We start from the raw sequence: 115343 nt of genomic DNA, 5'->3' as shown, positions 1-115343 counted from the left end.
GGTCTCTACGTTCAGGACGACTGGAAAGTAACGCCCCGCCTGCTGTTGAACCTTGGCATTCGCTATGATCGGGACATCGATACCTACGGTGTCGATATACAGCGCAACAGCCGCACTCATCAGGAACTGCTGGCCGCGGCGGAAACCGGCGTGCCCACAGTGCCGGCTGGCGGGAACCCTGAAACGTACCTCACTGGCTATACACCGAACCTTGCAAACATCGGCGGTGACTACTTAGGGCTGCCGAAGAACGACAATCTCGACATCAGCCCCCGTATCGGCTTTGCTTATGATGTTTTCGGCAACAGCCGGCTGGTGGTGCGTGGCGGCTATGGCCTCTATTACGGACAGACCTTCGAGAACATCCCGCTCTTCATGATTCAGCAGGCCAACAACCAGGTGTTCGCCAACACATTCAGTATTGAATGCAATGGCCCGGGAGATACAACCTGCGGCAGCGATCAGATTGTTCCCGGCACCGGCATTCTGCTCAGCCAGTACCGTTACGGCGTGGATCCATATCCTGTGATTCCGCCGGCAGGCTATGACCTTGCACCAGGTTCGACGGGCCGCATTATGGATCCGCATTACCGCAACCCCTACACGCAGCAGATCAACTTTGGGCTGCAGATTGCTCCCAACACGCACTCTGTTGTTGAAATCGAATACGTGCAGGCACGCGGGCTGCATGACGATAAGACGGTCAATACAAACCCGCTGCAATATTTTGCCCAGGGTTCACCCCGTCCCTATACGGCAGCACTCAACGCAGCCAACGCGCCTGTTCTTGGCCGTATTGCGGTCGAGAAATCGATTGGCCGCTCCTATTATGACGGACTGAACGTAAGCTACCGGCAGCAGATGTGGAAGCGCATCGCAGCTACAGCAAACTATACATGGTCAAAAGCGATGGCCTTTGAAGGCGCTGCAGCCTCCTTCCGCAACACGGCCACCAATCCCTTTCTTGGTCAGTTCCGCAGGCAGGATTATGGCCCATCACCTAATGACGAGACGCATCATCTGACCGCAGCCGGCACGATTTCCCTGCCCTGGAAGATCGATGTTTCACCCATCTTCCAGATCGGTTCAGGACGCCCGGTGGATATCATCCAATCATCCAGTGATCTTTGGGGTGTTGGAAGCGGCGCCAGCAGTCCGCATGCGATCATTCCGGCTGGAGCCAAAAAGAATGCAGCCAGCTATGTCGCCTTTGCAGGCATTGGAAAGAGCAATTATGGGCCGTGCCTTGAATCGGGGGCCTGTCAGGAAGTAAATTACGACAGCTATCGCGGCCCGGCATTTGTTGAGCTCGACGCCCGCATCAGCAAGACCATCACCATAGCTGAGAAATACAATGTCAATCTCTTCTTCCAAGGATTCGACCTCACCAATCGCGCAAACTTCGGATCGAGCATTGACGGCAATGTCAGTGACTACAGCACTGATTCCACCCAAAATACCTTCCTGCAGCCAACCGACTTCATCACGCCGAACAGCACCGTCATTCCACGGTCGTTCACCGGTGAATTCGGAGCGCGCTTCAGCTTCTAAGACAATGAGCCCGCTATAATGGCGGGCTCTCTTCTTTCGGGAAACATGTATGGTATTCCTGGCGAAGCGTGAAAGCACGACATGCTGCATTGCGGGAGGCGGTCCTGCGGGGGTAATGCTCGGCTACCTGCTGGCGCGCGCTGGCGTCAGCGTCATCGTGCTTGAAAAGCATAAGGATTTCTTTCGCGATTTTCGCGGCGATACGATTCATCCTTCGACGCTCGAGCTGATGCATGAACTCGGACTGCTCGAAGAATTTCTGAGATTGCCGCATCAGGAAATTCGGAGTGTCGGTGGGCAGTTTGGCGATTTCGTATTTACCGGCGCAGACTTTTCTCGTCTGCCAGTGCAGTGCAAATTTATTGCGCTCATGCCGCAGTGGGACTTCCTCAACTTTCTTGCAGAGAAAGGCAAGCGCTTCCGCACATTCGATCTGCGCATGGAGCACGACGCAACCGGCCTGATCGAAGAAAATGGCCGCGTTCGCGGTGTCCGCGTGCAGACCCCAAATGGAACGACAGAGATTGAAGCAGATCTGGTCGTGGGTTGCGACGGACGGCATTCGACCATACGCGAAGCGACCAAGCTTGAAGTGATCGATATCGGCGTTCCCATTGATGTGCTGTGGTTCCGGCTGAGCCGTAAGCCGGACGAGCCGTATCAGGCACTCGGCCGCATTGATTACGGCAAGATGCTGATACTCATCAACCGCAACGATTATTTCCAGGCCGGACTCATTGTGCGCAAAGGCACGTTCGACGCGGTGAAAGCGGCTGGATTGCCGGCATTCCGTGCGTCCTTGCTCGAGATTGCGCCTTTTCTCGATCAGCGCGTCGATGAGATCACGGATTGGGAGCAGGTCAAGCTGCTCTCGGTGCAGATCAACCGCCTGCAGCAGTGGTATAAACCCGGACTGCTTTGCATCGGCGATGCGGCACACGCCATGTCGCCTGCCGGTGGCGTAGGCATCAATCTTGCCATTCAGGATGCTGTGGCTGCGGCGAATATTCTCGCTGTCGCACTGCGGGAAAAGCGCGTGACGGAGGCGCTTCTCCAGGAGGTGCAGGATCGGCGTGAGTTGCCGGTGCGCATCATACAGGCCATGCAGGCGCGCATGCACCATGCATCGCTGAACTTCCTCGGCACTTCAGTAAAAGCACACGCTCCATGGCAGATACGCGCATTCCTGCGCATTCCCGGATTGAAGTTCATCGCAGGGCGCGTTCTGGGGCTTGGGGTTCGTCCAGAGCATATTCACACTCCGCTCCAATAAAAAACACGCCCAATTTCTGCATCGAACTCAATCTCGTCTGCTTCTAAAAAGAATCACTTATGAGTGCGGATGCAGCGACCTGGAAGCCAAAACATAACCCCTGGGCAGTTGCGCTGACCGTGACGCTGGCCACTTTTATGGAGGTGCTCGATACCTCCATTGCCAACGTCGCTTTGCCGCATATCGCTGGAGGACTGGGCGCATCGCAGGACGAGGCGACGTGGGTGCTCACTTCGTATCTCGTATCGAATGCTGTGATCCTGCCTATGAGCGCGTACCTGACGTCGTTTGTCGGGCGCAAGCGCTTCTATATGTGGTGCGTAGTGCTCTTCGGCATCAGCTCGGCTCTTTGCGGGCTGGCGCCATCGCTGCCGCTGCTGATTTTCTTCCGCGTGCTGCAGGGCGCTGGTGGTGGAGGCCTGGCTCCGAGCGAACAGGCGATTCTTGCCGACACTTTCCCTCCCCAGAAACGCGGGCAGGCCTTTGCCGTTTATGGCCTGGCTGTTGTGGCTGCACCTGCAATCGGCCCAACGCTGGGCGGGTGGATCACGGACAACTATGACTGGCGCTGGATCTTCTTTATCAATGTGCCTGTCGCCATTCTTTCTCTCTTCCTCACCAATCGCATGGTGGAAGATCCTCCGCATATCGAAGCGGAAGTAAAGCGGCTGCGCTCGAAGGGACTGAACCTGGACTATATCGGATTTGGCCTGCTGGCCATGGGCTTCGGGTCGCTCGAATTCGTTCTCGACAAAGGGCAGGAAGACGACTGGTTCGGCTCGCGGCTCATCACTTACTTCATCATTTTGTGCGTGACGTCGCTGCTGACCCTGCTTATCTGGGAAATCATTCAGATCCGCAAAGGCCACAAGCCGATCCTTGACCTTACGCTCTTCCGCAACCGCACCTTTGCTGTGTCGTTTGTGCTGATGTTCGTCCTCGGCTTTACCCTCTATGGCACGACTGTGCTCATTCCGCAGTTTGTGCAGACGCTGATGGGGTACACAGCCGAGCGTGCCGGACTGGCGCTTTCACCGGGCGGCGTGACGGTCATGATCATGATGCCGCTGGTCGGTTTCCTTGTCGGGCGGATCGATCCTCGTTACCTGATCGTCTATGGATTTTCCACGCTGGCGCTTGCCATGGCGCGCATGCATACACTTGATCTACAGGTGAGCTACGCCTATATTGCGACGCTGCGCGTTCTTCAGGCGTCGGGGCTGGCGTTTCTCTTCGTGCCTATCAATACCGTTTCCTATACCGATATTCCGCGAACGAAGAGCAACGATGTTTCCGGCCTGACAAACCTTGCCCGTAATATCGGCGGCAGTGTGGGAACCTCGTTCCTTGTGACATGGCTTGCGCGGCGCAGCCAGTTTCACCAGGACCGGCTTTCCAGCCACCTCACACAATCTGACTCCGCATTCCAGCAAAACGTGACCTCGCTGGGACGATACCTGCAGCACAGCGCCGGAAACGTGGTTTCCTCCACACAGGCGCAGATGATGGCCCAGGGGAATCTCTACCGCCAGCTTCTCACGCAAAGCTCGGTGCTTGCCTATCTTGACGTGATTGCGGTTCTCTCCGCGTGCTGCCTGTGCATGATCCCGCTGGTTTTCCTGATGAAGAAGCGCAAGGCGGGCGGCGGTCCGGCAGCAATGCACTAGAATAGTTCTTCCGCGCAAATCGAAATTCAGCAAGCGGGAAGATCACCTTTTAGAGGTATTCAGTGCGCCGTTTGATCGCCTTTTTCTCCCTCTGTCTGCTCCCCTTTCCCTTCCACGCCTACGCGCAAAAACAATGGACCGTCTCTGACATCTACGGCGGTCGCATCTCCATGGGCCGTCCTCCGGGAGAGATGACATGGGCGCCGGACGGTACACGCGCCATCTATATCGGCGACAACGGCGACATGATGGAGATGGATGCTGCCACTGGCAAAACCGGCAGACTGCTGAGTCATGAAAAGCTTACGCCCATCATGCATGTGCAGCTGAATGAGAAGGACCGTGATCATCGCGGGCGCTATGGCGAGCCGGACTATATCTGGGCGCCGGATTCGAAGCACCTGCTCTTCGACACTAATGGAACCTTGTGGATGTATGACCTGAAGACCGGTGTTGGCACCGAGGTCGGCCACACGGGACAAGGCAGCGGCGACGATCCAAAATTCTCGCCCAACGGGCAGTACATCTCTTATCTTCACGACCACAACCTCTACGTCGGCAGGCCGTCGGCAACTGCGACAGCCGTAACGAATACGCATGAGCCGACGCTGCTGAATGGCGAGGTGGACTGGGTCTATCTTGAAGAGCTGGACGTGCGCAGCAACTATTTCTGGTCGCCGGACTCGAAGCAGCTGGCCTACCTGCAGATGAACGAAGAGGCTGTGCCGCAGTATCCGATCACGGACTGGGTCCCCACGCACGCCACCATAGACCAGCAACGTTATCCGCAGCCCGGAGATCCGAATCCCGGCGTGCGCGTCGGCGTCGTGAGCGCAGGCGGCGGCAAGACCACATGGATCAAGGTCCCGCTCGATGCGGGCAACGACTACATTCCGCGCTTTGGATGGGTTGATCCGCACGTTCTCTGGATTGAAGCACTGACGCGTGATCAGAAGCATATGAACCTGTACTTTGCGGATGCGCGTACAGGCGATGCGCGGCTGGTCCTGGCGCAGAACGACGACAAGTTCTTCGATGCGACCTACGATGTAAATTTCTTTGCGCCGGGCGAGTTTCTGATTACCAGCTGGCGTGATGGCCACACGCACATCTATCGCTACACTTATGTGGCGGCGAATCCTCTGAATGGCGAGGCCCAACTCGCCGGACAGCTGGAAAAGGGCGATTATGAAGTGCACGGAATTCAGTCGATTGATCTGAAGAGCCGCACTGTGTATTACACCTCCAATGAGGGCGATCCGCGCCAGCAGCAGATATGGAGCGTGAACCTTGACGGCTCGGGCAAGAAGCGCATCTCAACCAGTAATGGCGCGCACGATCCGGAATTTGCGGAAGGCACTTCAAACTATTTCGACAAAGCCTCTGACCTGATGACGCCGCCTTCACTTGACCTCTGTCATGCAGGCGGTCAGTGCCAGAATATCTGGCATCCAAAACAGCTCGAAGAATACGAGATGGTAAAGCCTGAGCTGCTTGAGCTGAAAGCTGCCGATGGCAAAACCACGCTCTATGCATCACTGCTGCTGCCGCCGGGTGCAACATCTCCGGCCAGCGTGCCGCTTATCAACAATCCCTACGGCGGCCCGCATGCTCAAACCGTGCGCGATCACTGGGGCGGTCCGAATTTCCTCTTCGATGAGCTTCTGGCGCAGCATGGTTTTGCCGTGCTCCGGGTCGACAACCGCGGAATGGGCGGGCGGGGACGTGATTTCGAGCAGGCTGCGTATCGCAACTTTGGCCCGGTGCAGTTGAGCGATCAGCTTGCGGCCATCGACCAGGTACTCACGAAATATCCGCGGCTCGACAAGAACCGCCTCGGCTGGTGGGGATGGAGCTGGGGCGGGACCTTCACGCTGAATGCGCTCTCTCACTCTGACCGCTTCCGTGCCGGAGTCGCTGTTGCTCCGGTGACTGATTTCCGCAACTACGATTCCATCTATACGGAGCGCTATCTCGGCCTGCCCGCGCAGGAGGCTGACGCGTATCGCGACTCATCTGATCTTGAAAGCGCGAAGAACCTCAAAGGACACCTGCTGCTGGTTCATGGAACGGGCGACGACAATGTTCACTTCGCGAATTCGATTCAGTACATCGAAAAATTGATCGACGCGCACGTGGCCTATGATTTCCAGCCATATCCGCGCAAGACACACTCCATTGCCGGGCCGGTGGCGCATACGCATCTCTTCGAGCGGATCCTCTGGCACTTTGATACTTACCTGAAAGCAGGAGCGGCACAGTGAGCCATCCCGCAGAGCGAGCTGATTCGCATGAGCCCTTGCGCGGCCGTACCACGCTGGGCGATTTCGAACTGACCGTTCTCAGCGACGGTTTCTATTTTCTCGATGGCGGCGCGATGTTCGGCGTAGTCCCGAAGCCGTTGTGGGAAAAACGAGCGCCGGCCGATGAGCAGAACCGTATTCTGCTGGGACTGAACACGGTCGTGGTGCGCACCGGCAAACATACCGTCGTTATCGAAACCGGAATTGGTAACAAGCTCAGTGACAAATTGCGGCAGATTTACGGTGCGCAGGAGAAACTGCTCGACGCTTTTGCTGCCGCTCAAATCAAGCCGGAAGAAGTCGACATTGTAATCAACTCCCACCTGCATTTTGACCACTGCGGATGGAATACGACGCGCAGGCCGGATGGCAGCATAGTGCCGACATTTCCCAATGCGCGTTACTTTGCGCATCGCGGCGAAGTCGAGCATGGGCATTTGCAGCTGGAGCGCGATGCCATCAGCTACGTCAGCGCGAATTATGATCCTCTGGCTGAAAGCGGACAGATGACTCTGCTCGACATCAAGCGCGGCGAGATGCAGGAGATTGTGCCGGGAATCTCAGTCGAAGCATTTCCCGGACACACATTACAGATGATGGCTGTGCATATTGATTCGGGCGGCAGACGCGCATGCTATATCTCTGACCTGGTCCCAACCAGCGCGCACCTCGACGTGACATGGGTGATGGGCTACGACCTTGATCCACTGACATGCATTGAAGAGCGCAAGCGCTTCTATGCGCGTGCCATTCCGGAGCAGTGGCTGGTGCTCTTCACTCATGACCACCACACGCCCTTCGGCTATATCGAACGAAATGACAGGGGCAAGCCGACGATGAAGTCAACTTAAGCGCCAAGACTTAGTTGATGCTTCTCAGTGGCGAGACACCTGTTGTAGTCGGGATGATGGAATCGGTGATAGACGTAGATGTGATCGTGCCATTTTTCGTACACATGGCCTCTGAAGGAATATGTCCGCATGATGTGGTCCCTGCATAGCTGGCGTTCCGGACTTGAGTTGAAATCGCGAATGGCCGCTAGAACACCAATCTCATCCGTGACCGCAGTATCCGGATATCCTGAAATGTCGTCGAGATAGCACCAGACACGCGGAAGAACATTCTGCTTTGACAGGATGGGAAGCGCTGCCATGGTCGAGCTGTAAAAGTCCAGATCGAAGAAGATCGCTCCAAGCGGCGCATCGGCGCGAGGTTGCCAATCGTGAAGGGTCTGGCTCACGTTGCCCAGAATCAATTCGGCCCCCCCGGCAATACGCTTTTCGAGCGCGGCTACGTCCATCTCATAGGAACCGATGGGCAGGGCGTACAGCTGATCGCGCGGATCATTGCTGGGCGGAAGGCCTGCACCGTTGTCGAACCCCGTTAGAAGAATCTCAATTCCCAGAAGCTTCTCGATTTCGCGGCGATGCTCCATCAGGCAGACCATGCCGTTCCCGCCGGCCACTCCCATTTCGACGGCCGTCATGGCCTTATGTCCAAGTTTTTTTGCTTCCTCGGCGGCATGAAACAGGCACCAGCCATACCATGGACGATTTACGGCGCCGGCGTTCAACCGGGCACGGTATGATCCGACCGGAAAACGTTGCACCAGCTTGCGTAAGGCTAAAACCCGTAAAGGAACAGGGCGGGAAGAAACATCCAGCAGGCGATCCACCAAAGACAATGAAGTGCTCCTGTCAGCAGGTCTTTCAGGTTGGCAAATTATATCAGCCGAAAAATTTTGCACTCCGCACGGCTGACGTATGCCGTGCGGAGTAATGAAATTCTAACTGGCAGCGGTCAGGGCTGTCAGAATGGCAGCACCATTCGGAGAACCAAGCCCGGTACACGCATCCCAGCCCTGTCCAGCGGAGTAAGAGCCGTTGCTTCCCTGCGTGATGTCATGGAATGCTTTCGCGTTCTGATAGAGGGTCTGATTGATGAAGCCGGCAGACTGACCTCCATTCTGTGTTCGCTGCTGGTTCACCAGGGCAATCAATCCCGCCCACAATGGAGCGACAGCGCTCGTGCCGCCAACCACTTCCTGCTGGCCATCGGTCACAATATTGTAGCCGGTCTCCGGCGCGGCATCGCCGGCAACATCAGGAACGCCACGGCCTGAACTGCCTGAAGGGACCACGCCTGATTGCCACGAAGGCACAGCAAATGTTGTGCTGAAACCGCCTCCAGTAGCTCCTCCGCCTTGAGACTGATCGTCCCATACAACTTCCTGCGAGATCTGCGTGCCGCTGGCAAACAGCTCAGTGCCGCCACAGGCAAGCACGTGCGGGCTCGATGCAGGGAAATCAACGACCGTGCCGCTCGTGCCATCACTCGAACCGCTGTCGCCGGAAGCAACCGTGATCGTGACTCCGAGCGCTGCGGCTGACTGGCATGCGTTGTCGAGCGCTGTCATGGAAGATTGCGACCAGCTTGATTCCGGACCTCCCCAGCTGATGGAAAGCACGGATGGCTTGTTGGTCGTGTCGTGCACTGCGGTAGTAATGGCATCGATGAAGCCCTGGTCGCTGTTGGGCGCAAAGTAGACAGCGATCTTTGCGGCTGGCGCGACTGATCCGGCGACTTCGATATCAAGCTCGACTTCGCCATCCGCGCCACTTGGATCGCCCGGCGAATTGCTGCCGCCATCAACGGGGACCGCAGTCACAGACGGCGTGCTTAATCCAACTCCTTTAAAGTAGGTCTGGAGATCGCTGTCTGTATAACCGCCGCCCAGCTCGAGAATGCCGATCGCCTGGCCGCTGCCATTCAGATTGGTGGGGAAGCCATAGAGCTTCGCTACCTGTACGGCGCTGAAGGGTTGCGGCTGGGCTGCCGCAGGATCCTTCTTCTTTTTCTTCTTGCTGGGGGCGATATGGTTCAGACGGCGGAAGTGCGGCGTTGCCACGGGCCTTGCATCGAGTCCCAGAATCGCTTCGACAATGCCGGAATGCTCATCCGGCAAGCTAACAGCACCTTCAAAGCAATGAAACCGCTTTTTGGATTTCGTGTCCTCGTAGTCATGAAGCTGTACGTCAAAAGCTTTTTCCATATCGGCAACGGTACCGCGCAACACGATGGTTCTCCGCGGCAGGCTCGACGCTGCTTCATCAACAGTAAGAGAATGGCTTTGCGCAAATTTTTTGACGCTCTCAAAGTCCCCTGGATCAGCGGCGTACTGCGCATTGAATTCCTCATGCGAGAGCCTGCGGCCCTTTAGTTCACTTAAATTCAGCGGATTCTTCCGCCTCACGATGACAGACACGCTGATGGTCTGTTGCTGTGCGGTAGGGCCCAGACGCGTTGCTGCAGCAGGCGCCTTCCGTTCACTTTTCTCCAGTCGTATGCGGCCAGAAGCCATGATTCACCTCATTCAGCTGAGTTTTATTGGGGGTCCTCGGCAGAAGGTCGGGCAATCACACTTTATCAGTGCGCATCAATCTAACATCAATTCGTACGCGCTTCACTTTAACATCTGTTGGTAACAGCGATGCAAACGAACATATCGTTTGTTTCTTCATCGGGTTTATGTATTAAAGATGCAGAATTCAGCTATGACGATCACCATGACTCGGCGGCTGTGAAATCACCAGAAAGCGCACGTCAGCTGTGGAAAGATTTTTCGCCTGATGCGGCAATTCTGGAGCAATCTCGATGCCATTCCGCCCTTTGACGAGAACACACTTGTCATCAAATTGCATTGTCAGCTCACCTTCGAGCACGTAGAAGAATTGACGTGAACGCATATGCCAGTGACGTTGCTCCTGTGCATCCGGGGGCATGCGCTCCTCGATAACACTCAGGCCCTCGGCACGCACCAGATGCCATCCATCGCAGACATCGCCCCAGGTGTAGTGTGGGGCATTCTCAGTACTGACGGTTCCGCTCATAGCGGAATATTACCGTGCTTCCTGGGAGGATTTTTGTCGCGCTTGCCATCGAGCATTTCAAGCGCCGTGATCAGGCGCCGGCGCGTTTCATGCGGAAGGATGACGGCGTCTACATATCCGCGCTCGGCTGCAATATAAGGATTGGCGAACTGTTCGCGGAACTCATGCACTTTTTCAGCGCGCGCGGCGGCGAGGATCTCCTGCCTGCGCTCTTCGCTCAGCGGGCCTTCTTTTGCTTCGGCGTCAGTGACAACTGCGGCGAGTTCGCGCCCATAGACGATGCTGACTGCGCCTTCCGGTCCCATCACTGCGATCTCGGCTGTGGGCCATGCCAGGTTGAGATCGGTGCGGATATGCTTCGAACTCATGACGCAATAGGCGCCGCCATATGCTTTTCGTGTGATCACCGTGAGCTTCGGCACGGTCGCTTCGGCAAAGGCGTAGAGCAGCTTCGCTCCATGACGGATGATGCCGCCGTACTCCTGCTGTACTCCGGGAAGAAAGCCGGGAACATCTTCAAGTGTGATGAGCGGAATATTGAAGGCATCGCAAAAGCGCACAAAGCGCGCGCCTTTTACACTGGCGTCGATGTCGAGCACCCCGGCAAGAAATGCGGGCTGGTTCGCCACAATGCCCACGGGACGGCCATTCATCCGGGCAAAACCGATGACAATATTGCGTGCGAAGTGCTCGTGAACTTCGAAGAAATATCCATCATCGACAATGCGCTCAATCACCTGCTTGATGTCATAAGGCTGATTCGATTCAGCAGGCACGATCGAGTCCAGCTCACGGTCAGCGCGGTCTACGGGGTCGCTGCATGCGCGACGCGGCGGGTCATCGATATTGTTCGACGGCAGAAAACCCAACAGCTCCCGAATCATGGCGAGGCACTCGGCATCGTCGTGCGCCATAAAATGGGCTACTCCAGAGATCTCGTTGTGCGTGGTCGCTCCGCCAAGCTTTTCCTTTGTGACTTCCTCGTGCGTCACTGTCTTGATGACATCCGGCCCGGTCACGAACATGTACGAGGTCTTGTCGACCATCAGCGTGAAATCGGTGATCGCGGGCGAGTAGACGGCACCGCCGGCGCATGGGCCAAGAATGGCAGAGATCTGCGGCACAACTCCACTGGCCAGAGTATTGCGCAGAAAGATGTCGGCGTACCCGGCAAGCGATACCACACCTTCCTGAATGCGAGCGCCGCCTGAATCATTGAGGCCAATCATCGGCGCGCCGACACGCATGGCCATATCCATCAGCTTGACGATCTTTGCCGCGTTCGCTTCGGAGAGCGAACCGCCGAAGACTGTGAAGTCCTGGGCAAAGACGAAGACGGTGCGGCCATCGATGCGTCCATATCCGGTAACGAAGCCATCGCCGGGAATGCGCTTTTCCGCCATGCCGAAATCGGTGGAACGGTGGGTGACAAACTTGTCGGTTTCTTCGAAGGTACCTTCGTCGAGCAGCAGTGCAATGCGCTCACGCGCCGAGAGCTTGCCTTCCCTGTGCTGGCGCTCGCGGCGTTCCTTGCCACCGCCTTCTTCGGCCTGCCGGTTACGCAGCTCGAGCTCAGCCAACATGTCGGCCCGCAAGCCGTGGTTTGTAGTTTCCATGCATTGCGGATTATAGAAGAGCAGCGGTGGAAAGAGTTGTTATCGATTGAATGTAAGGCAATTTTACCTTACCATATAGGAAGATATGACCACCCTTACTATCACCGCAAAAGGACAGGTCACCTTAAAACGGGAACTGTTGAAGCATCTGGGTGTAGGCCCGGGTGAGAAGATTGAAGCCGACAAGCTGCCGGATGGCAGGATTGTTGTAAGGGCAGCCGCACAAAGCGGCACGATTTCTGATTTCATCGGTTGCCTGTCGCACAAGAAAGGGCCGAAGCTGACCATCGACGAAATGAATGAAATCGCTGCCCGCGGATGGTCAAAGGCAAAATGAAGATTGCTGCAGACACCAATGTGCTCGTCAGGGCTGCTGTTCAGGACGATCTGCGCCAGGCGCGGCAGGCAGTAAAGATCCTCCAGGAAGCCGATCTCATTGCTGTTCCCATACCTGTCCTCTGTGAATTTGTGTGGGTGCTTCGTCAAGGCTATAAGAGGCCCGTTTCAGAAATTTCGGACGCGATCCGCCGCCTGATGAATGGTGCGAATGTAGTCATGAATCGTCCGCCGGTGGAAGCGGGATTGGTCACGCTTGAGGCGGGCGGGGATTTCGCTGACGGCGTAATTGCCTATGAAGGCAGCTGGCTGGGTGCAGAGGAGCTTGTTTCCTTCGATAAAAAAGCCATCTCTATCCTGCAGGCACAGGGCTTTGAGGCGCGCCTGCTCTCCTGAGTCAGAGCACTTCCTTATGGAAGAGGTCGTCCTTCTCCTCACAGGGCGTGCAGACGCATCCGACGGCGCATCCGATCAGCATGGCAACGCCAATCGTGATCAGAATGGCGGGTAGAAAATCGCTTAAGCGCGAGAAGTGATTCAGAAGATCGTGCATTTTCAGAAACCACATACGCTTGCTCCGATTGCTAAGAACCTAAAAACCGTATTCAGAGTTTTCTCCGGTGTCTCTATCATTGCACTGCGATTCCACCGGAGAAAAGCAGAATCTTCAGCGAAGATGGATGTCTGGTTCCGCAATGGAATTGACGTTTTCAACAGGCAATTAGTTGAACCACGGGCAATTTCTCTGGACATTAGGCAAAGAAAAGGCGAAAATTAAATATAGCTTGCTCCTATGTTGGACCGTGGAAAACGCGAAACGGGAGCCGAACCGCGCGTTCGCTGGCTCCTTCTGGACCTGAACTCCTACTTTGCCTCGGTCGAGCAGGAACTGCGCCCCAGATTGCGCAACCGCCCTGTAGCCGTCGTGCCTCTCATGGCGGACACCACTTTCTGTATTGCCGCCAGCTATGAGGCCAAAGCTTTCGGGGTGTATACCGGCACCCAGGTGGGCGAAGCGAAGCGTCTTTGCCCTGAGATTGAACTCGTCGAAGGGCGCCATGAGCTCTATGTCGATTACCACCACAGAATTGTCAATGCAGTGCAGACCTGTGTTCCGGTGACTTCTGTCATGTCGATCGACGAAATGGCTTGCAGCCTGATCGGTCGCGAACAACCGCTGAGCGCGGCGCTCGATCTCGGACGGCGGGTGAAAGAGACCATTCGCAAGGAAGTGGGCAGCATGCTGCGCTGCTCGGTGGGTCTCGCACCAAACCGCTATCTAGCCAAGATTGCCTCCAACATGGAAAAGCCCGACGGCCTGATCGCGCTCACCCCCGACATTCTGGAGCCCGCGCTCAAACGCCTGGTGCTGCGCGATCTTCCTGGCGTGGGCGCGCGTATGGAACGCCGCCTGCACGAATGCGGCATCCAGACTATGGAGCAGCTGCTGATGCTGAACCGCGAACAGATGAACGATGCATGGGGCGGGATAGGCGGTGAAAAGCTCTACCATTGGCTGCGCGGCGAGGACTTCAACAACCCTGAACTCGAGCACCAGAAATCCGTCAGCCAGAGCCATATGCTTCCGCCTGAGTTCCGGACGCGCGACGGAGCTTATGCCATCGCGCATAAGCTTCTGCACAAAGCAGCTATGCGCCTGCGCGCCGCGCAGTTGTGGACGACGAATATCTCCCTTGCAGTAAAATTCGCCGTGCCCAAAGCCATCGCCAGGAAACAGCACCACTCCGGAATTCCGCAGATTGGATGGTCGCACGGCATGACAGTTATCGAATGCCAGGACAATCAGACCCTCGTAGAAGCGCTGTGCAAGCTCTGGGCCGAGATGCCGACTGGTCCGCAATACGAGAAACCCTTCTTCGTCGGCGTATGGCTCGGCGAGCTTGTCCCCAACCACCTGCATACGCTGAGCCTCTTCTCCGGCCTGGAAGAAGAAACGCGGCGCACGCAACTCTCCGCCACCATGGACGCCCTGAACCACAAATTCGGAACAGACACGCTCTTCCCCGCCAGCATGCTGCTGGCCAAGGCCGCTGCCCCCACACGCATCGCCTTCACCAGCATTCCTGATCTGTTCTAGGCCCTGTGCCTCCGGCGGCCGCTGCGCGCGGAGCGGTCCTTGCCGGATGGGCCTTCGCAGCAAGCAGGGCGGGAGAAAATACTCCCGCCCTGCTTGCTGAAAAACCTTCGACATCCACCACGAACTTGTCATCCTGAGCGCAGCGTAGCGAAGTCGAAGGACCCGCACGAGCAACGCTCATGCGATTCGTTGCGAAGCAACGACCGTTCTCTTACGCGGCGGCACAGAATGAAAAGCATCCTGAGAGATAAACTAAGAGTAGATGAGTCACGAAGGAATCCGCTTCGTTTCGGAGGAGGAAGCACGACGCGCTGAGCGGGAAGAGCGCGAGCTTCCGCACGAGGCCAAAGAACCCGCCAAGGTGCGGGTCTTCAAGTCCGAGGGCACGGGCATGGAGATTGTCTGGAAGGACGGCCATCGCAGCCACTGGAGCTTCGCCTGGCTGCGCAACGCCTGTCCCTGCGCCACGTGCCACGACGAGCGCGAGAAATCCGGGCGCAGGCCAGGTGAGCCGAAGCCGAAACCAGATACGCTGCTGCCCATGTACCAGGCGCCTCCGCAGCCTGAATCCGTAACGCCCGTGGGACGCTATGCCATCAGCTTCCACTGGAAGGACGGCCACCAGAGCGGGATTTATTCCTGGGATTATCTGCGGCGGCATTGCGGATGCGAAGCGTGCCGGCAGAGACTGGCAGGGTAAATGATTGCAGGAAAGGTTTTTCTGCGGCAGAGAATGCCTTTGTCAACGATTCCGAAAGTAACATTTGGCTGTAAATTATTGGTTTCAAGCGATCCTTGTGATAACGAGCAATGACCCGATATCTTCCTTGTTTCTGATATCCTGAAATTAAGAGCAAAATAGACAGAAGCCCGCTGGATCTCGGTGGGCTTTTTATTGTCTGGAATCAGGACTTTGCACGGAGCTTGCTTGTTTTCAATACTTTGCCGCATTAAAAACAGAAGCTGTGTGTTTTCAAAGACTTAACACCTCCCCCAGGAGAGGGGAGCGGTAGGCGGAAACAGGGGGCAACCAGAATGTCTGAGATTTCCCGCTGCGAAAACTTCTGTGCTCTCCGTGTCCTCTGTGGCGAAGCTTTTTAGGGCTTTCGGACATACGGACACACTATTTCTTGAAATGCTCTAAACTTCCAGACCGATCGATCGCATCAGCTTCAAGGCATTCGTAGTCTGCACAATGCCCGGGGCCAGCTTGTAATCGAAGTGCAGCTTGCCGTCTTTGAGAGAATCGGCGAAATGAAAATTCGCAGCACTGCCATCGAGTGTTTCCGTAATTTCAGCCAGGGCAAGATCGTGCGTGGTGATGAGGCCGATGGCTCCTCGCGCAAGCAGCGAGCGCACGAAGGATTCCGTTCCAACGCGCCGGTCATGCGAGTTGGTGCCGGAGAGTAGTTCATCGAGAAGAAACAGCACCGGAGCTTCTCCCCGGCTCAGCTCATCAATTTTTCGCAGACGGGTGATCTCGGCGTAGAAGCGCGACAGGCCGCCCTGCAGCGAATCAAGGATACAGATCGATGCGGCGACAGCGAGAGGAGACAGCGTGAACTGTCCGGCGCACACAGGCGCTCCAGCCTGAGCGAGCACTGCGTTGATTCCAATGCTGCGGATAAATGTGCTTTTGCCCGCCATGTTGGGCCCGCTGATGATCATGAGCTGCAGGTTCTTATCGAGCTGCAGATCGTTGGCGACAGCGCGGCCGCGAGGAAGCAGCGGATGAGCCATGCCTTCGGCGTGAAGATAGGGGCCGTTCTCGACAAAAACAGGAAATGTGTTTTCCGGATGCTCGTAGGCGTATGCAGCCAGCGATGCCAGCGCCTCCACTTCGCCGGTGACCTCCAGCCAATGGCGCACGCTTGCTCCGAAGTGCTCGCGCCACGCTTCAATGGCGAGCACCCATTGCGGCGACCAGAAGATGAAGAGGTCGAGCAATTTCACAAACCAGTTTTCATGCTGGTCAAGCCAGTCGACCCGCTTGCTTAATCGATGGATGGCTTCTGACGGGCAGATGTGATCACACTGCAAACTGCTTTTGAGACGAATCAGCTTTTCGGACTGGAAGGGCTCCTGCTCGATTTCCCTGAGGACAGACGCGAGTATTCCCAGATCGTGCGCAGCGGTATCAATCTCGGCAATGGCATGATCTACTTTGCCGCGAGAGAAATAAGTCAATCCGAGATTCAGCACGCTCATGCACCCAGCGAAGATTCCCCAGCCCCACAGGAGCCAGCCGGTAATACTGAACACCCAGCAGAGGGCCAGCACAGGCGCTGCAACGCGCAGCAGACGATGCGGGCTGAGGCGCGATGTTGATTCCGACCATGCAATCAGTGCATCGGGATGGACACCAATACGAACGTCATCACCGGCAAGCGCGAGCCGTTCGCGAAAGTCGAGCCGCGGCGCCAGGTCCTGAATTGCTGCCTGCCGCTCTGTGATCTCAGCGACCGGCGCATGCGTGAGAAGCCATTGCGCTAGCGTGGCTTCTCCTGCGCGGGTGCGCGCCGTGCACAGCAGCTCGAATAGTCCGCCTTTGCCGAAGAGATCGAGGTCACGCGCATAAGGATGTTCCGGATCGATGAAGGACTCGCCTTGCTGGCCGGTCCCGGCCCAGCGGTCTTCGAGGCGCACCATGCCTTGTTCGTAAAACCGGCGCAGGCGGATGCAGCGCCGGAATGTCCGCAATGTGCGTTCGTGGAGAATGAAAAGCACGATGAAGATCGCAATTGGCAGGAAAACATACGCGATCTGGGCGGAATGATATTTGGCAAGCCAGATAATGAGCGCGACAACAACGAACCCGACAGCCAGTTTCGCTCGAATGAAGAATCTGTCGCGTTGAGACTGGCGCTCTTCTATATGTTTAAGAGCATCGAGGCGAGCAGAATACTCTTCCCTGGGGTGTAGTCGATCCACCTACTTATTATCAGGCGGGAACTTGCTTGCAGGATATGTGGACCTAAGCCATCTCCACCGAAGCCAACTCAGAATATTTCTTCAGCTTTCCGGTCAGGATGCGCTCGACGGATTTCCGCTCATCGCCTTTGAGGTTCTCGCTCAATTCCAGAGCGCGCTTCAGCAGTTCGCAGGCTGCGTGTTCGGCTTCGCGGTTCGCTGCGGTATCGGCTGCGACCCGCAGTGCTTCGATCGCCTCTTTCCAGCAGCCGGCGGCTTCATAGTGGCGGGCGAGTTCTGAGGCAATGCTTGCTTCATTTTCGGCAAACATGATCTTCAGCCGCTCTGCGACGCGACGATGGCGCTCGGCGCGTCGCGCTGCCGGCTGGCGCGAATAGAGCGCCTCGCGGAAGAGTCCATGGGCAAAGACGTAGAAGGTGGAGCGGGCGCCATCAGGCAACTCGTCCTGTCCGGCGGCGTTCAATAGATGCGTGCGGCGGGCGAGCGAAGCGTACTCGTCTTCGACATCAGGAACTCCAGTCTTGAGGGATGCTGCTGCCGCCCATGCGGGGAAGATCGCGCCGACGATGCTTCCAGCTTCGAGCAAGCGGCGGTCAGCTTCCGAAAGCCGCTCGAGCTGCAGCTCGATCATGCCCAGAAGGCCATCGGGGATGCCCAGTTCGATCTCCGCCAGCGGAACCGCCAGCTGCCACTCGTCATTCTCCTTGAGCAACAGCTCCTGGCTGCGCAGATGCTCGAGTATGGCCGCCATAAAGAGCGGATTGCCTTCGGAGTGCTGATGAATGAAACTCGTCAATCCCTGCGGCAATGCATCTGTCCCGAGCTCCTGCTCAACATAGGCGGCAACCGCTTCCCGGCTGAGCGGTCCCAGAGGGATGACGCAGCACAGGCGGCGCGTCAGCAGATCTTCCTTCAGGCCCTTGAGCGGATGCTGGCCGTCCAACTCACCAGGACGACAGCTTGCCAGAATCATCAGCTTCGCGCTGCCGCGCCTGCGCGCCAGCGCCGAGATGAAGTCGAGCGTTGAGGCATCGGCCCAGTGCAGATCTTCAAAGACGAGAAGCAGCGGCTCATCGTGCGCAATGGCTTCAACAGCTTCGCACATTTCGCCGAGAGATGGCGTTTTTGCTTCGCCGTCCGTCTTCCTGCTGAACCATGCGGGCAGCAGTTTGGCGAGCAGCTGATTGGTCTTCTCGTATTGCAGCAGATGGCTGAGCGCCTCGCGCACCGGATAAAAGACTTCCTTGCCGCCAAAGCCTTCGACAGATTGCCCGCGCGCAATGCGCAGCCTGTTATTGTCACCAACACGGTTACAAAATGCATCTATCAGCGCTGTCTTGCCGATGCCTGAGTCGCCGGAGATGAAAATCAGCTGACGAATGCCACGCGCAGCACGATCAAGATCGCCTTCAAGTTTTTCGATTTCTGTCTGCCGCCCGGCGATGTGCAGCTCCGTCTCCGGATCGAGTGCGGGAGTATTCCGCACTTCGCCTACTTTTGAGACGAAGCGGTATCCGCGCTTGGGAACGGTTTGAATGTATTGCGGCTCTTCGGGATCGTCACCCAGGACTTTGCGCAGTTCCAGAATGTAGGTGCGTAGTACCTGCGGCTGGACGTAAGTCTCAGGCCACAGTGCGTCGAGAAGCTCGTCATGGGTGACCAGGCGCTGTGGGTTGTCAACCAGATAGCTCAACACCGCAAATGGCTTGGGGGCCAGCGGCACCTGTTCGCCGTCGCGCCACAAGCATTCGTTCTGTGCATCAATCTGGAAGCAACCAAACAGCTTCATAGGAAAAGTGAGCGGAGCCTTTGTCGCCTAGACTTGTTCTGTAATGAATTGTTAGCAACCCATGGGCCAGCATGGATCAAAATCAGCGAATGATTCTGCATGCTTTAGCTGCATGGTCACCGCTCGAAAATTGTTGGTTCTGTCCGGATTCGAACAGAAGTGTCCAAATTCGGACTATTTTTATCGTTAAAGATTCAACAACTGCATCATTGCCGGAGCATAGCGTTCTCCTGCTGCCACTCCTTGCGGGGCAATGGCGTCAAGCGTTACGATCTCGTCCTTCGTCAGCTTGACTTCCACAGCAGCCGCATTTTCTTCAAGATAACTGCGCCGCTTCGTTCCTGGAATCGGCACTATGTCGTCTCCCTGTGCCAGCACCCAAGCCAGCGCAAGCTGCGAGGCCTTTACCTTCTTCTTTTCGGCCAACTCTTCAATCTTCGTCACAAGATCTAGGTTCTTCTGGAAATTCTCTCCCTGAAAACGAGGGGAAGTGTGCCGCCAGTCATCGGCAACCAGATCACCGGGCTTGCGAATCTGTCCGGTAAGAAAACCGCGCCCCAACGGTGAATACGCAACTAACCCGATGCCAAGTTCCCGCGTGGTGGCAAGAACATCGTTGTCCTCAAGGTCACGGCTCCAGAGCGAATACTCACTTTGTAGGGCAGAGATGGGATGCACGGCATGAGCGCGGCGAATGGTCTTTGCTCCTGCTTCTGAAAGTCCGAGATAGCGCACCTTGCCCTGCCTGACCAGCTCGGCCATCGCGCCGACAGTTTCTTCAATTGGTGTATCAGGATCTACCCTGTGCTGATAATAAAGATCAATCGTATCGATGCCGAGCCGCTTCAGGCTGGCGTCGCATGCGGTGCGCACATACTCTGGACGTCCACTGACGCCACGCGACCCATCAGGATTGCGCACGATGCCGAACTTTGTAGCGATGATGACGTTGTCGCGGTGCGGACCGAGGACGCCGCCCACCAGAACCTCATTGGTATGCGGCCCGTAAATATCAGAAGTGTCGAAGAAGTTGATGCCGAGATCGAGCGCCCGATGAATCGTCGCTATCGATTCCGATTCATCCCGGGGGCCATAGAAATCCGACATCCCCATACATCCCAGTCCGAGGGCGGAAACCTTCAGGCCCTGTGTCCCTAAGTTACGCTGCTGCATGCGTCTCTCCTGCTGGTGTATCAGATTCACCGCACATACAGAGGATGCGAATGGTCAAAGTGTTTTCTCCGCATGGTGAATGCTGCTATTTATTCGCCAGATTGTTTTTAAAGATTTTCGACGGACTGTTTTGAAAAATGCGAAAGGCCGAACCCCTTTGGGTACGGCCTCCTCCTATAGATTGGTTCGTTTTATTTCAATCTCTTACCTGTTCAGACCCTTACCCAACCGATAGACGACACCTACGGAGATGGCAAACTGATCCTGAATGCCGCCGTCTCCGAACTTTGTAATCGTTGCATCGGGTGAGATGCGGAAGGCAAGCCGCGGCGAGCGGTTCAGGTCAATCGATCCGCCAAACGCGCCGCCAAAGGCAAGCTGATTGCTAAAGAGCCCAAGCTGCGCCGGCGGAACTCCGCTAAGGGCGCTTTCGAAACTACCGTAAGCTCCGCCGACCAGCGCATGCAGTGTCAGCGATGCGTGCTCGTTGCTCGGACCACGAAATTCCGGGCCGGCGAGAAACATGTGCTCGCTCACGAATGGGCCTTTAATTCCATAAGAATTGGGTGTAACGCCGCTCGTGCCGTAGTATCCGCGTACATTCGCAGCCACTGCCCAGCGCGGCGTAAAGAAGCGCGCAGCCTGGATATCAAATCCGCCGAGGTTTGCGCCCTGCAGCAGGTTTGGTCCCGCGTTGAAGTGCGAATAAGCAACGCCGCCGTACAATTCCCAGCGGTAGTCATATCTCACGCCAGCAAGTGCGTAGTTGGGAGCGACCTGAGGCTGTGATGGTGCCGATGGCGGTGTCTGTGCCTGCGTTTGCTGAGATGGCGCCTGTGGCGTAGTGCTTTGCGCCCGAGAATAAAGAGTGGCAGTGGCCGCAACGGCCAGAAAGAAAAAAAGCGTCCTTCTAAACAAAAACTCCTCCAACACATCCGGCGAGCGGAAATTTGCCGTAAACATCAAAGATACATGGCGGAGCGGCATTCTGTCAGACGGTTCCCGCCCCGTCAGAGTGAGCATCAGCCGCTACTCTTCATGCAGGACAATCGCTGGATCAACTCGCGTCGCTCTCGCGACCGGTCCGAGGCCCGCCGCTGCGCCGATAGTCAGAACCATAAGGACTGCTCCGATATAGGAAACAGGATCAGACGGCGTGATGCCATAAAGCATCGACGCGATGACGCGCCCCAGCAGCAGGCAGACCACCAGGCCTGCTGCAACACCGGGCGCAATCAGCAACGCCAGCTCGCGCGCAAGCAATGTGACCACATTGCGCTTCTGCGCGCCCAGAGCCACCCTGATACCGAATTCGCGCCTGCGCTGCTCGGTGTCATAGGCAAGAAGGCCATAGAGCCCCGTCCCGGCCATGAGGATGGAGACGATAGAGAAGATCATCGCCAGAACTGTAAGCAGCCGCTCCTGCCATAGCGAATCGCTGACCTGCTCTTCCATTGTGGCCACTCTGGCGAAGGGCAGCTGTGGAGCCAAGGCTGAGAGTGCCCTGCGCGCTTCAGTGATTATGGATTGAGGCGCGCCTGCTGTTCTCACGTAAAGAAAGAACTCAGAATTCGAGCCGGGATGGAATTCCTGCAGATTGACAGACGAGTAAAAGATGGGAAGCAGAGGCTCACGCAGGGAGCGATACTTCGAGTCGCCCGCCACTCCCACAACAATATTCGTCGCACCCGCGACCGTGCCCTGAGGACCCCTGCCGAATGTTTTTCCGATTGGGTCTTCATTCGGAAAGATCAGGCGCGCAAATGCCTGATTGATGACAGTGGGTGAAGGATCGGAACGTTCCTGATCTGCTTCCAACAAACTGCGCCCTTCAAGAATGGGAATACCCAACGTATCGAAGAAAGTGCTCGAGACTCCATTGAGGCTTGTATTCAGGAATGTCTGCGACGGGACCTTGAATCCTGTACGTGCCACCGTGGATTTCATGCCGATTCGCTGCATCAGCGCGGCGCTCGCGAGACTGGCGTTGCGCACGCCAGGCAGGAATTGCATCCTTCGCAGCAATTCCCCGGTAAAATCCCGCGGTAGTTGAGCAGCATTTGCATCGCTTCCCAGATTCAGCGTGAAGGTCACCAGGTGTTCGACGTCGAATCCCGGGCTCGTGTGCCGCAGGATATAAAACGTGCGCACCATCAGTCCGGTTGCAACCAGCAGAACCAGTGTCATCGCAGTCTGGAACATCAACAGCCCGCGGCTGAGAGTTCCGGAACGGCGCGTAGCTCCGCTGCTGGCGCGCAGCGCTTTCTGCGGATCGACGCGGAAAGCAAACCATGCGGGAATGATGCCAAATATCAGGCTGATACCGAAAGCCACCGCTGCGATCAGCAGGCCTGTTGTCCAGCCGGGAACAAGCGATACCGGCAGAGGCATGCGGCTATGAGGCAACAGCCGCGTGAACAAGGGTGCGCAGGCATAGGCGAGAAGCAATCCGCCGGCAGTGGCAATCAGCCCCAGGCTGACGGACTCAACCAGCACAGGAACCATCAGGCGGGTGCGTGTAGCTCCGAGCGCAACGCGTACCGCAGAATCTCTCTCGCGCTTTGTCGCTCGTACCAGCAGCAGGCCAGCGACGTTGGCGCAGATCATCAACAGCAGGGCGGCCAACCCCCAGAGCAGGAACGAGAGCGCTCGGCCGAACTGTTCGCGCAAGGCGAATCCGCCTTGAGAAGCGGGCAGCAGAAACCCCGTCGCTCTCGTGTCCACATCCTTTGCTGATGCCTGAATGACCTTGTAGACGCCGGAGAACTCTGCCTGTGCCTGCGCAAGCGTTGTACGGCGGTGCAGGCGGCCAAGGATGGAGAAACCGCGGTCGGGGTCAGGGTCGTTCAGAGCTTTCTTTGAGAGCAGAGCCTGCGCGGAGATCGGCAGCCAGAGGTCGGGAACCGAATCGAGCGAAGTGCCGAAGAAACTCTCCGGCGCGACACCCACAATCGTGAAAGGCTGCTTCTCAAGAAAAAGTGTCGTGCCGATTACTCCGGCAGAGCCCCCAAATTCTCGCTTCCAGAAGCGGTGGCTCAACACAACGGGAATGCCCCCGGAATGGACCTGCTCGTCAGCTTTGCCCAGAAGACGGCCCGTCTCTGCGTTCACTCCAAGCATGGTGAAGAATCGTCCGGAAACCATGTGCGCGAGGACAGGCTTTGCACCCGCGCTGGACGTCATCACGGTATCGACATCACCCTCTACCGCGAGATCTTCAAAGCTGCGCATCGGGCGCATGGTTTCATACATCGTGTATGGGAACCATTGCCAGTTGAAGGCGGGCGGATGTTTCTCTGCGACGCGCACCAATGTTTCCGGGTGAGTCACGTGAAGCGGATGCAGCAGAAGCCGGTCGAGCGCGGTGTAAAGCAGCGCAGCAGTACCTAATCCGAATGAGAGCAGCAACACGGCCGTCAGGTTCGCCCCCAGATCACGCCTCAAAAACCGCATTTCCACCTCCATGAATTACCGTGAAAGCCGCCCTTCCCGTACTCTTAATAAGAATGCCCGCTGACCCTCTGGCTAACACTACCTTCGATTCGCTCGATGCCATGATGCAGGCTTACGCTAAAGAAGCCGTGCGCACCGCGTCTCGTGAATATGACGTGCAGCTTGATTATTCGATAGTATCCATCCCGTTATTAGAGCGCATCCTCGATCAGGTGGCTTCGCGCGTGGAAGCCGATACCGGTTTCGAGACAAAGCTCTGGGGCAGCTACTTCGGGGAGGTTTTTCGCCGGCAGTATGCATCCGAGTGGTCGATGAGCGTATACCCAGGCGGCAATTTCTCCGTACCTACGGTTGAAATTGCAGAATCGCGCATTTATCCGCTGATGAAGGTCAACCGTCGCCTGACCATGGGCACGTCGGAAAGCCTGGTTTCCTTCAGCGAGATGGTAGAAAAACGCCTGGGTCACAAACGCCCGCATTTCGATTAAGCTGGATGTGAATTCCCACCGGCGCAACTGCGCTGTGCGACAATATTAGGAACGGAGGAAGTTCCCGGACGCCACTGGCAACGGGATATATCCCAACTATGCTGGACAATCTTCTCAAACCCGAGCACCTGCTGCTGATTCTCGCGATTGCGCTTTTGATCTTTGGCCCTACAAAACTTCCCGGCCTGGGCAAAGGCCTGGGTGAAGCCTTCCGCGGCTTCAAGGAAGGCATCAAGGGCTCCGGCTCATCCGACAGCGAGAAGCAGGAGAATTCTGCCAAGTCTGAAGCCTCCACAGCGCAGACCAAGTAACTGCGCGCCCAGCGCCGCAGCAGACGTGTATCCCACTCTTTCCTCGTCCAGTCTGTTCTCGTAAAAAATAAGGGGACCCACAGGGTCCCCTGTCGGAAGGCCATTTTTCCCTAAAAGCTGTACTTGAGCGCCACTTCTATCACGCGGCGTCCGTATTCATACGCCGGCTTGCCGGTGGTCCCTAGAGCGCCGCTATTAGTATTTCTGCCGCCCAGGTCGCAGGTTGGCGCTGTGCTTCCCAGCGTGGACGTGTTGCAAGGCAACGCCAGGTTCTGGTCGCTCGCCAATCCGAACTGCGGCAGCGCATGGTTCATGAAGTTGAAGGCCGAAGCTCGGAACTGGATGTTCTGCCGCTCAGTGACTTTGAAGTTCCTGGCAAACGAAAGGTCACTGTTAACGTACTTCGGACCATGAATGTACGGCCAGACAGTCGGACCATTCTTGCCAAGTGTAGTCGGGGTCTCAAAGCAGTTGGGATTGAAGCTCGCGCCGCCCTGAGTTCCACGAGGATCGCAGGTCAGGTACGGCATCATCACCACTGCATTGGTGCCCAGGTAGTAGCCGTTGTTTGCCTGGACGCCGCCGGTGGTTCCATAAGCGACATTCAGAGTGCCCTGGGTATTCGGCTGGATCGGCGCGCCGCTCTGCAGCTGCACGTCGCCTGAGAGGTCCCAACCGTTCGTCAGAGTCTTTACAAAGCCGTTGCCGTTCATGCCGGGCAAATGAAGCACATACGCGGTGTTGAAGATGTGCGTATGGTCATAGGCCAGTGGTCCATAGTTGGCGCGCAGGTTAAACGGATCGATCATGGTTCCGTCGCCGCCACCATTATTGCTTTGGCCGTCGCGAATGCCCATCACCTTGCTGAAGGTGTAGTTAGCAAGGAAGGTATAACGCCCGGTCTGCTTCTGCAGGGCAGCGACCATACCGTTGTAGTTGGAGTAGCTGCCGTGCTGCACTACATTCAGCACTCCATAGTTCTTGTACGGGCGGTAACCAGAATAGTAGTAGCTGCTTGACACGCCGCAGCGACCGCTGTCGCAGGCCATCTGCCACAGGCTCTGGCCATCGTTAGGCGCACCGGCAAGGTGATACGTGCCATAGAACGCGCCCACCGGGATTTTGTTGATATTGGCATAGAAGTTTTCTGTCGTACCGTTGCCGGTAAAGAGCGCATTGTCTGTACGGTTGCCGATGTACTGCAGCTCGAAGACCATGTGGCCGGGGAGTTCCTGGTCCACCATCACATCCCAGTTAATCGTCGTGGGAATCTTGTCTTCGCCTTCCTTGATAACGTCTATGCCGCTGGGGCAGGTATTGCCACCATATGCGCTGTTGGACGCGCTGGAGTCGGCCCCCTGCGGCAGAGCGCACCAGGTTCCGCCGCTCGATCCCACTGGGTTGCCCAGGGATGCAAAGTCCTGTGTTGAGCCGGTAGTGACGCTGGCTACATTCCACGAGGGATTCAGGGCTGGATCGACATCGCCCTCAGAGAATTGCCAGCGATAGATACCTACGCCGCCGCGCAGAACCGTTTTACCATTGCCGTGCACGTCATAGGCGAAGCCAACGCGCGGGTCAGGATTGAGGAACTTCGAGACGAACCCGGAAATCGGAACGCTGCTCTTGTTCTGATGCCAGCGCATGCCCGGCCACTGCACGCTGGGAATGCCCTGGTCGTTGTTCGAGTCCGTTGCATAGGCCGCAGCATCCCACACAGCAAGGCCGGGACCCTTCACCGGATACCAGTTTCCTTCGTGCTCGAAACGCACGCCGTAATTGAGCGTCAGCTTGTTGGTTGCATGCCACGAATCCTGAGCATAGATCGCCCACTCATTGTAGGTCATATTGTGGACAGGAGCACTCTGGGCCTGCGCGACGCCATCAGTGTGGCCAATCAACATGTCAGCAAACTGGTTACCGGTTGTGTAAGTTGACCAAGCATCGAACTCAATCATGCCCTGCGTCCAGCTTCCATACCCGGTCGTCTGTGTCTGATTGTTGTCGGCCCAGAAGAATCCGGCCTTGACCGTGTGCTTGCCCCATACTTTGGAGAAATTATCCTGCCAGGCATAGGACTTCTTGATATTGCCGTATCCGTTGCCGAAGGCCTTGATTGCCGGCGGAGCATAAAGGCTGGAGAAGCCGCCGTTATTGTTGCCTATGCTCGCTCCGTTGCCCCAGCTGATGATGTTCGGCAGCTGATCAAAAGAGTTATCCGCCGATACACCGAAGGGCAGGTACGAAGTGTAGCCTGCCGTTGAGGCGTGCATGGCATTCGGATTAGAGAAGGCCGGCGGGAAAGTGAAGTATGTGTATGCGAAGGCTGCTTCGTTGGTCGTGGTCGCATTGATGATGCGGGTGTAGTTGGCGGTCCACATCTTCGAAAGCGTTGTAGCATTCAGTGGCGATGGGACTGGCGCTGCGGAACCAGGGGACCACCAGATGCCGAAGTTGTTGGTGTCGCTTTCGTTCTGCTTGGTGAAGACCACGTTGAACTTGTCATTCGGCGTTGGATCGTAGTCGCCGCGCAAACGCAGTTCCCAGCGGTTTACGGGCGGAGCATCGAGGAACTTATAGTTATAACCGCCGGTAGAAGCCGGATCGACGTTAGGCGGATGCAATTTGTTGAAGTAGGTGAGCAGCGCCAGGCCGTTCGGATCGATCCTTCCCTTATTCGTCAGCACGCCATTCTGCCAATCTGCAAAGCCGGGGTTGCTGGCATTGCTTGCGCCGCAGTACGTGGTGTAATTCGGCGCAGGCGAGTTAGCCACTGAGCTGCACGGAATCTGCGCACTCTGCCACCAGCTCGAATTGCTGCCGCCCAATGCTGCGGGAGGCGCACTGAAGTCACCATTCAGCATCGCATCGGTCGGCGTATCCAGAAAGTGGATCGTTGGGAAGGGATTCTGGAACATCTTCTCGAAACCGGCAAAGAAGAAGAGCTTGTCACGGTTTCGGTTGAAGCCTGTTCCGGGAATCAGCACCGGACCGCCGATGGTGCCGCCAGGGTAAATCTGGTGGTCCATGGGGCGCGATGCGCCGGGGTTCAGCGCCTTATATGATGCCTCGTTGGAGTTCGCCTGCCAGTTGCGCAGATAGGTATACGCGTTGCCGTGAAATTGCTGTCCACCGGCCTTGCTGGCGATCTGGATGATCGTTGGGCCACGCGGTGTATCCGCGCCAAAGGCCGCGTTCAGATAGGTAAACTCAGCGGTCGTGTCCTGGTTCACATTGGCGATCTGCGTTCCCTGGTTGCCCACATCCACCAGGCTCGCGCCGTCGAGCGTCATCTGCATACCGCCATAAGGCTGCGTGCCGTTGGCGGAAAATGCCCCGATCGGACCGCTGTTGGTCTGGGTCGTCTGCGAGTCATAGGATTTCTGTGTGAGACCGGTGTTCATGCCCATGCCCGGCATGAACTTCACCAGCTCAGCGGCGTCGCGGCCCTGAATGGAAATGTTTTCGACCAGCTCCTGATTGATCGTCGTACTGCTGGTGCCGTTATCTAACGGAATTACGCCTGCCTGCGAGGCCGTCACCTGGACTACCGACGTCGAGCCTGAAATCCGCAGGACCAGCTGCGCCAGTGAGCGGTCATCGCCCGCGTGAATGACGATGTCCGTTGCCACATAGGGATCGAAGCCCGGAGCCTTTATCGTGACGTTGTACGTGCCTACGGGAACTGCAGCGAAGTTGAAGAAGCCGCTGTTGTTTGTAGTGATGATGCGCTTGTCACGGCTGAGCGTATTTTCCAGCGTGACCTGAGCGCCCGGAATAACAGCCTGCTGCGCATCCAGCACTGTACCGCTGATGGTGCCTGTTCCGCCCTGGGCGAATGCCGGTTTGCCAGCCAGCAATATCGCCAAAGCGAAAACAATATATGGTAGCGTTCCCATAATTCCGGGTAAACGCATTCTTTTGAATGGATTTATGAACCTCATGACGTGTAGACCCCCCTTCAAATAACCTCGCGTTCGAAAGCCGAAACTGCGGTTTCGGTCTGTTTTCTTATTCCCATTTACTTTTATGTAAACTTACCTAAATCAATTTACTGATATCGCATATGTCCGTCAGCGCCATATTCACCCAACACAAAGGAGAAAAGGATTCCCTTATCAGGAAGATGGGAAAGAAGAGCTGACAGGCATATCTGATATCGATATCATTGAACCTCGATTGTTATAGGTTCCATGAAATTCGATTGTCAAGAGAAAAGTAAAGAAAGAAATCCGGATCAACCGGAAGTGGCACCCTCAAGTCAAACGTTTGAGCAGCAACAACTGTCTATCCGCGATAGACGATACGGCCCTCGCTGAGCGTAAACGCAACCTGACCCGACATCTTCCATCCATCGAACGGAGTGTTCTTTGATCTGGAACGCGATTGAGCGGCATGGAATGTCCACTGCTTTTTCGGATCAAAGACTACAACATCGGCAAAGGAGCCCACGGCAAGGCTGCCGCGGCCTTTAAGGTTCAGCACTGTCGCGGGCTGCGTGCTCAGCAGCGAGATCACGCGAGCGAGCGGCAGCTTGTGCTTTTCATGCAGAAAGGCGATGGTCAGCCCCAGCGCAGTCTCAAGGCCGGTAATGCCATTGGGCGCGCGCTCGAATTCCTGCTCTTTTTCGTGCGCGGCATGCGGCGCATGGTCGGTCGCAATTGCATCTACTGAGCCTTCGATGATGCCTTCGAGCATCGCCTGACGGTCGGTCTCCGCGCGCAGAGGCGGATTCATCTTCGCATGCGTGTCGTATTCACCCACTGCCTCTTCATTCAGGACAAAGTGGTGCGGAGCTACTTCGCAGGTCACGTGCAGCCCATTGCGGCGCGCGCGGCGCACGGCGTTGAGCGCCTTCGCCGTCGAGAGGTGCGCTACGTGCAGATGCGCGCGGCTGTCCTTCAACTCGCCGATAAGACGGATATCGCGCTCCACGAGATTCGATTCCGCTTCGACCGGCATGCCGCGCAGCCCAAGCCGGAAGGCCAGCGCGCCGGCATTCATCGAGCAGCCGCCTGTCATGCGCGTATCTTCGGCATGCTGGATCACAGGCAGTCCCGTACGAGTTGCGGCCGCAAGCGCCTGGCGCATGATCGAGTCACCGAGGATCGGCTTGCCGTCATCTGTCACCGCGACCGCACCCGCCGCCTTCAGCGCGCCATATTCCGTGAGCGCCTCGCCCATGCTGCCGCGCGTCGCTGCAGCGATGGGAAAGACGCGAATCTGCGCGCCGCGCTCCGGAGACTGCATCCAGCGGGTGATGTCCGTCGAGTCGTTGACGGGAATCGTATTCGGCATGGCGCAGACGGTCGTGAATCCGCCTGCAGCGGCAGCCCCTGTTCCTGATGCGATGGTCTCCTTGTATCCCTGCCCCGGCTCGCGCAGATGCACGTGAATATCGACGAGTCCCGGAGCTACGACAAGGCCCTTTGCTTCGAGCACTTCTGCGCCGTCCTGCTTAACGGCGCCATTCAGTTTTCCCGGAGCATCGACTGCGGCAACGCGCCCGTCTTTCAACAGCAGATCACGCAGGGCGTCGACACCCGAAGAAGGATCGATCAGGCGCCCGCCGCGAATCAGAATCGGTTTCATCGTGATGCCTTTCCTTTCGCGCCTGTCAGAGCGCGCACCAGCAACGCCATGCGAATCGCAACTCCGTTACGCACCTGCTCAGCAATGGCAGACTGCGTTCCGTCGGCAACTTCGCTCGTGATTTCGAGCCCGCGGATAATCGGTCCCGGATGCATGATAAGCGAGTTCGGCGCATGTGCAGTAATGCGCTCGGCATTGGCCTGGTAGCGCTGCTTGTATTCATCCAGATCGAGATTGAGTCCGGCGAGACGCTCAGCCTGGATGCGCAGCATCATGACAATCTGCGACTGCTCGATCGCCTTGTCGAAGCTGCGCTCTATGGTGATGCCGGGCCCTGCTGACGCGGCAGTTTCCGGCAGCAGCGCCTGGGGGCCTGTGAGAATCACACGCGCGCCGAGCCTTGGCAGCAGCAGCATATTCGAGCGCGCCACGCGGCTGTGAAAGATGTCCCCGCAGATGGTGATAGTGACATCTTTGAGTGTTGTTTCGGAAACCGGCGCGGCAGCTCGGGCTCCGCGAAGATGCGTAAGCATGGTGCGCAGATCAAGCAGCGCCTGCGATGGATGCTCGTGCATACCATCGCCTGCGTTAAGGATCGGCAATCCTGTAGCACGCGAAAGTACATACGCAGCACCCGAGATTGGATGCCGCAGGATGATGCATTCGGCGCCCAGAGCACGCAGCGTGATGCCCGTATCCTTGAGCGACTCGCCTTTCTCGATGCTCGAAGAAAGTGCGCTGACCAGAACTGTATCCGCGCCAAGCTGTTTTGCAGCCAGCTCAAACGAGGTGCGCGTGCGCGTGCTCGACTCATAAAAAAGCAGCGAGACACGCCGCTTGAAGAGCCGCTTCATGCGTTTGAGCGCGTCTTCGCTTTCCAGCGTTGCGGCAAGCTTCAGAATTTCGCTGACGTCATCCAGCGTAAGATCACTGACCGACAGCAGAGAGCACGGGTGATGAAAGAGATGATGAGAAATAGTCTGTTCCGTACTGGGCGTAGTTGTTTTGCGCGGCTTCGATTTTGTTTTCGGCATGCAGAGCGGCAGGATTACGTGAATTTATTTGGTTGTTATCCTGAGCTCTTCGAACTTCCACCTCAGCACGCGAAAATCGCGCATGTTGAGGACCCCGGTTCGTTTCAGGGCAAGCTGCATCTTTCTTGAGCTCAGCTCTCTCTTAAAGTCAAGCAGAATTCTGTTTAATCCACACGTTCGACGAGCAGCACCTGCTCATCCTTGTCTATTTCGCGCAGTTTCACTTCCACAATCTCGCGGTCGGTCGTCTGTATTGTCCGGCCCACAAAGCTGGCCTCGATGGGAAGCTCCCGGTGTCCGCGGTCAATCAGAACAAGCAGCTGCACACGACGCGGGCGTCCGTGATCGAAGAGCGCATCCATCGCTGCGCGGACTGTGCGCCCGGTATAAAGAACGTCGTCCACCACCACCACATTGCGTCCGTTGACATCGAACCCGAGATCACCGCGGTTTACCACCGGGCGTACATCCTTGGTCGAGAGATCGTCGCGGTAAAAGCTGATATCGAGCATACCGACATCGACCGGCTGCTTTTCAATGTTGCCGATCAGAGCGCCGAGGCGCTGTGCCAGAGGTGCGCCGCGGCGCTTGACTCCGACCAGTGCAAGGTTCTGGCTGCCATTGTTCTTTTCGATGATTTCATGGGCCAGCCGGACGAGTGTCCGCTCAATCTCCGACGCGGACATGATGCGACCCTTCTCGCGCAGCACCGGCTTCTGGGTTGTCTGTGTCTCTGTCATAAAGGCTCTTGCCGGATGATACGGGCAGTTGGCTGCGTGGAGCAAGCCTTGAACCGGATGCAGCTGTCCTATCCCGTCTTTATATGGAATGGCCTGACCTTGAATTGATTAAGTTTGACATTTGATGAATGATTTATGAAAAAATGCTGAATGTTGTAAGCGCGTGCGCCATTCATGCGCTCCAATTCACGTACGCGAGGGTAAAAACCATGGCCCCGGCCTTTTCAGGTGCAAACGTAGTTCCTACGGCAGTCACCGATTTCTCCTCCGACAACACACTTCCCACCGCCAAAAGCCTGAATTATGGATCGATCACTTCCGCCACCGGCCTCTCCGGAACTACCGGGGCGAATGCGCAGATCATCCACGGCGATCACTGGGAGCAAATCACCGGCTCCGAGACCGTAAAGATTGCCCAGAATCAGACCGTCGAGATCACGGGGAGCGAAAAGCACACTGTCACCAAAGATCTCACCTACAAGATCATTGGCAAGACTTTCGATACACGGACGGGGCCGCATCTTCAGTGGAATGTTTCACCGCGTATTGAGAATTTTGCCCACGTCCTGACTCAGAACCATCACGAAAAGATGGTGGTGAATCAGCCGACCACGGCCTGGGACATCATTAATAACTACTTCAGTCACAAACTGATCTCATTCGGAGCAACTGGCCTGAATCTCAGCGCGACAGGCACGTCCGGTTCTTTGACAACAACCAGCGGCTCGGGCACGCTTATGAGCGCTTCAAATACTGTATTTTCGTCGTCCAAGGAATCTTTCTCCATCAAGGACCTTGATGTCGGATTGCATGTGCGCGGAATGATCACAGAGCTGAAAGCTGTGAAGATCAAGGCTGCAGTCTCGCACCTGAAGGCAATCGGCGCGAACCTCTGCGCGGGCATTGCCGCAAATATGGATAGTCCCTTTGCGTAGAAGTGGATTTTGCTGACTACAGAAAAAGAGGGAGGGCAGATATGCTTGGATTTTCTATCCACGTTTTGCGCGCTGGCGATGTGCTGTCCGTGGCGATTCCTGCAAACCTGATCCTATTGATTGTTTTCTTGCTGCCGCTCCCGATTCTCATTGGAGCGTTTCGAATGACGAAGACGCCACGCGGACGCAGAAGCGGGCTTTTATTCATTGTTGTGAACGTCCTAATTCTTGGAGCTATCTTTACGCCTGCGAAAGTAACCCTGGATGCGAAACAAGGAACAGCAACCGTAAACAGCCTGTTCCTTTTCATTCCTCGCCATCATGTCGTGCCGCTCACTTCCGTGCAAGGCGCCATGGTAAAGACAGCCGAACTCACCGAGGCGCTCACGTTGGTCACGACAGACGGCCACGCCATGCAGGTTACGCCCTTTAATCAGATCAGAGGAACAGATACCGCCGTGGCAGCCATCAACGACTTTCTGCGCGAACACGGCGGAACCGGCCAGCCCTACTAGAACTCTCCGGAGGCATGATGGATGGAGCGCTGAAGTCTAAACGAAACCGCCTCGAACCGGTAAGCTCCACGAAAGACCTGGCTCCTTTTGTCAGATCCACCCAGATCGAAGACTTCTCTCTTTACTGGGCGCCGGTCGCTGAATTCCCTGTGCCGCTTGCGCAGCGCGAGTGGATGTATGAGTTCTTCAGACGTCTCGCTGCGCACCTGAAGAAAGAATGCGAGCTGCGCGAAGAGTGGTTTCTGCAGTTCAAGACGCTCTATCCGCATCTCATTGATCGCTTCGTCGAGCGCGCCAACCAGTACACTCCCATGACCGGCCTCGCATTCGTTCCCGGAAACGCCCCGGTTGCGCTGCCTGACTTCGAAGCCGTCAAAAAAGAAGTGGAACAAGCCAGCAAGCAAGGCAAGCCAGTCGAAGTGCAGCAGTGGATGCCCGACCACGTGCACTGGTTCGCCACTAAAGAACCGGAAGCCCAGCGGCAGGATTTCTTCGGCCATGGCGGCATGTTCGCTCTTTATCTGAAGACCGACGCCAAAGCGCCGAAGAGCCTGCCCAAACTGCCCCGCTTTATGACCTCGCATGAAGCCTACACACCTGATCTCGAACGGCAGTTCATGCTGCTCAACTCGCTGCAGGACGGATTTCTCGCGAAGAGCAAGGAGCTGTTCGGCGAGCCCTTCCGCCATGACCCGAGCTATCGTGGGCTACCGTTCATTCTGCCTCTGCTCGCCAGCAAGGACTTCCTCGAAGCTACAACGGAACAGTACGACACATGGTTCTCGCTCTTCGATTGCTATTGCACTGAGAGCAGGCAGGATCACGGAATCCTGCTCGCAGCGAAGGATCCGGACTTCGACGAAGACCTGATTTCCATCCTGGAAGGAATGCGGAATGACGGACTCTCCTATCGTTCATAAAGCAGAGAAAAACTGGAAAGCCAGGGTCTTTCCACTGCCCGAACCATGGCATGGGGCTCTGATCAAGATTCCCGGTTTTCCATTAAAGGCTTCGCTACAGGCCGGACTTCGTGCACGTCTCTGGCAGGTGGTCCAGAGCATTCGCAGCGCAAAGTCTCCCGGCATTTCCGTGTGGCTGCTGATGGACTCTCTCCATAAAGACGGAGCTGTGCACGCTCTCAGCAGGCACGGCCAGACGTGGCTGCCGGACTTCGGTCTCGGGCTTTGGCCTGACCGTGAACCACCGCGCATGTATCAGGACAGTGATTTTCTTGATCTCGAATTTGGCGCAGAGCTACCGAAAATGATGCATTCGGTCGTGCGTATCTCGGGCGATGAAAATGCCGCGCAACATGCCTGGGAGACAATGTTCGGCACTGGCAGCACCATCCTCACGCTTTCCCAAGCATCAACCGATACCCTGCTCGATGAAATGCGCCAGCCGGCGATCGAGAAGATCCAGGACGAGTCCTTCCTGAGTTTTCCCTGGTACTTCACGCTCGTGGGGAAAAAATTTGCAACAGAAGCGGATTCCACGCAGTTCGACCACTGGCTCGGCCGGACGGAGCTCTATATGCGCGAAAGCGAGGAAGACGACGGCATTCTCATCTTATGCCGCGACGATCTGAGCCAGGCTCTCGATGCCGCAGGATTTCCTCTCACCCTTCCCGAATGATCTCGTTCATCACGAATTCGTAGACAACCACAGGCGCGCTCTCAGCACGCGCGCGATTGGGCCGTTCCCAAGATAAAGAGATTACAGCCAGCGTATTCATGGCGGCCCTGACATTTCCTTACAAATCAGACCACAACCACGGGATGTGCTTTGTTGTCTGAGCCGGTAGTAGTTTGCTGTCCAAGTAACAGTTCGACTATTTTAGGAGTCTTTTTATGAAGCACGGTTTGCAGCAGATCATAAAAGCGATCTGCAAAAGCATTTCTTTGGCGTGTGCACTATATCTATTAGCGCTTCTCGCTTTTCCTGGAGCTGCACAAGCTCAATCCACGGTGGGCCCATCCTCAAGTAATTGCGCATGGCCCTATGTGACAACTTCCCATAAGCTCAATGTCGCATATCCCGATACGAATGCTGAGTATTGGACCATGCCATACTCTGCCACAGCTGGAATGAAACTGATCGTGCGGGGCGGGTTTCTTAAAGCTCGCTTCCTTTCGGTCAGCACATACGAGCAGGAAGGCTCGCCCATCGACAGCATTGCCGACAAGGATTTTGTAACAATCAAAGGCACAAATCCATTTACACCGGAGGGAGACCCCTCACAACCCAGCACGTTTGAGGTCACGGTTGTGCCGAAGCCAGTTTCTTCAGGAGATACATCTGATACAGCATTGCCTCCGGGCTCTATCTACGGTGTTTCCCCTACCGGAAAAACAGCTGCCCAAGGCTTTCTCATCTTTCGCATTTATGTCGATGGGGAACCTGGCGGAACACAGCAGTCGCAGCTTCCGGAGATCATTGTCGATATTGACGGGCATGAGCGTGTCCTAATGCCTTGCGCCACTACCCAACCGTCTCAAATCTCATTCGAAGCTAACCAGGAAAAGTCCGGGGAGTCTTCGGAAAACACCCTCTCGAGGCCTGACAGGAAATTGCCCGAGGCTTTATTCTTCCCCCCGCTGTCGCCGGTCGACAGCCATTTCCCAAATCTCTTCAATGCATATCTCAGCGCAATCGTTCGCTATCAGCCCGGACGAATCGTCGTGATTCGCGGGAAGGCACCGACGCCACCAGAAACCTCTACTGACGGATATCCGCTTGTGGGCCATGGAGAACAAATGCGTTATTGGTCTTTCTGTAACAATGACAATGTTTTTCCATTTCCTGTAGTCCAGTGCAAGAAGGATACGGATATCAAAGTTGATAAGGAAGGCTACTATACATTGGTGATTTCGGATCCCAATGATGAACCATCCAACATCTCCAAAGACCCGACTGTAACTCTTTTAGAGTTCTCACCTGACAAGCTTGTACAAAATGCAGTTCTTCTGCGAAACATGCTTCCAACTCCCGACTTCGCCAATACAGTGCAAACTGCTGACAGCGCCTGCCAGGGCATGGCAACAGCCAGGAGCGCAGCGAAATGCGCTCAGCAGCAGATGCAGGGCTATTATCCAGTCGCCGCATATTGCGACAAGGAGCAGTTCGAGCATGGCGGGTGGAAAGCCTGTCTGAGTGGAATCACGACGCCAGATGAAGAGAAATAGAGATGTGCAATGGCGAGCCGGCGAAATGTCCGCGCTGTTATCAGGAATTCGTGGACAGCCGCTGGCGCGCGCCCAACACGCGTGCTCCCAGCGCTCCGCCCACTGCTGAAAATGCGATCATCATCAGCGCCGCGAAGATCGACATAAACAGCACAATCGCGGCATGGCCGTCCGGCGAGAGCCAGAAGTTCAGAAACCAGGGAATCTGCTGCGCTGCTTCAGGATTCTGGTGGGCCATCTGATCTGTCATCTGCTGGGTAAGCACGCCCAGGCGCTGGTCAATCATTGTGCCACGATGCAGCCCATAGCGTTCAACCAGCATGCTGAGGCCATCGGTCATGCTGGATAGAAACGCCGCCAGCACTCCGGCAAGCATTCCGATGCGCCAACCTGCAGAGCTATTCAGCACAGCAAGCGTCTTGCGCCGGTAGAGGGCCACAGCGCAGAAGCCTCCGGCAAGCATCACCAGAACTCCGAAATCGAGTAGAGAGCTCAGCAGCCCAACCGGCAGGGCAAGCAGTAATGCCGATTGCACCGCTGCGCGCCAATCCATCGTTTTGCCGGAAGCGCGCAGCCCCTGCCCGGAGGATTCGCGGAACGGCGCCTGCTCATCGGCAGGATTGAATAGCAGCTGCGGCGCTCCGCAATGCGGGCAGAACATTTCAGGAGAACTGAGCGCTGTCCCGCAGCGATGGCAAACCGAGTCCATAACTTGACCCTATCGCACCGCCGAAGGGAAAGCAATGTGGAGCTATCCCGGAGCCTCATCCGTCTCAAAAAAAGCGTGGGAGAAATATTTATAGTTCTCCATTTAGACTTATTCACTGGAGTATTTAGGAGAGATTATGATTCGCTGGAAGTGGCTTGCTTTCTGTGCTCTCACTGCTGTGCTGGTGAGCTGTGTATCTGTAGCGCCCGCTCAGATTTCCATTAACATTGGACCAGCTCCGGTATGCCCATACGGATACTTCGACTATGCGCCATACAACTGTGCTCCCTATGGCTACTATGGACCTGACTGGTTCCTTAATGGTGTTTTTATCGGAGCAGGCCCATGGTTCCATGGTCATCCTGGCTTTTACGGCCATGTCGATAACCGCTTTGATCCTCATCATGGATACGTAGGACCGTTTCCGGAGCGTGGCGAGCGGGCGTTCTATCATTTTCACCCGAACGAAGCGCGCGATGGACGGGGCAACATTGGTCCTGCTCCCCATGATGCGGGCCGTGAGCATGCCGGCGGATATGCGAGAGGTCCACACGGCGGTCACCGGTAGAGAGCAAGAGGCCCGCTGAAGAAAGCGGGCCTTTTTATAATCTCAGCAGCACTTCAATAGAGTTTTCTACTGGCTTTCGTCCGAGTTGCTCACGCCTTCCGGCAATTCAAGTTCCACCAGCGCAAATTTTGTATTGCCGGCGCCGCTACTTTTATCAATGCCGACAATATGCTGGTGATGCATTGACCCCGCGCGCAGGTTCATCCCGTCGCTCGCCTCCTGTACGTGAACATCTTTCGAGGGGCCGCCCTTGCATGTGAGTCCTTCACGCGTCGTTGCCGGCGCGCCCACTGCAGTATTGCCATTGCATTCGATCACATCTCCATAACGGCCCAGCGCTTTACGATAGAAACCGAGTACGTTATCTGCCGAATCCGTCGTCTGGTACGTGATGACTTTGATCCGGAACTGCCACTTGCCGAATCCCATGTGAATGTCCGCCGACTTGTCATTGTCCTTGTCCGAGGCAACCTGCGCGCCCGGATATACCGGCAGCCCTACATCAGCCGCGCTCATCTGGTCCTTGCGGACATGAAGCCCGCCCATTGGCGTATCAATCTTCACGTTCTTGTCTTCGCCATTCTTTGACTTGTCGACCTGAATGCGACAGCCAGCCGCAACCAGCAGAGAGAATGCCAGGACAGGGAAAATGTATCGCTTCATGGGTTCTTATCTTTCTCCTTACGAAGAACCATACGCTGAAAATGTTCTCTTCGTTCCGCGGATCAGGTGAATCTGCCATTGGCATGCTGGAGTTGAGCATCGATCCAGCCGCCACGGAATAAAACTGGCGGACGCCTGTTTTATAAGGGCGAAATTTGTTAAACAGAGATGAGGTGCTTCATGAAGGCCATGCTGAATTTTGCTGTCAGTGCTGTTTGCCTGGTACTGGCCGGGTCTGCTGTGGCCCAAAACAAGGCTGAGGAAGCAATCAACGCCAACTATGAGGGGACGCTCGGATCATCCCGAATCGGCATGACGCTTATCATTCAGAATGGCCAGCTCGTTTCTCCAAGCCATTACTTCTATCAGAAATATCTGACCGACATTCCACTCACTGGAGGCGCGGGAGTACCCCTTGTGCTTCACGAGCCAGGCGGAGGCGCATTCTCCCTAAAGTTCAAAGGGAACGGCTCGAACGGGAGCCAACCATTGACGTTTGAAAATAGCGTTGGCCTGGAAGGGACCTGGACCTCTAAAGATGGCAAAAGTTATCCAGTGACTCTCAGCGGCGGTGGCGGTCCGGGCGAACCTGAAACCGGCCGCCGGTACAAGAACATAACCGATGAAAGCGATGCTGCCTTCGAGGCGAAAGCTCAGGGGTTTTACAAAGCAGTGATGGCAGCCGACAAAGCAGGGGCCGCACGCTATACAAACTTCCCGCTCAGAGTGAATTTCGGTCCGTCAAAACATCTTCTCATCAAGAACACAGCTCAACTCTTCGCGCAGTGGGATACGATTTTCACTCCCGCATGGCTCAAGAAGATGGCGAATGCAATGCCACACGATATGGCTGTTATTCAGGGAATGGCGATGCTGGGCGATGGGCTTGTATATTTCAGCGACAAAGGCGCTGAGGTGATCAATGCGGCCAATTGATGATGCATGCGCATGGCAGGTATAGCGCGACGCCAGCGGAATACTAAATCCCTTCGAGGACTGATTTTGAGATTTCTCCGGAACGAAATGTACGGCCAGTAAAATAGGACTGATGCAGCCCCAGCGCTCCGACAGCAGTGACACACTCGACAGCGCTACTTGCGCGTTTCTCAGCGTACGTCCGCGCCTTTTCGGTATCGCCTACCGCATGCTCGGCACTGCTGCCGAAGCGGAGGACGTTGTCCAGGATGTATGGCTGCGCTGGCAAGCCACAGACCGGAGCGTCGTTCGAGACGCGACGGCATTTCTTGTAACGACTACGGTGCGACTGGCGATCAATCTTGCGCAGTCCGCACGCTCCCGCCGTGAGACATACATCGGCCCCTGGCTTCCAGAGCCTGTCGACACTGCGGCCGATCCAACCCTTGGAGCAGACCGCGGTGAGGCATTGGAGCTGGTCGTGCTGATTTTGCTCGAGAAACTTTCACCGAATGAACGTGCCGCCTATGTTCTTCGCGAGGCTTTCGATTATTCCTATCGCGATATCGCGGACATTCTTCAACTCACTGAGGCCAATACACGCCAACTGGTCACCCGAGCGCGCAAGGATATTGCCGCAGGACGGCGAGCGCAGGTAAGTTCCGCCGAACACCATCGCTTTCTTGAGGCATTTCTTTCCGCAGTACAAAAGGGAGACATAACCGCGCTCAAAGAGATCTTTACCGAGGATATTGTTTCCATCAGCGATGGTGGCGGAATTACAGGAGCGGCACGCATTCCAGTTCTCGGCCGTGAGCGCGTGGCGAAACTTATCGCTATCTTCTCTTCACGTTTCTGGGCGGATTTGACCGTTACAAAGATGCAGGTGAACGGGCAAGCCTCGGTATTCATTACGCGCAATGGCGCCATCTATGCACTTCTTGCACTGGATGTCTCGCCGCAGGGCATTAATCGGATTCTGTGGGTCATGAATCCGGCAAAGCTCGCGACGATCTCACATTCGCTACAAGCGTCCAGTCAGCATTCATAATCGCAAAAGTCGTGTCGCGCCATTTTGTTGCATGCGGATCCATGCCTGGATCAGGCATGTGGAAAACCGCATGTCACAAAACACTCCTCTGCCAGGTCCTTGCTGGTACATACGCCCGCTCGGCGTCAGCCGTTGCTTCGGGCGATGAAGAAAGGAGTCACGCATTGAAAGCAATATTGATACTGCTGTGCTTCATCTCCATCACATTGATGGCCCAGGAGGCAAAGGTCACGCCGCTTATGTCGAAGGATTTGGCGGACTTCCGTGGCAAAGAAGGCCTGATGATCACAGTCGAATATCCGCCTGGTGCTTCGGACCCCATTCATCGGCACAATGCTTACGCATTTCTCTACGTGCTCGAGGGATCCATCGTGATGCAAGTCAAGGGTGGAAAGCCTGTCACACTGACACCTGGACAGACATTCTATGAAGCCCCCAGCGACGTTCACATCGTTGGCCGCAATGCCAGCAATATTAAACCGGCCAGATTTCTCGTCTTTCTGGTCAAAGACAAAGACGCGCCTGTTCTGATCCCTATGAAGTAGCTTCTACGGCTGACCAGGTATCCCAATTTGAGAACTCAATCACCCCTCTCCGAGGAATTGGACTTACAACGTGCTCGATGCAGAGCATGGCGAAAGGATTAGTTATGAAAATCGTAGTTATCGGCGGTAGTGGACTCATAGGATCAAAGCTCGTCAACAAACTTCGTGAGCACGGGCACGAAGCGGTAGCGGCATCACCCAAGTCCGGCGTCAACACGCTTACCTGTGAGGGACTGGCCGAAGCGCTGAAGAGTGCATCGGTAGTCGTGGACGTTTCCAATGCTCCGTCATGGGAAGACGCGGCAGTGATGAATTTCTTTGAGACATCAACCCGTAATCTCCTCGCCTATGAAGCAGCTGCAGGCGTGGAACATCACGTGGCATTGTCGGTCGTAGGGACGGAACGCCTACTCGAAAGCGGCTACTTCCGCGCAAAGATCGCTCAGGAAAACCTGATCAGAGCTTCATCTATCCCCTACTCGATCGTCCGCGCGACGCAGTTCTATGAATTCGTCAAGGGCATCGCCGATTTCTCCACCCAGGGCAACGAGGTGCACCTGCCGTCTGCGCTGATCCAGCCTATGGCTGCTGACGACGTCGCCAGCGCGGTAGGCCGCATCGCAACGGGCTCACCGGTGAATGGCATCGTGGAAATAGGGGGACCGGAACAGTTCCGCCTCGATGAACTTATCCGGCACGGTCTGGCCGCATACAAGGATCCGCGCAAAGTTGTCGCTGATCCGCAGGCAACTTACTATGGCATAAAAGTGACCGAACGCGCACTCGTTCCCGAAAACAACGCAATGCTCGGAAAGGTGCGATTCGACGAATGGCTTGCCCAGCCGGTTTCGATTTAGAGAAGCAGGCCGCCGAATCCCCATTCATGACGCGGCTTCCCCATTCCGCAGTTATAAGTAACCCTTCCCGCGCAGTGGTTCGCCGAAATGCCAAGCGGACCACTGCTCCCATTTCAATCCGTCCCGCATAGATTTATTGTTAAGAGCATGGATCATTCCATCACAATGCGGGCCTGCGTTATCGCATGGCTACTGTGTGGCGTGCTGGCCTGCCTGGCAGTTCACACGCCACATTGCGATCTTTGTGATGGACCATATGCTATTTCCTTCTCTTCCCCACAGCCTGCGGCCAACCATTCGCTGCCTCCCGAGCCGGACACATGCAACGGCATCTGCTGGTGTTGCGGTTTTCATGGACTCCCGAATATAAGCCTGGTTCTGGATCCGGTGAATACGGCGATCTCCCGTGTCTGGCTTGACTCCTATTCACCTGTTCCCGCTACGCACTCGTCTATTTTCCGGCCTCCCCGCATAGCCGTCTTCTCCTAGCTATTGATTCCCATCCACAACTCACTCTGGAGACATCTATGCGTACACGAGTGTTTGCGCTGTTTCTTTTTGTGTGTCTGTCTACGCATGGGCAGACTTCCTTGAATCAGTCCTCGGACCATCGGCAAGATACCAACGATGATGAGGACCCTGTAGCCATCCTTGAGCTTGGTGCAGCTACCAGCTGGAACTTCAGCGGAGGTGCAGCAACGTTTGCGCCGAATCTTGCAGCGGAAGTTACGCCGATCGAAAACTGGTTGGAACTCGAAGCCGGAGTGTCACCTTTCTACACCAGGAAGTCGACAGAATGGGACACCGATCTGCTCTTCAAAAAACCGTGGACCATATCCCGGAAGGCTGAGTTCATGTTTGGCATCGGCCCTGAGTGGGTCCACCTCAGACAGAACGGGAAAACATCCAACACCCTATCAGGAGAAGTGGCAGGAGACTTCATGTTCTGGCCGACGGGGAAACATCGCTTCGGCTGGTTTCTTGAACCCGCTTATGACTACAGCTTCGCCGGAGGTCATCAGCAATCCATAGGCATGAGCTGCGGTTTGCTTATCGGCATTCCGTGATCTCTATTCGAACAGCAAATCGGGAACAGTACGAAAGTGCCCGAAAATGTGTGCAATTTTCTTGACTTATTCACAAGGTAGATACAACATATAGGACGGCTGCTTGATTTGCTTCTATCTGTAGAGTGACAAGCGCGATTTCCGACAACGGCCTACTTAGGGAGGGGCCAATAACGGAGGCAAAAAATTGCGCCGGCAGATCGCAGCCATCCTTAGAGTAGTGATTCAAGGAGCAGTGATTCAAGAGGCTTCCCCACGCGCGAAGCCTCTTTTTCTTTGAGTACGTCTATGAATTGCTGGCTGCAAACTTAACTTGCAGCGAGCTTCCCGCTCTGCAACTATTGTTTCGCCCTCGCATCTTTAGACAGGAGCGTGACTATGCCTTCTAACAATGCAAGCCTCTTCCTGCCCTTTTCTTTTCGCAATGTAACTTTGCCCAACCGCGTTGTTGTCTCACCCATGTGCCAGTACTCAGCCGAAGATGGCTTCGCCAATGACTGGCACCTTGTTCACCTGGGAAGCCGCGCTGTCGGTGGAGCAGGACTCGTTATCACCGAAGCAACCGCAGTCACTCCCGAAGGACGCATCAGTCCGGGCGATCTCGGTCTCTGGAAGGATGATCACATCGCGCCGCTCAAGCGCATCGTCGATTTTCTGCACCGGCAGGGGGTCTTTGCCGGCATTCAGCTGGCGCATGCCGGGCGCAAGGCCAGCATGTCACGGCCATGGGACGGCGAACGCGTCGTTGCCGCCGAGGACGGAGGCTGGCCCGAGAACGTCGTCGCGCCAAGCGCCATTCCCTTCGCGCCTCATTACGCGCAACCAAAAGCTCTTGATCAGGCAGGAATCGAACGTATCACCGCTGCATTCAGGCAGGCGACTCGACGCGCTAAACTCGCCGGTTTCGATGTCATAGAAATCCATGCTGCGCATGGCTATCTGCTGCATGAATTCCTGAGTCCATTAAGTAACCAGCGCAGTGACAAATATGGCGGCTCCTTTGAAAATCGCATCCGCCTTCTCACGGAAATCGTCCACGAAGTCCGCGAGGAATGGAGCCACGAGCGCCCGCTCTTCGTCCGCATCTCGGCGACCGATTGGGCCGATGGCGGATGGAACCTGCAGGAATCCATCCGGCTCGCTGGCGACCTGCGCCGCCGCGATGTTGATCTCATCGATGTCTCTTCCGGCGGTATGGTTCCCGGCGCCAAGATTCCCGTTGGCCCCGGCTATCAGACGCACTTCGCCGAGCAGATCCGCAGGCAGGCGGGCATTGCCACCGGAGCTGTCGGCATGATCACCGAGCCTGCGCAGGCAGACCACATTCTGCGCACTGGCCAGGCTGATCTTGTCTTCATGGCGCGCGAATTCCTGCGCGATCCTTACTGGGCATTGCATGCAGCCGATGATCTGGGCCAGAAAACCTCCTGGCCGTCACAGTATCTGCGCGCTGCCACAGCCGGTGTTCCGTCGCGCGAACCCATCTCAGCTGACGAAGCGGAGTCCCTCAGAATTTCTTAGGTTGCAAAACTCACATGCACGTGGCCTATACTTTGGAGGATGGCTTTATACTTCGGCCAGCCGGGCCTTTGAATGCATAAGCACAAGCATGCGCCGCAACGTCCGGCGCGACAAAAAGGAGCGGTAACCGCCGCGATTCCGGACAAGCTGTACTTTCGCATCGGCGAAGTAGCCAAGCTCTGCCAGGTGCAGGCTTACGTCCTGCGCTTCTGGGAGTCCGAGTTTCCTCAGCTCAAACCGAACAAGAGCGGCACGGGCCAGCGTCTCTATCGCAAGCGCGATGTCGAGCTGGCCCTGCGCGTGAAGCGCCTGCTGCATGAGGAAGGCTACACCATCGCTGGAGCACGGCAGGTCTTGCAGGCTGAAGGACGCGAAGGCAAAAAGTCAAACTCGCAACCCGAGCTTCCGCTCAAAGAAACGGCTACGAATCACCTTGCCGACAAAAGCCAAGCGCGTCTGCAACGTCTCCGCACGGAATTGAAAGACCTGCTAGCCATGCTTTCTTCGCCGGGACCATCTGCAACACATGCTTCCAAAGCAAAGAAGACGACCTCGCGCACAGGCCCAAGTCTCTTTGGAGAGTAGTTCGGGCTCAGCCTTTGTGCCTGCCTGAAGTCTTTAGCGCAGGTGCGCCGAAAGCTCCGATTCAATCTTGCCGCTCGACATAAACCGCTCCATGGCCTGCATGGCGCAGCCCTGTCCGCAGAGGTGGTAGATATCCGGATTGCGGCTCTCGGCAATATTCCATGGAAGCAGCGTAAACCGCTGCGAGGGCTGCCCTTCGTCAAAGCAGGGAACGTCACCCAGCATCACCATCCACCAGTGATTGGCCTCGCCCTTTTTCTTGCCGCAAATGTCACAGGTAAAGGAAACATCCCACACCACAGGCCACCTCCAGAGGGGACAGGGTAGAGATACATTACCTCAGAAATAGTGCAAATTTCCTTAAAATTCCTTATTTTGTCGAGGAAATGCTTCCCAGGCGAGGCTCTCTCGCATCCAACACACAAATCCCCACAACAACCCCGGGATTGTGCTGCCATGCTTTGCCCAGAATGCTATTCTTCGCAGATCCGCCTTTCGCGGTTCCGTTTAAGGGACATCCCTTATCTTGCGGCATTGCGATACCCCATCCGGTGCAGAAAATGCGGGATCCGCGTGCGCGTTGGGTTGTTCCATGCCCTTAAGGTTGCCCGCTCGCATTCAGGTCAGACGCACGGAGCTTCTCCACAATAAAAGTGGCACAGCCGGCCGCTGTGCCACCCTTCGAGACCTTCAGCTTTTCTTAAGCTTGAGCAACCGGCGATGCTTTTCGCGCCTGCCTGCCCCGCTCCACTCCATCCAGCGTTGACCATAGCATCGCAGCCACACGCTCCGCAGCATTCAGGGCCTCGGCTCCGGCCTCCGGATTTCGCTTGAGCTCCTGCATAATCAATTCCCGCCAGACATTAGCATGCAGCACGTCAGCCGTCTGGTGCAGGGTGAAATAGCGTGAGGTGACAGCGTCAGCCTCATAACGTTCTTTCAAACCGCGGGCTTTTTCGCGCGCAATTGCAGGTACACGCGATTCATACGCATAAAATGCTGCCAACGCTGCAACGGGACTGCCTTCTTTCGCAATTTCCCGGAAACCCGCCAGCAACGCCTGTGTCTCCTGCTCGAGCTGCCGCGCCTTCACTTCGCCTTCCTCTGCGCCCATACCCCTGGCAAAATCCATCCAGAGATCGCTGTGTGCGCGGCCATCCGGCGAAGTTACGCCTTCCTCATCCGCAAGATTGCCCGCCACCATGCGCCGCGAAGGCCCGTCTCCCAGGCGTGCATGGAGCGCGCTCAGGTAAGCGGGAAACCCTGAAACATGATGCCAGTATTCCGCCGCATATTCGCGCAGATCTTCGCGCGTCAGCTCGCCTGCCGTCCATGCCGTATAGAAAGGATGCGCCAGCAGGTTGTAGCGCTCGATGCGCTCTTCCACCTGCTCAAAGAACTTGCTTGTGATGTCTATCATAGTAGCCTCCTCTGATCTTCAGTCTAATTCCAAGAAACAGTATGGCGAAAATCAGAAAGGTCGATCACGTGATGATCGACCTCGTTGGTTGCTGAAGTAATCGACTATTGGGTCAGTGTTCTGTTGCAATTAAAAGCAATGGCCGACATTCTTCTTCTTCACATGTTTGTCCAACCAACTGAACAACATAGGGCTTTTTAGTCATTCCTTGAAGAGCATCAGGGACGTCACCAGCGAAATAGATTGTGCGCGTCCCATCGGCTGAATTGACTACCAGTATTGATGGAAACATACTTTTTGTTCCATCCGACAGTGTTATTCCCCCTAGTCCGCTTGTTGGGCCAGGATATGCGACAGCTTGCAAAGTGGCTTGATCTTTGTTCTGGCTGCCCGTCGCAAAATTTTCGCTCCATGTGTCTTTGCTCTCTGTTCCGCTTAATGCCTTTTGATTGCCAGCGATCATTGGCCAATTCGTTGAAAGGCTAGGTCCAATTACCTTTTTAAATCCAGTAGTATTTATCTCGATGAGATGGTGAAGGTAAGCAAAACCATCGTACCGGTCACCTTCGCGCATTGGGATAATCAGTGCAGAATCCTCATTTTGATTTTCTTTGATCAACTGTGTAATTCCATTGGCCGTTGATGTAAATTGACCAATGGCCTGCCATGGGACGGGAAGACCTTTCTGGTCGAAAGTCAAAATGGTCAATTCTGTGCCGTATCCTTCGGGATCATGACTACGGTTCAGAACAAGAAGATCTTTCTTCGATTCCTTATATAATTTTGCTGCCCATATTTCGCAAGTAAAGATTTCGCTTGCAGGAACAACGGTTGACCAGTGTGCGCCGTTGGTTCCTACTCCTGCTAAATGAAGTCCATTAGAGTAATTGAGGGTTATTCCACTCCACTGAATCGGCAGTCGTGCATCATAGAGCCGTTAGGAACAGGCAGGAAAACAGTAATGATATCTTGCGCACGTACTCTTTCCTTGAGTGAATTGTATGGAAATACTGCCTGATAATGACAGCTGTCTTTCTTGGCCTCAGTTACCAAAGAGTTAATATTGCCCCGCTCATTTTTTATTTGTTTTTATTTCTATTTTTATCTACAAATAGAAAATCGCAATCAAACGTTAGCTGGATCATTCCTGTTTTCTTCGCAGCGCAGGAAAGGGCATACCATATATGGACGGTCGCCACGATTTGGATCGGAGAAGCTTTCTCCGCATGAGCGCTATGAGCGCCGCAGCCATCAACCTCCCCGCGCTGGAAGCGGTTGTACAGCATAATACGCAGAGCATGATCGACTTTCCTTACACCGCAATGAATCCGCGCATCGGTCTGATCGGCACTGGAGGCCGCGGGACTTCTTTGCTCGGCAACCTCCTTGGCTGTGCCGCACAGATCGTGGCTCTGTGCGACATTGTCCAAAGCAAAGCCGAACACGCCCGCTCACTGGTTGAAAAGACTGGACAGAAATCTCCCGAACTTTACACAAAGGGCGACCACCACTATGAATCCCTGGTAGCGCGCAATGACATTGACCTCGTCATTATTGCCACTCCCTGGAATTGGCATGTTCCCATGGCGCTCGCTGCCATGCAGCATGGAAAGCACGTCGCCGTCGAGGTTCCCGCCGCCACCAGCATTGAAGATTGCTGGAAGCTCGTCCACACTTCGGAAGAAACACGCAAGCACTGCGTCATGCTGGAGAACTGTTGTTACGGGTTCAACGAGACGCTGATCCTCCGCATGGTTCAGGCAGGCCAGTTTGGAGATCTGCTCTATGGCGAAGCCGCTTACCTTCACGATCTGCGCGAAGAGCTGTTTTCAAACCAGGGCGAAGGCCTCTGGCGCCGCAACTTTCATACCCGGTGGAACGGGAATCTCTACCCCACTCATGGACTCGGCCCCGTATCCAACTACATGGGTGTCAACCGCGGCGACCGTTTTGACTACATCGTTTCCATGAGCGGCCCGCAGAAAGGCCTCGATGCGTATCGCAAGGCGCATGTCTCCCAGGGCGATCCCAAGTGGTCGGAACACTACATCACCGGCGACCTGAACACCTCGCTTATCAAGACCGCTAACGGCCTCACCATCACCCTCAAGCACGATGTCTCCAATCCACACCCCTACGACCGCATCAACGTCATCGGCGGCACCAAGGGAGTTTTCGCCGACTATCCTCCGCGCATTTACTTTGATGGGCAGGAGGGCGGCGAGCAATGGGGCACGATAGAACGCTACAAGGATCAGTATCAGCATCCGTTATGGAGAAACGAGGGCGATCTCGCAAAGAAGCTCGGCGGTCATGGAGGCATGGATTTCATCATGCTCTTCCGCCTGCTCGAATGTATGCGCAAGGGACTGTCTCCAGACATAGATGTCTATGACGCAGCCGCCTGGTCTGCTCCCGGCCCTTTGAGTGTTCAATCGGTAGCGCAAGGCAGCGCTCCGATGAAATTTCCCGACTTCACCAACGGCCGCTGGAAAGAACGCGCAGGTTCTCCTATCGGGAAACAAGCCTGAGAAGCTGTTTGCGCCCGTCTCTCCCTCCCTGGGGGGAGGGGTAAGTCTTTGAAACATCATGGCTTCTGTTTTCAATGTTGTAAAGTACTGAAAACAGGAAAGTTTAATGCAAAGTCCTGATTCCTAGCAATAAAGAGCCTGCCGATTTCCCGGCAGGCTCTTTATTGCATTGATTGCATTCTTATTTCAGGATACCAGAAAGAGCAGGAGTCGTTATTCATTGATCGTTGCAACATATATCTTTTGAAGTCAGAAGTTTCCGGCTAAAAATTACTTTCGGAATCGTTGACAAAGCATATGAAGGGCTGGACGTCCATTCCCCTACTTCCAGCGCTCCCCCTACGGAGAGAGCAATGCCTGAATGTCATGCAGGAAGATCATCGACTGACTTAACGGCATGGCTAATGTAGCTGGAAGCAGCTGAAGTCTTTTCAGATTTTGAATACATACCCCAAAATGCTGGGGTTGCATCCCTTCATACCCCAAATCATGGGTGCCTCCTCGAACGTAACCAATTTATTGAATATTTTTGCAATTAGGTAACGTACCTTATTCAGTCTTTGTGTTAGATTGACCCTCATAACAATCAATTACTTGAAATCGTAGTTCCCTTCACTTCCAAGTATCTCTGCGGCTGTCCTGCCTAAAAATTCTGCATTCCACAGATTTCCAGCTCACTTCTGCGGAACTGCGCCACGTTACATAAGTGCCTGCGCACGTTACCTAAAGAGGGGTAGCCTGAGATGATCTTTCGTCCATGGGGAAAAGCTGTTTACATTTTTATTTTCTTGAACATATTCGCCGCCGCCCACGCTTTTGCGACGGTCACCATCGCGCTGAATGCCTATAACGGCAATGGAACCAATTCCCATACCGATGGCGTGGGAAGAGGCATCAATCTCATCGCGACCGTGCGGGGCACGACTAATACCGCCGTCACCTGGACGCTCTCCGGCGCCGGAAGCCTGTCAGTTACAGGCTCATATACGGCAACCTATACAGCGCCAGCCACGATGTCCTCGAACTCGAACATCGTTATCACCGCCCACGCCAGTGCGAACAGCTCTGTGTCAGCGTCCTATAGCTTCCAGTTGCAGAATCCCGTCCCCGATATTCATTACGCCACCGGATGGCCATTGCCCACCGACACGACAACGAACCTGGTCGTGGTCGGGCAGAACTTCCAGCCCAGCACTGTCTTCTATGTCAATGGAAGCGCCGCCCAGTCCACTTATCAATCTTCGACCCAGGTAACACTTAAAGTGTGGATTCCCTATAACTCCTATGGATCCATCCAGGTAGGAGCGAAAACCCCGGCTCCAGGCGGTGGCACGAGCCCAAACCTCGCTGTGCCCATCAAGCCTCTGGTGATCAACCTGAACGCCTTTGATCAGAACGGCACCAATACCGGTACCGCGAGGCTCGGGCTACCAGTCCAGTTCCGCGCCAACGTCACCGGCTCGCCTGACCTCGGACGCACATGGGCTATCAACTGGAGCATCCAGGGTTCCGGATCGATCAACAGCAATGGCACATATATCGCACCGGCAGCTATGCCCTCGAGTTCCGCCGTGACGGTGGTTGCGAGTCTGGCTGCAAATTCCCAGGTCCGCGCTACATATCAGCTCACCTTTCAGAATCCCCTGCCCGTCGTGAATGCCGCCAGCCCCACGCACCTCGCGCCCGGCACGACCAAAGTAGTGACATTGACCGGCAGTGGCTTCGTTCCCGGCAGCAAGGTTCTCGTGAACGGCACGGCTGTATCTACCACGTTCCAATCGGTCAAAACGCTCCAGGCGTCTGTCCCAGCAGGCAGTTCAAGCCGCGTCCTGGTTACAGTTCAGAACCCGAGTCCCGGCGGAAGCACCAGCCAGCCATATTCTCTTCAGGTCGACAGTCCTGCTTCAGCATCGGCAACCATCGGCACCACTCTTGGCAGATATGTTCAGTCGAACTTCATCGGACTCTCTCACGAGTGGAATGATGCCCAGTGGTTCATGGGATCGTCGAAGAACGGTGTGAACCCGATCTACCGCCAGCTTGTGCAGAATCTCATCAACCCGGGCTCGCGCAAGTTTGTCATCCGCGTGGGAGGCTACTCGTCTGACACCTCTGGCTATCCCACTTCCGATACGGTGACGCCGTTCGCCGAACTCACACAGGCGCTTCCCGTCCACTTCACCCTCGGCGTCAATCTGGGCGCGAACAATCCATCACTGGCGCAGGATCAAGCGTACACGTACATCAAGAACATGCCCGGCGGCACAGTCGATGCCATTGAGATCGGCAACGAGCCCGATAAATATGCCGCCTATGGGTGGCGATCCAGTACTTACTCGATCTCGAACTATCTGTCTCAATTTGCCCAATGGAGAAACACTATTCTCCAGGCAGTCCCAGCATCGACAAAGTTTCTCGGAGCTTCCTGGGGATCTCTCGGTTCGCTCGAGAACGGCATGGTCTCCTTCGAGGCACAGGAGCTTTCGCGCGTGCCGACATTCAGCCAGCACAACTACGCCGAGTACACGGAAATGCAGAGCTATCCGGACAATTATCTGCTGAGCAACCAGGCTGCCACCCAGGAGGCGCAGGCTGTATCCGCCTATGTTGAGCTGGCACACCAACAGGGACAGATGTTCCGGATCGGGGAAATGAATTCCATCGACAACGGTGGAATTAACGGGATCAGTAACTCATTCGGCTCTGCGCTATGGGCCATCGACAGCATGTTTGAACTGGCTAATGTCGGCGTCGACGGAGTGAACTGGCACGGAACCAGTGGATGCTCGTATTGCGCCTTCACCTTCTCCACGCTGAACGTCGACGGGCGAGTCGCCTATAGCCTGGCAAGAGTGAACCCGCTCTACTATGGGCTGCTCATGTTCCACATGGCCACGGTAAATACGCCCCGTCTCCTGCCGGTCAAGTTGAGTGCCGCGGCCAACATCAAGGTGTGGGCGGTGATGGACTCGAGCAAAATCGTCCACGTTGTCATCATCAACAAGGACGAATCCTTCGCCGGCAACATCTCCATTTCCCTACCCGGCTACGATACAGCGCAAGTGACGAAGCTGGTTGCACCCGGCTTCGAGTCGGCTACAGGCGTGTCGCTAGGCGGACAGACCTTTGATGGCAGCGTCGATGGCAAGCTTGTAGGCAGTACAGACAACATCACTATCACGCCGTCCAATGGAACCTACAGCGTACCTCTGCAGCCAACCAGCGCAGTGATGCTTACGCTGAAGCCGTGATTTCAGGATTCAACCTCGACGGCTGGCTCCAACGGGAATTCCTGCGCCGGTCTTGGAGCGGAAGTGCTCTTCCGCTTCAGGCGGGCGCGGAGGTTCTCTGTAGGCGCCTCAATGAGGAAATGGACAATTTCGGCGAGCACAATCGAAATTGCGAGGCCGACCGAAGCACGCAAAGGGATGCCCCAGCCTGGAAGGTGGCTCTCGATCTGTGTCAACACCATGTAGTGAATCAGATATAGAGCATATGATCTTACTCCCATCCATGAGAGGAGACGGGTGTTCAGACCCCTGCCGACCAGAGTCGCCGGATAATGCACGACGTAATAGAGCAGCGGCGCCAGCGCCAGTCCTTGCAGCGTGTAGCGAAGCGTCGACCGGAACAGCTCGCCGCGAACAGCAAACGTAAGCAGGAGAACAAAAATGCAGCACGGAACAATCACGCGCTTCAGCCTGCGTTCCTCGAAGACGCGCGCACATAATTCTGTCTGCTCGAAGAATGCAAGCGCACATCCGAAAAGGAGCGAATCGGCCCGTGTGTCGCTCCCGTGCTCGGCCCAGCTCATGGCTACTCCATGCGGAAGCAGCGTGGAAAAGTGCGTGACCACGATCACTCTCCACACCAGGTCAGCAAGACAAATCATGAGCAGCGCGATTGTCATTCGCTTGTACGTGAGCCGGAAACGATAAAGCATCAGCACTACAAACGCCGGAAACAACAGATAGAAGTGTTCCTCGACCGCGAGCGACCAGAGCGGCCCGAGACCCGGGATAATTCCCGGCGGTACTCCATGAAAGAGAAGATTGTCGTAGTTCGAGAAATACAGAGCCTGCGACACCGCGCCATGCACCGTTATGCCGGCAAGCTGGCTGGTCGACCAGAGATAGACCAGCGCTGCGAAGAGCACCGCATACATCGGCGGAAAAATGCGGAGCGTCCGTCGTGCATAGAAAAGTGGAATGGAAATCGAATGGAACTTCTCATCTTCGCGGATAAGAAGCGTTGTGATCAGATATCCGCTCAGAATGAAGAACACGTAGAGCCCAAAGGCCCCTGGGATATAGTGATCAAGCCCTGCATGAGCCACGAAAACGATGAGAAAAGAGATCGCCCGCACGCCATCAAGCGAGGGAATTTTCCGTTGCGCTGCATAAGCAGCGCTTTGGGTCGACTGCATCCGGTGCTCCCGTATTTGTCCGGCAGAAAACTTAAAGAGTCGAGCTTTTTGTGGAGTAATGCGCGGGGAGTCATCGCGCCTTGAGCGAAATGAAGGCTGAAATGACCTGATGGAACAACCGCTACATCAGTGTCCTAATTTTTTTATTTTATTGCGACCGTAACTATAAATCGCACTACACCGCGAGGAATAATGTGGTTGATCGAATAACCAGCGAATGCGAATAACTATCGCGGCACACGTACTTTGATGCTTTGATTATCAACGCCGTCGTGCGATTGAGTCAAACATTCCCCAGTCAATCGATCTATATATACAACAGGGATTATTTAATCAAAGCTTAATGCTGTTGGCCGCTTGAGCGCCCCGGTTGAGACACCGCAGATCGCAGCGCACGCCATCCAGTCCGATCTCTTATCCATAAAAGCATCACTCTCCGCGTCTGCCTATGATTCACTATTTCACTGAAATCACCAGATCCTCTCCGTTCAGGAGGTCTTTGTGCGTAATGAAATATCCGGGGATCTTCCTTCCGCCATAGCTGATGTCTGTAATTTGAAGCCCGGCTCCCTTTCGCATAATCGTAAATGCCTTGGCATGAGGCATCGCGAAGGTTACCTTCTCAAATAAAGGCACGGTAACGATATATTCGGGATCTGCCGGCGAATATGTGTAGAGTCCGATGGCATTGAAGACATACCACGAAGACATTTCTCCGGCATCGTCCATCCCGCACAGGGCCAGACCATCGTCGCCCATCCCATAGAACTTGTTCATGATCGTGTTCAGGATGGCCTGGGATTTGGGCTGCTTGCCGACGAAGTAATCAAGGTAGGCAAAGCCATGATCCGGCTGGTTTGACTGAGTATATTGGCCAATGAAGCTATTGATGTTTTCGGCAATGTAGTTCGGGTTCCAGGGAATGGAAAAGAGCCGGTCCAATTGCTTCTCAAAGTCTGCCTTGCTTTTGTACAGACCGATGAGCCCTTCGGTGTCATGCGGCGCAAAGAAGGATGACTGCCACGCATTCGCTTCCCGGTACATGTATTCGTAATAAGGGTATTCAGGGTTGAAATTCTTTACCCATTCGCCATTCTCCAGGCGGCCTCGCATCAACCCGGTAGATGGATCGAATACATTCTTATAATTCTTAGAGCGCTTCATCAATGCTTCATAGTTGGAAGTATCATTGAGCTCTTTAGCCAGCTGGGCAACCGCGTAATCGTCATAAGCGTATTCGAGCGTTTTAGTAACACCGGCCTTCGCTTTTGTCTCTACGTTGGGGTTGGCTATATCGGGAGTAGAAATATATCCCTTCTGGATGTACTCGGAAATATAAGGTCTCGTGCCTCCTTCAATAGTGGCGTTGCGCAGCAATAATCGATATGCGTCTCGAATATCGTAGTCGCGCAATCCGCGCAGATAAGACCCGGCAATGAAGACAGCAGCATGGTCACCGTGAAAGAACGTTGGTATGAAGCCTGTCTTGTCGCCTCGGTCGATCAAGGAGCGGATGACATCTGTAGTTACCTGGGGGGAAAGCATGCCGAGCAGAACTAATTTATTCCGATAGTCATCCCAGAGTGATGGAAGCGTGTAGTACTGGAAATCCGCTTTGACAACTGCTCCCTTTACGTCTGTATATTCGCCATTCACATCGCTCCTGAGCGCCGGCCAGAGAAAGGAACGGTACAGGCAGGAATAAAAAAGCATCTTCTCGCGTTCAGTGCCGCCTGAAACTTTGATCTTCGATAGAAGTGTCTCCCACTCAGCCGATGCCTGAGTCTTTACAGACTCAAAACTCTTTCCCGAAAGCTCTTTTTCAAGATTCAGTTTGGCGTTTTCTGTGCTGACAAACGAAAGACCTATCTTGATTTCTACGGGCGCGGTGCCATCGGCAAAATCGACGACTGGTAATTCGTTGTGGCTCCCTTTCAGGCGCTCAATCTGCTTGATCTGGTAATTCGAGATGGCGTAGAAGAAGACCTTTTCACTCGCGGTCTGATATCCGCTGAAGGCGTGATCTCCTTCCTGTTTGATATCCCAATCACGAATTCGCTCGTTTGAAACCGGAAGATTGACAATCAGTTCCTTGGGCTGGCTATTGTCATCGAAAGTGTAGCGATGGTAGCCGGTTCTTAACGTCGAGGTGAGTTCGGCATTGATGTGATAGCGCTCCAAGTAAACCTGATAATAGCCAGGGTGAGCCGATTCCCTTTTGTGAGTAAAGGTCGAACCAAAATCATCGGGATCTACTTTGCCGCTTATTGGAAGAACTGGAATGTTGCACAGATTCCAGTGGCCTTTATTTGTATGCGCAAAGGCGTAGATCACAGAGTTCTCATATTCATAACCAGCGCCGCTGCCGAACCTAGTGATTGGGCTGAGTTGAACCATGGCATTTGGCACAGATGCCCCGGGAAAGGTCAGCCCCGCCCAGACCCGCCAAGGAGGAGTGAAGCCTATGTCTGCCGGATTTGTGAGCGGTGCTGTGCCCAGGAATGGATTGACGTAGTCGGTGAGTTGTTCCGCCAGCAGAGAGCAAGTCGCGGAAAGGAACAGTACGGCAGAAATGAGCACTTTCATCATTAGGATTCTTAGCTCCTGAGAACTGTTTTATATCGATAGGTTTGCCTGAATCTCCGGGAGTGTTGCCTTCCGATCTACCAATCCACTGACATTTCCAGTCGTTTTCTGAACTCGTATCTGAATAGGAAACAGTGAGCAGTATACGGTGAAGAAATCATTCTTGACAACGATGTCATTGAAGGCATACATTTCGACCCGATCAAAAGATGACAGCGATGTCATCACCTAGATAAACCCCTGACTCGCAAGCCCTCACCTCTAATACTCCCGGCTGCGGGCAACTGCTTCATTGTGAGGAAAACAGTGAAACGCAATTTAAAAATCATTCATTTTCGATCATTGTGGAAACGTAACCATCATAGCCTGCTCTGGGCCTTCATTATCTTCGCTTGCACGATGCCCAGCCTGCATGCCCAAGAGTTCCGTGGAATTATTACTGGACAGGTTACGGATTCCAGCGGCAACATTATTCCTAATGCCATTGTCGTGGCAGTCGGGCCGCAGCAGACCTATAGCACGAAGACTGCGCCTGACGGCAACTTTACGATTCCACTGGTACAACCAGGAGTCTACAAGGTATCGGCCTCCGCTCAGGGCTTTAAGAAGATCGAGCAGCAAGGTATCAGAATTGATGTTGCGGGAAAGGTCAATCTGCCGTTTGTGCTGGATGTGGGCTCAGTCACAGAAACGGTCTCAGTTTCTGCGCAGACGGCACAGTTGAACACAACCGATGCATCCGGCGGATCGGTCGTGGCTCCTGAACAAGTGCAGAACCTTCCGCTTAACGGCCGGCAGGTCTATTCCCTGGTCTCACTCACACCCGGAGTTAAAGCTCCGAACCCGGGCAATGCTGCCAGCGAACTAAATGAAAGCAACAGTTACTCCATTAATGGAAATTGGGGAAATTACAACCAGTTTTCTTTGAATGGCGCTCCCGTTTCGCAGCAGAACGGCGCTGCCTCCGGCACCTGGAACATCTCTCCGAGCGTCGACGCTGTAGAGGAATTCAAGGTGATGACCAACACTTACGATGCGCAGTACGGGCGCACAAACGGCGGCACTGTAAATACGATCCTCAAGAGCGGCACACCTGAATTTCACGGAACACTCTATGAGTTCTGGCGGAATTCAGCATTGGACGCCAATACCTATGCTCTCAACCAGGCAGGTCAGCCCAAGCCGTTTCACAACCAGCATCAATTCGGAGGAACGTTAGGCGGTCCCGTCATCGGACTCCGCAAAAGTACATTCTTCTTCTTCAGTTATGAGGGCTGGAGGGAAATTACGCCGAACAGTGTTACTACAACCACGATTACTCCTGATCTTCTGCCGGGGGCTGACGGGAGCGTCCATCTCGACAGCTATCTTCAGGGCACTGGCAAAACCAACATCTACGATCCTTTGACAACAACCTGTGCTGTTCCCGGGCAAAATCCATGCCAGAACTATACGCGTCAGCAGTTCGCTGGAAATGTGATCCCATCGAACCGCATCAGCTCCGTCGGAGTGAACCTGCTTAAGCTTTTGCCGCTCGCGAATCGGCCAGGATATACCAACAACTATGTCGTCAATGCTCCGGGCAGAAACAGCTACAACCAGGCCATTGCCCGTGTCGATCATAACTTTGGCGACAAAACACGCATCTATGGAATGTATGCCTGGTGGGCAGGCACGCAATTTCTGAACCAATCCGGTTTCCCGGGCGCTGCGGGCACGAACGCTGGTGGAAATAACAATTACAACTATTCTCAGTCTTCGCTAACACCGGTCTTCGACGTAACCCATACATTCGGACCGAATCTGTTTGCCGATGTGCGCCTCTCCTATAACCGCGCCTACAACATAAGTTATGACGGGGCCGAGGCAGCAGGCGTCAGCAACGCGACGGTCGACAGCATTGGGCTTAGCATGCCGCAGCTTCCAACCACCGATAAACGTTATTTACCGGAGATTCAGTTTACTGGCGATAACAGCAGCGACAAGGCATTGCCCAATTTTGTCGGAAATATTATCAGCCCATCGATCTTCGAAACCTACAATGCAGCTCCTTCGATAACACACGTTATCGGGCCCACAACTCTGCATTACGGCGGAGAGATCTCGTGGTATCACGATGTGGCCAACGGCATCCGTAACGCAAATGGGACCTTTACCTTTGGTCCTGCATTTACGCAGCAGAATCCCAAGGTGGGGAACAACGATGGATCGAGCCTCGCAGATATTCTGCTGGGCTATCCGGCGTCCGGAGGTGTTGAGTATAACTATCCGACATATGAATCCTATAAGGCCTATGGCGTTTTTATTCAGGATGACTGGAAAGTCAACCACAGGCTGGCTTTGAATATTGGCCTGCGCTACGAGAATGAGACCTCGCCTGTAGATCGCTGGGGACGCCTGCAGGCAGGCATGTGCCTGACATGCACCAATCCGATCAGCGGCAGCATGCCATCCGTGACACTTCCTAACGGAGCTGCGTTCGCCAATCCCATCGTAGGAGGACTGATGTTCCAGAAGGATCGCTCCCCCTATCAAAATACGTGGGGAATCCTGCTGCCGAAGTTCGGGGCATCGTTGAGCTTGACCAAGAACCTAGTGATGCGTGGCGGCTGGGGTGTGTTCCGCGCGCTTGGATTCGAACTGGGAGGCACATCCACCTGGGATACCACGACCAGCTATACGGCATCACTGGACGACGGGCTCACTCCTAATGCAGATTTCAGAAACGCGAATCCATTCCCCAGCGGCTACAGCACACCACCAGGAGATTCTCAGGGACTTGCATCCGGCGATGGTGATGGAATCTGGTATGACAGCTGGTACCGCAAGATTCCTTATACTCATCAGTTCTCTTTTGGATTTCAGGGCGAGATCAATGGAGGGATCGTCTGGGATCTTGAATATGTAGGTGCACACACAGAAGATTTGCGAGCAGGCAGTCAACAGGCTCACCTGACGCCCGGGCAGTTCGCCCAAGGCAACCAGAATCACGCATATCTTGACCAAATGATTGCGAATCCATTCTATGGCAATCCACTCATTCCCAAGACCGCATATCTTGGCTCGCACCCAACAGTTCCAGTGCGGGAAATGATGGTGCCGTATCCGCAGTATGACAGCTCGTCCGGTCCGGAAGTATTTGAATGGAACACTCCATGGGGCTACAGCAATTACCACTCATTGATCGCTAAAGCTGAAAAACGTTTCAGCGGCACCGGATTGCTCAGCAATGGCCTCAACTTCACAGCCGCGTTCACGTGGTCGAAACTCCTCAGCGCTACAGGCCTGCTGAATAATGGATTGCTGACCGACTCCGGCCCTTATTATGGTATTGACTCCAGCGATCGTCCGTTCCTCTTCAGCTTCGCGGGAGTTTATAAGCTTCCGATCGGCCCAGGGGGATTGATTGCCAACGACGCACACGGTGTTGTTGGAGCCCTGGTCAATAACTGGCAGGTGGATTGGGTCGTCAATAACCAGAGCGGGACTCCGATTAATTATCCGAATAACTACCTCTATACATGCGGTGCATTTAACATACGGCCGGCTCACAAGAGCTGGGGCAGCTATCTGAATAACTCCAACCCTGGCTGCTTTACTGGCTTTCCCGAATACACGGCGATCACGGCTGGGCCGTACACCGCCGCGGTACATGCGCCATGGGCGGAGCAAACGCAGGTCGCGTTGCAGAAGCAGTTTCCCTTTACTGAAAGAGCCCGGGCACAATTCAGAATTGAGGCATTTAATATGACCAATACGCCGATCTTCAATGGCCCCAACATCAACAATCCGAACTCCCCTGTTCAGCGAGTTGCCGGCATACCGGAGAGTCAGCCAGGCGCTTATACGGGCTATGGAACTGTTGGCAATTCGACAGCGAACAGTCCGCGCCAGGTTCAATTGTCATTGAAGATTCTGTTCTGACAAGCTTGCCTCTTGAAAGGGTGCGTAATTTGCACTCTTTCTTTCCAGGACACATGATCGAAAACCACTGAAGAGCCGAAGTCGGAGCCTGCTAAGATTTCAGCATTCCATTCATGAACCGACGGTTGATCCTGACAATTAGTGCGGGCTCGCTTTTCGGCTTGCTGTTCGGCTATGACATCGGTGCAATGGCTGGCGCGGCGCCGAGCATAAGAATTTGTTTTGATCTTTCTCCCGCCGCCTTTGGTGCGGCAGTTTCTGCTGCTCTGCTTGGCACAATCGCCGGCTCTCTGACCGCCGGATTTTTGTCGGATGCGCTGGGCCGACAAATAACATTATCCATTGCAGGATTCTTATACCTGGTTGCGGCGATTACAGCAGCTTCTGCAAGTGGCTTCAGGCAGTTCGCCGCATCTCGCTTTCTATGTGGAATAGCCATAGGGCTTATCTCGGTTGTGGCTCCGATGTATCTGGCCGAGGTCTCTCCCTCCAGGCTGCGCGGGCGGATTGTTGGGTCTTTTCAGATAAGTCTGAGCATCGGCGTTGTAGCCGGATTTCTGGCAGGATATCTCCTCTCCACTTTTACTACCTCAGAGGATGCATGGCGCCTCTTGTTGATTGGCGGCATAGCTCCTGCTCTGTTCGCTGAAATATGCTTGTTGGGCTCAGTGGAGAGCCCGCGCTGGCTGGCTATCCGAGGCCGGTTCACAGAGGTCCAGTGCTCCTTGGAACAGCTGGGCTCCGAGCAGATCGACTCTGATGCCGCCGCGATTGCCGATGCTGCAAAGGAGCCTGAACAGGTATCGTTTTTCTCACATCAGTCAATTCGTCCTGTTGTTCTTGCAGTCAGCATAGCCGTGTTTAACCAACTTACTGGAGTCAATGCCCTCCTGTATTACATCCTGGATGTCTTTAAAGATCTTGGTTCCGGACGGCTGAATGGGCGCGCGGATGCGCTCGCGCTTTCGATTCTCAGCCTTTGCGTAACCGTTCCGGCTGTGGGTCTGCTCGATAAGATCGGGCGCAAGCCCCTTTTGCTTGCGGGAACCGCCGGGATGAGTATTTGTTTATTTCTGCTTCCAGCCATTCACTGCCAGGGCTGGCCGGCATCGGCTGTTGTCATTGTTCTTGCCTGCTATGAAGCCTGCTTCAGTTTTTCCCAGGGTCCTCTGATCTGGGTCTACTTGAGCGAACTTTTTCCTGTCTCTACGCGTGCGCGAGGGCAGAGCCTCGGAACTACTGTGCATTGGATCACTAATGCTTTTGTGGTCGGTGTTTTTCCGGCGATTACATATCGCTTTGGTGGAAAAGTCTTTCATGGCCTGGCATTGTTGATGATTCTTCAGTTCTTTGTAATTCTTCTGTTCTATCCAGAAACAAAGGGCAGAAGTCTGGAATCTTTGGCATTGCGAGCAGTGCCTGATATTGCGCAGTCCATAAGGAATACAAAGTGATAAGAAAACAAGGCGCTGTGACCCTAGCTGATGTGGCGAAAGAAGCTGGTGTCTCGCTCAAGACAGCCTCCCGGGTCCTTAACGACTCCCCTGAACTCCGTCCGGATACGGCAGCACGCGTTCGCGAGGCAATGACGCGCCTGGGATATCAACCGAACGAGCTTGCTCGGGGACTGAAATCAAAACGGTCGGCGACCATTGCCATGATTGCACCGAATCTCGCTGATCCTTTCACGGCAACCGCAATCCGTGCAATTCAGGATGTAGCGCGCGCACATGGCTATGTCGTCATCCTGGCCAGCTCCAGCGGTGATGTTGGCCTTGAGGAGTCAGAACTCCGGGTTATGGCGAGGCGCCAGATCGATGGCATCATACTGATTGCGGCGAGCAGCGGGAAGAATAATCTGAAATCGTTTATAGCAGCTCAGGTCCCTGTGGTGGTTTTTGATGAGCCTGTCCGAGGTGCGGATGTCGACACCATCACTGTTACAAATCGCAAGGCAGCCCGTGAAGCGACAGAACATTTGCTCAAACATCGGTATCGCCGGATTCTTGCTGTGGGGGCCCGTCCTTACCTGTACACCTGCAGTGAGCGCATTGCAGGATACCGCGCTGCGATGAGAGCTGCCGGTGCGGAACCATTTGAGCTCCTGGTTCAGCATGAAGATCAGTTGGTGCCTGAGCAGCTTTCCGAGTTTCTTTCTGGAACCGCACCTGCGGATGCAATCCTGAGCCTCAACTGGGTATGCTCCATTCGTGTTCTGCGTAGCTTAAAAGTATTAAAAAAGCGTATTCCAAAGGATGTTGCCTTCATTTCTTTCGACGACTTTGATTTAGCGGAAATGATCCCCCCTGGCATTACAGTTGTCCGTCAACCGACCAGCGAGCTGGGATTACGGGCAGCACAGAATTTATTTGAACGAATTATCAGCAAGAAGCAAGCGGCGCCTCCGCGTAAGGTAGTTCTACCCACAGAATTTATCATTCGCGGATCGTGCGGCTGCCGGGTGGAAACTTCAGACTGATGGAATCCAATCATTCACTCGTCACTAAAGATATTGGAGGAATTAGTCCCAATGGATAAAAGGGTGTGTCGGATGTCCATGCTCTCGCAGTGGAATTATTTTGCAAGGTCTTCATGTAATTACCCAGGGTCGTAACTATTTTGATTGATATGTTGTTCTCCCCAGGAACTATCTTCTCGGAGAGATCATATTGATGGTTGCCATACCAGCGAATTCCTAATGAATGACTATTTATTTGAAGCTCCGAAACCGCATGGAGATAACCAAGGTTCAGCCATACAGTCTTTCGAGGTTTATCAATGTGAATTTGTTTGCTGTAGGTAATTGTGCCTGCAAATGACTTCAGATCTTCGCGTTCATTGAAATCCACCAAGTCCTGCAAAACAATGTTTCTCTCTGTTCCGTCCACATGCTCAAGCTTTACATCCCATGGCCCTGAGATGATCTGTTTGTAAGCAGATGAGCTTGGAGCTTCTCTGTAGCCAAATACATGCTGCGTAAGGTTATTCTCATCATCCGATCTGGCAGGAGATTCAAAGACAATCAGCTTTGACTCCGATGGTCCCAATGAAATACGGAGCACATTTCTTTTCACAGCAGTCGGGTAAGGCATCCGAGCGCCGGACTCCACGTCCCACAACCATGCTTCTTTATTGCCCGTGTTGAATGAAGCTTCAAACGTATGAAGCTTCTCCGGTCCATAGTTGGTGAAGAAAAATATCTCCTGTGCTCTATTACGGTAATGAATCTGACTGATGAAATCCGTTGGCGCACTTATAAGTACATCTGGTTTTAGCGCATAACGAGCCTGTAGATCGCGATACCAGCTCACTATGTCGTGCTCATTGACGGGCACCAAGGGTGTACGATCTGGATGGGCCTCCCGCATTGCCGTGATGATCTTGAGAACCGCATTGCTGTTTGCAGCCTGATCGGTAAGTCCCGGCGCACAATGTGGAATGGAGTCAATGAAGATCACTGTTCCGCCTGATTCCACAAACAATTGCAACTGCCTGGCGGTTGTAGTCCGAATTGATTCAGCGGCTGGGATGAGAATAGCCTTATAAGACCTGTCGGCAAAGGTGAGCCGGCCGTCTTTAACAGCAGATTTCGCGATGATCTCTTCCGAGATGTAGTCGCATCCACTTCCATTTTGGTGGACCACCTCCCAAATCTTGTAGAGATAGTCGGGATAAGCGATTCTAGGAAACGGATCTCGCTGAAATCCGTATCTGGATGCAAGGTCTGCCCAAGGAGGAAGAATTGCGATGTCCGCCTGCATCTCTGCGTGTTGAAAAAGAGCTGACAGGCGGGCTTTGTAGTTTGTCCATCGATTGAAATAAGGCCACCACGTGTTGCGCTCGCTGAAATACGTACCATATCGAACCCATCCGGGAAATGGCGCAGTAGGCGGGCTGTAGTTGAAACCATGTAATACGGACTGGTTCACTCCCGATAGCATACTCTGATCGCCAGCAACCTTGATCCGATCAAGTGAAGCGTGAAATGGGTCATCCGTATTCGTCATCTCCTCACAGCTGATGAGCCGTTTACCCGCCAGATGAGCAGCCGAAGATACAAACTTGTTGATCATGGTGTAGCTGCGGCCCTGAGTGTAACCGCCGCTGCCGAACTCCTGCACCTGCTCAGATCGTATCCAGGTCTCACATTCAGGAATATCGATCATCATGCCAGCCACGATCGGATCACAATCCATGCCATAAGCCTGCATGCGAGACTTCACACCTTCTCGATGGCACCAATCAACAAAGGTAGAAACAAACCTTTCTTGAAACAATTCGTGCTTCGTAATTTCAAAGTCATAGCGAACAAGCTGAACTTGCTTTGCGAAATCGGATGAGAATTCAGCCCCATAAGATTCATTGACCGCATTTCCCATCTCGCCAATCTTGAACAATACGAATGAAAGATACGGCGCTAAATCATATCCTCGCCTGCGTTGAAACTCTGTGAGCATGTCATCACACCAGTTCGCCCCTTCCAGTTCAATACTGTCTGTGAAGAATGCTCGAAAATGTTGCCCCAAAGGGCCAAGTGTGGCGACGAGCCGCTCTGAAATGCGATCCAGATACTGAGCAACGGACTGGGCATTGTAGTGATTCAAGACCGGACCGCTGGCTCCGGGAGCTCCATTGATGACTGCCATGAAGCCTGTAAGTTTCACCAGAAAATAGAGGACGTGCCGGCCTGGGGGGACGTCGAATTCTATGACGTTTGTTTCCCGGCTTTCTTTTACCGGAATCGCAGCCTCAACTCCATTCAACTCATATGGCACCAATGTGAGTGCGAAAAGTTCTTTCAGTGAATCCTTGTACGGAGAAACGAATCGCGGACTTACATCCGCCAATAACTCAGAAGATGTAAGACGTATATGCTGCGGGCCTGAGAACTCCCGAGTTCCAAGGGCTATCATCTGAGTCTGGTCTTGCCTGCGCAGAAACTCGCCGCCATAAGGCCAGCCGGAACCGACGATCATGTCGCACGTCATTCCTCTTTCCTTGCAGCCTTGCACAGCGACTTTGAGGACTGAAATCCATTCGTCGCTCATCCAGGTGAGCGCCTTTGTATGGAGCGGATCGGCTTCTGCGGGAAACTTTATAGGATTGATTTCAACTCCGCCGATTCCGGCACGCATCAGTACATCAAGCTCTCTGATAACCTCATCCGATGACACTCTGTCCCCGTTCCACCACCACCGCACCATAGGACAGTAAGCATTCGGTGGATTCTGGAAGACTTTGAAAAGTTCGGTGTCTGCGTATGACTGTTCATTTCCCGCGCCCGTCCATCCTGTTGTGGCTGAGATCAACTGGTCTGCTTTAGAAAAGGGAATAGCGCCTGCAGTAAATGAGGCCAGGCGAAGGAAATCTCTTCGAAACATGCATTAGCTCCGACTACAGATTACTTGCCCGAAGAGATACGTATCGCGGTGCACGAAAACGATCACATCCGGCTCAAAGGGGAATCGATGGCGTAAAGCTTCTACTTCTACCTGGCGTCTCGCATCTGGCAGGGCAAAGACTCACTGCGCCAGCGTCAGACGCAGAGGGTTCCTTCGAGTAACGATCTTCACTCCATCTGCTGTTTTGGCTGCAATGCCATTCATTATGCGTACTGTATAGTCGAACCCGTTGAACTGATACTTCAATTGATCGGGTGTCACTTCCACAAGGGTTGAACGGTCGTCGGTCCACGCAAAGAGCAGGGCTTGTTGTGTATCGTGATTTCCATTCCCTGAAAAACTGAACTCGATAAACTTCTCACGGAATAGAACTGTCAACTCTCCGCCTCCCGCCAAAGAGACTGTCGCCTGTAAAGATGAGTCTGTCTGATGAACGTTTGGCTGCCCAGCCATCGTGAATGGAGTGAAGACGCCATTTTTATCAGTGATTCCAAATCGTGCCATTGCTCGTCGCCCACCATGTCCCGATAGCACAGCCTCATCGCTCCAGTGGTAGCCATCCAACACAGCCAGCATGCGCTGTTGGATTCCATGCTGCCGCGCAGTCTGAATGAGATACGGCTCAGCATAGCCATCGCTGTAGACATGCAAATCCCGCAGATAAAACTCATTGCCGCGAAAATGCAGATTGGCACGTAAAAATTTGCTCTGATACCACACCGTTCGCTCAGGGTCATTGGTTTTACCAAACGGATCCTGCAGCATGATCTGCGCCTGTACTGGCGTTTCCCTAAACGCACGCTTAAAGCGGCGACCGGTCTCACCCATTGTTTCGACAGTCAAATCCTTGTTCCGAGCCTGCGAGAGTTTAGCCATTTGCATGGGATAGGCCTCGCTCATTTGCGCCCATCCAAAACTATTTTCCTGCCCAAGCTGAGCATATGCGCATTGCATGCTTGACGTCTTCGCTATCATTTCGAGAAATCGATCAACAAAAATTTCTGACTGCCCCGATGGCCACACCGGCTCCATGGTGTCCGGATATGGAAGGGCCTTATCGTAGTAATAGACCGGATCCTGGCCTAACAATCGGAACATCGGGGTAGAGATTTGGTTCTTTGCCTCTAAAGCTGGACTCCATGCATTCTTTCGGCTTGGATAATAGGCTGCAATCGGCGCACCCCAAATTGTGAACCCATCCGTAGCCAGCTGATCACGGCAGTTTCCAAATGCGTCCACATGATAGTTGTCAGAAAAATGTGCAACTGTAACCGCATCCAGGTTCCAGGACGCAATCGATTTTGCATCCCGGCCAAATATGCGCCGGAAGGTTGACATAGCAGTATCAGCGAGCTTCCGCCGTTCATCTGACGTATAGCCAATCGCATACGCTACAGGGACATGGTAATCCCATTCCCAGCGTGGGTTACCGCGCCAGGCAATCGCGGCATCATCGCAGATTTTCCGGTTCATCTCAAACCAAATGCCTACTTCGTGATCAGAAGGCATCTCTGATTTGAGGAACTCAACAAACGGCCCCTCCACAAGGGCGTCGTATTGAAGAAGCCATGTTGCAGGCAACTTATGTTCTTTAATCAGGCGCATTTGCTCCTGTACAGGTTGGAACAGGTCCATCTTTTGCCGTGGCTCTTCTGCCCGGATGAAGTTCATGATGTTTACTGCACGCAGAGTTGAGCCGGGCTCAAGACCCATCGCCGACAAGTGCGGCAACGTGCACGTAACGATCATGCTCTTCAAACCACCCACCAACAGTTCACGACGTGTAAGGATGTTTCTGGAATTCTTCATCGATTCCCTTGCACCAGAGTCTTTGTCATGAGCTCGCAGAGATGCCATCATGATGATGGCACAATCACAAACTTGTCTTATCGCGAGATTGGTCCGCTGCTCTAATCGTGCACAATACAACTGCAAATCGATTAGAGCAGCGACGTTCTTACTAAAACTTCAGCTTAAGAGCAGCCTGCATCACGCGAGGATCGATAGGTCCTCTGGCGTTGATTTGCCCAAACTGGGCTGAGGTGGGGTCCGTGTTAGGAATGCCGAAGCTCGGATGGTTGAAAGCGTTGAACATCTCCCAACGGAATTGGATTCCATACCGGTCTTTGAACGTCCAATTCTTCATCAGTGCTGCATCGGTCGAGATAATCGCAGGCGAGATAAAGGGGTTTCTTCCCGAATCTCCAAAAGTGCCGGGCGCATTGGTGACAAAGGCGCCGGGATTGATGTAGTGGCTCAACCAGTGCTGCTTGCTGCCCTGGTGTACGTCAGGCGATACACCAGGAACCACATCTGCACGGTCTCCATATTGCAGTGATCCGGAAGCGTTTGAACCATTTCCACATCCGCAGATGCCGAAGGGTGAGCCACTGTGAGCCTCAATGATTGCGCTTATCTCCCATCCACCCAGCGTATTCCGCATGAATGCATTCGATCCCTCCAGAGATGGGACCGTATATACGAAATATGTGGTCGAAGCCAGAGGAACATTGAGTAACGAAACTCCCCTGTTGTATCGAATATCAAATGGATTCGGCAGTCCACCTTGAACGGCCAGGTTGCCGGTGGCCGACAGGTCGATCACCCTGGACCAGGTAAAGTTCGAACGGGCCTGGAAGCCGTGCGAGAAGCTCTTCTCCAGCCCCACCTGCAAAGAGTGGTACGGAGAGGTTCCCAAGCTTGTTTCTTCATCGATTTGGTTGAAGTCCGGATATCGCAGACGCTGTGCGTTCAATGCGGGGTTAGGAGAATAGAATCCGGGATTCAGATCGAGAATTGTGGCCAAATGATATGACTCCTTCCCTACATATGCGATATGAAGGGCCACATCTTTTGAAAGCTGCTGATCGACTGCCAAATCCCAGCTTTGGGTCATTAAAGCGCGAAAGTTGTTGGCAAATGCAGCCTCAATGCTTACTGGCAAGAGAAACGGTGAATTGCTCGGAGGCTCGTAACCCGTCGATGCAAATGGCGGAAACGGAGTCGTGTAATTTGTTGTCGCAAAGGTTGACCAGGGACTGTCGAACGGAATGGTATATCCAGCACCCGGCGCGGCGTTCATGTTATATACAGGACTGAACGGCGCGATGTCGGCGGTGTGATTGTACGTCGAATACGGAAGCGGCCCTGTAAACATTCCAAAAGCTCCGCGAATGGCCGTGTTCGGCAAGCTCTCAGGCTGCCAACTGAATCCGACCCGCGGTTGAAAGTAGCCATAGCTCGTTGGCATAAGGGCGGCATTCACACCCTGGTCTCCCGGAAAGACCAGACCCACAGGCGCATTGGGAAATCTCTGGCTCTGCTGGCCTGGACGAAATGCGGCTCCCCGTCCCTCACCGGGAGTGGAAGGCGGAAGGTTTGGATCCCAACGCAAGCCGGCCGTCACGGTAAGATTCGGCAAAACACGATATTGATCTTGCGCAAAGAGACCAACTTGCCATCCCTTGACGCTGGCGATTTCTCCTCCACCCTGTGTGAATTGATTTACATACCCAAGGAGAAAATCTGCCAAGCCGAAGCCAGTGTAGTTACTGAACCCTGTAATTGGCGCAGCCGGATAATCAGCATTCTCCTGTGCGAACTGCTTCCAAACGTTACCGCCAAAGCTGAGCGTGTGCAGCCCTATTGTTTTGGTAAGAGCCTCATTCAAACCATATGAATGCCGGTTTTCTACCTGAAGCGCGTTATATCCAGAACCGAAACCGCTGGTGGACAGTCCCTCAAGGTAACAGTGGCCAGGAATGTCATTGACAGCAATATATTTTGACATGCACACCTGATTGCCATTGATATCCTTCGGCTCTGCATAGGAAGCAACATAATCCTCTGTCCAGAAAATGCTAGCTTCGTTCACCGTAGATCTATTGATGATCCAATCATGCCCCAGCACAATGTTGTAGTCACGACCCTGCTGGGCATCTTGAATTGCCATCAGATTGCCATTGACCGATGCCGCCGGCTGCTCTTCCCAAAGCGTAAAGCTACGCAAGAATAACCTGTGATTGTCGTTGAGGGTGTAATCCAGTCGCCCTGTGCCTTCGTCATAGTTCTGAATTTGTACGGGGCTTGCGTAGTTGACCTGTCCCGTTGCGGGATTTTGTCCTAGAGGTAATGCCGTCGTCGCAATCTTTACTGCAGCCGGTGAAAAATACACAGGATTGATCTGGCCCGGCTTCCCATTAACCGTGGTAAACAAGTTCGGCTGGTTGGTATAGGGAGTAGTACTCAACGTCTCCCCTGCCGGAAGGGCAGCGGCAACTGCGCTAAAGTCTCCGTTGAGCATCGCTTGTGTTGGAGTGGATTGCTGGTTGTACTGAGCCGCATAGTGTTGCCGCGTTGCTTGATAGTTAGCGAAGAAAAACAACTTGTCCTTCACAACAGGACCACCGACATATCCGCCAAATTGGTTTCGTTTCAGAGTATCCACAGTTTTGGCAAAGTAATCCTTTGCGTTCAGAGCATCATTCCGCAAAAATTCAAACACGCCTCCGTGAAATTCATTGGTGCCTGATCTGGTCTTAATGCTCACAACTGCACCGGGCGCATATCCATACTGAGCATCGAAGTTCGTGCTCACACGGAACTGCTCGGTCGCGTCTGCGTTAGGAAATGGAGCCGTCTCAGGCATATAGGTATCCATGTTCGGAGAGCCGTCTAACAAAAAAAATGTGCTTCCCTGGCGTCCGCCTCCGGCTGAAGCATTGATTTCGGTAGGAATCGCCGTGCCGCCCGGAGCTAAACCCGCTGGAGATTGGAGTACGTTTGTGATTCCGGCGCTCAAGAAGATCAGACTCGATGGATCTCTTCCATTGAGAGGCAGCTCTGTAATCGACTGCTGGTTGATGACCTCGCTGACATCTCCTGAGGTTGTGTTGATGAGCGCGGATTCTCCAGAGACAGTCACTGTCTGTTTGCTGGCGCCCACCGTCATGGAAAATCTCAGACTTTTCTTTTCGCCGACAGCTAGAGTGACTCCTTGCGCGACAAAGGGTTCGAAGCCGGAAGACTCAATCGTGATCCGGTAATGCCCGGGCTCAAGCGCAGGCGCAATAAACTCTCCTGAGGAATTCGTCTTCACTTGCCGCGTCGCACCGGTATCCTGGCTGGCGATAAGGGCGCTCGCATCAGGTATTGCGGCTCCTGAAGAGTCCGTCACAAAACCAGTTATCTGGGCAGAAGACTCCTGCGCCAGGGCGGAAGGTGCGAAACTTACCAATACCGCTGCTGCGCAAAGCACCTGCAGACAAAAAGACTTGATTGCTGGCCTCATTACAATCGTGCACCTCATTTTGAATTTGATTTGTGTACCTTTTGATCGAGCACCTGCAGTTCTGTCTGCAATTGCGTCAGAGATGTGCGCAGATTCACCTCGATAGCGCTCGCATTTCCCTGGTCACCAGGCTGGGAGCTGGTCAAAAGAGCGGCAACCGCTTCATGCATGGCTTCTGTCGAAGAGTGAATGCGGTGGATTCTGCCCTTCCAGTCCTGAGAAAACTCCGTGGATGAATCCGAACCTTCGCTGCGCTCCGATTCCATGACCGAGGTATTTGCAGCCGGCGTATTGGAAGCATCAGGCAAGATTTCAGCCAGCCGATTTTGGAGAGAGCTTATATCTTCACGCAGAGCCGATATATGGTCAGTAAGCAGAATGTTCAGTTGGCGCCTGGACTCCACGTCAAGCGTTGCGACCTCCTGGGCTGAATGTCGATCGGCAAGATGATTCAAGGCCCAGGCCCGGCCAGAAGCCAATTGGACCAGAGACAGCGTCTGATTTACATACGCTATTCTTTGGTCCTTGTCAGGGAAATGAGAATTAAGCTCAGACTCCAGCAGTGGCGGAGCACTTGCCATCATTTGAATCGCTGAAGGGGTTTTGGCAGATACGTTGCCAGTCTCCGAAGGCGATGCTACCTGCAAGGCCTCCTCAACAGTCAGAATTTTCACCTGTGTGTGCGGAATATTATGTAAAGCCAACACCAGTTGCTCTTTTCGGGGGTCATCCGAAACAACTCCTTTGATGAGGACGGCCCGTTTCTCATCATCCGTACTGATATTGATCTGTTCACCGAGATCGGCATCGAGTCCGTGGAGCACACTTTCTGCTGTAACTTCAGCTTTGACTAATTCGGCATTGCTTGGCCGCATGAACCTCAGAGCAGTCCTGGCCGGAAGTCTTAGAGCCGGCAAGCCTGCTCGTTCCCCAAAGACGCCTGCGGGAGCAGAAGCAAAAGGAACAACGTCGTATGAAACCTCTGCAATCTCCATCACGCTTTGATCTTCAAAATGCAAGCTCTCAGCAATGACGTGATAGTCAGGAACTCGAACCGTCAGAGATGCCTCAACTACAGGCCCTCTGGAAAAGGTGGTATCCAGAACAAGCTCATCTTTTCCCCGGGGATACACCTTATCTTCTACAACGGCGCGATCAGCCCTCCAGCGTTGATAGGTTTCCGCATCCAGCAGCGAATTCCAATCGAGGGATGATCTCGAATAAGCCGCTTCTATTTGATCCTGTCTGGATCCGTTCATCACGTTCCGGCTCGCAACGCGATGTCGTGCAATGTCTTTATAAATCGTGCGAGCGAGAGACTTGTTCCCTAAACGGACATGAATCTTTTGCACCACGACAGGTTCCATTACTGATTTGAAAGAGTTGGTCTCGGATACGGTCGCGAGATGCAGCAATTCAGGCGCAGACACTTGACGTGGCGGGTGCAGAAAATAAAAAGCCAGCAGGCAAGCGGCAAATACCAGGCCCGCAGTCACCCAGCCGAATTGCGTAACACGGTTGAACTCGAAGAATTGAATTGTTTTGCAAAACCAGCACTTCAGGTGCGAAGCATAGTCAGTGTCAGCCTGCGATGATTCTTCCATCGCCTTTGAGAATTCAGTTGCCAACACCGGGTCGAAATACACGACCTCGCTATCCAACCAATGACCATCCGAAGTTATAGTCAGATCAAGCCAGCGATTGTCACTCAGCGCAATGCGCAGCGTCTCACGGGGAGCGCCACTCGCGGGAATATCCGTCAACGACAAAAGAGCAAGCCGCACGCCTGGAGCACTGAACACCTCAACAAAGCCTTCCTCTTTCATCCGCTCTACTCGGGCTGAAAGGGCGCTGCGTCCCGATCGCACTTCGCTCGATGCAACGATTTTTCCATCTACGGCAATGAACAATTTGCGTGGACAATGTTCAAAAATCTCTCTGTAATGTCTGCGGACCGATTGGAACCTAGCCTCGCGGTTCAATATGGCCTCTCCCTGACCGCTGCTGCTATGGCTCGTAGAATCGAAATGAAGGCAATCGAGCGGTTCACGATCTTTGAGCGTTGGCCTTCTAAAATACTGATCAACCAAAGACAGGCATCTCTCACAACTCACAATGTGGGAAAGCAGTGGACCCGAGAGGGCCGATGGCTTGGGAGGTGAATAATGCGCCAGCAACACCTCTTCCGGCAAACAATCCCCCTCGCGCGCGGCTAGAATCATCTCGCGCAATTCAGCAAACACCTCGATGGATGAGAGAGCCGTCCAACAGAGGCGTGGCATGGGAGGGAAATCGCGGTTCATAAACCGCAATTTTTCGGGTTCGGAAAGATAAAGCTGCACCTCCGATCGAACCTCATTCAATTTCGGATCGATCGTCGAGAGTGGAACCCCGGCAATTGTGCTTACTTCCCTGCGGTAATATCCATGGAAGAATCGAAGGATGAAATAGCTGGCGCTTTTGGCACGCGTTTTACGCCAAACCATATAAGCACAGATTCGTCTCAAGTCATTTTGTTCTTGCAGTGGATCTCCGGACTTCTGTGATCGAAATACCAGCTCAATAGAATCCAGATCGCTTGGATCAAAAGACAGGAGCGTCTCGCGAGAAGAGCGGGCAAGGTCTGACAAGTAAATGTGCCGCAGGCTTGTATAGAGATATCCGTCGAGGTTGCGAACTGCACTAAGATCGGGTGTGCTTAGCGTTATATAGAGGCACAGCTCGTGGACGATGTCCTGCGCCTTGCCAACGTCACCGCGGGTGAGATGCAGAGCCCAACCCTGCAGGCGTTCGTAGTATTGCTCTAACAATTCATCGTGCTGAACGACAAATTGTTGGGTTAGCGGCTTTGCGTTGTGGAGACGATCCATCTATTCACTAACTAATAGAGTGGCCAGCTCTGCAATTCTTCCCCGACAATCTGAAATTATTTTTCTATCGGTTTGACGTCAGCATTTGGGAGCCACCCATCAAGGTCGTAACATTTTCATTTCATGTGACTTGTAATAGAAATTTGCGCTCTTCGATTGTACTTAAATCATCGTCATCTTGAGATTCACCGCCAAGGTAGTATCAACAACCTGGGAAAACCAATTGCGCAGGAATTAGATCGAACCGCCGAAATTTTGACCAGTTGTTCGAATCCGCGGCTTCATCGAAGCAACCGAGCAGGCATCCCGCGGCCTCATAACGTGGCAATAACAATCTGTGCCGAATGTTGTTTTACTCGCACTTAAGTTAACAAAGAAAAAACAATCCACACTGTAATTCCATGTAACGTGATTCACGATTTGGCACTATCATGCGATAGGCTGCTTTCCAACTCGTTTGAGTGTCGCTTGAAAAAGTGACTACAGCTCCGAAGCAGACCAAAATACGATACTACCCAACTCACCTCCTCCCAGTTTCCCTAGAAGTTGTTGTCACTCAGGATGCAAGGCCGGAATATCCTGGAAATCCGACCTCGAAAACGAATGGTTGCGGATCCTACTCCGCACTCTCTTCCCATTTTGTGAAGAAAGGGAATATTGGCATGCGCACGTGCACGACTTCATTGCAACTGGAAAGTGTGCCGGGAGCCGAACCGTCGCGCCTGCAAGAAGCGATGCGCGGTCTGGTATCGCTTCTGGAGAGCAGTGAATATTCAGATCTGGAGAGTTGCACAACCAGCGACGGGACGACGGAACAGATTCTGGTTGATACAGAAGTGGACGGCGTGCGATATCTGGTGATTCGTATGCCACGACCGGCGAATAGCCGCGTCCAATTGAGTCCGCGGGAACAGGAAATCGTCAGAATGGTTGCCCAGGGTCACCCTAATAAGGTGATAGCGGATGTGCTCAACATCAGCGCCTGGACCGTTTGCACCCATCTGCGGCGAATTTTCGCCAAACTGGGTGTGTGCTCGCGCGCCGCAATGGTTGCACAGCTTGGCATTATCGGCAAAGAGCATCACCCGCTGCCACATCATCGCTGATAAGAAAAAGCAGCCTGTTTATAACCTGTATTCGGCTTCCGCATCAACAGGCTCGCTATGGAATTCACCAGACGAATCTGCATTGATCTCAGTAGAACCGTATTTAGCCGCTACTCCCGCGCGAGCTTTGAGATTAAGGCTGCGACCTGCATTGCGCAACAAACGCAAAGCATTCCCACCCAGCACCAACCTCTCGTCTCGCGGACTCAGACCTAACAGCCTGACTTTGTGCAGCTCGAGTCCCGGATGAAGCCAGGGGCCGTCCGAACCAAACAGCAGCTTACGCGCTCCCGCAACCCGAACCGCGCGGACCAGATAATCGAATTGCCGAACGCCTGAAGTGTCGGCATAGACATTTGGATAACGCACCAGTTGGTGAATGACCTGCTCATGTGCCTTCCAGCTATCGGTGAAGCTCCCCAGGTGAGCAATGATGAAGTTGACAGTCGGGTATTGTGGCGCGAACATATCCACCACCTCAGCACGACTGGCAACATCCACCAGGATGGGGAGTGCCAGCATTTTTGCGGTTTCGCATATCTCACGCGTCGGCATTGCTTCATAGCCGTGCACCTTGATTCCGCGAAAGCCCCATTGCCTCACTGCATGCCTGACCATGCGGAAGACTCGTCCCGCATCGCGCTTCGCATGCACGAAAGCAAAGCCAATAAAGCGCGAAGGATGAAGAGCGATGAGCTGCGCCACTTGTTTGTTCGCATGCCAGTTGTCGGTGTGAAATGCCGGCATCAGGATCGTCCTGGCGATGCCCGCGGCACGGGCGCGGCGCAAGTATCCAGTCAGTGGAGCATCTGTGTTCCAGGGCGCCGTCATCAGATCACCCTTTCCTGCGTGGCAATGAGCGTCAATAATCATGTGATCCACTCGCTCGCTACAGCAGGCCGCATGACGTCTCTGCGCCCCAGAGTTTGCGCTGCAAGAGCCATGTACCAGATTGACGTCTCAATGCCGCGATGGAAGTTAGGAAGATGAAATTTTTCATTCGGCCCGTGAATGCGATCATCGGGAAGACCGAAGCCCATAAGCACCACCGGGATGCCAAGAACCTGTTGAAATGCACTCGCAACCGGGATCGATCCTCCGGAACGCAGAAAAACCGGCGCATTGCTGAAGACCTTCCTGTATGCAGCAGCGGCTGTTCGCAGCGCCGGATGCTCGCGCTCAATTAATACCGGCAGCGTCGGGGCACCCAGGCGCACCGAACATTGCACAGCATTGGATGAAATCCGCGCAATGTGCTCGCGGAAAAGTCTGGCTATCTTCCCGGGGTCCTGATCAGGCACCAGGCGAAAGCTTAACTTCGCGATAGCCCTCGCGGGAATCACCCCTTTCACTCCCCTGCCGGCGTGCCCCCCGGAAATGCCGTTCAGCGTCAGTGCAGGTCTTATCGTGGTGCGCTCATAAGCTGTGTACCCGCGCTCGCCCCAGCCGCGTGCCGCGCGAGCTTCTTTGAGGATCTTCTGGTCCGTGGGTCCCACTCGATCCATGTATTGGCGCTCCGTGTCGCTCCATTCGCGCACGTCATCATAAAATCCGGGAATGGCGATTCGCCCTTGTTCGTCATGGAGTCTGGCAATGAGTTCGCACAGAGCCTGAACGGGATTAAGAACAGCGCCTCCAAAGCTGCCCGAATGCAGCTCTTGTTCCGGTCCGCGAACTTCCAATTCGGCGCGCAATCCACCCCTCTGCGCATAGCTGATGGCGGGCTGGCTTCGGCCCTGCATCTTTGTGTCGGAGATAACAGCCGCGTCCGCACGCAACGCTTCTTTGTGCCGCTCAACAAAGGGCAGAAGGTTTCGGCTGCCGACCTCCTCTTCTCCCTCGAAAATGCACTTCACGTTCAAAGGAAGGGCGCGATGCGTCCGCAGGAAGCACTCCAGAGCTTTCACATGGCAGAAGAGCTGGCCCTTGTCATCACAGGCGCCTCGCGCGTACAGGTCCTGGTCCTTGACGGTGGGCTTGAAGGGCGGCGTCTTCCATTGCGCCAGCGGCTCGGCAGGCACCACGTCATAGTGCCCGTAGATCAGAAGCGTCGGAGCCTGGCTGTCGCGTCGCCAGGATGCATAAACAAGCGGATGGCCCTGCGTACGAATGAGGCGAACACGACGCAATCCAATCTTCTGGAGGTGCCGGGCAAGCCATGTCGCACAGGCCTCCACATCACGCGCGCGCTTCGGTTCAGAGCTTACGCTTGGAAAACGCAGAAATTCATTCAGCTCTGACAAGAACGTCGAATGATGCGAACGCGCGAAGATGATGGCGCGGCTGGGCTTCATGTTCATCTCGCCGGCACGTTTATGGACACAACTACCCGTTCATACCACCTCGCAAGGCGCCTGCCCGCATGCCTGGACGTCTGTCGGATCTCCTCCATAGCCATTGGCCCGCAAAACAAAGACCTCGTAGCAATGCGCATCAAATCTTCTCGGCGTCGGTTGAGCAGGATTGTTGAACCGCCTGGCGTCGTCCAGATCGTAGAGGTTGTGCAGCATCTCATGGATGATGGTTCCAGCGCGGCGGTTCACTTCAGGCAGTCCTGGCAGGCCCTGGGTGGCCCAGAAGGGTGGGCACAGAAACACGGTGGAGTGTACTCCGGGTATCGTGAAAGCGTTGCAGCCGCCATCGGGCCGGCATTCGAACAGAATTCTCCGCCCTCCATTCAGCTCATTGGCAACCGCGCGGAGCCGCGCTGAGACTGTTGCGCCGGAAGGTCCGCCGGCCCATGAAATGAAGCGCGAAGGATCGTGACAGAAAAAGAAGTTGTAGAGGCGTGCCGTTTCTTTCGCTTCTTTGCCTCGCGCAGCCGCTGGGACTGCGACGGCCGCATCAACTTTGTCAGCAGTGCTGCGGGCCAGCTTGATCGCTTCGACAACTGCGTCGAATAAGGCACTGCGACATGCCCCGCCGTGAATCGGACATGCGACACACAGGCCACTTTGGCAGGGGATGCATTGCCCGCCTGCACAACCAGTGCATGCCAGATCAAAGATCGGCCCGGTAGCAGACGGCGAGTACATCTCCGCTTCCGATTCGAGGTTGCTCCGATCGAGCACCTTCATCAGCCTGTTGAGTTCTGCTTCCAGTTCGAGTTCCGCATGATACATAGGTTGCCTCTTCTTTGATGAAGCATGAATCGCTCAAACCCTGCTACGCCCAGATATCCACGAAGCCTGGCGCAACGAACAGAGTGTCATCGAAGGGCGACAGCACAAGAGGTTCCTCAAGCCAAAGCACAGGAGAAGGAATCTCCCAGTAGGCGCAGTCGCCCCAGCGTCGTTGTTCACGGGCCCGGAACTTGTCCTGCCGTGTGATGTTAACGCCGGCAAACGAGTTATATTGTCCGGCATAGCCGGCGCGCACTGAGTTGGTGGCTGCGCTTCTGGCAAAAGGATCGTTCATCATATAACCCCGCAATGAGAAGTACGATTCGTTGATGCTGCCGATGGGAGGAACTGGCGGGAGCGCCTGGTTCCGGCACTCCCGCGGCTCGTTCCGGCGGTTCAGATATGGAATTCAAATTCACGCGCCGACTGGCGAATCGGTGAAACGCCTGCTTTCTGCTTGTGCGTCGCTCGCATAGGAGTAGGCTGCGTCTGGTCCCACGGCAGTACGCGATGTGAGCCTGTCCTCGTGCTCAAGCCCATTGCCTGCGCGCTGGTGAGCCATTCTTCTGACTGCTCCGCAATCTCCAGCAGCAGCGTCTCAAATTGCGCGCGCGTTGTTTGCAGAATGTGCGGCTGCGCAAGCCAGCGCAACACTTCCCTGCCCGTCACACCCATGCGCTGGCGTGGAGAAGTCACAAGGCGCTCGTTGAAATAGCGGATAAGAACTTCTTCCACCACATCCCATGCATTGTCGGCGCCGAAGAGCCGCTTCACATCATCGGAGTTGAGGATCTTGAACGCTTCCTCCAGCAGCTGCATCACCTCCACGCGCAGAACATTCAGGTGGCCGAATGACAACCACTTCAGGTTGTTGCGCAGATCAAGGCCCGCGCGCCGCACGATGGCAATGGAGCCGAAGCTCGGATCATAAGCGCGTTCCCGAATAACATCGGAAATACGCTTGTCGCGCCAGAACAGAGTCACCTGGTGAACGAAATGCGCGAACAGCTTATGGAAGTCCGTATTGGCGCGCGATCCGGTAGGCACAGGCGCGCCGCCATAACCGAAGATGCGCTTGTATGCCGAGAGCCGGTCGGTCTTTGTATAGCGGAGCACATCCCGCCGATCGAACTGGTACAGAGCAAATGCGCCAGGGCCGCCCGACAGCCGCACCGTGCCCGCCTTGAACAGCTCCTGCAGTTTTTGTACGGCGCGGAACACGCCAATCTTCTCGTGCTGCCACAGGTAATACATGTCACCGACAGCCATGATGCGTTCCGACGTGATCGTCTCGTCGTAGGGCTCGACGCCAGGCGGAATACGCGTGGTACCGAATTCCCTGGCTGCATCGGGGCCTACGCCGGCCAGTGCGGCCAGCCCTTTGTCGGGTGGCGGAGGAACTTTGGCATCGGCATCGACCACCGCGGCCAGGAGGTCATCGATTTGCTTGGTGAGCGCATCGGCGAGCTGCGGATTTGCGATCAGGTCAGCGGACAGTTTGTTCGTTACCTGTTCCCGCAAGCCTGCGATACGGTCATATAAGCCTTGATAGTCTTTTTCGGTCGCCATGGATGACCCTCCTCAATGATCTCCAGCTACCGCTCCGGGTTGCTGAAATCCGCTTGCTACTTCACAACTATTGATACGCATCACTTACCTTGCGGTTTCTGCGAAGCCTGCCGGAGCTTCTCATCCTGCTGTTTTTGCGCTGACTGCTGTTCCTGAGCAGGCTGTTGGGGCTTCTCGTCCTGCTGCTGCTGCTGTTTCCCGCTGCGCTGCTCCAACATGGCATTCTTCAGATGCTCAAACATGCTGTCTATCTTCTGGTGCAGGCCCATAATATGTTGCGACTGGGCTTCCACTTTGTTCGCCAGGTCGGCATGAGCCGCTTTTAGATCCTGAACGGGATTCGCGATCGAGGCACTTGGCGACGGTTGGGGAGCAGATGTCGCCGGAGCAGGGGCCGCGTATTTCACCGGAGCCGCAGCTCTTTGCGGATTGCTGGTGTTGATCGGGCCCTGCCTCCCGCCCATGTTGATGAGGACCTTTCGATCCGGCTTCCGCCGGGCGAGCTTCTTTCTCGCTCCACCACTCTTCGCGCTGGACACGCCAAGCCGGAATGCCGGACTCACGGCGACTACCCGGCGCACGATGCCGGCTGTCTGCACATTTCCGCCGCCTATCGTAATGGCATCTTCCAGAGTTACAGAGTCTCCATTCGGGTTCGTCAGCGTGATGTCATGCAATCCGTCCTCCAGGCCAATCGCATTGGGATCGAAATCGATATCGACCCGCTGCGCTGAAAAGAAGGTCACGCTTGACTGTGGGAGGACGATGGCTGTTGCAGAGTTGATCGTCGCTGTTACCCCAGGCTCGAAATCTTCGCCAAATATTTCCAGTGTGATCACGCCGCTGTCGTCCGGCCCGTCTACGACAATACTGGAGACTGTCATTTTGTTCTCGGATAGCGGCACATCCTGCTCCACCTGCTCGACAAGCTCAACCAGCCGCTCGAGCTGATCCTGCAAATCATCAAGCGAATTGCGCACGCGCGCCGTTCTGAAGCCATCAGGCAGTTCATCGATGTTGGTCGGACTGTGAGCTTCCTCCACCATATTCAACAGTGCCCTGACCACCGGCAGGATGTTATTCGTGACGGTAATTTTGCCGCCCTCTTTGAGCAGCCGCGGCCCCTCATCGCCGACGAAAGCTTCAATCTCGATCAGCATACCCTCCAGGAATCTGGGAGGCAGTGTAGGATCGGCAAATTCCAACAGCAGAGCCTGCCGTTCGGCCGGCCCGATGAACACCGAGTCCAGTGTGAAGCGCAACTCATTCACCGTCTCGGCAATCACATTGAATTGCCGCGAGATCAGCACCAGTTGCGTGCCGAAGAAAGCCGGCTTGTTGGGCAGCACGAAGAAGAAGTCGCGGTTGGAGATCCAGCTCTGCAGCAGCGAGGTCAGATAATCGGAGATCACCCGGAAGTTGGTGATGACTACTTCGTCTGCAACCGAGTTGTTGAATGGGTTGCCGGCAAATTGAATTCCGTAGGTGTCGCGCAGTTTACCCAGCGTGCCTCCAACATCGTCCGGATTGAATGTTATGTCTGCCGGTGAGATCAGTGCTGGATTCTGATCGAGCAGGATTCCAAAGTATGTGTCGATGCGCAGAACAGAGGGCAGCCCGATCACCGCCAGCTCGCGCACGATCTGCGTCATCTGGCTGCGCACCATCTCGCGCAGCGCCTTCACGTATTCAGGATCAGCCTCTGGATCAAGGGGATAGAGTGTATCCAGCAGCGAATTCGACTGATCGACCGCGTCCTTCGCGCGCATGTACAGACTGGCCTGCGCGCCGGTAATTGAGCCGCCAAGATCGGTCTGTATCGCGGGCATCTGCGGATTCCAGGTCGCCGTGACGTGACCTTCCACGTCGCTCAGGGCAAAAGACTGCGTCAATGCACCAATAAAGCCCTTCGGATCGGCGGTGTTCACCTTCCAGCCGAGAACATCGGTCACAGTCCTTGACGCGAGCTGCCCGATCGAGGAGCTACCTCCGCCTCCACCCGTACCGCCACCACCCGGAATAGTACTTACCGGGAAAGGGCGGTTGCTGATCTCCTCCGTGAGAATGGGATAGGAAATGGCATCCTCAACATCCCTCACGGCTCTCCCTGTGCCGCCTGCAAATGGCACCTGCCCGGAGAGGTCCGTGGCAGGAAGCACACTCCCGGAAGCTGCGGTGACACCGCTGATTCCGATCAGAACAAAATCACCCGGCGTCAAAGGCTGTGCAGGAGTGAGGGTAACCGACAGGCCGTCGGCTGAAGGTTGGGAAACGCGCCAACCCAGATTCGTGAGCGATCTTGGCGTAGAGATGGTTGGAGGATCGTAGACGGTGTAATTGTCCCCGCTGGCCGCGCTTATGCTGTCCACCGGCTCGGAAAACGTGATCGTGATCGAGTTTGTCGTTACGCTGCATCCTAAAGCGGTCAGTGTAGTTGGCATGATGTTGCTCCTTCCGCCGGTGTGAATCTTATGCTCTTCTTACTTTCTGCTCCCACGTGCAGGCCAATCGAGCATCTGCTCAAGTAACACTCTCGATTTCAAATTCCCCGAGTTCCGGTTTTCTAGCGGTGATCTGCTGCCCAACATTCGTCGTCTGCACGGATATGTTCGTTGTCCCCGCGCGTTCGGCCAGCTCCTGCCAGCACGCCGTCAAGGCCTTGCGCGTGAGATTCAGCTCATAGCGGCAACTGTCGAGATCTCTTTTGACATTCTGAGACCAGATCAGCCATACGCCCCTGCGCCGCCCGCCCAGCTTCACGATCTCCCGCAGCTTGTCGTAGGACAAAAGCTCTGCTGCAGATGTGCGTTCGGCCTCATCGAAGCTTGTCTGGCATATGGTCAGAGCTCTCCGCGCCCGGTTCAGGTCGGCGGGCTGTCCGAGTGCGGTCTGAGCAGCATGCGATTGATTGAGACAATCATCCAGCCAGCCGCTTACGCTGTCCACGCTTTCACGCAGGTGCTGCACCAACGCCGCTTCCATGTTCAGCGGATCGTCCGGCAAGAGGCAGCGAAGTCCATCCAGTGTTTCCTTGAAGCTCTTCAACTGCTTGAACAGCTCTCGAAATGTAGTTTCCAGTGCCATCGCTCATCCACTCGCCAGTGCCTTGAAAAAGTTCTTGGTCAGGACCTCGGGGCGGGCATGACGGCGATCCAGGGCCAACCGCACCGCACCGATCAGAAACCGCTCCGGAATAATTCCCGGATCGATCCCGGCGGCCAGCCGCCGCGATGCCTCCTCGATCATCTGCTGCTCTTTCGGGCCGAAGTTCAGCACTCTCGCCAAGCTACGGTTTCCCAGTGACTTATAGGACTGGTAGCACACTGCATCTACCGCAACCGGACATGCTTCATTGAATGTCTTCAGCAATTCGGCTGGTATATTGCCCGACGATGGATTGGGATAGATTCGCATCCATGCCTTCCGGATTTGCCTGCTTTCCGTCTCGAACCCCATACGCCTGAGCAACTCGGCATTGATCAACATCCGCAGGTATGGCGTCGGATGAGGCCCGCGCGCGCTGTAGTACACCGTGGTCTCCGGGCCGCGCGCGAGGATGTCCATCGACGATGCGGCGAATGATGGCCCGCCGAGCAGGAGGCCGCTCATGTCGGAAAACATCTCGCGATTCCAGCGCACCCAGGTGCGCGCGACCTGCTTGCTTGCTCCCGCGCGCAGCAACGCAAGGCCAACCTTCCGGGGGATATCGCGCGCCAACCCCAGGTCATTCTGCAGATTATGACTCACTTCGTGCAGAACGCCACCTAAAGTCCACGGATTTACCAGCCGGTGATAAGGAAGCTGGATGAGGGGAAAGGGATTCAGCTGCTTTCCCAACCGCTTCAATGGAATGCCGCGCCGAAATGTCGCCGGCGAAAAGCCCGTGGCTACATACGAAAACGGAGGCGGCGCCGGGATGGAGCGCGCGATCGCCAGTCCCAGATAGCTTGTTCGATAACAGTCAAGAGCGATGCGATCGCAGCTTAGCAGCCATTTGGCGAAACGGCTCTGCCGCTGGCCGAAAACTTCGAAATAGAAGTCCCAGATTTTCTCGATGCCGCGTACCCAGTTATGTGCACGCTCTTTTTTCCGCATCGCATCCTGCAAATGCGCAGTGCTGGGCTCTTCCAAGGCAGCAGTGACAGAATCCCCTACCTTATCTGACATTTTCAGCAGGCCGCTGCGAAGCCGGGTGATAAGCTCGTTCACAGCCTGCAGGTGGCCCGAGGTCGGCGCTTCCGCGCCGGTGCCGAACTCGTCCGCCTTGAACGGACGCAACGCAGCGGCATGCCGGGTTACGTTAATCGATTGGGACCGCAACCATGGCGACAGGAAAGGCGCTGGGCTCGCGGCTGCTTTGGTCCGCGGTGCACTTGCCTGCGCTCGTTCCGTCGTAATCGGGATGTTTTCCACTAATGTCGCCATGGTCTTGAATCTCGTCGAAAAATGGCTGTTATCTCAGCAACTGTCCGCAGCAACGGCAGTAAGCGGGAGCTGCGGAAGAAGCTGAAGGATGAGTTCCAGCTCCACAGGTGCATTGTCCGCCGACCATCTGGCCGTAGGTCACGCCGGATGCCGGTTTCTTCGCTCCCTGGGTGTATATCGCTCCTGGAGCGCTCGCCGGCACTCGCGGCTGCACCACTCCTCCCAAAGCATGCGCAGGCATTTGACCGTAACGACGCGGATACCCTTGTTGCGCATGCGGACGGGCTATTCCGCGGGCGAGCCGGCGATGGAAAGTCCGTTCCAGATGGTTGTGCCGCCGCAGCGCGTGTCTGCGATGATGCGGGTGGCCAAGCACATATCGCGTTTGTCTGGCCAGGGTCCGCACTGCGCCTTGCGGGGTGATTTTTCTGCCGCGCGCCGCCTGCTTCGCAATGGAGCCTACTGTACGTCGCGCGATCGTGGGCACAGTCTTCAGCAAGTGACGTGTCTGTGGATTGCGATGCAGTGTCTTCGCAATGCTGCCAATTCCCTTGGTCAGCTTTGGCGTCGACTTCGTTACCGCGCTGGCTATCTTAGGCAGCGCTTTTTTCGCCATCGGCGCAACCGCCTTCGCTACCACCGGCAGAAGCTTCGAGGCAGCCATGCCAACCAGGGGCAGAAAATGTTCGGCTGCTTCTTCCTCCGATTCCGCCTCGGCCGCAAGTTCGCCCAGATGCTCCATCATGGCATCGGGGTAAATCTTGCGCATGGGATTGAGCTCGCCCTCCGCTTCGAAGGCGCTCTCATCTTCGTATTCGTCCTCGCCTTCGGACTCGCCAAGAAGGCTGCCGACTGCTTTGCCAATGGCCCCCAGCCAGCCTTCGCCTTCCAGACTGGACTCGTCCTCGTACTCCTCTTCGCCTTCTCCGGAGTACTCGTCTTCCAGTTCGTGCATTACCTCGCTCTCGGACTCGAATGCCATAACGGATTCCTCCTGCACAGATGATCGAAAGATTGCAGAGCCGGTATCAGCGCACCGCGCTGCGGCGCCGCCGTGCTGTTGTGGAACTGCGCACGCCCCGGCGTGAAGGCCGCTTGTATGCCTTGCTCACCTTCACATTGCGTGTGATAGCGGCGGCACAAGCCTTCGGGCTGCCCAGCACACGATGCACCTGTTTCGCGGCGGTCGCAGCTGCGCGCTTGCGCGTAATCGGAATTCCCCGACCTGCCTGCTTCTTCAGGTCCTTGATAGTGCGACGCACGATCGTCGGCACCGCCCGGACCATCGGACGTGTCGCCTTCCGGCGGCGCAGGATGCGGGTGAGGATTGCCGTGCCCCGGACCAGATGCGGCAGGATGCGGCGCAGCGCGCGGCGATCTCTAGGTGAAATGACTGTGAGTGTGGCAGCGCCGGCCATTGCTTCGGCCTCACCTTCGTGGACCTCGTGCGAAGCCGCCTCCGCCATGATCTCGGCGAGCGCTTCATGATGGCTGAGTTCGTGAGCGGCGATCTCATGCACCATCTCACGCTCCCCTTCTCCATGAACTTCATACTCGTCTTCGTATTCGCCTTCGCCCAGGGCCTTCGCCGCCAGGCCGCCCAATGCTGTACCGAACGGACCGCCAATGGCTGTGCCTACGAGGGGCGCGGCAACCTTGACCAGTTTCTTCAGCGGCAACTTCTTCAGGAACTTGCCGATTTTACCGAAGAACTGCTCGCCTTCATCTTCTGCCTCAAATGCACTCTCGTCTTCGAACTCATCCTCACCTTCGCCCAGCAGGCTGCCGGCGATGTTGCCGATAGCGCCGAGCCAGCCCTCGCCCTCCAGACTTGATTCGTCCTCAAACTCCTCTTCAGCCTCGAACTCATCTTCTGCCTCAAATGAGCTCTCGTCTTCGAACTCCTCTTCGCCTTCGCCGAGCAGGCTGCCCACGACATTGCCGATGGCGCCGAGCCAGCCCTCGCCCTCCAGACTTGATTCGTCTTCGCTTTCGAGTTCGCCCTCGTGGAACTCGTCTTCCAGTTCCATCTCCAGTTCGCCCTCATGCAGGTCCGCCATGGTGTAACCTCCTCACGGTTGAATTACGACCAGAGCAACATATGACGCGAGCTCGAGCCGAGTCTAGTCGCATCTTGCAGTGAGCAGATTTGAGTTCGCTTGAATAAGCGACAGGCGCTCCATCAGGAACACTGCTAATGCCTCCAATGCAGGCCCCGAAATACGCATGCGTGCTGCGATGCTAAGTGTGGTGATATCCGCCGGCAGCTTCGCGGCCGATGGAGGGTCTGGCGCGACCGCTACTGAGGAATCTGATTGCCTGCCGGAGGTCGTCCATCAGCAACCCGGCCAGATCGCGAGTCACTCCTAACCTTGTGACCATGCGCTGTACGATGAGGTCGCTTCGATGCGGCGGCATGGGATAAGCGGGCACCTGCCAGCCCTTACCGCGCAGGCGGTCGGCAAGATCGTACAAATCGAACCGCGGATACTCGCCGGGCTTGATACTCCAGGTACAGCCGGGCAGGCCGCCACGCCCGTCGTAGATGAGATCGAAGATCTCGAATTTGCGCAGCTCATCTGCGAACCAGGAGCCCACCTCCTGGCAACTCTTCGCGATTTTTGTGTAGCCTTCTTTTCCCAGGCGAACAAAGTTATAGTACTGTGCCACAACTTGTCCGCCCGGACGCGAGAAGTTAAGCGCAAAGCTGCGCATGTGACCGCCGAGATACTTTACATCGAAAATCAGCTCCTCCGGCAGGTCGCGCTTGGTGCGCCAGACAATCCATCCGCATCCCAGCGGCGACAGTCCGAACTTGTGCCCTGAAGCGTTGATCGATCGCACTCGCGGAATGCGGAAATCCCAGACAACAGAAGGATGAAGAAATGGCGCCACGAATCCTCCGCTGGCCGCGTCGATGTGCATAGGGACGTCGATGCCGCGCTCCTCCTCAAAATCATCGAGTGCGACCGCAATCGCATGCACTGGCTCATATTGCAGCGTGTAGGTAACGCCTAGGGTCGGCACCACTCCGATAGTGTTTTCGTCGCAGCGCCTGAGCACTTCTTCAGGAGACATCAGGAGCCGGTCACCTTCGCACGGAACCTGACGCAACTCCACATCGAAGTAGCGCGAGAATCGCGGCCAGCATGTGTGCACAGGTCCACAAACAAGGTTAGGCCGACCCGTCGGCTTGCGCTGCTGCTGACGCTTCTTCCGCCATCGGCACTTCATCGCCAGACCGCCGAGCATCGCTGCTTCGCTGGAACCGGTTGTGGAACACCCTTGCGTGTTAGCCGCATCAGGACTGTTCCATAGATCGGCGAGCATATGCACGCAGCGTGATTCCAACTCCGCGGTTTGCGGATACTCATCGTGATCGATGAGGTTCTTGTCGAGGCATTCGTCCATCAACTTGCGAATTTCGGGCTCGACCCATGTCTGGCAAAATGTGGCCAGATTCTGCCGCGAGTTGCCGTCCAGCAGAAGCTGGTCATGCACTAACTGGTAAGCCTCGGTAGCATCAGTCTCTTCTGCAGGAAATCTGTACTTCGGCAACGGGCGCGAGAGCAAGCTGCTGCCGGATACTTCGTCGTCAAGCGTCGAGAATATCTCTTCCTTGGAATAAACGGCCATGGCTATCCCTATGTGCGGCTTTCAGCCTCGCGAGCGCTCATTCTAGTTGGCCGGACATGGCCTCCGGTAGTCGCTAGTTCAAGCTACGCGCCAAAAGACTTCATAACATGAGAGTTCCATCTCTGGGAGTCTTCTCAACGCCACGCGAAAATATCTTCGCCGTCCGATAGATAGGTCGGCCCGCCTCCGAAAATCGAGAATTGCATGGCAGCCGCAAACCCTCGGCACGCATCGGTATTAATAGACTCCGTGTCTCAATCGCTACAGCAGCGATTGAGATCAACCAGTAAATCTGGCGGTCCTCTCACGACGGGGATCCCCAACAAGACGACGTCGCCATTCATGTCAGCTCAGATGCTTCCGCAAGTGCCGCTTCCACTGGATATGCGCGAGGACGCGAAGTAAACAAGCATGGGAACACTGGATCAAAACACATTACGTTCAATCTTGCAGAATCTGGAGCGGGAAGCGCATTGCGCACTCGGAAAGGATGTGTCTTTTCTTGAGGTGCTGCAGTGCCTCAAGTGGCAGGTAGATAGCGATACGCGCGTAAAAGCTGCCACTCTTGCCTTGCGAGATCGTGGCCTGAGAGTCTTCAGCTCCTTTGTGCCGCGAATTCGCATCCGGCTCCTCGCAGGAGAAACGATGTTGGCATTACCCAGGAGCAGCGAAAGACCGAATGGGTCCGGCGCTGAAGATCTCCATTACACACCTCTGACAGCGCCTGAACCTCTCCTGCAGGAATTGCGTGATGCAGCTCGCGCAGTTGTGGCCGGCAGTCTGCATTGCCGCCAACTCGACGGGATTGTAAACGAGGCGGTGCAGGCTAACTTCAGGTTCGAGAAAATCGCTGAAGCGGTCGAATTCGCCGGCTATGAGGTGCAGATTTGTCTTGATCTTTCAACATACGCCCAAGTGCGCGAACAGGGTTCTACACGACTCTACGGCCATCAGACGCTAAGAACTGAGATACAGAAACCCAAACAGCAAGATCCCGACAGAAATCCGTACTTGCCTCTATCCAGCCGCGATCTGCAATTCCTGATGGAGCTGCGAATCAGGCCAGACTGACACTCCGCCAGCATCATAGTGCTTTACCAGCCGCCTGGACGTTACTTACCCGAGGAAACCGTACAGACAATGCGCGGTTTGCCGGGTTCATCCCAACTTTCGGCAATCGCTGTGAGAGGCACTACCTTGGTTGCAATCTGAAGCCGGGCGGGCCCCACGGCAGCAAAGACGTTCCTGATGCAATCAAGCAGTCTAGGGAACGCGACACTCTTAACACCACTACCCATCAATTGAATAGCAGAGGAACGGAGAGCGGCACCTGGCAGTGCAATATTCTCTTCACGGCTGGCACCACCTACATGGACAAATCGAACCGGTCTTGCATCCTCTACCGCCTTGGCAATTGCCACAATGACCGTCTTTGCGCTCTCGCCCCAAAGGTAGTCGATGACGACGTCAATACCGCGGGCAAATTCATCGGTCAACGCCTGCTCGTAGTGTTTGGCTCGAGACGGATCGCGAGGATCGAGCTTGAATGAAATGACCGTATCGGCTCCGAGAGACAGCAACTCCTGAAGCTCAGATTCATTTCGACCTGTGCCGATAACTCTACCAGCACCGAGGTGCTTAGCAAGCTGAACGGCAATCCTGCCGGCTGTGCCTGTTGCTCCATTGATGAGAACTGTTTCTCCAGGCTGCAGTTTCGCTCGTTCGACCAATGCTGCCCACGCGGACATTCCCGGATTGGCAATGGCCGCAGCGATTGTGTCATCCACTTCGTCCGGAATAGAAATGCAGTGCTCCGAACGAACGAGAGACTTCTCTGCAAGCGCGCCATAAGGTGCATGGGGCAACACGAAATAAACCCGCTTTCCTTCCGCAGTGCGACCGACACCATCGATACCGGCTACAGAGGGGAAAATTCCATCGGAACTGTAATGTGAACCGGAAGAACGTGATTTACTGAACTGGCTGAGAGCCGATGCACTGACCGCAATGAGCTCCATTCCTTCTTCGGTCTCGGGCTCGTTGAAATCTCCATAGATTGGCGATTTGCCTGGTGCAGTGATAATGGCTGCTTTCATTTCAATCTCCGGTCATTCGTCATTTTGACGAGTAGTTAATTAAACATCGTTCAATTTTATTGAACGATGTTTAAGTTTAAGATGTCAAGCCTGTTACTCTGGATTCATGAAAGTAAACCGCGACAGGGTGGCACGCGCGGGGCTCAAACTCCTGAATGAGGTCGGTCTGGAGCAGTTGACCCTTCGGCTGCTTGGCAAGGAGTTGAAGGTCCAGGCCGCAGCCATCTATTGGCACTTCAGAAACAAGCAAGAGCTGCTCGACGAGATGGCCACGATCGTTCTCACAGAAGGGGCGCTGCAGCTCTTTCCGGCCAGGAACTCTTCGGAGTGGGCGGTTTGGGCGAACACATTTGGGACAGGTCTGCGAAAAGTCCTACTGGGTTATCGTGACGGTGCAAGGATGGTATCTGGCACGCGGCTGACCAACACCGCATTCATGAAGACATCGGAGAAAATTGCAGCCAGGCTTGTCGAGAGCGGCTTCACAATTCGGCAAACGGTTGTTCTGCTCAGCACTATCTACAATTACACCCTCAGCTTTGTGATGGAAGAACAGGCAGTTTTCCCGCGCCCCAATGAACGATCACCGCAATATGATATTGCCGAGAGAAATGCCAGGCTGGATCCGGAGGAGTTTCCGATCTCGCGGCAGAGTGGGGCTATTCTGTTCGATCGTTTCAACCGGCGCTACAAAGAGGGACTTGATTTGATCGTACGCGGTGGCATGTCACTTCATTAGATCTCATAAACGCGTTTCCATCCTGCAATTCTTCGGACATCGTGGTGGATCTCAGTAGGCGCTAAATTGCCAATGCGCTTATTGAGGCAAGATTACTTCCGAAGCTGGAATTTATCACCTCAGAGGAACACCCTCCGCCACTGTTACAGCTTACTGCGCCATAGTAATCGTGGCGTTGCCCGATCCTGTAGAGTAGTTTGTCCCGTTCGAATAGACTGCCGTGATGGTGTGAGAGCCTGCGGACAGGCTGCTGATTGAGAAGCTGGCCTGCCCGTCGCTGTCGACTGGAATCGCGGCCAGCAATGAAGACCCATCGCTGAATGACACATTGCCGGTCGCTTTTGGAGCACCTGCACCCGTGTAGGAGTTGACTGTTGCCTGGAACGTCAGGTTCGTGCCAACCTTCGCATACCAGCTTGATGGAATAAGCGCTACATAGACAGGGGCGGCTGTCACCGTGAAGTTCTGTACGGGGGCCGCTGCAGCAGCATAGTTACCCTGCTTCGTATAAGCAATCGAAACAGTATGCGATCCGACGATGGGCCGGGTAATGGTGAACTGTGCATTGCCATTGCTGATGGGAACCGCCACTGCTGCGCTTCCGTCATACTGGTATGTGATAGCGCCTTGGGCCGAACCAGCATTCGAACTGGCGCTGACCGTGCACTGGTAATTCGCTCCATAATTGAAAGTCGAGTTCCAGCAGGCTGCGCTCAACTTTACTGGCACAGGGTCGACCACGATACTTGCCGGAGAAGATATGCCGGCGGGGTTGTTGCTATCGCCGGAGTAAGCTGCACTCAACTGATGCGTTCCTGCAGCCAATCCAGGTGAGATGTACCAGTAAGCGCAACCTCCACCCTGTACAGGCTGAGTCGTAAGCAACATTGTTCCGTCATAAATCTTGACGGTGCCTGTCGCGGCGATCTTATTGGCCGGCATGATGCATGCTGTAATGTTGGTTGCACCGGGATAAACCAGGTGTGTGCTTGCATACTTCACACTGATGGCCGAGTCGTACACGGGAACTCCAGTTCCGTTCAGGCCAGTACTGTATGTGGAACCGCCAACAGTTGCCACTGTCAGCGCTCCGGTCCGTGTACCAGCAGCCGTGGGCGAGAAGATTACATTGATGTTGCAGGTTGCTCCGACAGCAAGCGAAGCTCCACAGTTATTGGATTGAGAAAAGTCGCCGGTCGTGGTGATGCCGCTGATACTGATGTCGCCTTCACCTGTATTGGTGAAAGTAAAGCTCTCTGCGGAAGTGCTGCCGACATTTACCGAGCCAAAAGCTCCGCTGCCCGTCAACGTAGCGGAAAGCACCGGGGCCGGCAACGTGAAATAGCCGACAGCAGCGTCATGGTCGGAAGTCCGGGCCGGAGTGGTGGGATCGTTATAAGCTGTAACCGGCTGGTCAGCATCGAGGTGAGCATAAGCGAGGTGTGCACCGGCACTTACCAGGTCGGACGTGGCAACGATATGGTCGAGTATCTGCGCATTGCCATATTCCTGATACGACCAGCGCTCTGATGCCGGAAGCTGCATGGCAAGATCCACAGCAGAAGGCATCACCAGACCCGCGACACCCGGTTCGACAACCTGTGTGGAAGGCAACACATTCTGATTTGTAATCGTGGCAAGGATGTCGATATATCCGTCAGAAAACTCGAAGGCGTTGTAGTCACCAACCGAGATGACATGCTCGCCAGCCGACTGATAACCCTGAATGAGGTTTGCAAGGAACTCTGCCTGCAGTTCCTTTTTCGTACGGACAAAGACCCCGCTCGAGGGATCATTCTCATCCGAAAGCGAGCGAAGATGATTCACGATCACAGTGACAGGATAGTCTTTCGCATTGTTCCGCTTGATGCCCGCATGCAGAATCAGCGGAGGGCGGTCATTGAGTGTCTGTTGTGTTGTGCCGTCGCGAGGATCGGTAAAGAGATTGTTCGCGCCCTGCTGCTCAATGTTTACGGTGTCTACGGTTGCCGACTTGACGAGGAAGCCGATTGAGATGCCGCCGACGTCGTTGGTGTAGGGTGCGTAGCTTGTTCCAGTACCGTAAGCCACATATTGTGGATCAGTCTCTCCTGCAGCCGCAGCATCTGCGCTGATCTTTGCTGCAATATCGGCCACGACAGATTGATTTTCAGCCTCTTCCAGAGCGACGATGTCCGGGGATCCGAGTACATCGCGAACAGCTAAGGAGACCTTGGCAAGACGGTTGTTATATGCGGTCTGTGTTACATCGACAGCGCTGGATTTTTCTGTCTTGCCGGAAACAGGATTGTAGTCAATGTCATCAGCAGAGCTGGTATTGAAGAAGCGCTCTATATTGTAGGCTGCAACTCTGAATTCATTGCTTGCGGGCGCAGGAGCAGGCTGCACACTTATCCCGGCAACGATTTTCGTCCTGTCATAGGTGGGATCAAGCAACAGCCGGCTTGGGTCATAGTAGCTGTCTGAGCTGTAAGTGAAATCGAGAATGCCGGTTACGGATGGCAGTACAGCTCCCGTCGAAAGATCGATAGCCGTACCTCCGAGAAATGCCGAGTCGACGAGAATACGCTCCGGGTTATCGTCGAACTTGGCTACATCTGGCGGAAGCCCTGTCTGAAGATCGCGTATATCGATTCCGGGCTCACGGAAAGGACGCGGTGTGCCTGTAATCACAGCATAAAACTGGCCATTGGACTTCTGTGTTTCACTGGCTTCAGAAGTAAGCGATCCATCCGTACCTGAGATCGTAGTGAGTGAACCGACGCTCACACGCATCCCCTCATATGGAGTGAGCTGGTAGAGTCCACCAGATGGAGACAGCATGGAGGATGTAATCGTAACCGGCGTTGGCAACGGCTGACCTGTAGCGAGCACCGTGGCTGAAGTGGCAGCAATTTCCGTTGCGGGCGTATGGCTGCTGCTCACAGAAGGATATGTGCTGACGGCTCCTGTGACCTGAACATAGTTTCCGATCACTGCCGTGGCGGGTACTTTGCCCGATCCGGTATAGATGTAAATGCCTTCCGGCGTGCTCAGGTCAGAGTCTGCATCGACATCGCGAGCCTGAATGAAGTATCCAGCTGTGCCTATGCCGGTAACGATTCCTTCGGTGGTAACAGTCTGACCGGCGTATTGAGAAACCGACGTGGCTGTCAGCGATTTGCTGCCCTGAATCGTATGGATCGGCAGATCGACAACTGGCAGATTGACAGTGAGGCTGATGCTCGTGCTTGCGCTGCTGGATTCAGCATCGTTCACCGTAACAGGAAGAGAAACTGCACCCGATTTGCTCACCGTAGCGGTGGTATCAAAGGAGAAGACGTTGTCGCCCGATGTAGCATCACCATGAGTGCCGTCGTCATAGAACGTCTGCGCGGATGTGCCACCGATGGCAGACAAATCCGCGGTGACAGTAATGCCGGTGCTTACCGGGCTTGTGCCAGGAACAACCGTCACAGTAAGTAGAACCTGGCCGCCGGAGGTTACAGTCGAAGGATTCGCCAGACCAGTGGCGCTGAGCCCGGAGGTACTGCCTCCATAGGAAGAGTTATGAGGATCTGGAGCACCGGTGGCGAAATCTGCAGCATTGTTGCTGGTGTTTCCGATGCGGATGTCTGCCGTAGTATTGCTTGGAGCAGGCGCATCCCCAGACCCCAGGTAGCAATTCGCAGTTCCGTAGCCGAGAAAGTCGATAATATTTGCGCCAGTTGGGCAGGTACCTGAAAGGGAAGCCGTTCCATCCACCAGCGCAATTTTGCCCGTGGTTGCGGAGAAATTCGGGGCCGACGTGGCTACAAAATCCGGAGTGACTGGAAGATTCCCAGGGCTGGCTGATCCGGCTGCTCCCTGGATCAGAAAGTAGTGTCCTGCAGCTACGGATACATTTGGCAGGGCAACAGAATTCCACGATGTACCGCTGCTCGATGCATATTGAAATGACAATCCGTTGAGGCTGATGGGAGAACTGGTGGGATTGTAAAGCTCAAGATAATCATAGGTGTATGGGGCGCCGGAGTTGCCCCCGCCTCCATACATCTGCGAGATCACCAGGCCGGACTGTGCGGAGGCGGCCAGCGATACGAGACCAAAAAGACCGAGAGCGGAGAGGCGGAGCAGACGAAGCGAATGCAATCTCAAAGCAGAACCCCGGAAATGAAAATTATCCTGGCATGTACCAGGAACAAGGGCCGTCAAAAGCGACGGGCCAAATTCTTTTGCAGAATTCGTTTTAGCACCTGAATCTTATTCGTCAAGAAAAAGGAATGTGAATTTCCAGCAGATCATTCCCGATAGGTCCTACCGGTATATGAAGTTGGCATACGAACTACCAACTGGTAGAGCCCAGGAATTCAAGCTCCGCAGACCCAATCGGCATGAGGAGTAAAAAGCAGGCCGTAACAAGCAGCCGATGTGGTCATCCGCATTCCTGATTCTCGAATTGGGCTTGTGATCGGATTCGTAGTCAGGGTCTTGATGAGGATCTAGAAAGTAAAACTTACTGTACCTATGAGGGTTCGTGGAGGTCCATAGGCGCAGAAGAACTGATTTGAGCAGCCGTTCACGTAGCGGCGGTCACCAATATTTCGCGTGTTCACCGCAAACCTCCATCGCTCTCGCGTGTAATCCAGGGCGGCGTCGAACAATGTAAATCCAGAAACCCGCAGATCGTTTGCTACAGTTCCCCAGGAAGGTCCTGCATAACGTGTTCCAGCGCCGAGGCCAAGACCAGCGGGTAGCCCATGGTGCACAGTGTAATGAAGCCAGAGCGAGGCTGTGTCGTTCGATACCAGAGTCGGCTGCTTATCCTGGTAATAGGTGCTGATTGTGTTTACCGGTTTAATGTGCGTATAGGCGACTGCATAATCGAGACTGTGCAGCGCCGTGCCATTCGCCTGCAGTTCGAAGCCCGGCGTATGAACTTCGCCGGTTTGAATGGATGTAGTAGGCGCAACCGGATTGGGCTGAAGTACATTGTGCTGGCGAAGGCTGAAGCCTGCAGCACGAATCATCAATGGCACACGCGTGAATTGATATTTGACGCCGCCTTCTATATTGCTGCCCGTCGTCGGCACGTACGGCTTTCCGTTTACATCAGAACCAAGCGTGGGAAGGAAGGATGTCGAATAGCTGAAATATGGTGCGAGTCCATCCAGATGATAAGAGATTCCTGCGTGGCCGGAAAAAGCATGCGGGGTTTGCGAAGCAACAGATTGATGCTTCAGATTGTCGAAGGTATCCTGATCCGTAAAATCCACCCGTCCACCGGCAATGATGGTGAAATGGAAGACATCCATTTGTTCCTGGCCATAGAGCCCTCCCTGAAACTGCGTTTGCTTTTGATTCGTGCTGACGGGAGGGAGCGTGTCTCCCTGCCCATAAACAGGATGAGTCACATCAACGGTCGCCCCCACTGCAAAACCCTGAAGGGAATCAAGCCGCTGCCACTGGAAATCTAGACCGCCCATCAGGGTGTGTTTCATCGGCCCAGTCCGTAGAGAAGTTTGAGCATGCGTATCGGATTGAATCCCCTGCAAAGTCGGCTCGTAATTATAGTTTGTGCGGGTTCCTGTAACGCCGTTAGAGTTCAGGCCGGTGAGATAGAGAAAGTGCATGCCTGCGCCTGTATGCACATAGCGCAATTGATGCCGAACCTGCCATTTTCCTGCGCTTCTGTGATCGATACTGTAGCCAGTAAAGAACTGGTTTTTGTGATAGTGATCATAGGTTGGATCGCTGAGGTTGACGCTTACTGGAAGATAGCCATAGGGAGCAAGTATCACCGTACCTAGAGCAGGCACATAGGCTGTGACAGAATCGCTGGTATTGCGCAGGTATTTGCCATAGAAATGGAGAGTTGTATTGATGGATGGGCTCCATTCGATGGATGGGTTGAACGTGATCCGATTGTCCTGCATGCCATAGACAAAAGTATCGGCACGGCGGATCATCCCATCCACGCGATACGACAGAGCGCCGGACTGATTCAATGGCCCGGAGAAATCGCCTGCGCCCTGATACCGGTCATAGTTGCCAATCTGCAGTTGCAGCGACCGATATGAAGCAACGGCAGGCTGTTTGCTGATCGCGTCTACAATGCCGCCGAGGTTGCTCTGACCATACAGAGTAGAACTTGGCCCAAGCAAAACATCAAGGCGCTCCAGATCATTCGGATCAAGTTGAAGACTGGCGGGTCCGGATTGCACAGCATTGGAGCTCTGAGGAATGCGCATGCCGTCAAGATATTCATCGGCAGCGCCCCCACGCAGACTGAAGGTATCGACGGCCATCACTGCAGGGCCATTCACCGAAAGACTTTGCGCGCCCGCGGTATAGGCTAATGCCTCCACAACTGACTGAGGATTCTGCTGAATCAGTTGATCGTGTGTAACAGTTGTAATGGAGAAAGGCTGTTCAAGAACAGGCGTGTCAGTCTTTGTAGATGTTGCAGCAAAAGACGCTGTCATGCCACTGTCTGCAGTTACGGTGACAGAGCTGCTTGTTGCCGCAATGGAGAGAGCAATCGGCTGCACTTCCTGCTGTGGCGTGCCGGAGACTTTGAGGACATCCGTCTTGGGAGCATAGCCTTCTGCGTGAACTTCCAGAGAAAAAGAACCTGAGGGCAAAGAGAGCCGGTATAAGCCTTTTTCATCTGTTTTTGTTTCCTGCACCAACGTTCCGCAACTTGCGCGAACTGTCGCAAATGGAATGAGTGCACCTGTACTGTCAGTAACTGTTCCAGAAATAGAGCTTCTTGGGCCGCTGCAGGTTGCTGCTGGTGCTATGCCTGTGTGCTGTTGCGCCAGCACAGTTGTGAATGTGCCTGACCATATAAATAATGCCGCAAAATATTTTATTTTCCAGTGATTGTTCTTGCTCATAACTTTCCGAGGCGCAGTGATGCTGCGCGTGAGTGGCGGTCCTTGCGGGCGATTTTCCAGACGAGAACAGCAAGCGGAACTGCAAGAGCGCACCATGAGACTTCATCCCAGATGCCATCTCCAAACAAGGCAAAGAGCAGCCCACCAAGTGTGATCGCTGCAATAACAGCTGCCGCACCGTAGATCTTCCGAAACGAATAGGAGCGGCTCATTGAATGGCTGCTCCTGCGTGAAGAGTTGTTGCCGTTTCAAGTTTCGCAAGCCGGTCGAGTTCCTCTTCAACCGGAGTCCTGCGGCGGGAGAGCCACAGATATAGGCCACTGACCAGCACGGCGATCAGTGCCACATCAAAGAGCGCCCAGATGATTTTGAGCGGCATACCGCCGTAATCGCCAAAGTGAAAAGGGCGTGATACTTCAATCGTCCGCAGATACCAGGGCAACGGCCGGATCGCGCTGACAGCCCCGGTTTCCGCATCGATCAGGATCGGGGTGAAGAGCCGCGAAGTTACGGGCGAGTTTCCCTTCGTCCAGACGATGTAATGCATGGGGCTGGTGAGCACTGGATTAGGAAAGACAATTGAGCTAAGGGTCACTCCCGGTAGCGCCTTCGTTGCGGATGCTTTCACCGATTCAATGGAGCTTAAGGATTGCGGTGCGGGCTTGCCGTGGTATGGAGCCAGCAACTGTGGCATGATCTGCGCCCGCCACAAACCAAAAAGCGGTGTCGAAAGCGCATTAAGGAATCCCGTTGCGCCGACAACCAATGCCCATAGCAACGTAACGATGCCGATCAGGTTATGCAGGTCAAACCACTTTACACGCGTGGATTGATTCTTCCGTACTGTGCCGAAGTTCAGCCTTCGCATGAAAGGGCCGTAGACAACAGCACCTGAGATGAGGGCGATGACAAACAACAAAGCCATGACTCCCATCAGCAACTCTCCAGAAACTCCGGCAAAAATCTCGCGATGGAGTTGAAGCATGATAGAAGTGAAAGTACCGCCAGGTTTGATCGAGTCGAGTTGCTTTCCCGTATGACGATCAAAGACTAAAGCGCGGGTTTCGGAAGGCTTCGGATTCAGAGAGGGAGCCATGGTTACGAAGACGCGCGGCGAGTCATCGTCGAATCCAACAAACAACGGCCGCATCTTCGGAAAGCGAGCTTGCGCTGCCTTTACCATCGCATCGAGGTTCGCATCAGGTGCACCTGCCGGAACCTCGGCAGGCACCGCATGGCGATTCAGGAACTCATCGAGCTCGTCGTGAAACACCAGCGGTAACCCTGTGAGACACGCCATGAGAAGAAATGCAGTGCAGATAAGACTGGTCCATTTGTGAACCCGATACCACGTTCTAACTGTTCTTGCACTGAGGTGAGTCATTAGGAATTCTCCGGTCAACGTTCTTTACCAGCGGTAGCGCAGAGTGCCATAAACAGTTCGCGCAAGGCCGTAATAGCACTCTTGCGTGCTCTGACAGGAAGCAACATAAGTGCGATTGCCGAGATTATTGGCGTTCAGCTGCAGGCGAGTCCCACGCAGCACAGGCAGGTCGCTATTGAAGTCGTAATGGAATGCTCCATCGAAGACCGTTGCACCAGCCGCTTTGAAAGAATTCACATTGTCGCCCCAGCTTGAGCCGATGAACCGGCTGCCTGCACTGATTCCGAGGCCCCGAACCAGAATCCAGGGAAGGTTGTAATCCAGCCATAACGAAGCTGTATTCCGCGGTACTGCGTACTGATACTTACCCTGCGTAGGCAAGGTCTTGCCATCGATACCGACACCGTCTGTATTCGATTTGCTGTATTTCGAATCGGTATAGGAGTAAGAGGAAACGACACTCAGGCGGCGGCCAAGACTTGAGCGGCCCTGCAATTCGAATCCTCGTGAGTGGATCTCGCCAACGGGAATTGTGAAATTGGGATTGTTCGGATCAGTCGTAGCGACATTCTGCTCTGTCAGGTCGTACACAGCCGCCGTCACCAGAAGATTTATATGCTCCGGCTGATATTTGATTCCGCCTTCATACTGTTTTCCTGTCGTCGGAGGCAGTGCAGACCCGTCTGCTGCTAACCCAAGGTCTGGCTGAAACGAAGTCGCATAGCTGAAGTAAGGCGCAATGCCATGACCAAGCAGATACACTGCTCCCGTCCTCAGAGTGAATCTGCCGTCATCTTTATGAAGAGAGCCACCTGTCTCGTTAATGTCGTTTGTGAACCAGTCCTGGCGGCCACCAAACGAGAGACGCAGGTTTCCGGCTGAAGCCTGGTCCTGAAAGTAGACACCCGTCTGATCTGTTGTCGAAAGCTCGATACCCGTAAGCTTGGGTACAGCAATCTGCTGGTGGTAGACGGGATGAAACATATTGATCGAGGGAACAGCGGCGTTGCCCCAATTCCAATGCTCCCGGTAGTGCGTATAGTTCACGCCGGCGAGAAGCGTCTGCCGGATCTTGCCCAGGTCGAGGACTTTCGCAATCCGGTTGTCGGAGAGGATGGAGTTGTAGCTGACATGACGTATGAAGGAATAACGGTCAAGCGTTGCCTCATCGGCTTCCACTCCATTCGGCCAGATCATCTCGGCAAGGTCCCGGTTGCCAGTGAACCGGAAGTTCTGTTCGACTCGCCAGTCGTGAACGAAAGTTCGCGTGAAAACATCGCCTAATTGCAGAAACGATTGTTTGGTCTGATTAAAATTCGGATCACCAGAAAAAAATCCGACAGCGATTTTTCCATTCGGGTTGGGAACTGCCGTACCACTGGCCGGCAGATAAGCATAGGCTCCCACTTCAGGGTTGAACGTGTAATTGGTCAGCAGCGTGAGGCTCGTCCTGGCATCCGGTATCCAGGTAACCGCCGACCCGATGGCAAGACGTTTCGCGTCAACGTACCAGGTCTGAGTACCCTCGGTGAACCCGACACCGGTCAACCGGTATAGGAAATGTGGAGACAGGAGCGGCCCACTGAAATCGAAGTTTCCCTGATATCGGCCAAAAGTTCCGAAACCCAGCTGAACCTCGCGGAAAGACGAGGCCAGAGGACGCTTACTTTCTACATTGACCAGTCCTGCAGGATTGCCCTGCCCATACAGTACGGAGGAGGGTCCTTCCAGTACCTCGATGCGCTGGTAGAAGTATGAATCCAGCAGAGTATTACCATAAGAATCATCCGTGAGCCCATCCTGATAAATATTCGGGGTGAAGCCTCTTAACTGCAGGCTGCTCGCGCTCCAGAATGACGAGGCTGTACCTAGAGATTCCGCGATTATGCCGGGGGCGTAGCGAAGGGCTTCATGCAGGTCCTGTGGCGCCTGCGCGTCTATCTGATCGCGTGTGATCACCGAGATGGACTGCGGCGTTTCAAGCAGCGGTGTATCCATCTTCGTCGCCGACGTGCTGTCGATTGCGACGTATCCCGCTTCAGCCCGCACAGTCACACTGGTCGAGGCATCCTGCACCGAGAGAGTAGCTTCGACATTTTGCTCGTGGTTGTCTACAGACAGCGATTTCGTGAAAAGCGCGAAGCCTGCCGCGTCGACTCGAAGACGATATGTTCCTTGCGGAATGTTTAGCGCAAAGCGGCCAGAAGCATCTGTCCTGCTCTCGAAGGTTCGCTCCCCACACTCAAGCCGAACAGTGGCGGAGGTGATCTTCGCTCCGCTCACATCCGAGACTGTCCCGCTCACAGTCTGTTGAGAACTTCCGAAAGTGCATGCCGGCGGTCCAGCCTGGTTCTGGCAAAAAAGTGGGATTGCAGATAGGAGGAAAATGAAGCTGGCTCCGGTGAGCCGCAAGTGACGAGAATCCACTGCCATGCACCTTTCTTTTTTCCGAAGGTGCGTGACTGATCTAGAGTAGAAACAGTCGTCAGCCTTCGGGTTGTCGATCTCCGGCCTCCACGGTGCTTCGCCAAAAGACTGCCGCGGAGGCCTTTCTCTTTATTCCCAAGACGCTTCTTGATCCGAAGCAAATGCAACAGGGTTATATCTGAAACTCAAAGTTCAACATTTTGATTTCATTGGTCTTGAATTAAGACTGAAAAGGTCGTATTTAGATTAATATAAGACCACGCAGACGGCTACGCGAATTCAGCCAATTATTGCGCCGAATCAGACAGCTTATGGAAAGAAGTACGGATCACGAGTTCTATCAACAGGTCGCGAGACCGATCGGTGCGATGGCCAAATCTTACCCCGGCGGTTATACCGGATATCTTCATCAGCATTCACGCGCGCAGTTCCTTTATGCCGAATCCGGAACGATGAAAGTCACCACGGATGAAGGCACCTGGATCGTTCCTCCTCTTCGTGCTGTCTGGTTTCCGCCAAGCTACCCACATCAGACGGGCGCCATTACTGCTTTGGAAATGCGGACACTCTATATCTGTTCAGACTCCTGCCCAAATTCTGCTCCGAAGGAACCTCGAGTCCTGTATGTTTCTCCACTTTTGAAAGAGCTGGTGCGGCGCGCCGTGACAATGCCGGTGGAATATGACGAACAAGGACATGATGGAAGAATCATTGCGTTATTGTTGGAGGAGATTGACTGGTCACCGGCTCATACGAAGTTCATACCTGTCTTGCATGACCCGCGTCTCCAGGCGATTGAACAAGACATGGCATCGGATCCAGGGAATACTCGAACGCTGGAGGAATGGGCAAAGCTGGTGGGAGCCTCCCCCCGCACTCTGGCTCGCCTTTTCCAGAGGGAAACCGGAATGTCATTCCGGTGTTGGCGCGATCAGTTTCGTGCCATGACTGCAACTGCATGGCTGATTGAGGGGATATCAATAACAACTCTGGCGGCAGAATTCGGCTATGAAGCACCCGGAGCTTTCACCGCAATGTTCAAGCGGGTTATGGGTATGACCCCTACTCAATTTATTGAGGATCAGGACTTGCGCAGTTGAATTGATTCAACCTTAGTGATGCGATTTTTCAACTAATACATACACAGGCCCCGAGATGGTACAGGGGAAGGACCAGACCGGCTTGTATTCGTCGTCGGGTTGCTGCTGGGGCAGACCTCCGAAACAAAATGTGGAATATGCAGCAAACATCGCGCGCTACCGGAGCCGTTGTTCGCTGGTCACCTGGATGATGACGGGATCGAGCAACCCCGAAGGAAGAAGTGGAGAATCTTTAGAGTAGGCACGAACATTGGTTTGAGTGTAACGAGCCCTGGCCGAGGGCTGCAGATCTCCGATGATCCGGTTTGGCCATAGATTGGTCACTTGAATCTCCACGGTATTATCACCTGCGTGCAGTTGGCGATCGATACGCGCCACGAAAGGTGCTCTCCATAACGTCTGCACCGAGGTGCCGTTCACCGCAACCGAGGCGATTTCGTGTGCCCGGCCCAGATTCAGCCATATCTGGCGACGGGCCGAGAGATGCGCAGCGGACAGATGCAGCGTTGCTCGATAGGTCGCTGTTCCGGAGAAATAGCGCACACCTGGATTTGTTGATTCCGTCCAGGATTCGAAGTGCTGAACAGGGATAGAAGATGGCGCTCCCCATCCATCTGGAAAAGATAACGTCCACGCACCAAATGTTGCTGCTCTGTTGTCGTCGTTCTGAACGACAAAACTTGTGCTGTGACCATTGGAATCCGTTGCGGCATACGTTCCTGGCTCGAACGCGGCGAACGTGGTGGAATCACTCGCAAAGACCCCGACGCCCTGGCGAATCGAAGGATAAATCTCTTCTCCGCCCCGATTGATACCGGTGAAATGCAGAGCTGGTGGCCGCCTGAAGATCAGAAAAACCGACCCTGTGGCAGGAAACGTAAGCGGGATCTCCGTGTGGCCGTCTTTTGTTTCATGATAGACGAGTGCCGTGGTTGTCGACCCGTCATCGGGCATCCACAGCTCCGGTGCGCGGCCGCGCACCCTGAATGACAACGTTGCCTGCAGGGGTTTGTCGAGCGTGTTGCGGACGAAGTAGATGTCCGCATCGGCCGTCTGGCGATGAACGTAGTCGAAAGACTGGGCGGCTTCGGCAGTTGCAGGATCGCCGTGCAGTTTGTAATTGAAATCGGGAGCAACGCCCATCGCGGTCAATGCGGCTCTTGCGTCAGCCGTGCATTCAGCACGTCCATGACCGTAGTGGGACTCGGGTGCTCCCCTATCGCAGCCTTCCCACACAGCGTCGGCAATGCGCGTGTATTCCGCCTGTTCCTGTGGAGGAATCAGTCCGAGGGGACCGAGCGGCTTCAGCCCAATGACTACGCCACCCTGCTGCACGAACCGGCCGATCCATTGCAGGGCAGGATATGACAGGCTGCGAGAATCGGGAAGCGCCAGAGCCCGATAATGCACCCCTTCGGGTGTGTGCAGGTCCGCAGCGGAGAACTGCATGCGGCTGAGGAGCGCATCTTCACTGGTGACGTCGTAGTCGTAACCAGGAAGGACATGTGCAGGATCGTCATTTTTAACGCGGACCATTCCGGGGACCTGTTCGCCGTAGAAGTACAACAGGTCAGAGACAGAGTGGCCCTGCTGGAGGAGAAACTGTGCGCGATTGAAGGCCAGCAGCAGTGGGCCAGCTTGATTCCACCAGGTCACATTTGGATTGAGGTGTGTGCCGGCAAAGTACTCCTGACCGGGCTTGCCATACTCGGCGGGTGATGAGGTGAACTCATGCCAGAAAAGCCGATTGAGGCCCTCGGTGAGCGCGCGATCGAAGGTGGGTTGCAGGTTGCGGCCCGGAGACTCCGACCATGCGGCCAGGGCCATGCTGGTGAGCCCTTCAGCAGCGACAAATTGCTTGCCATAGATGTGTGCTGCGCTCGACGCTTCTTTCACAAAGAAGCGTTCCTGATCTGTGATGCGATGCGTGCCGGAGACGGCCCAAAACTCGGCCTGCGGAAACGAGACGCTGCGGAAGTTTTCCAGTGCGTCGATGGGTGCGCCATGCGGGCCGCCGGCCTCGGGATGGTTACCCAGGCCATTTTTGCGCGCGTATTCGGCAAAACGGTCGTAATAGTTTTCGGCGATCAGATCGGCGACGGTACGCCGCAAGTCAAAGAGAAACCGGTTGCTGATCTCGCGGTTCTCCAGAATGCGTCCGGCAATGATGGGCAGGTAAGGAACCGGATCGTAGCCGCGACGGCGCTTGAATTCTTCCCTGAATCCGTCGGTCCAGTTTGTGCCTCCAGCCTCCCAGCTATCCGTCACCAGATAACGCAGGCTCGTGCCGATGTAGGGCCTCGCCGCATCGAGCAGGGGCATCACGGCCTGATTCCAGTAATCGTCAAAGGCGTGGGTGCTCATTACGTCGAGCGGCAAACCGAGCGGAGTTCCCGCAGAGTCGATCAGGCGTTTGCTTGTGTCGGTATAGCCGATCCTCAACACCTCCCATGTGCCGGATGGGAATGACCAGTGCAGGACGCCATCGGCGTTCACATGAGAGCTGATATCGATCACCTGACTCACGCTGGCATCCTGCTCGTCAGCAACTGATGGCGCATTGCGCAGCACCCGATTCGATGCGGGCATGGAAAACCCTGTTTCGGTGGATGCTGTTTTGGCACGCAGGTCAAGGATGGCGCTGCGACCGCTTCCTTCGGCGCCAGCAAGCGGCGCGCCATGATGCAGAGGATAGGCAAGGGTCGCAATGGGACGATAGAAACCGTTTTCGATCGCTGGTGGAGGCAGTTTGAGCGTCTTCTCTCCCGCACCATCCACGACCGCTCGCGAGTATGTGAGAAGCTTTATGGCGTCAGCGGGAGTTACGGTCGGACCACCGATGATGCCCACATCCCAGCGACTGGTGACGTTGAGACTGATCTCGAGACCAAGGCTTTGCGCGACCTTCAGAGTATGGACAAAGAGCGCCATCCACGCAGGACTTCCAATTGCCGGGCCTGTGCGCACTTCTTCGTTGCCCTGCTGCCCAGAACCGTCCGCGTCCACCAGAATTGCCCCGGCATATCCGTGGGACTTCATCCCCTCGAGGTCGTGGGTGATGGTTTCCGCGGTGGTGTTGCCGTTGAGCCACCACCAGTAACAGCGCACTTTGGCGTCCGTGGGCGGAGAAGCAAAGCCCTCGCGCAGGACGTCTGTCGCTACGTCGGGGCGGGACTGCGACGGGGGTGGTGAGGCAAAAAGCAGAGAGGCGACCGAGAAGACTAAAACAGAGGCAAAAAGAGTATATGGTTTCATGCGCGCATTAGGAATTACTGCGGTTCCACAAGGGCTGTATCCCGAGGGTCCCTGGTTGTATGGCTCTTTCCTGGAGAGCCTGCCGGCAGAATACCGGACTGGTTACGTGCTTTGTGGAACCGTTGTAATAAGAAAGCAGGAATGAGGCAGCGCCCGCAGCGTTGCAGGCACTGCCCAGGTTTTTAGCGCAGATCAGAAGTTAATACGCGCAGTCAGTTGCCCGATGCGAGGATCGTTCGCCTGCGTCAGCGTCACTACACCGAAACTCGAGCTGCCGAGGTTGGTGCCAGGACCGCCGAAGTTCACAGTGTTGAGAAGATTGAAGAACTCACCGCGAATCTCGAAGCTGGCGCCTTCGCGAATCGGGAACTGCTTAAAGAGCGATGCATCAGCCAGCGGATGGATCCTCTCCCGTACGCCGATGACCGTGCTGTTGTTTTGTGACGTGTACGCAAGCCGCTGCTGGTATGCCGGGTTCGGGGAAAGCGCATCGCAGGCAGGCGCCGAGGGTGTAGAGGCCACAAGCTGACCACTGGCGTCCTCGTAGCAGGTATTGAAATATCGTCCATAGGTGGGGTGAGACTGTCGAACAGAACCGATGATGTTTACATTATTCGGCGCCGAAATCAGGCCGCCATTCACTGCGCGGAACACAGCGTTAAACTGCCACCCGCCGATCGTCTCACGCATCCACCATGGTTTCGCTGCAAACTTGGGCAATTCCACGGTGCCAAAGATGTTCGCCAGCAGCGTGGAGTTCGCATCCTGCACCGATTCCAGCTTGGTATCGAACGGGTTCAGGTACGCGTTATGCAGCATTACCTTGTCCCACGTGAAGTTGCCCTGCAATGAGAAGTGATTCTTCATCGGGCGGCTCACCTGGACCTGCAGCGAGTTATACGGCGCGGTTCCAATCGACGAGTAATTCGCCGTCACAGTCCCAAATTCCGGGTACGGCAGCAGCAGCAGATACCGCTGGATGGTCGCGCCATTCAGCGCGGCATTGCTTGGAATCTGGCCGGCCATGGGGTTGGGCACAGTCGCGTTCAAATAGCTGACCTCGGCGCTGCCCTGGTTGTAATACTGCGCAGGCAGGAAGTTAATGTTATGGGTCACCTCCAGCCTTGTGGGCCGCGCGCCTACATAGGAAACCTGCAGCGCGATATTACCGGGAAACTGCTGCTGAACGTTCAGGGTGTAGTCGGCTGTCCTGGGCTGCACGTGATTTTGATCGTTGAAATTGATGTTCTGTCCAAGAGCAGTCGCCAGGCCCAACGAGCTTCCCGTCGGCAGCGTCACACCTGTCGGGAACGGGTTCGTCATTGTATTGATGGGAGCTCCGTTCACTGCGGCGTTGGGCGCATATGTGTAGCTGGTTGCCTGGCTGAAGCCTGAGGAGAATGGCGTCTCCAGCGTATTAAAGTACATGATGCCAAATCCTGCGCGGAAAACCGTGGTTGGGGTCGCAGCGTAAGCTGCACCCAGACGCGGCTGCCAGTTGTGCAAGGCGCGTGGATACGGAAAGCGATTGTCGGAGTCTACATATTGGAGTCCGCCCTTCAATGCCAGGCCCGGTACCGACGCCTGCAATGGATTCGTGCAGGTTGTGCAAAAGCCGGAAACCAGGCGGTTGTAGCGCTCCGTGAAGGGCGACTCGTAATCCCAGCGCACGCCGAGGTTGAGTGTGAGCTTGTCGTTCACGCGCCAATCGTCCTGTACAAACGGCGCCGAGTAAAGCTGCTGCAGGGCGTAGGCGATGTTGATACTGTAGTTGGCCGTAGTGAAATAGCCGAGCAGCATATCGGCCATGGGATCGCCCGAATTTGGATCCGAGCCTACAACCGCATCCACATTATGCTGTGTGAAACTGCGGTCGAAGACAAATCCTGCGCCGGATTGGGCGTTGATGCCAAAGCCGCTCTGTGGATTCTGCACGTTGTAGCGGCTCAGATTCCCTTCCCAGCCGAAGCGGACGGAATGCCGCCCCCACACTTTAGTCAGAATCTCTTCCAGCGAAGCTACTGTGTCTTCGCTGACCTGTCCGCCCGCACCCGGAGCCAGGCCGGCGTAGCCGTCGGAGTTCATGTATTCGCCGGGAAACGTGTTATAGGGTAGGCCCGATGTGGTCATACCCAACGAACTGAGATTGAAATTGGAATTGCCGGGATAGATGAGCCCGAAAGGGTGATAAATGAGCCCGAACCGGGAGTCGAGCACCATGGTAGGCGAGAATTGCTGCACATCGTCCACGCTGCCGCCGCGGTTATTCCTGTAGACGCTGTAGCCGTAACCAGTGCTGCTATTGGTGGGACCAATGCCTTTGGGAAAACCCTGCAACGGGTAGCTCTGCGTGAGTCCGGAGCGGAAGCCGATCACGTTGATCTTGTTTTTATCCCCGAATGCATGATCGAAGCGGGCAATAAACGAAGGATAGGTGCTCGGATACGAGGTCTGGGTTGAGATGTAGTTGACCGGGCTTACCGCCGTCGCGCCGGTCACGTTAGGGCCGGGGAGGTAGGTCGCAAATGCCGCGCCGGTGGCGTTCATTGCAGAAGCAATGTTGTTGTACGCATAGTACTGGGTGCGATTGCCGCTGGCGTCGACCGGAGAATTGGGAGCATAAAGCTGAACGCCGGAGGTGCACAGCCCGCTGGAGTTGAACACGGAGCAGAGGCCGGAGAAGTCGCCGCTGAGCTCGGCCGGAGTGGGTACGCGTGAGTTGTAGTTGACGGCCGTGTGCGTGGCGTAGCGCTCAAATGAAAACATGAAGAAAGTCTTGTTGCGTCCGTCGTAGAGTTTGGGAATGTAAACCGGGCCGTCGATGACAAGACCCGTCTGGCTCACCTGATTATTGTTGCGCGGTTGTCCGAGGCCGGCCTTTTCATAAGTATTGGCATCCAGGTAGGTGTTCTGGAAAACATAGTAGGCTGCGCCGTGGACATTGTTGTTGCCGGTCCGGACAACCGTGTTGGTTACGGTTCCGTTGCCGTGTCCGATCTGCGCGTCGAACATGCCATTCTCGATCTTCACCTCTTGAACGGCCTCAGGAGAGGGCACGAAGTTCAGGTAGGTGGTTCCCGAAAACCGCTCCGCCGCGTCATTCGGAATGCCGTCCAAAGTCAGCCGGTTGTGACCGCTGTTGCCGTCAGCGATGATCGCCACGGCTGCGCCGCTGTACGGATTGGTGTATTGGCTGGACTTGGCCTGGAAGTAGTTGCCGGTAGTCGGGATCACACCTGCAGCAAGCGTTGCCATCACATATGGGTTCCGCCCTTCGTTGGGCAGGTCGGTCACTTCCTTCGTACTCAGGGTAGTAGCGACAGTCGGCGAGGACGTGTCGATCAGCGAAGTATCCGCCGTCACTTGCACCGTCTCGCTCACGCTCCCCGGTTGCAGGTTCATGTCCATCTGCACCGTCTGACCGGCAGTCAGGACGACGCCGACTTTTGTTTCCTTGCGGAAGCCCGAGGCCACAACGGTGATGCTGTACGTGCCAGGCTGCAGAGCCGGCATCTGGTAGGTTCCGTCAGCGGCGGTGACGACATTCGTGGTAAACCGTGTGGTTGCTTCGATGGCGGTCACGTTGGCGCCGGCTACCTTGGCGCCCGAGGTGTCCGAAATTTGTCCTCCGATAGCGCCCAGGTACCGCTGCGCGGATGCTCCGAGACAAAACGTGCCACAAACGAGAATCAGCAGGAAAATCCTGGCTGCCTGGCGCAGATTCGCCGACAGCAATGCCTGATCTGAAGGTTGCGTCATTACCGTAATCCTCCTAAAGCTCAATCCGTAGAAATCCTGAATTTTGGTTTTGTTCAGTGCTTTGGATTCCTTGGAGAAACAACTTATGAATTGAAATCACAAGTGCGGATTGTTCAAAAGCAGGAGAATAGCTGGCAAGTCAATTTACCGGAAAGACCTTTATTTTTTACCGTTAATTTTACTGCCAGAATACATATAACCATCTTGTAATTAACAACATAGAGATGACACGCTATGGGCCATCCGGAGGCCCTGTTAAGAGCGCTGCAAACCGCCCCAAATGGCATGGTTCGATTGCCTAAAAGCAGCGCGGCCCGTTAGACTTGGAAACGCAGTCAGCTATGGCGTCCATCTCGAATAAGCCAGCTACGAACGTTGCGGAAGAACAACTCGGCATAGAAGAACAATGGGCGCTCATCGAACGGGTAGCCGCCAGCGAGCAATTCAGCCGGTCAGTCCGGCTGCGAGATTTCCTGCTTTACGTCGGGAAACGATCGATCCAGGAAGGCAGCCCGGAGATTCACGAGCAGGAAGTCGGAACCAGGGTGTTTGGCAGGCCTGCTTCCTATGACCGCAGCTCAGACAATATTGTCCGGGTGAATGCTACGGAGTTGAGGAAGCGCATCGACTCCTGGTTTTCAACTTCCGGCGCGCACGAACCCTGGGTTTTCGAGATTCCTCGCGGAAGCTATAAGCCAGTCTTTCATCGCCGGGTGGCCGAACCCATGCAGCTTTTCGCTCCTGCACAGGACGAATTCCGGCTTGGGACTGCGGCGGTTCCCGTCCAGGAGATCACGGTTCCGGGCCGTCGCAACATTTTTGCACAGATTGTATGGCCGGTTGCATGCGTGCTTCTGGCCGTGGCGTGCGGCTGGCTGGGCTGGCAAAATCATGCGATACGAAGGCAAATACGCCCGTGGGAAGATGAGCCGGCGGTGGCTTCGTTCTGGGCGAATTTTCTGCGCTCGCAGCGGGAAACAGACATTGTTCTTCCCGATTCTTCGGTCAGTGTGAGCGAAGAATTCACCGGGCATCCAGTGACACTCAACGAATATCTCGACCGTACATACATCAGCGGAGTTTCCTCCTCCGACATGAGCGCGGATCGCAAGGCGGACCTGGATCGGATCTTTGGCCACAACCTGGTGACTTTCGGTGATCTGCGCGCCGCACAGCAGATTCTTGCGCTCGATCCGCTGTCTTCGTCAATCCAGCTGACCGCGGCTCGCTTCTATTCGGCCGATTCCATCAAACGAGACAATGTGATTCTGATCGGCGGGCGGAAAGCGAACCCCTGGGTATTTCTCTTCGAAAACCAGATGAACTTCGGCCTGGACCAGGACAATCACACACTGACGATGTACGTGGTCAATCACCACCCCCTCGCAGGCGAGCAGGCAATCTACCGGGAAACTTCGGGTCCGCAGGGTTCGATCGGATACAGCGTGATTGCCTACCTTCCCAGCCCGAGCAAAAGCGGTGACGCGGTCATCTTCGCCGGAACAGGTTCGAATGCCACAAACGCAGCGGCTGAGTTTCTCACCTCAGAAGAGCAAATGGAACAGTTTCGCAGAACTCTCCGGGTTAACCGCCTGCCCTACTTCGAGGTGCTTCTGCAAACATCTCAACTGAACGGAATCTCATTTGGCGTGAAAATTGTCGCTTACCGGACTTATCCAGACCTTCATTGATGAATTCAACCAGACTTTAATAGCTTCTCCATAGAGAATGGTCGTGCTGCCGCTAGCCCGCGCTGATAAAGTTCGAATCGAGGACTGGAACCTGCAGCAAGTCTTGCGATTACACGACCCGCCGGTACGCATAGCGAACCGCAACCATTGCGGCAGCCCGGCCCACGGCAGACAATATTCCAGCGCGAACGCCGTCCAGGCGTTCTGCCGTAAAGGCAGACTCCGGTTGTCCTGTTCACTTGTATCCGGAGCTTCAGTAATCGCAAGAATTTTCGAGACATCCGGATCGCTCAACTGATTCGTTGAGCCGAGCGGCGTCTGACCGGTCCACGCACAGCAATGCGCGACCCGAGATGCGCGTGGGCGGTGCCAGCCAGACGCGCGAACGGCCGCTCTCGTTTCTGAAATCACTGTAAACGACTACGATCCCGATATCGAACCCAATGGGGACCATCGCATGCCGGCCTCGACCTGCTAGCTGCCTCCAGCAACCTCGGATCAGCACGTGACGATTACCTACAAGGTAATTGCTGCGCGTGATCATTCATCCGATATTGGGATCAAAGCCGCAGGGTTTACCGCGAGCTACAGACTCAGGAGATCGCAATGCTTACTTTTCCGATTCACACGATTGCCTCAGCACCTGACAATTCGAAGTCAGCGCTCGAACAGCTGCAAGCAGCATTTGGAGTGATACCTAACATCGCCGCCGCTCTTGCATATTCACCAAAACTCATCAACTCGCTAGTTGGCGTATTTCAGCAGGTCCACAGCAGCAGTCTCGATGAGCAGGAGATTCAGATCGTTCTTTTGACGGACGCAGTCGCAAACTCCTGCACGTATGCCGTAGCCTTCCACACCGCACTTGCGCTCCGACAGGGAGTCTCTTCCGAAGAGACCACAGCGATTCGCGAACAACGCGTGCCCACGGACAAGCGATTCGCTGCACTTAATATCCTGGCAAAGACGCTCATTGAGAAACGTGGGCATTTGAGCGAGCAGGAACTCGATTCGTTTGTCAATTCCGGCTTTACACAGGAACAGGTTCTTGAGGTCATCGCCATTGTGGCAGCTTCAACAATCACAAACTACGCTGGTACCATCACGAGTCCGCCGCTTGAAGAGACGTTCCGGCAGTACGCGTGGCGAGCGTAGCCACTAAGAATACAGCCACGTAAAGTCACCGCCCGTACGGCCTGTTCGGTGCTGTATATCACAGGAGGAAAGTGTGATGGGAACACAGTCCAATCCAGCAGTTCTCCAACTCGGCGAACTGCTGCGCTACTGGAGACAGGAACGCGGCAAAAGCCAGCTAGACGTTGCGATGGATACGGGCATTTCGCAACGCCATCTGAGCTTTGTCGAGAGCGGACGAAGTTCTCCCAGCCGGGATTATCTCTCTGTCATCTCCGATGCCTTGAACATTCCCCTGCGCGAACGGGATGCTCTGCTGCTTGCAGCCGGATACGCACCGCAATACAGCGAGGAAAGAGTGGATGCTGAGCAAATGGCGATCGTGATCCAGGCGATCGACCGAATGCTGAAGCAGCATGAGCCTCATCCTGCGCTGGTCCTTGACCGGCATTGGAATGTGATCCGAACCAATGAGGCCGCGCCTCGATTCTTTGGATCTTTCGTCGATCTGGAAAAGAGGCCAAAGCCACGCAATCTCCTCGATCTGATGTTCGATCCAGCGGGAATGCGGCCCTTTGTTGAGGAATGGGAAAAGGTCGCGGCCAGTCTGTTGCAACGGGTTCGACGGGAAGCGGTAGGGCAGGTTCTAGATGCGGAACTCCGAACGCTGTTGAAACGTTTGCAAGAGTATCCAGGAGTTACAGGATTGAAACCATTGCCTGCACCCCACAGTCCAGTCTTGCCGATTGTATTTCGGCGAGGGAGGCAACGGTTCTCATATTTTTCTCTCATCACTACTGTGGGCACTCCTCAATGCATTGCTGCACAGGAATTACGCATCGAGTGCATGTTTCCGACGAACGCGGAGGAGAGGTGAGGCTACCAACTAACTTAAGTGCTTATTTTCAGATTGGTCGGGGAGAGAGGATTTGAACCTCCGACCCCCTGGTCCCGAACCAGGTGCTCTACCAGGCTGAGCCACTCCCCGATATTGGTGGATAGGATTCGCACAAAAGCGCTCCTGGCGGCGCTTTCTTATTGATTGAATCTTTTTCAGTGTACCAGAAGAGCGCTTCACACAGAGTCGTTATATACCGTCGGTAGGGAGATAGCGCCGGCCAATAATTTCATACTTACCGGAGAAAACGCGCTCGATCGCCTCTGCATAAGCGACATGTTCCTGTTCGAGGATCCGGCGAGCGAGCGAGTCTGCATCATCACCGTCAAGCACGGGCACCGTTTTCTGGAGCACGATTACTCCGTGATCCAGCTGCTCGTCGACAAAATGTACTGTACAGCCGGCCACTTTCACTCCATATTCAAGCGCCTGTTGCTGCGCGTCGAGTCCGGGAAAGGCAGGCAGCAGCGACGGATGGATATTCAGAATGCGCTGGGGAAATGCGCGCACAAATTCAGGTGAGAGCAGCCGCATGTATCCGGCGAGACAGACAAGATCGACGTGATGTTCTTTGAGGCAGGCGATGATTTCTGCATCGTGCTCGGTGCGCTTGCGGCCCTTTGCTTCAATCACGCGGGCTATTAATCCGCGCTCACGCGCCCGGTCGATCCCCGGTGCATCAGCTTTATTTGATATCACAACTGCAATCTCAGTGTTCTGTAATCTGCCGGCTGAGATGGCATCAGTAATGGCGATGAAATTTGATCCGCGCCCGGAGAGCAGAACTCCCAGGCGCTTCGCCTGGTTCACTGGTAGATCACCTTGCGGTCGCCTTTGACCGTGCGTCCAATGACATAGAACTTCTCATTTGCGCGCTCCAGCGTTGACTTGACGCGCTTAAATTTTTCCGCCGGAACTACAAGGATGAGGCCGATACCGAGATTAAATGTGCGCAGCATCTCCTCTTGCGGAACGTTGCCCAACTCGCGCAGATGCTCGAAGATTGGCAGAACTGGCCAACTGCCCAGTTCCACAATCGCAGAAATGCTCTTGGGCAGAATGCGCGGAAGATTTTCGGTAATGCCGCCGCCGGTGATGTGTGCCATCCCTGCAACATAATCACTTGCTGTGAGCTTTTTGATTACGTTTAGATAACTGCGATGGGTCTTCATCAGGGCGCTGCCGGCCTTTTCCTTAAGCGCGTTCACGTATTGTTCGGCCTTGTAGCCAGCCACTTCGAAGAAGAGCTTGCGCGCCAGGGAATATCCATTGGTATGAAGACCCGTAGACGGCAAACCAATAAGAACGTCACCAATCTTGACCTTTGCTCCTGTAATAATTCTGTCTTTTTCGACGACACCAACAATAAATCCAGCCAGATCATACTCGCCGTCGGCGTAGAAACCAGGCATTTGCGCGGTTTCTCCTCCGATCAGGGCACAACCGTTGGCGCGGCAGGCGTCGGCAAGTCCGCTGACGATCTTTTCTGTTACGGAGTGGTCAAGACGGCCGGTGGCCAGGTAATCGAGAAAAAACAAAGGAGTTGCGCCTTGCACAGCGATGTCATTGACGCAATGGTTAACTAAGTCGGCGCCGACGGTATGATGAATCCCGAGCTCAAAAGCCACTTTCAGTTTGGTGCCCACGCCATCTGCGCTCGATACCAGGACAGGCTGCTGATACTTTGCCGAGTCCAGCTTGAAAAGGCCGCCGAACCCACCTATCTCACTCAAAACATTACGAGTAAAAGTCTTTTGAGCAAGATATTTAATACGTTGCTTGGCACGATCGCCGCTGGTAATGTCTACTCCGGCGTCGGCGTAGGTAATGCGGGATTGCGTTGTACTGGAATTCTGATCTGGCAATGTCTTATCGCTTCTGAATGAGGCTGGAAACAATAGTTTAGCACCGGAGTTGAGATGGTCTTTTAAGTGGGGATAGACAATGATTCCATATCCTTTCCCGAAGCTGAATCAGTGTTTTGTGACTTTCCTGCTCCAGGACATTCCATTACAAAAATGAAATTTTTTTTCATTTTTTAGTTACAAAACACTTCACTCGTAGGAAAGTTAACGGCTAGGCTTATGCCAGCACACATCTGTGCATGGAGCCTCTTGGTGAAAAACCCTTCTCGTTTCCTCCTCCTCCCTGTTCTTGCGTCTTCTATTGTTGCTAGTTCATTGTTTGCAAAGACTGTCGCAGCTGGTCCTGGCGGCGGTGTCCCTGGCCCGCAGATTGCAGCTGGTCCTGGTGGTGGCGTCCCTGGCCCGCAGATTGCAGCTGGTCCTGGCGGCGGTGTCCCTGGCCCGCAGAT

The 115343-nt window shown here is 54.8% G+C and carries 82 protein-coding genes and 1 tRNA gene (1 of these 83 running past the window's edge); 36 read left to right on the top strand and 47 right to left on the bottom strand.

The window, feature by feature from the left end; genetic code table 11:
- From AC5S16_RS21280 to AC5S16_RS21260, 5 genes are all read left to right on the top strand, one after another.
- Nucleotides 1-1551 carry the 3' portion of a TonB-dependent receptor gene (locus AC5S16_RS21280; RefSeq protein WP_493932131.1) on the top strand. The gene continues 1653 nt to the left of window position 1, outside the view, so only the last 1551 of its 3204 coding nucleotides appear in the window; its start codon lies beyond the left edge, outside the window; it ends in the stop codon at nt 1549-1551.
- Nucleotides 1552-1600: 49 nt separating this feature from the next.
- Entirely contained in the window at nt 1601-2824 is a 1224-nt protein-coding gene (locus tag AC5S16_RS21275; protein ID WP_493932130.1) for an FAD-dependent oxidoreductase, read from the top strand.
- 59 nt (nt 2825-2883) lie between these two features.
- The gene (locus tag AC5S16_RS21270; RefSeq protein WP_493932129.1) at nt 2884-4491 is read left to right on the top strand and encodes a DHA2 family efflux MFS transporter permease subunit; all 1608 of its coding nucleotides are present in this window, start codon (nt 2884-2886) and stop codon (nt 4489-4491) included.
- Nucleotides 4492-4553: 62 nt separating this feature from the next.
- Nucleotides 4554-6755, top strand: coding sequence for a S9 family peptidase (locus tag AC5S16_RS21265; RefSeq protein ID WP_493932128.1), 2202 nt, complete (start codon nt 4554-4556; stop codon nt 6753-6755).
- Nucleotides 6752-7645, top strand: coding sequence for an MBL fold metallo-hydrolase (locus AC5S16_RS21260; RefSeq protein ID WP_493932127.1), 894 nt, complete (start codon nt 6752-6754; stop codon nt 7643-7645). The genes AC5S16_RS21265 and AC5S16_RS21260 overlap by 4 nt, the downstream gene beginning before the upstream one ends.
- On the opposite strand, the gene AC5S16_RS21255 is transcribed toward AC5S16_RS21260, so the two are convergent.
- From AC5S16_RS21255 to AC5S16_RS21240, 4 genes are all read right to left on the bottom strand, one after another.
- Nucleotides 7642-8403, bottom strand: a complete 762-nt coding sequence (locus tag AC5S16_RS21255; RefSeq protein WP_493932126.1) for a hypothetical protein — start codon at nt 8401-8403, stop codon at nt 7642-7644. The genes AC5S16_RS21260 and AC5S16_RS21255 overlap by 4 nt on opposite strands.
- A 177-nt stretch (nt 8404-8580) precedes the next feature.
- Nucleotides 8581-10155, bottom strand: a complete 1575-nt coding sequence (locus AC5S16_RS21250) for a S53 family peptidase (protein WP_493932125.1) — start codon at nt 10153-10155, stop codon at nt 8581-8583.
- Nucleotides 10156-10342: 187 nt separating this feature from the next.
- Nucleotides 10343-10684 carry a cupin domain-containing protein gene (locus tag AC5S16_RS21245; protein WP_493932124.1) on the bottom strand — a complete coding sequence of 114 codons (342 nt, stop codon included), beginning with the start codon at nt 10682-10684 and terminating at the stop codon, nt 10343-10345.
- Entirely contained in the window at nt 10681-12300 is a 1620-nt protein-coding gene (locus AC5S16_RS21240; protein WP_493932123.1) for an acyl-CoA carboxylase subunit beta, read from the bottom strand. Before AC5S16_RS21240 ends, AC5S16_RS21245 begins: the two co-directional genes overlap by 4 nt.
- Nucleotides 12301-12385: 85 nt before the next feature.
- Here AC5S16_RS21240 and AC5S16_RS21235 point away from each other — a divergent pair, with 85 nt between their 5' ends.
- Nucleotides 12386-12637, top strand: a complete 252-nt coding sequence (locus AC5S16_RS21235; RefSeq protein ID WP_493932122.1) for an AbrB/MazE/SpoVT family DNA-binding domain-containing protein — start codon at nt 12386-12388, stop codon at nt 12635-12637.
- The gene (locus AC5S16_RS21230; protein ID WP_493932121.1) at nt 12634-13032 is read left to right on the top strand and encodes a type II toxin-antitoxin system VapC family toxin; all 399 of its coding nucleotides are present in this window, start codon (nt 12634-12636) and stop codon (nt 13030-13032) included. The genes AC5S16_RS21235 and AC5S16_RS21230 overlap by 4 nt, the downstream gene beginning before the upstream one ends.
- 1 nt (nt 13033) lies before the next feature.
- On the opposite strand, the gene AC5S16_RS21225 is transcribed toward AC5S16_RS21230, so the two are convergent.
- Entirely contained in the window at nt 13034-13204 is a 171-nt protein-coding gene (locus tag AC5S16_RS21225) for a hypothetical protein (protein WP_493932120.1), read from the bottom strand.
- A gap of 225 nt (nt 13205-13429) precedes the next feature.
- On the opposite strand from AC5S16_RS21225, the gene AC5S16_RS21220 reads away from it, so the two are divergent.
- Nucleotides 13430-14734, top strand: coding sequence for a Y-family DNA polymerase (locus tag AC5S16_RS21220; protein ID WP_493932119.1), 1305 nt, complete (start codon nt 13430-13432; stop codon nt 14732-14734).
- A gap of 262 nt (nt 14735-14996) precedes the next feature.
- A complete protein-coding gene (locus AC5S16_RS21215; RefSeq protein ID WP_493932118.1) occupies nt 14997-15434 on the top strand; it encodes a gamma-butyrobetaine hydroxylase family protein in 438 nt (145 codons plus the stop codon).
- A 440-nt stretch (nt 15435-15874) separates the two neighbouring features.
- Here AC5S16_RS21215 and AC5S16_RS21210 read toward each other — a convergent pair whose 3' ends face one another.
- The 5 genes from AC5S16_RS21210 to AC5S16_RS21190 all read right to left on the bottom strand — a co-directional run bounded on the left by AC5S16_RS21210 (nt 15875) and on the right by AC5S16_RS21190 (nt 24080).
- Complete coding sequence (locus AC5S16_RS21210) at nt 15875-17665, bottom strand: MutS-related protein (RefSeq protein ID WP_493932117.1); 1791 nt, start codon at nt 17663-17665, stop codon at nt 15875-15877.
- Nucleotides 17666-17708: 43 nt separating this feature from the next.
- Nucleotides 17709-19454, bottom strand: a complete 1746-nt coding sequence (locus tag AC5S16_RS21205) for an AAA family ATPase (RefSeq protein WP_493932116.1) — start codon at nt 19452-19454, stop codon at nt 17709-17711.
- Nucleotides 19455-19640: 186 nt separating this feature from the next.
- Nucleotides 19641-20627, bottom strand: coding sequence for an aldo/keto reductase (locus AC5S16_RS21200; protein ID WP_493932115.1), 987 nt, complete (start codon nt 20625-20627; stop codon nt 19641-19643).
- Nucleotides 20628-20831: 204 nt separating this feature from the next.
- Nucleotides 20832-21545, bottom strand: a complete 714-nt coding sequence (locus tag AC5S16_RS21195) for a hypothetical protein (protein WP_493932114.1) — start codon at nt 21543-21545, stop codon at nt 20832-20834.
- 111 nt (nt 21546-21656) lie between these two features.
- Nucleotides 21657-24080: an ABC transporter permease gene (locus tag AC5S16_RS21190; RefSeq protein WP_493932113.1), complete on the bottom strand. Its 2424-nt coding sequence runs from the start codon at nt 24078-24080 to the stop codon at nt 21657-21659.
- 53 nt (nt 24081-24133) lie between these two features.
- Between AC5S16_RS21190 and AC5S16_RS21185 the strand changes: the two genes are divergently transcribed.
- Nucleotides 24134-24568 (top strand): hypothetical protein, encoded by a 435-nt coding sequence (locus tag AC5S16_RS21185; protein WP_493932112.1) that lies wholly within the window; start codon nt 24134-24136, stop codon nt 24566-24568.
- A gap of 98 nt (nt 24569-24666) precedes the next feature.
- Nucleotides 24667-24879 carry a twin-arginine translocase TatA/TatE family subunit gene (locus tag AC5S16_RS21180; protein ID WP_493932111.1) on the top strand — a complete coding sequence of 71 codons (213 nt, stop codon included), beginning with the start codon at nt 24667-24669 and terminating at the stop codon, nt 24877-24879.
- A 110-nt stretch (nt 24880-24989) separates the two neighbouring features.
- Here AC5S16_RS21180 and AC5S16_RS21175 read toward each other — a convergent pair whose 3' ends face one another.
- The 4 genes from AC5S16_RS21175 to pyrR all read right to left on the bottom strand — a co-directional run bounded on the left by AC5S16_RS21175 (nt 24990) and on the right by pyrR (nt 32245).
- Nucleotides 24990-28778: an outer membrane beta-barrel protein gene (locus AC5S16_RS21175; protein ID WP_493932110.1), complete on the bottom strand. Its 3789-nt coding sequence runs from the start codon at nt 28776-28778 to the stop codon at nt 24990-24992.
- Nucleotides 28779-29166: 388 nt separating this feature from the next.
- Complete coding sequence (locus tag AC5S16_RS21170) at nt 29167-30471, bottom strand: dihydroorotase (protein WP_493932109.1); 1305 nt, start codon at nt 30469-30471, stop codon at nt 29167-29169.
- Nucleotides 30468-31505 (bottom strand): aspartate carbamoyltransferase catalytic subunit, encoded by a 1038-nt coding sequence (locus AC5S16_RS21165; protein ID WP_493932108.1) that lies wholly within the window; start codon nt 31503-31505, stop codon nt 30468-30470. The genes AC5S16_RS21170 and AC5S16_RS21165 overlap by 4 nt, the downstream gene beginning before the upstream one ends.
- Nucleotides 31506-31669: 164 nt before the next feature.
- Nucleotides 31670-32245 carry a bifunctional pyr operon transcriptional regulator/uracil phosphoribosyltransferase PyrR gene (gene pyrR / locus AC5S16_RS21160; RefSeq protein ID WP_493932107.1) on the bottom strand — a complete coding sequence of 192 codons (576 nt, stop codon included), beginning with the start codon at nt 32243-32245 and terminating at the stop codon, nt 31670-31672.
- Nucleotides 32246-32373: 128 nt separating this feature from the next.
- On the opposite strand from pyrR, the gene AC5S16_RS21155 reads away from it, so the two are divergent.
- The 5 genes from AC5S16_RS21155 (at nt 32374) to AC5S16_RS21135 (ending at nt 36880) form a co-directional block, all read left to right on the top strand.
- Nucleotides 32374-33180: a hypothetical protein gene (locus tag AC5S16_RS21155; protein ID WP_493932106.1), complete on the top strand. Its 807-nt coding sequence runs from the start codon at nt 32374-32376 to the stop codon at nt 33178-33180.
- Nucleotides 33181-33221: 41 nt separating this feature from the next.
- Nucleotides 33222-33695, top strand: a complete 474-nt coding sequence (locus AC5S16_RS21150; RefSeq protein WP_493932105.1) for a hypothetical protein — start codon at nt 33222-33224, stop codon at nt 33693-33695.
- A 14-nt stretch (nt 33696-33709) separates the two neighbouring features.
- Nucleotides 33710-34615: a hypothetical protein gene (locus AC5S16_RS21145; protein WP_493932104.1), complete on the top strand. Its 906-nt coding sequence runs from the start codon at nt 33710-33712 to the stop codon at nt 34613-34615.
- The gene (locus tag AC5S16_RS21140; RefSeq protein ID WP_493932103.1) at nt 34590-35330 is read left to right on the top strand and encodes a hypothetical protein; all 741 of its coding nucleotides are present in this window, start codon (nt 34590-34592) and stop codon (nt 35328-35330) included. Before AC5S16_RS21145 ends, AC5S16_RS21140 begins: the two co-directional genes overlap by 26 nt.
- A 368-nt stretch (nt 35331-35698) precedes the next feature.
- Nucleotides 35699-36880, top strand: coding sequence for a hypothetical protein (locus tag AC5S16_RS21135; RefSeq protein ID WP_493932102.1), 1182 nt, complete (start codon nt 35699-35701; stop codon nt 36878-36880).
- Nucleotides 36881-36920: 40 nt separating this feature from the next.
- Here the strand turns inward: AC5S16_RS21135 and AC5S16_RS21130 are convergent, their stop codons facing one another.
- Complete coding sequence (locus tag AC5S16_RS21130) at nt 36921-37589, bottom strand: zinc ribbon domain-containing protein (RefSeq protein ID WP_493932101.1); 669 nt, start codon at nt 37587-37589, stop codon at nt 36921-36923.
- Nucleotides 37590-37725: 136 nt separating this feature from the next.
- Between AC5S16_RS21130 and AC5S16_RS21125 the strand changes: the two genes are divergently transcribed.
- The gene (locus tag AC5S16_RS21125; protein ID WP_493932100.1) at nt 37726-38157 is read left to right on the top strand and encodes a hypothetical protein; all 432 of its coding nucleotides are present in this window, start codon (nt 37726-37728) and stop codon (nt 38155-38157) included.
- A gap of 66 nt (nt 38158-38223) precedes the next feature.
- On the opposite strand, the gene AC5S16_RS21120 is transcribed toward AC5S16_RS21125, so the two are convergent.
- The gene (locus tag AC5S16_RS21120) at nt 38224-38820 is read right to left on the bottom strand and encodes a hypothetical protein (protein WP_493932099.1); all 597 of its coding nucleotides are present in this window, start codon (nt 38818-38820) and stop codon (nt 38224-38226) included.
- A 180-nt stretch (nt 38821-39000) separates the two neighbouring features.
- Here AC5S16_RS21120 and AC5S16_RS21115 point away from each other — a divergent pair, with 180 nt between their 5' ends.
- The 7 genes from AC5S16_RS21115 (at nt 39001) to AC5S16_RS21085 (ending at nt 45361) form a co-directional block, all read left to right on the top strand.
- On the top strand, nt 39001-39756 hold the full coding sequence (locus AC5S16_RS21115) for a hypothetical protein (RefSeq protein ID WP_493932098.1): 756 nt from the start codon (nt 39001-39003) through the stop codon (nt 39754-39756).
- A 112-nt stretch (nt 39757-39868) separates the two neighbouring features.
- Nucleotides 39869-40786: an RNA polymerase sigma-70 factor gene (locus AC5S16_RS21110; protein WP_493932097.1), complete on the top strand. Its 918-nt coding sequence runs from the start codon at nt 39869-39871 to the stop codon at nt 40784-40786.
- Between the two features lie 209 nt (nt 40787-40995).
- Nucleotides 40996-41331, top strand: coding sequence for a cupin domain-containing protein (locus AC5S16_RS21105; protein ID WP_493932166.1), 336 nt, complete (start codon nt 40996-40998; stop codon nt 41329-41331).
- Nucleotides 41332-41435: 104 nt separating this feature from the next.
- Complete coding sequence (locus tag AC5S16_RS21100; protein ID WP_493932096.1) at nt 41436-42188, top strand: SDR family oxidoreductase; 753 nt, start codon at nt 41436-41438, stop codon at nt 42186-42188.
- Between the two features lie 527 nt (nt 42189-42715).
- Nucleotides 42716-43255, top strand: a complete 540-nt coding sequence (locus AC5S16_RS21095; protein ID WP_493932095.1) for a hypothetical protein — start codon at nt 42716-42718, stop codon at nt 43253-43255.
- 378 nt (nt 43256-43633) lie between these two features.
- Nucleotides 43634-44776 (top strand): NADH:flavin oxidoreductase/NADH oxidase, encoded by a 1143-nt coding sequence (locus AC5S16_RS21090; RefSeq protein WP_493932094.1) that lies wholly within the window; start codon nt 43634-43636, stop codon nt 44774-44776.
- A 72-nt stretch (nt 44777-44848) separates the two neighbouring features.
- Entirely contained in the window at nt 44849-45361 is a 513-nt protein-coding gene (locus AC5S16_RS21085; RefSeq protein WP_493932093.1) for a MerR family transcriptional regulator, read from the top strand.
- Nucleotides 45362-45394: 33 nt separating this feature from the next.
- Here the strand turns inward: AC5S16_RS21085 and AC5S16_RS21080 are convergent, their stop codons facing one another.
- The 3 genes from AC5S16_RS21080 to AC5S16_RS21070 form a co-directional block, all read right to left on the bottom strand.
- Nucleotides 45395-45661 carry a hypothetical protein gene (locus AC5S16_RS21080; protein WP_493932092.1) on the bottom strand — a complete coding sequence of 89 codons (267 nt, stop codon included), beginning with the start codon at nt 45659-45661 and terminating at the stop codon, nt 45395-45397.
- Nucleotides 45662-46061: 400 nt separating this feature from the next.
- A complete protein-coding gene (locus AC5S16_RS21075; RefSeq protein ID WP_493932091.1) occupies nt 46062-46781 on the bottom strand; it encodes a CADD family putative folate metabolism protein in 720 nt (239 codons plus the stop codon).
- Nucleotides 46782-46893: 112 nt separating this feature from the next.
- Nucleotides 46894-47490 (bottom strand): hypothetical protein, encoded by a 597-nt coding sequence (locus AC5S16_RS21070; RefSeq protein ID WP_493932090.1) that lies wholly within the window; start codon nt 47488-47490, stop codon nt 46894-46896.
- Between the two features lie 517 nt (nt 47491-48007).
- Here AC5S16_RS21070 and AC5S16_RS21065 point away from each other — a divergent pair.
- Complete coding sequence (locus AC5S16_RS21065; protein ID WP_493932089.1) at nt 48008-49312, top strand: Gfo/Idh/MocA family protein; 1305 nt, start codon at nt 48008-48010, stop codon at nt 49310-49312.
- A gap of 743 nt (nt 49313-50055) precedes the next feature.
- Nucleotides 50056-52563 carry a glycosyl hydrolase family protein gene (locus AC5S16_RS21060; protein ID WP_493932088.1) on the top strand — a complete coding sequence of 836 codons (2508 nt, stop codon included), beginning with the start codon at nt 50056-50058 and terminating at the stop codon, nt 52561-52563.
- A gap of 2 nt (nt 52564-52565) precedes the next feature.
- Here the strand turns inward: AC5S16_RS21060 and AC5S16_RS21055 are convergent, their stop codons facing one another.
- A complete protein-coding gene (locus AC5S16_RS21055) occupies nt 52566-53738 on the bottom strand; it encodes an acyltransferase family protein (protein WP_493932087.1) in 1173 nt (390 codons plus the stop codon).
- Nucleotides 53739-54194: 456 nt separating this feature from the next.
- A complete protein-coding gene (locus tag AC5S16_RS21050; protein ID WP_493932086.1) occupies nt 54195-56327 on the bottom strand; it encodes a GH92 family glycosyl hydrolase in 2133 nt (710 codons plus the stop codon).
- Nucleotides 56328-56630: 303 nt separating this feature from the next.
- Between AC5S16_RS21050 and AC5S16_RS21045 the strand changes: the two genes are divergently transcribed.
- The 3 genes from AC5S16_RS21045 (at nt 56631) to AC5S16_RS21035 (ending at nt 62727) form a co-directional block, all read left to right on the top strand.
- Nucleotides 56631-60248, top strand: a complete 3618-nt coding sequence (locus AC5S16_RS21045) for a TonB-dependent receptor domain-containing protein (protein WP_493932085.1) — start codon at nt 56631-56633, stop codon at nt 60246-60248.
- Nucleotides 60249-60361: 113 nt separating this feature from the next.
- Complete coding sequence (locus tag AC5S16_RS21040; protein WP_493932084.1) at nt 60362-61702, top strand: sugar porter family MFS transporter; 1341 nt, start codon at nt 60362-60364, stop codon at nt 61700-61702.
- Nucleotides 61699-62727 (top strand): LacI family DNA-binding transcriptional regulator, encoded by a 1029-nt coding sequence (locus tag AC5S16_RS21035; protein ID WP_493932083.1) that lies wholly within the window; start codon nt 61699-61701, stop codon nt 62725-62727. The genes AC5S16_RS21040 and AC5S16_RS21035 overlap by 4 nt, the downstream gene beginning before the upstream one ends.
- 10 nt (nt 62728-62737) lie before the next feature.
- On the opposite strand, the gene AC5S16_RS21030 is transcribed toward AC5S16_RS21035, so the two are convergent.
- From AC5S16_RS21030 to AC5S16_RS21015, 4 genes are all read right to left on the bottom strand, one after another.
- Nucleotides 62738-65629, bottom strand: a complete 2892-nt coding sequence (locus AC5S16_RS21030; RefSeq protein WP_493932082.1) for a glycosyl hydrolase — start codon at nt 65627-65629, stop codon at nt 62738-62740.
- A 141-nt stretch (nt 65630-65770) separates the two neighbouring features.
- Nucleotides 65771-67459: a hypothetical protein gene (locus AC5S16_RS21025; protein WP_493932081.1), complete on the bottom strand. Its 1689-nt coding sequence runs from the start codon at nt 67457-67459 to the stop codon at nt 65771-65773.
- Between the two features lie 151 nt (nt 67460-67610).
- On the bottom strand, nt 67611-70886 hold the full coding sequence (locus AC5S16_RS21020; RefSeq protein WP_493932080.1) for a TonB-dependent receptor: 3276 nt from the start codon (nt 70884-70886) through the stop codon (nt 67611-67613).
- Nucleotides 70887-70954: 68 nt separating this feature from the next.
- Nucleotides 70955-73810 carry an RNA polymerase sigma factor gene (locus tag AC5S16_RS21015; protein WP_493932079.1) on the bottom strand — a complete coding sequence of 952 codons (2856 nt, stop codon included), beginning with the start codon at nt 73808-73810 and terminating at the stop codon, nt 70955-70957.
- Between the two features lie 662 nt (nt 73811-74472).
- On the opposite strand from AC5S16_RS21015, the gene AC5S16_RS21010 reads away from it, so the two are divergent.
- The gene (locus tag AC5S16_RS21010) at nt 74473-74916 is read left to right on the top strand and encodes a response regulator transcription factor (protein WP_493932078.1); all 444 of its coding nucleotides are present in this window, start codon (nt 74473-74475) and stop codon (nt 74914-74916) included.
- Nucleotides 74917-74934: 18 nt separating this feature from the next.
- Here AC5S16_RS21010 and AC5S16_RS21005 read toward each other — a convergent pair whose 3' ends face one another.
- From AC5S16_RS21005 to gad, 11 genes are all read right to left on the bottom strand, one after another.
- A complete protein-coding gene (locus AC5S16_RS21005) occupies nt 74935-75789 on the bottom strand; it encodes an amidohydrolase family protein (RefSeq protein ID WP_493932077.1) in 855 nt (284 codons plus the stop codon).
- The gene (locus tag AC5S16_RS21000) at nt 75786-77210 is read right to left on the bottom strand and encodes a dipeptidase (protein WP_493932076.1); all 1425 of its coding nucleotides are present in this window, start codon (nt 77208-77210) and stop codon (nt 75786-75788) included. Before AC5S16_RS21000 ends, AC5S16_RS21005 begins: the two co-directional genes overlap by 4 nt.
- Before the next feature lie 39 nt (nt 77211-77249).
- Nucleotides 77250-78038 (bottom strand): M35 family metallo-endopeptidase, encoded by a 789-nt coding sequence (locus AC5S16_RS20995; protein ID WP_493932075.1) that lies wholly within the window; start codon nt 78036-78038, stop codon nt 77250-77252.
- A 43-nt stretch (nt 78039-78081) separates the two neighbouring features.
- A complete protein-coding gene (locus tag AC5S16_RS20990) occupies nt 78082-78336 on the bottom strand; it encodes a hypothetical protein (protein ID WP_493932074.1) in 255 nt (84 codons plus the stop codon).
- Nucleotides 78337-78434: 98 nt separating this feature from the next.
- A complete protein-coding gene (locus AC5S16_RS20985; RefSeq protein WP_493932073.1) occupies nt 78435-79607 on the bottom strand; it encodes a hypothetical protein in 1173 nt (390 codons plus the stop codon).
- An 80-nt stretch (nt 79608-79687) separates the two neighbouring features.
- Nucleotides 79688-82048, bottom strand: coding sequence for an Ig-like domain-containing domain (locus AC5S16_RS20980; protein WP_493932072.1), 2361 nt, complete (start codon nt 82046-82048; stop codon nt 79688-79690).
- Nucleotides 82049-82127: 79 nt separating this feature from the next.
- Entirely contained in the window at nt 82128-82691 is a 564-nt protein-coding gene (locus AC5S16_RS20975; protein ID WP_493932071.1) for a hypothetical protein, read from the bottom strand.
- 3 nt (nt 82692-82694) lie between these two features.
- The gene (locus AC5S16_RS20970; protein ID WP_493932070.1) at nt 82695-84032 is read right to left on the bottom strand and encodes a hypothetical protein; all 1338 of its coding nucleotides are present in this window, start codon (nt 84030-84032) and stop codon (nt 82695-82697) included.
- Nucleotides 84033-84060: 28 nt separating this feature from the next.
- A complete protein-coding gene (locus AC5S16_RS20965) occupies nt 84061-85014 on the bottom strand; it encodes a hypothetical protein (RefSeq protein ID WP_493932069.1) in 954 nt (317 codons plus the stop codon).
- Nucleotides 85015-85060: 46 nt separating this feature from the next.
- Nucleotides 85061-86092 (bottom strand): hypothetical protein, encoded by a 1032-nt coding sequence (locus tag AC5S16_RS20960; protein ID WP_493932068.1) that lies wholly within the window; start codon nt 86090-86092, stop codon nt 85061-85063.
- Between the two features lie 181 nt (nt 86093-86273).
- Nucleotides 86274-87668 (bottom strand): glutamate decarboxylase, encoded by a 1395-nt coding sequence (gene gad / locus AC5S16_RS20955; RefSeq protein WP_493932067.1) that lies wholly within the window; start codon nt 87666-87668, stop codon nt 86274-86276.
- A gap of 411 nt (nt 87669-88079) precedes the next feature.
- Here gad and AC5S16_RS20950 point away from each other — a divergent pair, with 411 nt between their 5' ends.
- Nucleotides 88080-88739, top strand: a complete 660-nt coding sequence (locus AC5S16_RS20950; RefSeq protein WP_493932066.1) for a hypothetical protein — start codon at nt 88080-88082, stop codon at nt 88737-88739.
- Between the two features lie 41 nt (nt 88740-88780).
- On the opposite strand, the gene AC5S16_RS20945 is transcribed toward AC5S16_RS20950, so the two are convergent.
- Complete coding sequence (locus AC5S16_RS20945; RefSeq protein WP_493932065.1) at nt 88781-89764, bottom strand: quinone oxidoreductase family protein; 984 nt, start codon at nt 89762-89764, stop codon at nt 88781-88783.
- A gap of 106 nt (nt 89765-89870) precedes the next feature.
- On the opposite strand from AC5S16_RS20945, the gene AC5S16_RS20940 reads away from it, so the two are divergent.
- The gene (locus tag AC5S16_RS20940) at nt 89871-90503 is read left to right on the top strand and encodes a TetR/AcrR family transcriptional regulator C-terminal domain-containing protein (protein WP_493932064.1); all 633 of its coding nucleotides are present in this window, start codon (nt 89871-89873) and stop codon (nt 90501-90503) included.
- A 150-nt stretch (nt 90504-90653) separates the two neighbouring features.
- Here the strand turns inward: AC5S16_RS20940 and AC5S16_RS20935 are convergent, their stop codons facing one another.
- From AC5S16_RS20935 to AC5S16_RS20915, 5 genes are all read right to left on the bottom strand, one after another.
- Complete coding sequence (locus AC5S16_RS20935; RefSeq protein ID WP_493932063.1) at nt 90654-94634, bottom strand: Ig-like domain repeat protein; 3981 nt, start codon at nt 94632-94634, stop codon at nt 90654-90656.
- A 350-nt stretch (nt 94635-94984) separates the two neighbouring features.
- Nucleotides 94985-97381 (bottom strand): TonB-dependent siderophore receptor, encoded by a 2397-nt coding sequence (locus tag AC5S16_RS20930; protein ID WP_493932062.1) that lies wholly within the window; start codon nt 97379-97381, stop codon nt 94985-94987.
- A complete protein-coding gene (locus tag AC5S16_RS20925) occupies nt 97378-97593 on the bottom strand; it encodes a hypothetical protein (RefSeq protein WP_493932061.1) in 216 nt (71 codons plus the stop codon). The genes AC5S16_RS20930 and AC5S16_RS20925 overlap by 4 nt, the downstream gene beginning before the upstream one ends.
- The gene (locus AC5S16_RS20920) at nt 97590-98765 is read right to left on the bottom strand and encodes a PepSY-associated TM helix domain-containing protein (RefSeq protein WP_493932060.1); all 1176 of its coding nucleotides are present in this window, start codon (nt 98763-98765) and stop codon (nt 97590-97592) included. The genes AC5S16_RS20925 and AC5S16_RS20920 overlap by 4 nt, the downstream gene beginning before the upstream one ends.
- A 24-nt stretch (nt 98766-98789) precedes the next feature.
- Nucleotides 98790-101069, bottom strand: coding sequence for a TonB-dependent siderophore receptor (locus tag AC5S16_RS20915; protein WP_493932059.1), 2280 nt, complete (start codon nt 101067-101069; stop codon nt 98790-98792).
- 434 nt (nt 101070-101503) lie between these two features.
- Between AC5S16_RS20915 and AC5S16_RS20910 the strand changes: the two genes are divergently transcribed.
- The gene (locus AC5S16_RS20910; protein WP_493932058.1) at nt 101504-102292 is read left to right on the top strand and encodes an AraC family transcriptional regulator; all 789 of its coding nucleotides are present in this window, start codon (nt 101504-101506) and stop codon (nt 102290-102292) included.
- Nucleotides 102293-102448: 156 nt separating this feature from the next.
- On the opposite strand, the gene AC5S16_RS20905 is transcribed toward AC5S16_RS20910, so the two are convergent.
- Both AC5S16_RS20905 and AC5S16_RS20900 read right to left on the bottom strand, forming a co-directional pair.
- On the bottom strand, nt 102449-105547 hold the full coding sequence (locus AC5S16_RS20905) for a glycosyl hydrolase (protein WP_493932057.1): 3099 nt from the start codon (nt 105545-105547) through the stop codon (nt 102449-102451).
- Between the two features lie 192 nt (nt 105548-105739).
- On the bottom strand, nt 105740-109306 hold the full coding sequence (locus AC5S16_RS20900) for a carboxypeptidase-like regulatory domain-containing protein (protein WP_493932056.1): 3567 nt from the start codon (nt 109304-109306) through the stop codon (nt 105740-105742).
- Nucleotides 109307-109647: 341 nt separating this feature from the next.
- Between AC5S16_RS20900 and AC5S16_RS20895 the strand changes: the two genes are divergently transcribed.
- The 3 genes from AC5S16_RS20895 (at nt 109648) to AC5S16_RS20885 (ending at nt 113008) form a co-directional block, all read left to right on the top strand.
- A complete protein-coding gene (locus tag AC5S16_RS20895; protein WP_493932055.1) occupies nt 109648-110997 on the top strand; it encodes a hypothetical protein in 1350 nt (449 codons plus the stop codon).
- A gap of 606 nt (nt 110998-111603) precedes the next feature.
- Entirely contained in the window at nt 111604-112152 is a 549-nt protein-coding gene (locus AC5S16_RS20890) for a carboxymuconolactone decarboxylase family protein (RefSeq protein ID WP_493932054.1), read from the top strand.
- 76 nt (nt 112153-112228) lie between these two features.
- Complete coding sequence (locus AC5S16_RS20885; RefSeq protein WP_493932053.1) at nt 112229-113008, top strand: helix-turn-helix domain-containing protein; 780 nt, start codon at nt 112229-112231, stop codon at nt 113006-113008.
- Nucleotides 113009-113042: 34 nt separating this feature from the next.
- Here the strand turns inward: AC5S16_RS20885 and AC5S16_RS20880 are convergent.
- From AC5S16_RS20880 to purM, 3 genes are all read right to left on the bottom strand, one after another.
- Nucleotides 113043-113119 (bottom strand) — tRNA-Pro (locus AC5S16_RS20880).
- A gap of 99 nt (nt 113120-113218) precedes the next feature.
- Nucleotides 113219-113839, bottom strand: coding sequence for a phosphoribosylglycinamide formyltransferase (gene purN / locus AC5S16_RS20875; protein ID WP_493932052.1), 621 nt, complete (start codon nt 113837-113839; stop codon nt 113219-113221).
- On the bottom strand, nt 113836-114894 hold the full coding sequence (purM, locus tag AC5S16_RS20870) for a phosphoribosylformylglycinamidine cyclo-ligase (RefSeq protein ID WP_493932051.1): 1059 nt from the start codon (nt 114892-114894) through the stop codon (nt 113836-113838). The genes purN and purM overlap by 4 nt, the downstream gene beginning before the upstream one ends.
- Between the last annotated feature and the right edge of the window lie 449 nt (nt 114895-115343).

The sequence above is a fragment of the Acidobacterium sp. FHG110202_01 genome (assembly GCF_059115305.1).
This window is presented reverse-complemented; position numbering and strand designations above follow the sequence as displayed.

Coding starts and splice junctions, on each gene's coding strand:
- AC5S16_RS21275 (WP_493932130.1), top strand. CDS start 1,601: ATGGTATTCCTGGCGAAGCGTGAAAGCACGACATGCTGCATTGCGGGA.
- AC5S16_RS21270 (WP_493932129.1), top strand. CDS start 2,884: ATGAGTGCGGATGCAGCGACCTGGAAGCCAAAACATAACCCCTGGGCA.
- AC5S16_RS21250 (WP_493932125.1), bottom strand. CDS start 10,155: ATGGCTTCTGGCCGCATACGACTGGAGAAAAGTGAACGGAAGGCGCCT.
- AC5S16_RS21245 (WP_493932124.1), bottom strand. CDS start 10,684: ATGAGCGGAACCGTCAGTACTGAGAATGCCCCACACTACACCTGGGGC.
- AC5S16_RS21240 (WP_493932123.1), bottom strand. CDS start 12,300: ATGGAAACTACAAACCACGGCTTGCGGGCCGACATGTTGGCTGAGCTC.
- AC5S16_RS21235 (WP_493932122.1), top strand. CDS start 12,386: ATGACCACCCTTACTATCACCGCAAAAGGACAGGTCACCTTAAAACGG.
- AC5S16_RS21230 (WP_493932121.1), top strand. CDS start 12,634: ATGAAGATTGCTGCAGACACCAATGTGCTCGTCAGGGCTGCTGTTCAG.
- AC5S16_RS21225 (WP_493932120.1), bottom strand. CDS start 13,204: ATGTGGTTTCTGAAAATGCACGATCTTCTGAATCACTTCTCGCGCTTA.
- AC5S16_RS21220 (WP_493932119.1), top strand. CDS start 13,430: ATGTTGGACCGTGGAAAACGCGAAACGGGAGCCGAACCGCGCGTTCGC.
- AC5S16_RS21215 (WP_493932118.1), top strand. CDS start 14,997: ATGAGTCACGAAGGAATCCGCTTCGTTTCGGAGGAGGAAGCACGACGC.
- AC5S16_RS21205 (WP_493932116.1), bottom strand. CDS start 19,454: ATGAAGCTGTTTGGTTGCTTCCAGATTGATGCACAGAACGAATGCTTG.
- AC5S16_RS21200 (WP_493932115.1), bottom strand. CDS start 20,627: ATGCAGCAGCGTAACTTAGGGACACAGGGCCTGAAGGTTTCCGCCCTC.
- AC5S16_RS21190 (WP_493932113.1), bottom strand. CDS start 24,080: ATGCGGTTTTTGAGGCGTGATCTGGGGGCGAACCTGACGGCCGTGTTG.
- AC5S16_RS21185 (WP_493932112.1), top strand. CDS start 24,134: ATGCCCGCTGACCCTCTGGCTAACACTACCTTCGATTCGCTCGATGCC.
- AC5S16_RS21180 (WP_493932111.1), top strand. CDS start 24,667: ATGCTGGACAATCTTCTCAAACCCGAGCACCTGCTGCTGATTCTCGCG.
- AC5S16_RS21175 (WP_493932110.1), bottom strand. CDS start 28,778: ATGGGAACGCTACCATATATTGTTTTCGCTTTGGCGATATTGCTGGCT.
- AC5S16_RS21170 (WP_493932109.1), bottom strand. CDS start 30,471: ATGAAACCGATTCTGATTCGCGGCGGGCGCCTGATCGATCCTTCTTCG.
- AC5S16_RS21165 (WP_493932108.1), bottom strand. CDS start 31,505: ATGCCGAAAACAAAATCGAAGCCGCGCAAAACAACTACGCCCAGTACG.
- pyrR (WP_493932107.1), bottom strand. CDS start 32,245: ATGACAGAGACACAGACAACCCAGAAGCCGGTGCTGCGCGAGAAGGGT.
- AC5S16_RS21155 (WP_493932106.1), top strand. CDS start 32,374: ATGATTTATGAAAAAATGCTGAATGTTGTAAGCGCGTGCGCCATTCAT.
- AC5S16_RS21150 (WP_493932105.1), top strand. CDS start 33,222: ATGCTTGGATTTTCTATCCACGTTTTGCGCGCTGGCGATGTGCTGTCC.
- AC5S16_RS21145 (WP_493932104.1), top strand. CDS start 33,710: ATGATGGATGGAGCGCTGAAGTCTAAACGAAACCGCCTCGAACCGGTA.
- AC5S16_RS21140 (WP_493932103.1), top strand. CDS start 34,590: ATGACGGACTCTCCTATCGTTCATAAAGCAGAGAAAAACTGGAAAGCC.
- AC5S16_RS21130 (WP_493932101.1), bottom strand. CDS start 37,589: ATGGACTCGGTTTGCCATCGCTGCGGGACAGCGCTCAGTTCTCCTGAA.
- AC5S16_RS21125 (WP_493932100.1), top strand. CDS start 37,726: ATGATTCGCTGGAAGTGGCTTGCTTTCTGTGCTCTCACTGCTGTGCTG.
- AC5S16_RS21120 (WP_493932099.1), bottom strand. CDS start 38,820: ATGAAGCGATACATTTTCCCTGTCCTGGCATTCTCTCTGCTGGTTGCG.
- AC5S16_RS21115 (WP_493932098.1), top strand. CDS start 39,001: ATGAAGGCCATGCTGAATTTTGCTGTCAGTGCTGTTTGCCTGGTACTG.
- AC5S16_RS21110 (WP_493932097.1), top strand. CDS start 39,869: ATGCAGCCCCAGCGCTCCGACAGCAGTGACACACTCGACAGCGCTACT.
- AC5S16_RS21105 (WP_493932166.1), top strand. CDS start 40,996: ATGGCCCAGGAGGCAAAGGTCACGCCGCTTATGTCGAAGGATTTGGCG.
- AC5S16_RS21100 (WP_493932096.1), top strand. CDS start 41,436: ATGAAAATCGTAGTTATCGGCGGTAGTGGACTCATAGGATCAAAGCTC.
- AC5S16_RS21095 (WP_493932095.1), top strand. CDS start 42,716: ATGCGTACACGAGTGTTTGCGCTGTTTCTTTTTGTGTGTCTGTCTACG.
- AC5S16_RS21090 (WP_493932094.1), top strand. CDS start 43,634: ATGCCTTCTAACAATGCAAGCCTCTTCCTGCCCTTTTCTTTTCGCAAT.
- AC5S16_RS21085 (WP_493932093.1), top strand. CDS start 44,849: ATGCATAAGCACAAGCATGCGCCGCAACGTCCGGCGCGACAAAAAGGA.
- AC5S16_RS21075 (WP_493932091.1), bottom strand. CDS start 46,781: ATGATAGACATCACAAGCAAGTTCTTTGAGCAGGTGGAAGAGCGCATC.
- AC5S16_RS21065 (WP_493932089.1), top strand. CDS start 48,008: ATGAGCGCTATGAGCGCCGCAGCCATCAACCTCCCCGCGCTGGAAGCG.
- AC5S16_RS21060 (WP_493932088.1), top strand. CDS start 50,056: ATGATCTTTCGTCCATGGGGAAAAGCTGTTTACATTTTTATTTTCTTG.
- AC5S16_RS21055 (WP_493932087.1), bottom strand. CDS start 53,738: ATGCAGTCGACCCAAAGCGCTGCTTATGCAGCGCAACGGAAAATTCCC.
- AC5S16_RS21050 (WP_493932086.1), bottom strand. CDS start 56,327: ATGATGAAAGTGCTCATTTCTGCCGTACTGTTCCTTTCCGCGACTTGC.
- AC5S16_RS21040 (WP_493932084.1), top strand. CDS start 60,362: ATGAACCGACGGTTGATCCTGACAATTAGTGCGGGCTCGCTTTTCGGC.
- AC5S16_RS21030 (WP_493932082.1), bottom strand. CDS start 65,629: ATGTTTCGAAGAGATTTCCTTCGCCTGGCCTCATTTACTGCAGGCGCT.
- AC5S16_RS21025 (WP_493932081.1), bottom strand. CDS start 67,459: ATGAAGAATTCCAGAAACATCCTTACACGTCGTGAACTGTTGGTGGGT.
- AC5S16_RS21015 (WP_493932079.1), bottom strand. CDS start 73,810: ATGGATCGTCTCCACAACGCAAAGCCGCTAACCCAACAATTTGTCGTT.
- AC5S16_RS21010 (WP_493932078.1), top strand. CDS start 74,473: ATGCGCACGTGCACGACTTCATTGCAACTGGAAAGTGTGCCGGGAGCC.
- AC5S16_RS21005 (WP_493932077.1), bottom strand. CDS start 75,789: ATGATTATTGACGCTCATTGCCACGCAGGAAAGGGTGATCTGATGACG.
- AC5S16_RS21000 (WP_493932076.1), bottom strand. CDS start 77,210: ATGAAGCCCAGCCGCGCCATCATCTTCGCGCGTTCGCATCATTCGACG.
- AC5S16_RS20995 (WP_493932075.1), bottom strand. CDS start 78,038: ATGTATCATGCGGAACTCGAACTGGAAGCAGAACTCAACAGGCTGATG.
- AC5S16_RS20990 (WP_493932074.1), bottom strand. CDS start 78,336: ATGATGAACGATCCTTTTGCCAGAAGCGCAGCCACCAACTCAGTGCGC.
- AC5S16_RS20985 (WP_493932073.1), bottom strand. CDS start 79,607: ATGGCGACCGAAAAAGACTATCAAGGCTTATATGACCGTATCGCAGGC.
- AC5S16_RS20980 (WP_493932072.1), bottom strand. CDS start 82,048: ATGCCAACTACACTGACCGCTTTAGGATGCAGCGTAACGACAAACTCG.
- AC5S16_RS20975 (WP_493932071.1), bottom strand. CDS start 82,691: ATGGCACTGGAAACTACATTTCGAGAGCTGTTCAAGCAGTTGAAGAGC.
- AC5S16_RS20970 (WP_493932070.1), bottom strand. CDS start 84,032: ATGGCGACATTAGTGGAAAACATCCCGATTACGACGGAACGAGCGCAG.
- AC5S16_RS20965 (WP_493932069.1), bottom strand. CDS start 85,014: ATGGCATTCGAGTCCGAGAGCGAGGTAATGCACGAACTGGAAGACGAG.
- AC5S16_RS20960 (WP_493932068.1), bottom strand. CDS start 86,092: ATGGCGGACCTGCATGAGGGCGAACTGGAGATGGAACTGGAAGACGAG.
- gad (WP_493932067.1), bottom strand. CDS start 87,668: ATGGCCGTTTATTCCAAGGAAGAGATATTCTCGACGCTTGACGACGAA.
- AC5S16_RS20950 (WP_493932066.1), top strand. CDS start 88,080: ATGGGAACACTGGATCAAAACACATTACGTTCAATCTTGCAGAATCTG.
- AC5S16_RS20945 (WP_493932065.1), bottom strand. CDS start 89,764: ATGAAAGCAGCCATTATCACTGCACCAGGCAAATCGCCAATCTATGGA.
- AC5S16_RS20940 (WP_493932064.1), top strand. CDS start 89,871: ATGAAAGTAAACCGCGACAGGGTGGCACGCGCGGGGCTCAAACTCCTG.
- AC5S16_RS20930 (WP_493932062.1), bottom strand. CDS start 97,381: ATGAGCAAGAACAATCACTGGAAAATAAAATATTTTGCGGCATTATTT.
- AC5S16_RS20925 (WP_493932061.1), bottom strand. CDS start 97,593: ATGAGCCGCTCCTATTCGTTTCGGAAGATCTACGGTGCGGCAGCTGTT.
- AC5S16_RS20920 (WP_493932060.1), bottom strand. CDS start 98,765: ATGACTCACCTCAGTGCAAGAACAGTTAGAACGTGGTATCGGGTTCAC.
- AC5S16_RS20910 (WP_493932058.1), top strand. CDS start 101,504: ATGGAAAGAAGTACGGATCACGAGTTCTATCAACAGGTCGCGAGACCG.
- AC5S16_RS20905 (WP_493932057.1), bottom strand. CDS start 105,547: ATGAAACCATATACTCTTTTTGCCTCTGTTTTAGTCTTCTCGGTCGCC.
- AC5S16_RS20900 (WP_493932056.1), bottom strand. CDS start 109,306: ATGACGCAACCTTCAGATCAGGCATTGCTGTCGGCGAATCTGCGCCAG.
- AC5S16_RS20895 (WP_493932055.1), top strand. CDS start 109,648: ATGGCGTCCATCTCGAATAAGCCAGCTACGAACGTTGCGGAAGAACAA.
- AC5S16_RS20890 (WP_493932054.1), top strand. CDS start 111,604: ATGCTTACTTTTCCGATTCACACGATTGCCTCAGCACCTGACAATTCG.
- AC5S16_RS20885 (WP_493932053.1), top strand. CDS start 112,229: ATGGGAACACAGTCCAATCCAGCAGTTCTCCAACTCGGCGAACTGCTG.